Origin of the sequence: Chitinophaga sp. 180180018-3, assembly GCF_037893185.1 — a bacterium.
In the GTDB taxonomy this organism is placed as follows: domain Bacteria; phylum Bacteroidota; class Bacteroidia; order Chitinophagales; family Chitinophagaceae; genus Chitinophaga.
The window spans coordinates 2,997,977-3,113,319 of the sequence record NZ_CP140772.1; the positions used below are offsets into that span (position 1 = coordinate 2,997,977).

The window sequence follows — 115,343 nt, forward strand, 5'->3', positions numbered from 1 at the left end:
ATAGTATGGCTGCTGCGAAATGCTTATTTGCAGTGCGTTTATATAGGTTTTTAATATAGACGTGGTTCATTCCCGGTGATAGCCTTTGTTGGAAATTACGGTGGGAATAATTGTATATTAGGGAGGAATTTACCCCTCACACTTTAAAACATTAAGTTATGTCCACCAAAATTGTTAACAGTGGCCAGTCCAGTCCCCAGGACGGAGCCATTAACCAGGGTGATTTAGCAAAGATTATCAGTGATTTCGAGAATTTTGTTCAACTATCTTCTACGGATGGCAGGGTGATCACGAAGATCGACTACATTTCCATCCCTTTAGCTGTCATGTATGGGTTTATCCAGGATGCACAAAAGCTTATTGCTGCGAATGGTGACATTGGAGCATTGACACCAGCAGATTTCAAAAGGATTAATATCAACATCAGGTTTGGCGTTACGCTCCCGAGCCAGAAAGATTGTCAGAACCCGAAGAAAGACATTTCCAATCACCTGACTACGGCGTTGCTGATTGAAAAGGATGGGGTTGAATTATCATCGATAGGGGATAGCGTTATTATACCGGGCTTTAAAGCGAATTACAGGTACCCGGGTAACGACAATATCGGTGATACTGCCTGCTGCCCTTCACCACCTTATCATTGAGAGGCTTGAACCCCAACAGATGTAGTTCGATATTATTGCTGACATGATCATTCGTATTGCACAACCGGCTTATCTGGCAGAGATTTTTCTATGCTTAATTTTCAGCGCTTTTTTTTACAAAAAAGGAACCAGGGCTGAGAAGTGGCTGGTTCCCTTTTTCGCCGCGCTGCTATGCGTAGAATCTTATGCAATGTATCGTTCTGCAAAATGGATCTCCACATCCCTGCTTTACAATTTTTGGTTTCCGGGAGAATTTATTTTTTATTCCCTGTTTATTTCTTCATTTATTCAAAGTCCTGTAAGAATAAAAGTTATCCGTTACGGAGTATACATTTACGCGCTGTTTGTAGCGATGAGCTATATCTTTGTAGTTAACCTGGTAAACTTTGCGTCGACTGTTTTCCTGATAGGGGTGCTATTGATACTTCCCGTTTGCTTCATGAAGCTCTACGAAGAGATAGAAGGAGAGATCATGCAACATCCGTTTAAGAATCCGCTGTTTTGGTTTATTACAGGCTTGTTGATAGAAAATATAGGCAGCTTTTTTATATTGGGAAGCATTAACCTCGTGAAGGTGAAGAACGAGCATATGTTGATGTCGTTGTACGATATAAATATTATAGCTACCTGTATGCAATACTTTTCTTTCCTGTTGTATTTTTATTGCAGATGGAAATATCAGCGATAGCGTATAAGTCCTGCAGGTTTACCCTTTGTAAGGGCAGTACCAGTTTCCCTTTCCAACAACTTCCTTTCCCTTCTCTCAGTCTGCCGGCATTATCCGCGTGATCGCCGGAGGTAAGCGCGTGGCCATTGTCGCCCACATGGGGGAGGGGGATTTTACCCCCCTGAAAATGCGCCGGATCACGCTTGATTCAGGGCATACATCTGATGTAACTTTATCCTGCAAAAAATAATAAACCCCAAACCATCACCTTAAATCTACAACTATGATAGCAGTAAAGCATATTACGGTAACGCTGATTGTGGTTGCCCTGGCAGCCTGTAGCAAAAGCCACGATACTTCACCGGCTTTCGTTCCCGAGCAGTCTTATATCACCGGCACCATCGAAGGTAATGTGAACGACTCGGCCATTTACGCCCTGGTACTTCAGCCAAATGGCATGGCAAAGGCCCTGTCCATCGAGAAATCCCCGGATGCTACTTATGAATATAAAAATAATCACCTGAAATTCATGCTGGCCGGCTCCAGTGAGGGATTCGATTTTACTATTTCCGGAAATACCATCACCGATGCGGCTTCGCTGACTCATACGATGGCGGCTCCCAATACATCGATACTGCAGAAAGTACCTGCATCCGACGCTTTTTCCGGTAAAACATTCACCGGAAATCTAAAATTAAATGGCCATAACACACCCGACTTCATTTTTACTTTCCGGTTCGATGGTGGAAAGTTTGCTTTTTCAACAGACGGGCAGCCTCCAACCTTGCTGGACAAGGATTATGCACTGCAGAACAATGCTGTTGCTACAGCCTCCGCAGGTAATCAGAAATTTCTGTTTGTCATCGTAAACGGTAAGCTGGCCGTTTCCTTTACTTCCGGGGTCCTTCAATTCAATGGTGAATTACATCCAGCCGCCTGATGCTTCATTGTGAATCTAAAATCAAACATGATGAAACCTATAAAATTATTAGCTATTACAATGCTCGCCGTAACGGCATTTACTGCCTGTAAAAAACACGAAACATCAGGTAATACGCCTGCTGTTCCCAACAATGATGGATTACATATTGTGGACGGCCATTTTCTTGCCGATGGTGCAGGGAACAAAGTGGTACTGCGTGGCGTGAATATGGGATCTGCCTGGACCGATGGCCTGGGCATGACGGAAATACCTGAAATTGAAAAGACCGGCGCAAATGCCATCAGATTCATGCTCCAGCGCCAATCCGATAACAGTGAGCCCGCCCCTATAACTGCAGCGCAGATAGAACCACTGATTACTACCTGTATCAGCAAAGGCATCATTCCTATATTGGAAATACATGATTTTACAGGGCTGGACAAGGATAATCAGGGAAACAAATACGACCTGGCTGACGCCTTTAACCAGGCAGTCGGATGGTGGACTGGTACAGCTATGAAGAATATGCTGATGAAATATCAGCAATCTATCATTCTGAATATTGCTAATGAACCGTCTTATGAGAACACCTCTGCAGATGATTATACAGCCGTGAATATAGATGCGGTAAAACGCTTACGTAGCGCCGGATTCAGCTGCCCTATTATGATTGACGCCGTTAACTGGGGCAAAAGTGCTGATTATTTTGTTCAGTCGGGGCCTACGCTGATGGACGCCGACCCGATCCACAGCCTGATCTTCAGCATACATACCTATTGGCCTACCCAGGGCGCTTTCGGCAATTATTCCGATGCGCAGATAACCACCAACCTAACTAATCTCAGTAAAACAGGCCTGCCGGTGGTGATCGGCGAAATAGCCAGCGTGGATGATCAGCGGAGTGATGATGAAATAAAGAACAATACCAACCCGCAGAAAATCCGGCCCATCAATTTCCTCCTGATGATGAATCTCTGCCAGCAGTCGCAAATGGGCTATATGGTATTTTGGTGGGGCTTCGTTAAGCCAATAGAATCAAACAATATTGAAAGCATGAGCCCTAACGGTACATTCAAAGGCCTGACAGGCGCCGGACTGGCGTTTGCTGTCACAGATCGCAACTCCATCATGAAAACCTCCCAAAAGGCGGTTTTAAAATAGAGCTTCTCTTTAATTAAATAATGAAAGATGAAAAAAACAATAGCCGTCACTATCAGCAGTGCTGTTATACTGGCAACTTCCGTTTGGTTTTACTTTAACGAGTATAAATATAAAAACAACTTTATCGTAGCCGGCGCGATGGTACTCCTTGTTTTCTTTGGCTGGTTTTTCCTTTTCTATTGTTTAAAGAAGAGGAATGCGGTACCAGGACCCAAACGTACCATCAGCGAAATACTTTTTGGTACAAAAGAGGAACAACAACAAAGCCGTGAAAATAGAATGGAAGTACTTCGGCAAAAGAAGCGTTATGTGCGGATGGTGATAGTGCCGATGATATTGTTGGTTCTCGGCAACCTGGCGGCCGTATTCCTGCTCTCCTGGCAGAGAGACCAGCGCGTACTCAGCACCGGTGAAACACGGCAGGCAGAAGCGGTTGTTACCAGATTGGAAGACAGGTGGGAGGGAAGGCGGGGGGATCTCTTTAAAACCAATCCCTATGCTATCATCCACTATCGGGCAGCCGATAAGGAAATAGAACAATCAATCGCAAACAACGGATTCCCGGTTTACAATTTAGGGCAAAGGGTATTGATCAGATATGCTGTTGATTATCCGGAATTGTTTGAAGTCATAAGGGATACAGAATAGCACTTAAATGTATAATTATGAAACAACTAAAATTAATTTTTGCAGGATTGCTACTACTCGTTTGCGTTTCCGCCTGTAAGAAAGACAGCGGAACCAATGCCGGCTTTGACCCTGCACAATACTATATAGCAGGTGTTCGGGTGGTTAATTACAAAACCAATTTTGCAATCATATTTACACCTGGTGGAGCTTCCAGGCAATTGACTGTTGGAGGAAGCCTCGTCTCTGCCGGAAGCTATCAGTATAATGGCAGCCATTTGAAAATTACTGACGCTACTTTTGGTGATGCAGATTTGACGATCATCAACAATGCCATTACAGACTACGCAGGCAACACGGGTTTCGCTGACGCTTCTCTGTTAAGGATACCAGGCAACGATGCTTTTGCAGGTAAGAAATTTCAGGGACAGCTGCGATTAAACAATGAGTCAACTGCTATTGCCTGCACCATTCAATTTAGTACCGATAGTAAATTTGGCTTTCGCTTCAATAGCTCCGACTTCACCTCTCCGACTGCGCCTTATACATTGCAAAACAATGCTGTGGCCACCGGAAACAGCAATGGACAATTCCTGCTGGTGATGGCTAACGGTAAGCTTCTTGTTTCCACTTCTAACGACAGTAATCAGATGTATGGAGAATTTTCACAGGTGATTTAAGTATTAGAGAGAATTTAAACAATAAGGTCAACATAAAATCTACAAACAATGACAACAATAAATCAAATCAAAAAAGCTGCTGCCATCACGGCAGTTATACTTATCGCAACGGTGTTTTCCTGCAAGAAGGGCGGAAGCAGCGATAACATCACCACTGACGGAGCTGTAAAAAGCAGCATTGAATCCGGGAACGGCATTACTTACAAGTTATATATAAAACCCGGTCAGGCCAGTTACAAAGGAATTCTTGTAATGGGAAGCGGAAATGAACCCAGCCAGCCTTCAGAAGGAGCTCTCGACGGAGATGGGGAAAATGCCCTATGTCAGAAAGCGGCTGAAAACGGCTATGTGGCTGCTATTGTTAAATACCGGAAAGGACAGCCAGCCAATACAGACGATGCCTGGAACAGCGATGCGAATATGCTTGGGCAGGACTATGACAACTGCATACAAGCCCTGTCAGTAAAATATAAGGTGAATAAAAACAGATCAGTAGTAGGCGGATACTCTTATGCAAGCATGATGCTCTTTACCGTTAATTCCACTTATTCAACGCTCGCTTATTGTAAAGGAATATTGGGCGCCTGTGGGGCATCCGGTCAATGGGACGCACAAAATTTTAAAATACCTATTTATGCCGTTAATTGCGCCCAGGCCGACGACCAATACGGCGTAAACGGAAAAGCCCTGTATGACCTGATTCCTGCCAATTCTCCTGTGAAAGCCAATAGTGAAGGATTTACAGATAACGGCTGTAGCACACATTGTGGTAAAAACTGGACGGACGAGATGTATGCCAGGCTCGCGAAATGGCTGCCCATAGAATAATAGTACGGCTGTAATAAAATGTTTTAATTAGCAGCTCCTGAATACAATTGCTATCTGTTTTGTACTTTTATTGTAAATGGAAGTATCGGAAATTACATACCTGGTCGTTTTTGGTACCATTGCTTTTCTCCTGTTCTTTGTTTTTATCGGATTGGTAGTTATTCGTTACTATAAAAAAAGTAAAGAGTATGTAGAGAAGACCTTTTTGCTGAAGCAGAGCTTTGAACACAATCTTCTCCAGGCCCGCCTGGAAGTACAGGAGCAAACGTTCAACACCATCAGCCAGGAAATACACGACAACGTGGGGCAGTTACTTAGCCTGGCAAAGGTGCAGTTAAGCATCGCCGAGCAAAGTGAAACGGCCGACAAACCGTTGTTGTCTGATATAAAAAGCAATCTTAGCAATGCGTTGAACGATTTACGTGATATTGCCAAAAGCCTCAATAGTGATCGCATCCGGCAACTGACCCTGGCACAGATCATTGAGGAAGAGTTGCAGCGGATCAGCCGCTGGGGCTCCATTCGATATCATCTGCAGGTAAGTGGTGCTGAACAGCCGCTTTCCGAACAAACAAAAACTATCCTCTTTCGTGTAGTACAGGAATGCTTTCAGAATATCCTGAAGCACGCCAATGCAACACAGATAAATACAGATCTTGATTACACCGTTCCATACCTGCACATAAAGATCACCGACAACGGCGTAGGCTTCCTTCAGCATCAGTCGAACGAAATACGATCAGGCATTGGTCTCAATAACATCAAAACCCGGGTAGCATTAATTAACGGAACTATTCATATCAGCAGTACTGAAGGAAAGGGCGCCGCTGTTACTTTAAATATCCCATATGAATAAAGAAATAAAAATTGCTATTGCAGACGATCACGCTTTGTTTCGCAGAGGAATTACATCCCTTATCAATTTTTTTCCGGGATACAAAGTGCTGTTCGAAGCCGCTGATGGAAAGGATTTCATCCGGCAGCTCCGCCAGGATTCACTGCCGGATATTGCGCTGCTCGATATCAGTATGCCCAATATGGATGGTTACGCCACCGCCCATTGGATCAATACCTATTACCCTCAGATCAACGTGCTGGCCCTGAGCACGATGGATGCGGAATCTGCTATCATTAGAATGATGAAAAACGGTGCCAAAGGTTACGTACTGAAGGATGCCGAACCAGAAGAGCTGAAGCTGGCCTTCGATGAGGTGCTTCAGCACGGATGTTTCTATAACGAGCAGATTACAAGAAAAGTCATGAAATCATTAAACGCGTTATCTTCCGAAAACAACATTTCCGGGTTTGTAAAGTTAACCGAAAGGGAAACCGAGTTTTTAAAATTACTTTGTACGGAGAAAACATATAACGAAATAGCTGCGGAGATGTTTGTTAGTCCTCGTACGGCGGAGGGATACCGCAATGCGCTTTGTGAGAAGTTACAACTGAAAAGCCGTACCGGCCTGGTACTTTATGCCATCAAAAATGGGTTGGTGAAGATATAGAAGGAGGGAAGACATACTTCCGCAGAACAACAGTGGATGGCCCGCCTCACCATCCACCTTAATTAACATCATGCAATATATCCCTCTGTCTTTAAGATCGAAATCATCCTGAGCATGGCCGACTTAAACATCCTCTCATTGAAAAAGCCCTTGCTGTAACCGGCATATTTTTGCGAAAAAATAGCTGCCACTTCCTCCGCCGGATGGCTGTTTAGCATCTTACCAAAATCATCGATGTAGTGATTAGTAGAGGCAAAACTATTCGATGGCGCAGTTGTTGCAAATGTATCCGTCAGCAATCCGTGATGTCCTAACGCCAGCATAGACACCCGCAGTGCATTTACTTTCCCAACGCTTTCCATATACTGGCCCGCATGCTGGAAGATGAGCGGAAACCAGTCGTGTGGCTGCATCATGTGCCCCAACGCATCAGAGGCAAATAACCATTGCTGTTCGCTGTACAACGACAGATGGCAATCGCTGTGACCCGGGGTGGCCAGTACCCGGAAGTTCCAGCCATTGAACGACAGTTCATCTCCATCGGCCACACATTCGAAATGCTGATCAATCAGCCCGTAAAACGGATTGCCGGTTACATTGAGTGTTTCCCGGTCCGGTTGCATCCGTAATACAAAGTCCATGTATTTGTCGTACCGGAAACCCGCGATGGCAGCAGCGGATGCATATAATTTTACCTCAGGCATATGAGGCAAAAGAACGGGAAGCAGGCCACAATGGTCGTAATGGGAATGGGTAATGAACCAATGCCGGATATCCTGCAGCCGTGGTACTATTTCGCCAAGCTGCGACATCACAAGGTCTGCATCACGTAAGAGGCCTCCTTCAATGAGTAGCCAGCCGTCACCGGTTTTTACGAGGTAAAGCGGGTTGTCCGGCGTGCCAAGCAGAAACAATGCTGCATTTACTTTTCCTGGTTTATTAATCCACATATGCTCGTTTTTTTGGGTGATCAGAATCGGTACAACATGGCGCCCCAGGTGGCCCCTGAGCCATAAGTCAACACCAGCGCCAGCGTACCAGGCGCCGGATCCTGCTGATGTATGTATTCACTGATGGTAACCGGAAGAGAGGCAGAGGCCATGTTACCGTAATGCTGAACATTGGTCACCATTTTTTCCGGAGGTACGCCCAGTTGTTCTCTAACGTTATCGAGTATACGTAGATTAGGCTGATGAGGTAGTATAATATCTACGTCGCCAGGCCCGAGGCCATTTCTTTCCAGTATCTCCAGCGCCACTTCGCAGATCCTCGAAGTAGCATCTTTGAACATATGCTTTCCGTTCATCCGGAAATGAGCCGTTGTATCAGTGCGGGTGTAATGTGGCTGTGCAGTGCCTGGCGCCTCGGTCCATAACAGCCGGTACTGGCTGCCATCGGCTTTAATCAGCAAATCAATCACGCCGCCGGGGTGATCGTCGTCCCGGCTTAATACGATGGCGCCGGCGCCATCTCCCAGTAAAATCGACAAATTCCTCCCTTCATCTGAAGTATCCATTCTTTTAGACAACACCTCGCCACATGCAATCAGCACATGTTTGCTCCGTCCGGCCAGCAACCTGGAATAGGCGATTTCCACGCCGTATAGCAGGCCGGAACATTGCGCCCTGATATCAAATACCGGTATGTGGCCGAGGCCCAGCGCCGGCTGGATAAAACAGGCTTCAGACGGATCGTGGTGATCAGGACTGAGGGTATTGATGATCATCATGTCGATATCCCGGGGTGTAAGGCCCGCCTTTGCTATGGCAGCCAGACAGGCTGGTATCAGCAGGCTGCTGACCCCTTTATCGGGCGTTACATGCCTGCGGGTTAATACGCCCGTCCGGGTTTCAATGAATTCTTCCGTAGTGTTCATCCTGCTTACAATAGCAGCATTGCCGATGGTTTGCCCGGGCAGGGCATGACCGGTTCCTTTTATTACTATCGCCATGGTTAATTCTTTTTATGCTGAAAATATTGTTGATACTGCGATCTGAGCACTGTCCGGGATATCTTCCCGTTAGCATTCCGGGGAAGCTCGGGTAAATAGGCGATATCTCTCGGTCGGCAATGGCTTTCGACATTGCTCTTAATATAGCTGGTAACAGCGCTCTTCGTATCTTCCTTCCCAACAACAAGTAACAACATAGCGATAAGCGATTCCTCATCAGGAAGGTCCAGCAGCATGCATTCTTCAATACCTGATACTGAACTGAGTAACCGGGATTCAAAGGCACTCGGATTTACCCACCGGCCATTGGATTTAAACAATTCATCCTTGCGGCCATGATAAACATAGGTACCGTTGTCGGCCTTGCTGAACAGATCGCCGGTATGATACCAGCCATCCCGGAATTTGGCATTGTTCCTTACGGGATCTTCCCAGTATCCGGCCAGCGGATAAGGCGTTTTTACACACAGTTCTCCCGCAACCTGTTTTTCCTTCGGCTCGCTATGGCTATAGTTGAGTTGCAGATCATAGCCTTCCACTACATTCCCTGTATTTCCGGCGCCATGGCTGCCGGGCTTATTGGTAAGGAATACGTGGCCTACCTCCGTACAACCGATACCATCCAGTATCGGATGGCGGGTATATGCTTTCCACTTTTCATACAAAGCAGCCGGTAACGGAGAACCGGCAGAAAAGAATAGTCGCACTTCCTTCAGTGCTGCTGTCAGTTCCGGAGTAGGCGAATGCAATAAAGCCGCGTACATTTTAGGCACGCCAAAAAAGACGCTGGGCTTATAATGTATGATGTTGGCTGCAACACTGGCGGGGTCTGGCCATTGGCCGTCGATTAAAACGCTGGCGCCCGTCAGTAACGGAAAGAAAAAGCTGTTGCCGAGGCCGTATCCGAAAAACATTTTTGGAACGGAATAGATCCGGTCGTGTTGATGGATGCCAAGCGTGTCGGTGGCAAACAGTTTTGTGTTGATGAGCATTGTATCCTGGCTATGCTGTACAGCCTTCGGTCTTCCGGAGGTGCCGGATGTATATTGCCAGAATGCAATACTGTTGGGTTTCTTCCGATAAAAAAAAGTGGGCCTGGAAGAAAGAAAAGCGGTATCATTCAACTGGCTTTCCCGGAAGATTTTATCCGGCGCAATAAATATCGCCTGCCGAAATACCGTCTTGAGCCGTTCCTGTTCTGCATCGTCTATTATAATGGCCGCTGCCCGGCTGTCGTCCAGTATATAAGCCAGCGTTTCCGGCTCTGTTTTCGGATTAAGCGGCACCGGTATGGCGCCGATCTTTAACAAGGCCAGGAATGAGTAAATGAAGGTGGGACTGTCTTTTAATAGCAACAACACTCTCTGTTCAGGAAGAATGCCGGCAGTATGGAATCCGCCCGCAAAACGTCCTGTTTGTTCACAAATAAAATCGCCCTTCAGGAATTGATTGTTGAATAGGATCTGGTGCTCATTGTCGTGGTCACTAACAGACATGAGAATTCTCTCTGCAAGATTATATTGCATAGCGGGTTACTTGATGGTTTAAAATAGGATAGTACTAAGGTTGCTTACAGCCGTTGCCAGGTAAGCTGAAAAGTCATGGGTTTATCGTACACTACCAGGGGAGGCGTTTTCAACACCAGTTTGTCGTCTTGTAAGGTGGCGTAACGGATAAACCTGATTCCGATAAAATTGGGAAAAAGGCTGCCTTCTACCACATGGGAGATCTCACCAGGCTGTTCCTCGGAATAACGCCCATAGTAGGCGTTATATCCGAGGAATGCCGCAGAAGCTTCTTCCGGCGTACAGACGCCCATTGCATCCGACTTGAATCTGGGTCTTTCAGGATTCATGATCTGAACATTCATGTGACCTTTCTCGTCGTACATTAGAATACCGGAAGGTGTGGATCCAAAGAAATGAAGTGATTGTCCGTTGGCGTCCCAGTCGACGCAGTTAGTCAGGGCCCAGGAGCCGACTATAAGGTTTCCAATAGTGGGTTGCATAATGGTATATTGAGGGTATTAAAATCCGGATAGTAAAATCAGGATAGTAAGATAGTAATTATTGTGGAATTATTAACTGGTATAAAAGGAACTGAGAAGAATGAACAGAATGAACAGCATGTTTACGGAGGCGGCTATACGTTCTCTGCTTTATGTCCGTTACCGAACAATCTCTGTACTCATCCGGACACTTAATCAATACACATCATGATTAAGTCTCTGTACATCATATATCTGTAACATGGCATGATAATACCTGCCTCTCCCGCAATACTTCTTCACACTATGAACCTCCTGATCAAAACTATATTCCGCCAGCTATGGCGCCAACGGCTCTTCACTTTCCTCAACATCATAGGAATTGCCATCAGCATCAGCGCCTGTTGGGTGATCTACCGCATCGTCAGTTACGAATATAGCTTCGATAGTCAATTGCCCGATCGCACTAATACCTACCGCCTGGTAACAGGAATGATGTTTGAACAAACAGAAAGTTACAACGGCGGCGCTTCTGCTCCGCTATATTAGTTCCTGCGTGAAGAAGTACCCGGCCTCAAACGGGTGGTACCGGTTTTCTCCCAATGGATCAACGTCGTGGAAACTACGGATCAACGGCAGGAACCTGTTGTTAAAGGTAACGTAAAGGGTGTGGTGGCTACTGATTCTACTTATTTTGCAATGGTGCCTTACGCCTGGTTAGCCGGCAGTCCCGCTACTGCGCTGAATGCTCCGGAAAATGTAGTGCTTACCGAAAGCCGCGCAAAAAGTTATTTTGGTACAACCGCTCCGGAGGCGGTTTTAGGGAAAATAATTACTTATAACAAAGAAAAGAAACGGACGGTAACGGGTATCGTAAAAGATCTGGGCTATCCTACAGAATTTACGGGACAGGAATTTTTCAGGCTTCCTCCTGCAACTTATTCGCTGGGCCAGTGGACCAGCACCGATGGTGCTAACCGGGTGTATCTCCAGCTGGGGCCGGGTACGGATACGGCAAAGGTGCTGGCAATGGTAACGAAGGTGGCCGGCGAAAAATGGGAGGAGAATTTGCAGGATAGCAAGCTTCCCCGCAGCATCAAACGCTGGTTCAAACTGATACCGCTGACTGAATCGCATTTTTCAACTTACATCCCTGAGTGGGAGGTACGTAAAGCCAGCAAACCGGTAATGCACGGACTCATCGGCCTGGGTCTGCTGCTGATCATTGCGGCCAGCATCAATTTTGTAAACCTCGCCACCACCATCGCTATCATTATAAGCTGCTTGGGCCTCTTCGGCCTTGCGGTGCTCATCGCATTCCAGCGTACAAAGGAAATCGGTATACGGAAAGTGCTGGGCGCTACTGTTACCGGCATCATACAGATGCTGATGTTGGATTTTGTGAAGCTCGTGCTTATTGCGTTGGTGATCGCCGCTCCCATTGCATGGTGGGGCATGTCGAAATGGCTGCAGAACTTTGTTTACCGGATCTCCATTGAATGGTGGATGTTTGCGCTGTCTGGTGCGGTAGTGGTGCTCATTGCCATATTTACGGTGAGCTTCCAGGCGGTAAGGGCGGCCCTGGCCAACCCGGTGAAGTCGCTGCGATCCATGTAACAGGGAACCCGGCGCTGCAATACCATCTTTATAGCTGCTTATTTTTCCAAACGTTCCGATAATAATTGTTTCAACAGGCTCAGATGATCATCATCCTTTACAGTGCCGTTGTTGTAAATCGTACGCCCGGTTTTATCAATCAGGTAAAGTTGCGGAATCGGATAGGACGATAATGCATCCCGGATATGATCATCTCCGAATACCAACGTCCAGTTCATGGCATATTTTTCAACCGCCTGCTCAAAAGCCGCGCGATCCTTGTCTACATTGAATGAAATAAGCCTGAAGTCACCTCCCTGGTATTGGTCGTTGATGATCTTTAAATCCGGTATCTCCCTCACACAAGGTCCGCACCACGACGCCCAGATCTGTATCAGCACATACTTTCCACGGAGCCTGGATAATTCAATTTTGTTATTGTTGATGTCGGCTGCTGTAAAATCCGGAAAATTGCTGTTGGTGGTGATAGCTACTTTATTTTGAAGAATTTCCCGTACATGTTCGGCGGACCTGGAGTGTTTATATTTATCAGGCAAAACTGTATTGTAATACCGCAGCATCTCTTCCGGTTTTAAGCATATCACCGGAAGTATTCTCTCCTGAAGTACCCAAAAGGAGATGTATAGATCCGGGAATTTTTGAATGAACTCAAATTCTTTATATGTCACCGTATCGGCCATCCTGAATGCCTGCATCCGGAGAGCGGTATCGCTTCCGAATTCGCTCATGTTTTTCATGATAAAACTTAAATGAGCATCCTGTTTTTCTTTTATAAAGGCATCATAAGTGTTACCTCCTAATCGGGCGTAAGGAACAAGATTTACAGATCGCTTTTCGTCGATCGTATAATATTTACCCGTATCAGGCAATGATACCACAACGACATCGGAATTTCCTTTTTTAAAAAAGGCCCTTCTGGCAATATAACTGGTATCACTGGTATGGTAGTATATCGAGATCAACCCATAAGGAGCAAACAGCTCCCCGTGCCACTCCTGGTTCCCTTTGGGATCTATATCGTGGCGCCTGATCCCGTCGCTCACTGTTATAGCAAAGTTTTGCTGATTCAATGGTGGCGTAAAAACGAATCTGACATGCGCTGAGTCATTCGCTAACGCTGAAAAACACGTGAATAGGAGCAATGCGGAGAATATACCCGGGTAACTTTTCATCTTGCTAATAACAATTATTTTGTTATTAAATATATTACACAAAATGAATGATGGGTGGATGACCGTTGTTAAAGTTTCGCCAAGACTCCCATAACTTATCTTGCAGCCCTGAACATCCGCCAGAGCTTTATCTTCAATGCCAGCCAGCCTATGAATGCATAAACGAGTAACAGAATACCCAAATGTCGTATATACGGAAACGTTAGTCCCACCGCGCCTTTCTGAATCAACAGAATTTTAAATGCCTGTAAAAACGGCGTCAGTGGAATAATGTTGGCCATAAACTGAACGAAAGACGGCATAGCGCTGAGCGGCCAGGTAAAGCCGCTGATGATAAACGCCGGCGAAGCAATCACCATCAGTATTTGCGTGGCTTTTAACGCATCCGGTATAAGTATGCTCACAAATACACCGAGGAAGGAGGCGGAGCCTACAAAAAATGCAGTAAGCCATATAAAGTTCAGAATACCTTCCGGCAATGGCACCCGGAAAAGAATATGCATCAGATAATAAACTGCAACAATCAGGATAGAAAAAAGCCAGATGGGAATCACTTTTATCAGCATAATAGGGAAGGCCCATCTGCGCATGCCACGGTACTCTTCCACGAAAGAACCCCGCTGGAACTCCGCTGCAAAGCTAACGGCCATCGCCAGCAGGATCACCTGTTGCAGTACTACCGCCAGCATGGCCGGCCACATAAAAATCAGGTAGTTACTGGTAGTATTGAAGAGCGTGATATAGTTGGTTTTGAAAGGCTCATACTGGGTGGCTGCCCTCACTGCCGGCATCCCCATTTTCTGTAATCCCTTGATGGATACACCCGCGGAAAATGTACCAATGGTCAGCTGCAATGCCTTGGAAGCGAAGTTGGCCGTTAATACGTTTCCGGTGTTAACATATACATTCACTTCAGGATATTTCTTCTGCAATATATCCGCTTCAAAACGGGAAGGGAGCATCACTACAGCAGCTGCTTCTTTCCTGATCACTTCACTGTTCACGTTGTCGGGCTCCCGCAGATATTTCAGCACCTTAATACTTTTATTATCTCCCAACATCTCCACCAACTGGTTAGATAACGGGGTATTATCTTTATCGATTACGATTACAGGTATATTCTCCACCTTCCCGCTTTTGTACACAAAACCCAGCAGTGTGGCATAAAAGACCGGCGCCAGGAAAAAGACGGTGCGCAGGGTGGAATTGCCAATGAACAGCTTGAACTCACGTTTCAACAATCGGATAAATTCTTTCATGCCTGATTATTTCAGTAAAACAGTTGCATTTACCAGTATATCTTTCACCTTACTCATATCTTTAGGTTGCACCTTGATCTCATATATTGCATCCTGTATCTGGTAGTCAGGATAAGCGGTGGTGATATCCGCATAACGGGTCAGCTGCCTGATATACGCGACGGTTCCATCCACGTCTTCTTTATTGTACGATACCTGCATTTTTATATCCTGCCCTGTTTTGAAGGGCGCAATTTTGCTTTCCGGTATCGTAAAACGGAAGTACGTGCTGCCGGGTATATATCCGTTGAACAGCGCAAAGCCGGCCGTAGCCAGCTCTCCGGGATTCAGGCTGATCGTTTCTATTTCCATATCGTTGGTAGCAATGATATACCGCTCCGAATAAGCAACGTTCGCTTCCTGTAATGCGCCCTTTGCCTGGGATGCCTGTCCGGCGGCCATTTCCACTTTTTCAATACGGGTACCTCTTTTTACATCGTCCAGTTCTGCTACTACGGCATCATACTGGGCTTTTGCTCCCTGGAATTTTGCATAGATCTCATCGTAAGACTGAGGCGACATCAGGCTGTCGTTGAACATATTGGTTGCCCGTTCATACGATTTTCTCGCAAATTCATATTGCTCTTTCAATCCTTTATACTTGGCCTGCAGTTGTTTCAGCTGATCGGCTGTAGCGCCATTGCGCGCCATCTGCTCCTGTGCGGTGGCGGCATTAACGGCCCCCTGCGCCTGTGCAATTTTTGCCGAAACCTCCGGTACATCCAGCAAAGCCAGGGTGTCGCCTTTCTTCACTGTTTGTCCTTCTGCTACATAAATTTTCAGTATCCTGCCGGTAACTTTAGGCGCAAAAGAAATGACGTCCTTTTTAGCTTTTCCTTCCACCCGGTCAGCATCCCGCTTTTTCGAAGCACAGCCTGCCAGTGCCAGTAAACCGATCAATAATATGCTGCTGGTTATTTTCATTTTATCGTAGTTAATTTTAGTAATCGTTGTAGCTGTCTGCATAAGTTAATATAGTTTATTAACATCCAGTTCCTGTGTCGACCGCATCATTTCAATAGCAGCTCTGCGCTGATTGAAGATCGCATTTTGATATTCCAGCTCGGCCGTCTCCAGGTCGTTTTCTGCATCTATCAGCTGAGTGGATTTGGACATACCATACCTGAACTCCTTCTCGGCCTGTACCAACGCATCACCGGCTATTTCCTGCTGCTTTTTCTTCAGCGCAATCTGCGCATTGGCGATATCATAATTAGATTGATTGTTGGCCTGGTTCAATGTGAGTTTACGTAATGCATCATACTTCTGATTCTCCAGCAACTCCTGGTCGATACGGGCAACTTCGATGGCATGTTTGCCTTCCCTGCCATCGAAGATCTCCCATTTGAATCCAACACCAGCCAGTACTAAAGGGAATATATTCAGATTCGTAGGCCGCCAGTCGAGCTTATGGCCAGGGTAACCAATTGCCGGGATAGGAGGGATGATGTTATCAGACGATTTAATCCTGCTGCCATAGAGACCGAAATACGCGGCGGATGCCATCAGCTGTACTTTTGGGATCCACCAGGTTTGTTCTGCTTTTATTTTATAGGCAGACGCATTAATACCGTGGTTCAATGCCCGGATCTCCGCGCGGTCTGCTATCGTTTTCTGAGGCACTGGCGGTGTCATGGGCACCAGTACAGGCTCAATAAGCCGAAGCCTGTTTTTGTCGATACCGGTCAATACCTCCAGTTGGGTCAGTAGCAGTTCCTTCTTCCCTTCATATTCCGCTACTTTAGCATCCAGTGTAGCTTGCGCTACTTCTATTTTTTTATGATCGTAGGGGGTGATGAGTCCATATCCCAACGCTTTGTCGGCCGTTTTACGGTTGGCATCCAATCTCTTTTTCGCTTCATCCAGCACGCGTTTCGACTGATGCACCAGTGCCAGCTGATCATATGCCCGCGATACCATCGCTACTACTTCATCACTCGTTTTTTCCAGCAATGTATTTTCAGACAATTTCTTTTCTCCCAATGCTTTGCTGAGATATTTTACTTTGCCACCGGAATGCAACAGCATTTTGGCGTCTGCCTTTGCCAGCCCCGAAAAACCCGATGCCGTAATGTTGTTGTTGTATTTACCTTCCGGGATATTCAGAAACGGCGCCAGGTTCAGCTCGGGAGATATAACGCGCGCAGTGGCATTCATGTAGCCCGCCATACCGCTTACTTCCAGCGTGGGGAGGTAAACATCTTTGAGTTTGTGCTGATCAAGACCGGTAAGTTTATTTTTGGTGATCTGACCCCGAAGGTCCGCATCCCGCACCATGGCACTGTCAAGCAATTCCCTGAAACCCGGCGCTGTTTGCGCCCGGCAATAGTTGTAAAACAAAAGTGAAAGGAGTAGGAAAGTCAGCTTACTTTTCATCGATAGCATATATTTTATTATATATAGATAGATACCACACGGGTGGTATCTTTAATACAAGTTCAGAATATCGTTTAGTTCCTCAGGCGTTAACCATATCTATAAAAAAGGTCATATATCCTGACTTTATAGTGTTCGTTTATTCAAATTAACACATAAAATAAACTAATGTTTGATTGCTCCTTTGATATCGATAAATTATATATGGTTTTATTTTTTATTCAATACGGGACTATAACGCTTCGTATAGCCGGTAGCGGGGGAAGGGGACTGCCTGGCATACTGCTTTTGACCGTGCCGCCGCAGCCATTGTTTAAGCAGCTCGGCGCATAGCAGGTAAACTATCACCAGTACAATGATGTAAAGAAGAATGTTCCAGGGAAGAGGTTTGAATCCAATGCTGCTACTGAAAGGAAGATAGGGAAGCAGCCATCCTGCCAGCAGGCAGCCGGATACGCTTATCGCCAGCTGAGGCGCGGGTTTGCTTTGAATAAACGGCAGCTGTTCTGTACGGATGATGAAAACAACAAGTACCTGTGTAGCCAGGGATTCCATGAACCATCCTGTTCGGAATAATTCCGGTCCAACTGCAAAATAACCGTGTAATAAAAAGAAAGTGAGCAAATCAAATGCAGAGCTGAGCAGGCCAAACAGGATCATGAAACGCCGGATATCTTTCATATTCCAGCTTTGTGGGGTAAGGATATATTTTTTATCAACATGATCGGTGGGGATAGTAATCTGGGAGGTGTCGTACAAAAAATTGTTGATAAGTACCTGAACCGGCAACATGGGCAGGAACGGAAGAAACAGGCTGGCAGCAGCCATAGAGAACATGTTCCCGAAATTGGAGCTGATGCCCATTCTGATGTATTTCATGGTATTACCAAACGTTTTCCTGCCTTCCAGTATCCCTTCTTTCAGTACCAGCAGATCTTTGCGGGTAAGAATAATATCGGCCGCATCCTTGGCTACTTCTGCTGCACTGTTGACGGTAATACCAATATCAGCGGTCTTTAATGAAGGCGCGTCATTTATACCATCTCCCATATAACCTACTGCCCGGTGCTTTTTTTTCAATACCTGGATAATCCTGTTTTTCTGTTCAGGCGCAAACCTCGCAAAGATAGTTGTATCGGATATCCGTTGAAGTAATGCTTCATCACTGAGACCATCTGTTTCCACACCTGTTATCATACCCTTTACCGGCAAACCAATCTCCCCGCAGATATGTTGTGTAACCAGGTGATTGTCGCCGGTAATAATTTTCACTTCAACTCCCATGTTTTGCAAGGCGTTTATAGTATCCGCAACAAACGGTTTGGGTGGATCCCTGAATATAGCGAATCCGGATAATTGCATATCCTGCTCATCTTCCTTTACATATCTTTCACTTGCCGGTACATTTCTGACAGCTACGGCAAGTGCCCGGAACCCTTCACTGCTAAGGTTTTCATAAAGTAAATGCGCCTGCTCGCGTAACTGCTCATCCATGATGCAATGCTTCATTACTTCATCCGGTGCTCCTTTGCAGATCAACTGGTACCTTCCGTCGTCTGATACTACCACACTCAAACGCTTGCGGGAAAAGTCAAAAGGGATTTCGTCTTCTTTTTTAAAGGAAGTAATGTCGGGCTGGCTATAATGCAGAATAGCATCATCCAGCGGGCTATGGATACCGCTCTGGTAATAACTGTTCAGGTAAACATATTTAAATACTTCCGTTGATTCCTGGTTATGCAGATCTATACATCGCACCAGCGCTATTTTATCTTCGGTAATGGTGCCGGTTTTATCAGTACACAATACTTCCATACTTCCGAAGTTTGGTATGGCAGTGATGTTCTTAACGATCACTCCTTTTTTAGCCATATGAACAGCTCCCTTCGCCATCGTAACACTCATGATCATCGGGAGCAGTTCCGGCGTGAGACCTACAGCTACTGCCACTGCGAACATAAGAGATTCCAGCAGGTTGTGTTTGGAAATAGCATTGACGAGAAAGATAAACAACACCAGAAGAAGGGTTACTTTCATAATCAGATAACCGAAATCGCGGATACCCCGGCTGAAATCCGTTTCTATAGGACGTTGTATCAGCTTTTCTGCAATTTTTCCAAACTCACTTTCTTTGCCTGTTACTACAACCACCGCCTGTGCTACGCCGGATATGACATTGGATCCCATGAATACGGTATTATTTAAGGAACTTAGTCCATCGGCCGTTTCTGTTAATGGATCGCTTGTTTTTTCTGCCGGAAATGATTCTCCTGTAAGCGACGATTGATTTACAAAAAGATCTTTTGCTTCCAGCAGGCGGGCGTCGGCCGGAATAATCTTACCGGCGTTGAGCCGGATGATGTCGCCCGGGCACAGGTCTTCCGGAAACAGTTCCTGCCAGCTTCCATCTCTAAGCACCTCTACTTTGTTCCGTATACTATTCTTCAATGCAGCTGCGGCATTACGCGCATCATGTTCCTGCCAGTAGTCCATGCCAACACTGAGCAGCACGATAAAAATGATAATGATGGCGTTTATGGTTTCTCCCATAGAAAGAGAAATCATACCGGCTATCATCAGTATTATTACAAGTGGACTTTTAAAATGTGACAACAACTGGAGCCACTCTGCCGTCTTTTTTTTATCATCTATTGTATTAGGTCCATATAGATGAATACGTCGCCCGGCTTCTTCGGAAGTAAGGCCCTGCGTAGCGTCTGCCTTTAGCGCCAACAAAACGGAGCTGGTGTCGGCGGCGGCAATTTCATATATCAGGTTTTTTTCCCCTGGTTGCATATATGTGATATTAGAAAATCGTTCGGAATGATTTTTTAAAGCGCTCGCGACAAGCCTTTTCCAGTTCTTCCCTGTGATCGGGATGAGCGATGCTGATCAGCAAACGTGCTCTTTGTTCCAGGCTTTTGCCATACAGATTCACCACACCAAATTCAGTGACTACGTAGTGTACATGTCCTCTTGTTGTTACCACTCCGGCTCCCTGTTTCAGACTGGGCACGATACGGGAAATGCCTTTGCGTGTAGTGGAAGGCAATGCAATCACAGGTTTTCCACCTTCCGACAATGCGGCTCCCCGCATGAAATCCATTTGTCCGCCTATACCTGAATACTGATAGGTGCCAATAGAATCCGCACATACCTGCCCGGTAAGATCAATCTCTATAGCACTGTTGATGGCTACCACTTTGGGGTTTTTGCGGATGATATCACTGTCATTTACAAAGGAAACATCCATCAGGCTTACATAGGGATTGTTATCAACGAAATCGTAAACCTTTCGCGTTCCCAATATAAAACTGCTGACAATCTTTCCTCTTCTTATTTCCTTATGTTCATTGGTGATGATTCCTTTTTCAACCAGTGATACCACGCCGTCAGAAAACATTTCTGTATGTAAGCCCAATCCTTTATGATTGGTAAGCTGCTTCAATACTGCATCCGGGATGCTGCCAATTCCTACCTGGAGCGTTGCGCCATCGTCGATCAGCCCGGCAACATAAGCCGCAATTTTTTCAGAAACATCATTCGTTTCTGTTGCATAACTCACCTCCGGCAACTCCGTGCTTTGCCATACCATGGCGTCGAAACGGGAATGATGAATAACGCCGTCGCCCATCACCCGTGGCATTTGCGGGTTAACCTGGGCGATCACAATTTTTGCATTCCTGACAGCGCTGAAAGCAGCGTCAACAGAAGTGCCGAGCGTACAGTAACCATGTTCATCAGGCGGCGATACATGTACCATGGCAACATCCAGGGGAAGATATCCCTTTTCAAACAGATGCGGGATCTCACTCAGAAAGATGGGTACATATCCTCCGCTGCCATTATTCACCCATTCTCTTACATTGGCGGAAACAAACAGGGAATTCAGGCGGAAATGCTCCTGTACAGCCGGTTGGTTCCATTCTATATTTCCGTAGGTACTGATAGAGACCAGTTCTATATCGCTCAGCTGCCCGGCCTTTTTAAATAAGCCGTTTACAAGGAACAATGGTGTGGCTGCACTGCCATGAACGAAAACACGGTCGCCACTGCGCACCAGCGATAAAGCTTCTTCTGTTGTCTGATAGGAAATTTTTGACATAATAGTAATGAGTATTTTTGTACTGAGTTGTTATCAGGCACTTCCAGCCATTCCCGGATTTGCTGGTCAAAGTTCGGTCGCCGTTTTTGGATAGTTTATAACTATTGTCAGGATTTAAACTGATTTATCTCATTATTTGCGGGAAGCAGCCTGTATAATATTGCGTACCAAACGGAATTAAAGATGCAGACCTTGAATTCAATCCAGCCCCCACTGCCGCAAGGACTGGCGGGTAAAGACATCCCAGGCCTACAACAACAGTATGGCAAAAATGTTTTTGAAGCAACATCTTCACGTGGTTTATTCTTTATACTGAAAGATCTCGTACGGGAACCGATGTTTTTGTTATTGCTGTTTGCAAGCCTTCTTTATTTTATGCTGGGAAGCATTACCGAAGGCACAACGATGTTGGTGGCCATGATGCTGGTGAGTGCTGTTTCCGTATACGAGGGGGCCAGGAGCGAAAAGGCATTGGAGGCGCTGAAACAGTATACAGCTCCCAGCGTTTCGGTGGTACGCGATGGCATCCTGGAATCTGTGGCAACCAGCGAACTGGTACCCGGCGACCTGATCTTACTGCAGGAAGGGGACCTGATTCCTGCAGATGGCCAGGTCATAGACGCCAACGATCTGACCGTTGATGAGGCTATCATTACCGGAGAATCTTTCCCGGTGGAAAAGAATACCACACCCGAAAACAACCTGGTACTTCAGGGAACTACCATCAATGCAGGTAAATGTACCGTCAGGGTAACTACTACCGGAAGCCGGACGGTATTGGGCAAGCTGGGTAAAAGTATAGACGCCCCGCAAACTTCGCGGACGTTGCTGCAGGAACAGGTTAACAATACCGTACGGCGCCTGGCCGTATTTGGCGTGGCAGCTTTCCTGCTCATTTGCCTGGTGAACTACATTAAAAGTCATGATATCACAGGCAGCCTTTTGCTGGGACTGACATTGGCAATGGCTGCCATTCCTGAAGAAATACCCGTTGCATTTTCGTCATTCATGGCTTTGGGCGCATTTTATATGTCGAGGATGGGGATCATCTGCCGGCGGCCGCAAACAATAGAATACCTGGGTTCCATGAATGTGCTATGCCTCGATAAAACCGGTACTATCACGGAAAACCGGATGAATGTGGCCATGATATACGACTATAATGCTGATAAGCTTACTGACCTGGAACAGGAACAATTACAAAGTTCCCGCGTATTGTATTATGCAACACTGGCCTCGGAACACCCGGCATTCGACAGCATGGAAAAAGCAATTATCAATGCCTATGAACAGCAAAAGGATGTTGAATATATGCCCGCTATGATTCATGAATACCCGCTGGAAGGGCGTCCGCTGATGATGACGCATGTATATCCTTCTCCGCAGGGCGCCCTGGCAGCCGCAAAAGGAGGGCCGGAGCGGATTATGGCCGTTTGCCGGCTGGATCAGGCAACCATGGCCAGGCTTAACGGCATGCTGGCGGCCATGGCGGAAAAAGGATACCGGATCCTGGGTGTAGCCAGCGCCATGGCCGACAGGGAAAAATTACCAGCACACCAGGATGATTTCAACTGGAAGCTAGAGGGATTTATCAGCCTGTACGATCCGCCCAGGCAAAATGCCGCCCAGGCTATAAAGGACTTATATAATGCCGGTGTAGACGTAAAACTCCTTACTGGTGATTACCCGCGTACAGCTATTCATATTGCCGAAAAAACGGGTTTGAAAAATAGCGGGAATTATATATCTGGTGAAGAGATAATGAAGATGGAGGAAACGCAATTGCAGGAAACGCTGGTAAGAACAAACATTTTTGCACGCATGTTTCCTGAAGCCAAACTGAGAGTGATCAATGCCCTGAAAACAATGAACCTCATCACAGGAATGACGGGAGATGGTGTGAATGATGGCCCGGCGCTGAAAGCAGCCCATATCGGTATTGCAATGGGGAAAAAGGGAACAGAAATAGCAAGGCTCGCGGCCGACATGGTGATCACAGACGATAACCTGGCAAATATTCCCGAGGCAGTCAGGCAGGGACGAAGGATCAACAACAATCTGAAAAAAGCAATACGCTATATTATGTCCATTCACATCCCTATCATACTTACTGCCACTGCACCATTGCTGCTGGGATGGAAGTATCCTGTTATTTTTGATCCCATACATATTATTTTCCTGGAATTGATAATGGGGCCCACCTGTTCTTTCTTTTTTGAAAAAGAGCCGGTTGAAACAGCTGCCATGAAAAAGCCGGTCAGACGCCTTTCAGGGGGATTGTTTACTACCGGCGAAACCCTGATTACTATTGTACAGGGACTTGTGATCACTGTGGGAGTATTGGGGATTTATCACTATTTTATGAAAACAGCATCCCTTGAAGTCACCAGAACTGAGGTATTCATAACATTGGTAATCAGCAACATTTTTCTGACATTCGCGAACCGGTCCTTTACAGAAAATATCCTGCATACCATCAGGTACAGCAATAAACTGGCTCCACTGATTGTGGCAATCTCTATTCTTTTTATAGCGGCTATATACTTCATTCCGGTGTTGCGCGGTTTATTTGGAATAGCCGGAATTAGCCTGTCATGGTTCCTGATAGCCATGCTAACAGCCTTTATTTGCGTTTTCTGGTTTGAGATTTATAAGTCAATATTGTTCCGGAGAAGCAGGCCGTAAAACCGATGGCGCCCTACGAAAAGGCGCCATCGCAAATAAACAGTATTTTCTGCCCGAAGCCTGATTCAACAGGCGGGCTGCATTTTTATTCGTTGATAAGGATCACCTTTAACGCTTTTTTCGCAGCAGCATTTCCGAAGGTTTCATATGCATGGATGATATCGTTCAGTTTGAAGCGGTGTGTTACCAGCTTAAGGGCGTCGATCTTCCGGGCATTGACTGTTTTTAGCAACATGGGAGTAGTGACGGTGTCCACAAGCCGCGTGGTGATAGTGATATTCCTGGCCCACAGGTTCTCGAGGTGAATCGTGGCACTTTTGCCGTGCACACCCACATTGGCAATGGTACCACCCGGAGCCACCAGCAGCTGGCAAAGCTCGAATGTTGCCGGGATGCCCACTGCTTCAATAACGGTATCCACTCCCACACCTCCTGTCAGCTGCATCACTTTTTCTGCTGCATTCTCCTGACTGTTGTTGATTACCCTTGTGCCGCCAAATTGTTGGGCTACCTGCAAACGGTTATCGTCCGGATCTATCATGATAATTTCAGCCGGTGTGTAAAATTGCGCGGTAAGCAGGGCTGCCAGGCCAATGGGACCTGCACCTACAATGGCGACGGTGCTGCCAGGCTGCACTTTGCCGTTCAATACACCACATTCAAAGCCAGTAGGCAGAATGTCACTCAACATTACCAGCGCCTCTTCGTCAGCATTTTCCGGTATCCGGTACAAACTGGTATCGGCATGTGGAATCCGCACGTACTCCGCCTGTGTACCATCTATCAGGTGACCCAGTATCCAGCCTCCGTTTTCACAATGCGAATACATACCCCGTTTACAATAACTGCATTTTCCGCAGGAGGTAATACAGGAGATGAGCACATGATCTCCTTTCCTGAAATTCGTAACGGCCGTCCCTGTTTCTTCCACAATCCCAACACCCTCATGACCGAGTATACGGCCATCTGTAACTTCCGGCACGTCGCCTTTCAAAATGTGGAGATCGGTTCCACAGATGGTAGTTCTGGTGATGCGCACAACGGCATCAGTAGCCTCCAGGATGGATGGTTTCGGCTTTTCTTCCCAGGCTTTATTGCCCGGGCCATGATAAACTAATGCTTTCATATGATCGGTATTATCTGTCTGCAAACTACGTTTCCACCGGCCGGCTTTTTATGATCGTCATTAGGGGAAGGAATGATTGCCGTCATGATATGGAAATAGGAAGAAGGAATCTCAGGGGCATTTCAATAAATATGATCTCCTTTAATTAAATTCGCAATATCCCTTAATACATATTTATCCCTTCAGTAATGGAACAGGTTGCATTGATAAAGATCATTCAGGAAGATATAGTACTGCATAATGAGGATCACGGAACGAAACCCGGCGACATTTACGTCAGGCCCGCCTGGAAAGAGGCCTATTACAACCCTGCAAAAAAGACCGGCAACGGCGAGGTAATCGTAAAACCACTGGCGGTATGGATGGGGATACCATTCTATATTATTGCTATTATCACCATTGTGATTTTAAGCCAGCGGAATTACCTGATGTTACTGGTGCCTGCAGCAGCGGTAGCTGGCATACTTTTTTATGGACACCAGTATCCGGCGCCGTCAACGATTGTCAACGCTATAGGTATTACCTACAAGAACCGGACATTTAAATGGGCCGATCTCAATGGCGTCTTCATTGCTTCCTGGCTCAATGGGAGGCAGGCATATTTCGAACTGATACTGCTTCATACAGATGGCAAACTAATGTATATCCGGCTGCCCAGTGGATATTCTATGGCGGCATTAGGCACGGCTATACGCGATTTTCAACCCGCCGATTGGAAACCGCTTTCAAGAATGAAGAATTAGGAATGAAGAATTAAGAAACAGCGTGAAGATATTAGCGAGTAGTTATTCGCTAATATCTTCACGCTGTTTCTTAATTCTTCATTCCCAATTCCTCATTCTCAAAGGCTGTACGTCCAAATATCCCCGTTCCGCATCGTTATCTTCGGGCTGGTATACAACAATGTAGTGCCATCTGTATCATACACATAAAAATGGCCGGTTTCGATATTGGTGTTCATAAATAATTTAATCCTGTCGGGGCCGTAGGCTCTTTCTATGTCGCCCCACCTGGCTCCCGTGGCATCGCTGATGAAAATAACTTTCTTTTGCAGCCACTTGGCGTAAATAGCGTTATGATCCAATGTGGATACCGCGCCTGCACCGTAGAAGATTCCGTATAACCGGTTGTTGTTCGTAACGATACCGGCGGAAGTGATGTATTGGTCGCCCGTACCCTGGTTAGTGGTCAGCACCTGGCTGGCAGGGAAATTAACCGGACTGCTGCCAAGGCTGTACCTTACTTCTGTACCATTCATATGCATAACCATCAGGTAATAACTGCTACCTCCATACGTAAATTTCTTTACGTCCTGCGCTACTCTTCCTTCATTCAATACATCACCCGTGTAACTGAAATTAATCATATCGGAGCTGGTAGCATGGTGCACGGCGAAGGCATGTCCTGTACTGGTATAGTTGAAATCGTTGAAATAAAGGTGATATACGCTATTCTCAAGGTATACCACATTGGAGCCGTTTACATCGGCGTTGTTCCAGTTGGCATAGCCGCTCATATTAAGCAGGTAGGAGGCATTGCCGGCAGACGGTGTCCAGTTCACCCCATTCGGAGAAGTGGCATAAGCCGGTTTGTTCAGCGCCGGAGATCCGCCATAGGTCGTATAATACATCAGCCACGTGTTGTCCGGCTTCTTGATAACAGTTTCGTTATTAACGTGTATCATCACACCTTTGTCTATCATTAGCGCATGTGGATTGAAGGTAAGGAAGTTGTCGTTGCTAACGGTAACTGATATACGATCGTTGCCGCTGGTGGTACCATCCCAGCCGCCGAAATATACGTTCCAGGCCCCTCCGTTGCTGACTGCATTCGGTGCATAGATATTGCTGTTGCCTCCCGGCTGCGCGGATATGATTGGGTAACGGGCATCGTAGTTCCAGTTGCTCATCATATTCGGGTTGAATGATCCGGAGCCAACGTTGCGTATCTCATTCTGCTGGTAAGTATTGTCGTTACCCAAAAAAGTAAAATGGCTCAGCTGCGAATCATACCCGGCCCCGGCTTCAGCCAGCTGGAATACATAGTTGCCTACATCATCCTGTCCCAGTTTATTGGCAACAATACGTATACCGTTGGCATTAACTGTTGCGGGCAACGGCAGTATGATCCAGTCGTGCTGCGGGGTAGGGAAAGCCGTGTCTGATGCGGCCAGTATCCAGTTGGTACCATCAGACCAGTAAATATCGAAATTGACAGGAAACCCTAATGCGCCACTGGTATAATAGCGCGGATACAGTTTTATATAGTTCACGTTATGAAAACCGTTAAACCAGTAGGCGGCCCACTCCTGAACGTTGGCGGTGGAATGAGTGTTGGAGCTCCATATCGTGGTTTCATTCGTGTCCGCAAGCGCTGCTGCCGGCCATAATGCGGAAGAAGCGGCAACGCTGGTAACAGGTATATCGGTACTGCTGTAGGTGATAGCACCCACTAACATGCCCTTATTATTGGGGATACGTTCCAGGGTGGCTGTTTTCCTGCAGGCATTAAAGGCAATGAAAACTCCCGACAAACAAAGAAATAGACAGATTGAATTTTTCATAACTCAGAATTTTGGTTTATGCGCTAATAGTGAAATAGGCAGGGTGTGGAAAAAGATAAGGCACATTCCGGCATGCAAGTCCCTGCATCCTTTGCGGATGAATGTCAGAGCACTGTTCTCTATTTATTACGGCAGATGCGTTGCTGATAACAACGCGTAATGAATGTAGAAAGAATTGAGGGAATAACTGTCCTGTACTGTCCTAGTCGATCTTTGCCGTATATAGGGTTGTGGTATAATCAAACCTGATCTTCCCGTTTTCTTCATAACAATTGAACAACGCTGCCAGTTCCGCCAGCATGGCTGCACAATCTGCATCTTCTTCTGAAGGCAGAAAGGAGGTCGATAACAAACGGCCGCGCAGCTGCTCGTAGTCCAGCAGTTGCGTGTGCGTGAATGTCTGCCTGCAGTACCCGGACGATGAAAAAAATGAAGTATGCCTGTCTTCCGCTGCCAGGTCTCTGTTACGCGCTTCATAACCTCTTCCGAACCGGGCAATGATGCGCTCATAAGCAGCTGAAAAATCCGTTGATATATCACGTATATTCCATAACAACAGAATATGTGCATCAGGCCTGGCAATTCTCCTGAATTCCTGCTTCGCTTCCTGCTGCGCAAACCAATGAAACGATTGTCCCGCAAGGATAATGTTGATACTGTTATCGGGCAGGGAAGTGTTTTCTGCCGTGCCGTTAATACTATGAAATCTGTCATATCCCTGCAGATACTTTTCTGCTTCCGCTCGCATCGCGTCATTCGGCTCTACTCCGTAAACGGTATGACCGTTATCGAGAAACAACACAGATGAAATACCTGTGCCCGAACCGATATCAGCTACCTCCATCGCGCTATGCAGGCCAATAGCGGATGTCAGATGATCTATGATGGCAGCAGGATATCCGGGGCGAAACCTGGCGTAGTTGTTGGCGCGGTTCGTAAATCTGGTAGTATTGTTCATATTTGTTTGTATAACACCATCTGTTAATAAGGTTTCAGGAAATTGCCGGTTTGATTGAATGGATAGGTCAACAGCTTTATTTGTCTTTCATCAACTCAAATGTATATATAAGTTCAACACCACACAAAACAGAAATAGATAAGACAGAATTAACGATAATATTTTTTGCATATCAGAATTTTTCTTTTACTTTATAGGAATGACGATAGTTGCCCGGCTTAACCTGAAATAGATAAACTTATTGCCAGAAGACCCTTGACCCGAACTAAAGTTTCCTATTTACCAAGCTAAAGATCAAACCCTTAAAGTATTGCTGATAACCCGTGCGTTGTGTTGTTTTACCTAACTCAAAAAATAAAGCTTATGGAGCATTTGCTAAACTATGACGACAGCAGAGCGCTTGCTTTTCAAAGACCTTCTCTGAAATCCGTCGATGAAAAGACCCTTGCCGAAATGCCTGTGTACAACATTCTCTGCGGTAAAGGTGCAGGACTGCCCTTCGATTATCTCATGACAGATATCTATTCAGGATGCCTTCCCATCAAGAGTATCTGCTATGGTAACTGCTCTGCAGCCGAATACTGGATCAACAAAGGCCATAACTTTGGAATGCGCCGTATCAACAATTTTGATGAAAAGGAATTCAGAAGCTCCATTGAGCAGTTGCCCCGCGAACAGCGATGGCTCCGTCAGGGCTGGGTTTCCGACTGCTCCCTGTCGAAGAAAGCCTGGGACGTATTGGCCGACGCTTCGGATATACTGGCGGAGTATAACATCCGCCTCGTCATCATCTCTAAGGTATTCACCGATCCCAGTGAAGCCGTTATGCAGCGGTTGGCAAAGAACAAAGCAGAATTAAGGGTTTCTATTTCTGCTATCGATACCAAAAGAGAGATAGAAAAAAGATTTGATTCCCTCGAAGCGTACCGGCAGGCAGGAGGCATGGCGGTGCCTTACCTGATGTCGTTCAAATTTGCAGATCATGCATTGAAAAATAATCAGGAACTGATCGTAGAAAAAGTGGTGGCAGACGATTATGTTGCTGCGGAACACCCGCTCAGATTAAGCAACGACAATATCGGTCTGGAAAGCGCTGAAACAGACAGACACTATCATCCTAAGTTCGCAGACCAGACCTGGTTTGGCCGGCTCTACAGCGAAATCGGCAACTTCATTTTACCTCCGCCTACTTTCCTGCCACCGGAATATGATTTCCATTTTCTCAGCTATGCTGATCTCCTGAAAAACGGCAACGCTTTCCGGTTTAATAATCTTCCTACTTACCAGGATCTGATTGAAAAAAATTTAGTTCACAATAATACTTTTGATCATGCAAACTATGACGTTAAATAAGGACTTGTCTACCTTCGAAACAAGTGAAGCCGACATTCTGAACACTATTGCTGCACCGCTGTTCTCGCAGGGATATGCTGCGGAAGATATCGGAGCTATTTCCTCAAAAGCATTGTTGTCCGTTGCCTACTTTTTTGGAGAAGTAATACCTATCGGCAGAGGAAATGATCACATTACGGAAATCAAAACCAGCGCGGAAGTGGGCACAAAAGAAGTTCCGCTTCATAACGATAAATCTTACTGGCGCATACCTCCCCGGTATTTAATTCTCTACTGCCGGGAATCCAGCGGCTTTGAAAATAATCATATGCATGTATCAGATATCCACGGCGCCTTTGAACAACTGAGCGAACAGGAAAAAACTGAACTTTCTGACCGGGTGTTAGATATATATCACCCCTCCAACAGGAGTAGCGGGACACTGAAAGGTAAGCTGGTCAATCATCTCAATGAAGAGGTATTTTACCGCCTCCGTTCCGATACCATCGAAAAAACCTGGGGCGCCTTCAATCACTGGGACCAACTGGTGAACGAGAACTTCATTGAAGTGCCCTTCAATCCCGGTACCATCCTCATCATGGACAACTGGAAATTTGCACACGGCCGGAAATTGACCGCTTTGGAAAATAGCTTTTCAAGAAATATCGACAGAGTACTGATTATGTAAGTTTTTAGTTTTCAGTAAATGTGGTGGAGATTAACGTGTAACCATATACGTTAATCTCCACCACATTTACTGAAAACTAAAAACTAAAGCCTCGCTTCTTTAAAGAATCTGTCGAAGAACAGTACCTGATATATTGCCGCTTTCGACCAATAGGCATGATCATGCGCGCCTTCCTGCTCTATATAAGTATGAGCAACATGTTGGCTTTCCAGGAACTCATGCAGCTTTCGGTTTTGCGCCAGAAATGGATCAGAGATGCCGCAGCTGATAATAAGCGCCTGCTGGCTGAATGCAAAGAGTTTTGCATTGCCGTAAACGGTGTAGCTGGCCCATTTGCTGGCGTCGGTACCGATGATTTTGTCTATACCAAAATCCGGCACAAACGGAACAAAATCCACTGCTCCGCACATGCTGCCCAACACGCCAAATACGCCCGCGTTTTTCAAACCAACATACAACGCACCATGGCCACCCATACTCCAGCCCATGATACCACGGTGATAGCGATCGGCGATAGTAGGGTAGTGCCCGTCTATAAATTGCACCAACTCCTGGCCAAGAAATGTTTCATATTGACTGTTCTTTCTAACCGGACTGTTAATGTACCAGCTGTCGAACTGGCCGTCGGGCAGAATGAAGATGATGCCGTACTGGTCGGCCTGTGCGGGCAGCGAAGGGATATCTTCTTTTAACGTCCTGTAAGGATTACCGCTGTAGCCATGCAATACATATACGGAAGGATATCGCCTGCCCGCCTGCTGCGACGGAGAGATCACAATGGTGTTGATCTGCTTATTCATGGCGCTGCTGAAAACCGGAATAGTGTCAACAGTAGCTGCATGCAACAGTGCTGCCGGCACCAGCAATAGCCAGAGAATAAAAATTGAATGTTTCATACCTGTGTTTATTTTCAAATCCATAATTACTTTGCAGATGTAGCAAAGCTAGGATGACCACCAGTACTAAACATTTACATATGTTGACGTTTTCAGGAAATGTCTTTCCGGATGCGGCTTAATTGTGTTGGCGTTACACCCAGGAATGCCGCTATATGATGCTGTTTGAGCCGCTTTACCAGCTCGGGGCTGTGCCTGATCAGATCCAGGTAGCGCTCTTTCGCGGTCAGGTATTTAAGGGTGATTTCCTGTTCTTCTTTTCCGGCTACCCAGTTTTCTTCAAGATAGTTGATCCAGAAAAAAGCCAGATCGGTGTGCTGGTGCATCAGCGCTTTGAATGAATGGAAGCTGAATTCGAGCACAATGGTGTTTTCCAGCGCTTCAATGGCAAATAATCCGCGCGTTTTTTTTATCAGTGCCGATGTGGAAGCTACAAAAGAGTTTTCCTGGAAAAATCGCTTGATGATGGTATCTCCGCTTTCGTGAATGGTGTAATACGACAATAGTCCCTTGCATATATAGGCGATCTTTTGAGGTACTACCCCCTGGGCCAGGTAAAGCTCCTGTTTTTTTATTTTTTTTAAATGGAGATGGGATTGCATAACGACCTTCGTTTCAGCGGAAAGCGCCGTATATTTTTCCATTGCGGAAAAGAATTCATTCATCCATTCCTCCATTGATGATCCGGGTTAGTTGGTAAAATGATGTAAGGGTAATGCAGCAAGTTAAAGAATCCGCCTTTAAAAGGACGCATTTCCGGTTTACAGGCTACATCATTAATTTTCGTAATTTAACTTCCTGCTCATCACCATAAAACACTTCAACATGACCACAAAGAAAGCGCCTGGTGTTGATAATACCCAGGTTTTTCCCACGCTGCTGGTCGATGATATACCGGCCGCTGTCAGCTTTTATACCAGCCAGCTTGGTTTTACACACCGTTTCTCCTGGGGAAGCCCGCCCACTTTTGCCGGGGTGGATCTGGGCAAAACCACGATACATCTGGGCAAGGCGGCTCCGGGACCTAAAGGATATGCGGAGCTAAACTTTGTAGTGGATGATGCTGATCTCCTTTTTGCCTTTCACAAGGCCAACGGAGTGGAAGTGGTGAGTCCTCCGGAAGATCAGCCTTTCGGCCTGCGAACCTATCAGGTAAAGGATCCTTACAACAACTACCTGGGCTTCGGGCATTATATTTATAACCAGGGCCCTCCGGTTAAAATAGAGCGGATTAGCCTGCCCGTTCGCCTCGAGAAGCGGCTGGCCGCAGTGCTGGAGGAACTGGCAACCCATAACCGGTCGTCGCTTTCCGGCTGCCTCGAAGAAATACTCCTGCATTGCTTTGAACGGGTGGGCGACAGCAGCGCCAGTCCCTTTACCGTGAGCACACTGGAATACATCCAGGAGCTTAAAGCCAAACACGGTATCAACTATGATACGCATGATGCCTACCGCTTCATAGAATAAAGCACCATGCTGTGCCCGCTTTATTAAAAAAGATGTTATCTTGCCGGAGTTTTTATTAAATGAAAATATTAGCTTATTTTGATAGGTAGATTTTAGGCCATGCTATCCGTAAAATCATGTGAGTATTTCAAAACTTCCTGTATTTTTTTCATATCACTATAAAAATTAAAACGGTGCAAACCACAACGCAAATATTTGATTACCAGAAATGGAATGCCCAGCTTCCGGAGTTAAGTCAGCAATACCAACATAATAGCCCATATCCGCACATCGTGCTGGAAAATTTCATGGAGCCGGCGATCCTGGAAGAATGTATCGACGAGTTCAATAAACTGAATGAATCTGATGCCTGGATCAACTATGTACATTTTAACGAAAAGAAGAGAGGACTGAATAAGCTCGATCTGCTGCCTAAAGCTATCAAAAGCACGATCAACGAGCTGAATTCTCCTAAATTTTTGGAATTCCTCAGCACCATCACCGGCATTCAGGACCTGAAGAAAGACGATATGCTGGAAGGTGGTGGCATCCATCAGTCAAAGCGCGGTGGTTTCCTCAATATCCATGCGGATTTTACCGTGCATCCCCACCATCGCAAATGGCAACGCCGTGTAAATGTGCTGGTATACCTGAATAAAGACTGGGAAGAGGCATGGGGCGGAAAACTGGAACTGTGGGACCGTCAGATGCAGGCCTGCGAGAAAAAAGTACTGCCGGTATTCAACCGTTGTGTGATCTTTAACACCGATGCTGATTCCTATCACGGTCACCCTGAACCAATGACCTGCCCGGAGGATCGTTTCAGAAGATCAATCGCATTATACTATTATACAGAAGAAGCCAATCCGTTTCGCCGGGCTACCCACTACAAAGCCCGCCCGGGAGATTCCAAGAAATTCATGGTAAAACTGGATAACGCCATGGTGGCTGCCTACACCGAAATAAAAGGCCGCCTCGGCTCCAACGATAAAATCGTGAGTAAGATTCTGCGCATCCTGTCGCGGAAGAAGAACTAAACAAAGAATTAAGAATATAGAAAGAAGAATTAACAAATAGCGCGAAGACCTTAGCAGATAATAATAATTCGCTAAGGTCTTCGCGCTATTTGTTAATTCTTCTTTCTATATTCTTAATTCTTCACCCCCGGTTCTCTCTTCAAAAATACAAACCCATTCTTCCGGTACAGCTCCTTCAGGTTGTATTGCTTATAATTATCCACCCTGTCTATCTTGGTAACAAAATACACCGGTTTATCAATATCTCCCGAAAGCAACCATTCCTGGCTATAATAGTTTTCATTGGTGGGCTTCTCCATATGTGTATAAAAGAAAGGAGCATAACTCCAATAGCCCAGCACGGTAGTGTAGCAATTTTCCCCCTGGCGTTGCTCAAAGAAGTCGATGGCAGCACCCTGGGAATAACGCTCTACTTTAGGCACCACAATAGCCGCAGCCAGGAAAATAACAAGAGCAGTACCTCCAAAGAAGGCGGCTGCCGCTTTGAGGTAAGCCTTTTTGCGAAGCATCGTCAAACCCACAATCAGCGTCAGCACCATAATCACTCCGGATGCACCGTCCAGGGCACTCCAGGTAACCTCGGCCATCATATTGGCCTTGGCAAACGGATCTGCTACATAAGGAATCAGCTTTTTCACATTCAGTCCTATCAGCGGCACAAACAGCAGCACCAGCGCAATGATCCCACCCAGGATAGCGGTCAGCACAGCCGCATATTTCTTATAAGGCATATCGTGCCGCTCCCATTTATAGAACGTATAGGCCGCCAGGAACGTAACCGGGAACCAGGCGAGCGACGAATAGTGGATGATCCTTGATTGTACAATGGTGAAAAGGATAGCAACCACCCAGAAAAGAATCACCATCCAGCGCTTGAAATCCTTGTCGAAACGGTCGCCGGTGTTATTCCTGAAAAAGGCAGGAATCGCGAACAATGAAGCCGGAAAACAGCCTATCAGCAGCACCACGAAGTGATACCCCGGAAATCCGGCCTGTCCCGCATCATGCGTCGTGAAAAGCCGGTACTGGTATTTCAGGAACTCTGTAATAAACCAGGGCCCGTTCTTCGCTGTTTCATAGCCATACCAGGTAGCGGTTACCAGCGCCGTGAACACCAGGAACAAAAGGGCATGACCCCAGCCAAAGTATATTCTGAAGCGGTTATAGATAAAATATACACCCAACACCAACAGAAATACCATCAGGGCTACCTGGCCCTTCGTTAATATAGCCAGCCCCATAAATACCCCCGACCAGATGGCGTAGTACACCGGCTTTTTCGTAAGACCTTCCTTATCAAAATTATTTCTCTTCCAATGATACAGGATAAAATAATAGAGGGAAACAAAAGTGAACAGGTTAAACCAGGGATCTATAATGCCGGATTTAAAATACATATTCGGAAACAGGGAACCTCCGTAAGCCAGTGCCCATAACAGCCCGAATTTCCGGTCATATATCCGCTGGCCAATCAGGTATACAACAACCAACGTCACTATGCCGCAAAGCGCATTAGGAAACCGCGCCGCAAATTCATTCACACCGAAAACCTTCATCGCCGCACTCTGCATCCAGAAGAACATCGGCGGCTTCTCCCAGAACGGTTTGAAGTTGACATAAATACGCGTGTAATCGTCCAGTTTGATCATTTCCCGCGAACACTCGGCAAAGTTAATCTCATCCCAGTCGAAGAGATGAACCCTCCCCAGGAACGGAATAAAAAACAACGCTGCTACAATGGCCAGTAAAATGACCGTCAGGATTCTGTTGGACCGCATATCTGTATAAAAATTAATAGAATTACAAATATATGATCATATTATATCATTTGCAAACCAGTGGATTAGCGTTAACCGTAACGGCTTCATGTATGATTATATTTAATAATGAGATAATATTTCAGTGGGACAACCTAAATTGGCGCCTATCCTTAAATAACCGTTATGATGAAACCCTCATTTTCAGCGGCATCTTCCTCAAAGGTGCTCAAAATCATTTATGATTACGAAATGTCCAGTTGTGCCTATGTAGCTGCACGCCTAAACATCGCAGAACTGCTTTATGAAAAGCCCAGGCACGTCACTGAACTGGCACAGCTTACCGGCACCAATGCCACTGCATTGTACCGCGTGCTAAGAGTACTGGCAGGAGAAGGGCTGTTCAGCGAAAGCGCTCCGCAGGTATTTTCTTACCTGCCTGCTGCTGCCGCTTTACACGGCGAAACAACCGGCTCTGTTAAGTACTTCCTACAGGCGATCCTGGGAGAGTTCCGCTATGCCTTCGGTAATCTGCTGTACAGTGTCAGAACAGGTGAAACCGGCTTTGATCACCACTATGGCAAGGAAATCTGGGAATATTACCAGGAGCATCCTGAAGAGGCGCTCAATTTCAACAAATCCATGGCCGGCCTGACGCAATATTATTCTCCGGCTGTCATTTCCGGCTACGACTTCAGCCAGTTCCGGACCATCGTGGATATCGGCGGCGGAAACGGGGCACTGCTCTTCAACGTCCTCCACGCTTTCCCCACGGTAAAGGGGGTTATTTTCGATGTGCCTTCTGTGGTGGAACAGGCAGAGCAACTGATCGCCGAAAATGGGCTGCAGGAAAGATGCAGCGCCACTTCCGGCGATTTCTTCAAAGCCGTGCCGCCCGGTGGAGATGCGTATATGATGAAGTACATTCTGCACGACTGGAACGATGAACAATCTGTTACTATCCTGCGGAACTGTGCAGCCGTCATGGAGAAAGGCGCCAAAGTAGTGGTATTGGATTCAGTGATTCCTGCCGGCGATGAGTGGCATCCGGGTAAACATATGGATGCTACCATGCTTGCCTGCACCAAAGGAAGGGAAAGAAATGAGGACGAATTCCGGCATATCTTCACTGAAGCTGGATTGAAATTCAATAAAGTAGTTAAACTGGAAATCGATGAAATCAGTATTGTAGAAGGAGAGAAGGTCTGAGTACCGGTTAGTCCAGCGCTTTCCGGGCGTATTTGTTCTTGTATTCCACCGGCGTCATGCCGGTAATACGCCTGAACACATCCCGGAAGGTCTGGGTATCTGTATAACCAACATTCAGCATCACTTCATTAATCGATTTCCGGCCTATCTCCAGCTGTTTTTTGGCCCCCTCTATTTTCACCCGTTGTATATACTCGGCTACCGTATTCCTGGTAGCCTTCTTGAAACGCCGCTCAAAAGTGCGCCGGCTCATATTGAACTGTCCTGCCAGATCATCTACGGTAAACTTCTCCCGGTAGTGCTCTTCAATATGCTGCTGCGCACTTTTTATCATCTCATCACTATGGTTTTTTAATCCATGGAAGACAATAAAAGGTGATTGCGCATTTTTGTCGATATCAATCACAAAATACTTAGCTGTATAAATGGCAATCTCCCTGCCTGCATACTTTTCTACCAGATGCAGCAGCAGGTTCCAGTAAGCATTGCCGCCTCCGCTGGAATAAAGCCCGTGCTGGTCCGTAATCATACGCTCATCTACCACATCTATAGAAGGATAGTAATACTTCAACTCGTTGGCATAACTCCAGTGTGTGGTACATTGCCGCCCGTGAAGCAACCCCGAAAACGCCAGCAGAAATACGCCGGAACTTAAACAGGCAATCTCGGCGCCTTCCTTGTATTGCCCCGATATCCATAAACAGTATGCTGTGTTCAGCATCACTGAAGTGGTCATCTTGCCCGACAGCGCCGGCACGATGATCAGATCTGCCTGCACAACCTCCTCCAGCTTCACCTGCGGCCGGATGCTGAAGGTTCCGTTGTTATACCTGACCTCCTCTGTAATGCCCGCCAGCTGTACATTGAACAGGGCATGCCTGCCTCGCTCTTCAAGAAAAAGGTTTACCGTGCTGAACACATGCTGACAGTCGGCCATAGACGCGATGTCGGCGTTCCTGACGGTGAGGATGTAAATGTTGATCATGATGACCAAAGGTAATTTAAAAAGATGTCGCAAATGCCCACTAAAGGTTGTCGTATTTACCATTTATCCCTATTGCTTTCTGTCCCTATCTTTGTTGCACATCATAATAAAACACACTACCATGCAAGCTATTGGCACCTATTTTAATTTCATGGGCAATTCTGAAGATGCCATGAATTTCTACAAGTCGGTATTCGGTGGCGAGATCGTTTCTCTCACCCGCTTTAAGGATACACCCGGCAGCGAGCATATGCCCGCACATGAACGAGATAAGATCATGAACATCATGCTTGTCCTCAAAAATGGCGATACCCTCATGGCTACTGACTTCCTCGAGTCGATGGAACAAAAACTGGTTCCGGGAAATAATGTTCACCTGGTGGTGAATACAGATGCAGAGGAAGAAGTAGACAGGTACTTCAAAGCATTATCTGCCGGTGGAAAGGTGGAAATGCCCGTTAATAAGACCTTCTGGGGCGCTTACTTCGGCATGTGTGAAGATCGGTTTGGCATCCGTTGGATGCTCAGCTATACTTACCCTCAAAATAAATAAGACGATGTCATTTCAGGCTTATGTGCTCTTCACCGGAAAGAAGGAATAGTCACCTTTGTAATTTCGCAATTTCCCGCGCAAGCGTTTTCTTTTCCGATGCCGATTTCGTCAGGCGGATAGCGGTTTCGTAATGCGCTGCTGCCTGACGTTTATCAATGGCAACGTAAAGGTACCCGAGCAGGGAATGATAATAATTGTTGTTATCAAGACCCAATTTCGTGGCTTCTTTTATACCCGGCTCACTACCATAAACCTTCGCATAGGCAAAGGTTCTGTTCAATGCCGTCATAGGGGAGTATTCAATAAGAATAAGCTCATTATACAACTGCAGGATATGATCCCATTTGTTTTTCCCGTCTGCAGTAGTATGCCAGTAAGCTATAGCCGCTTCGAGATGGTATTTTGAGATCTCGTTTCCGGAGCAGGCGTTAACGAAGTAGTAATTACCTTTTTCAATCAGTTTGGTGATCCACCGCCCCTTGTCCTGCTGTTCGTAGAGGATGGTTTCTCCAAGATCATCTGTTCTGGCATCAAGCCGCGAGCTCTGGTAACACATCAGTGCCAGCAGCGCATTTGCCTGTGTGGTGTTGGTTAATTGATTTTCCGTAAGAAGAAGGGCAAGCCGGATGGCTTCCGAGCAAAGATCTTTGCGAATGATGTGATTAGATGACTGAGAAAAATAGCCTTCGTTAAACAACAGGTATAATGTCCGGAGAACGGTATCCAGCCGCGATTGTATAGCGCTTGTTTCAAGCGCGCGGATTTGAAAATTATCTTCGCGCAGGCTCGCTCTTGCCCTGAGTAACCGCTTCTTGATTGTTTCTTTTTTGGTCATGAACGCATCTGCAATTTCTTCCACGCTGAATCCGCAGAGTATCTGAAGTGCCAGGCAAATCTGCGCTTCCGCGGAATTAGCCGGATTACAGATGGCGAAAATCATGGCGAGCTGACTGTCGCTGATGGCCTGCGTAGAGAAGTCGAATGCGGGTTCATTGTAATGCTCCTCCGTTTGGATGGCAGCCCTCACACGGGTTTCAAAGACATGATTGCGCCTGAGCAAATCTTTGGTTTTGTTCTTCGCCACCGTATAAAGCCAGGCGGTCGGATTCTCCGGTATCCCATTTACACCCCACGTTTCCGTGGCTTTGAGAAATGTTTCACTGGCAATATCTTCCGCTGTTTCAATATGCTCCAGGCCAAAAAGACGACACAATACGGTCGTCATTTTAGCATATTCCTGTCTGAACAGGTGTGGTAAAAGTTCCTGGTGCGTTTCTTTAAAATGGTTGCCCATCGCTATCCTTTTTCGCCGGGTTTCAATACTGCCCTCACTTCTATGTTGCCTCCCGCCTTCAGCAAAGGATTCGCTTTGGCAATTTCCACGGCTTCCCCGATGGTATCGGCCTTCACAATCATATACCCGCTTACAAATTCTTTTATTTCTGTGTAAGGCCCGTCTGTTACCATATCGGGCCTTACCGTTTTGGCATTGATGGCAGAAAGACTGTTCCCCTTATCCCCCAGGTGATTGCCGGCTGCTACATTGGCCAGCCAGTTCATCCGCTCCTGCAGCTGCTCCGCGGTAGGATTGGCATGCGAATTTTCACTGTGCCTGAAAATCAGAACGAACTCATTCATGAATAGTGGTTTTTTGTTCCAGTACTATAACGATCTAAGATCGCATACGGGGACAAAGAACGGATTTTTTAGCGACTAGCAGCCAGCTGCCAGCCGTTATTGATTTTAGCTTTTTTATGGAACACCTTACGCATACCTATCCCAATAAATTGTTAAAATAATATCAGGTTCGCCATTCATACCCATATGTTATTCACTTTAAAACGACTACAAATCACTATTTCCCAATCAATTGAGCATCCATCCGTTACCCTGCTATACTCATCCTCATATCATCCTCATATTATCCTCATATTATCCTCTAAGAATACTGTCTCGTTCTATGTTCGTCCTGATATTATTTTACTCCGGGCCGGCGTGACAGTAGATTAAAATACGGCGGCGATTATCTTCCTGAAAGATAATCGCCGCTGCGTTGATATTTTAAATCGCTTACTGTTAAAAATTAAACTCCCGTGGCTGCAGGTTCATACGTAACCCAACTGTATAAAAGAATGTATTATTATCGGGCATGCCTTGTACTTTGTACCTGCGCACAGTGGTATTCAGGTCGATGAACAGATTTTCGAAAAGCTCCCAGGAAGCACTAAAGGCCGCCATGGTGCTGTTAGCCGGTATACCCGTACCAATGAAGAATCCATAATCTCTCGGACGTGTATTGTAACTGCGGAATATATCTGATCCCATATTTACACCGGCAGAATCCAGTCCCTGTTTGTGCACCATCAGCTTTCCGGTGAGGTATAATTTAGGTATCGGCTGATAACGTACTATTCCGATGAACTCTCTGAAATTGGCTCCCAACGGATGTGCGAGTGGTTGATTGTAGTGGGTGAGATTGGTGGTGCTGTCGAAGTTGGTATAAGTGTACGGTCTTACTATGTTGGCTTCTACCTGCAGGTCGAGGTTCCTCACATTGAAGGCATCGATATACTTCGCACCAAACTGGAAACCCTGTTTGTTGGCAAAACTTCCCCGGTTGTAATGAAGCACTTCTTTCGTCACAAACTCATTAATCAGCAATTGCCCATAGAGTTGAACTGATTTTGCTATGTTGGCCTTGAAATCGAATCCCACATTGGCTTTACCAACGGCTCCCAACTGCTGCTCCACAGACCGGTAGAAAATGATCGGATTCAGGTAGGCCAGCTGTAGGCCGTGTTTACCATCTTCCATTATATTCTCATAAAATCCAAGGTTCAGCCATTTGGTGGCCTGCAGGGAAAGATGATGTATCATCATATAGTTCTGCGGCCGCAGGTTCCTCTCGCCACCACTCGTGTATGGAACAAAAGGAGCGATCGTTTGCGCAAAGATATTCTCATAGTCGAATTTCCATATCCTGGTACTGATACGCAGATACAGGTAATTGCTGCTGAAATCACTCAGAAATAAACTGCGGAAACCATTTCCAAGAAATAATTTATCGTATGCAAACTGGATATCAAAATACTTTGCTGCGTTAAAGGAAATACCGCCGCGCGCATCAAAGTAATCATAGCCCTTATTGTTATAACTCTTATAAAAACCGGCTCCAGGTACTGCATTGAATTTGGTTACCCAATCTCTCACATACGCAGGATCCCTTTCCTGGTTATCGGTAAGATAGGTATAGAAGCCCACCTTGTTAGCGATATTTCCGCGTATGACAACACCACGGGTATTCTGATAAATGCTGCCCGTTCCATCGTTGGAACCGCCGATCTGTAAATTCAGTACCGGATTAACTGATAACTTGAAATCTTTTACGTCTACCGCGTACAAGTCGCCCGGGTTCTTATAGAATACCCCGAAAACAGGCTTGGACTGAAATGCATCCGGGTAGTGGTTCGACCAGTCCCAGTTGTCTATCAGCAAACGCCGGATGTTATACCTGTCGGTCGCAGAAAGTTTGAAAGGCAACGCTCCGGCTTTATCCAGTGAATCAATCCTCAACACACTCTCGGTAACTTTGCGCCGATCGTATGGCTTTGTTGTACTGAAGCCCAGCAGTGAATCATGCTGCGTACGTATATCCAGCCTGTCGAGCAGCTGATATTGTTTGTTGCCGAGGTTTATATAGTCCGATTGCGCTGTTGCAGATAAGCTGACAAATAATATCAGGATACCTATTAACGGGTACTTTAGGTGCTTCATAGTCAACACTGAATTTTTGATGCGAAACAAGCCCGCAAAGATAGTGCAACACTTGTCAGCGGGGGATTATAATAACATTAAAATTAGCTTAATCCTGTAGGAATCAGGAGTTTGGAACTCGCTCAACGCCCGCTTTCTCTCCGTTTAGGCTGCACCGGTAGTCTTCAAATCCGCTGACATCATCCAGTAGAAACGCTGGCCTGCTATCAGGCGTAAGGGTTTGCAGCCGTATATTGTCGAAGGTGATGTTTTTAACATGACGGAGATAGAATCCGGATGCAGGAAGCAGTACGCCGAACATCCTGTTCTCCGGATAGGCTGCCGGATTCTCCGGAACAGCCCGTGGCTGTTGATCCTGTACAACGCCACCGGGACTAATAATCTGTACATTACTGATATGAACGTTTTCCACGCAATGACCCGGAAGGCCTGTTATGGAAGATGATAACGCACTGGCGCTGCTGGCAATCACATCATGAATAGATATATTTCTGATGGCACTGACCCTGTTCCCGGCGCCCCTTCTCCGGTCGCCTAACCGGATGAATATCGGAGTTTGTACATCTCTCATGGTAACATTGGAAACGATTACCTGGTCCATCAACCCACCATCTACTACTTCCAGGGCAATACCAGATAAGATAGTGGTATCTCCTGTGAGCTTCATCCAGGGAAAGTGCTGTTTCCAATGCCTGCGGTTTTCCTCCGAAGCTTTATGTAGTGCGCAATTGGATACGGTAATATTACGGAATCCCCCATTGGAGCCGGTACCAAACTTAATCCCGTTACAATTGCTGCGTAACAGGCAGTTGGTTACCACGATGTTCTCACTCATTTCTTCTGTGTCACTTTTGAAACAAAGCGCATCATCGTCGGTATCTATGTTGCAATCAGCAATCACCACATGGCTGCTGCCGTTGATATCGATCCCGTCGTTATTAAAGTTACAATGGCTGTGAACGGTGAGCCCTCGAAGGGAAACGCCGTCGCATAGTTCATATTTCTGCACCCAATACGCGGAGTTCCTGATATGTATATCCCGGATAGTGATATCCCGGCTGTTCCTGAAATAAAGCATGATGGGGCGTATGGCACCGGTCTTGCTGTCGTCGCCCAGTTGAAAGGCTGCATCGCCGCCCTGTCCGTCGATAGTACCTTCTCCATAGATCGTTACATGTTCAATATTCTCTCCGTAAATAAGCGCTGGCACATGTTTCGGGCCAAGCTTTGAAAACACGGTGCGATAAATATCCAGCTTCGTAATACCCGAAAGCGTAGCACCGTTTTTCAGATAAATACTGATACCCGACCTGATAAAAATTGGTCCGGTTACAAAATTACCCTCCGGAATAACAATGGTTCCGCTGCCGCAATGATCAATAGCCTGCTGGATAATGGCCGTATTGTCTGTTTTGCCGTCGCCTTTGGCGCCAAGCTCAGTAATGTCAATAGTTTTGGCAGATACATGGAGGGCCGCTAAGTTGCAGATAGCAACAAAAAATAGCCTGATCATTTTGTAATTAGCCATTATCCGGCTGAAGGGCCGGCCGATAGGAGGTGTGGGCGAAGTCTTCATTTTCCTGCAAGTGTTTTAACGTGGCGGACGCAAGATATTACCTTTTCAACTTTTTGCAGATAAATTTTTATAAGCCCAAAACATGCCACTAATGCAAGCTGATTACCCTCGTAATTTTCCATCCAGCGGGCGTTTGCTGCCATAAGGTAACAAACTTTCCTGCCCTGGAAGGTGTGCCTTTGGAAACGATGATAGCCAAATTGAACAGCACCGTAACCGGGGATGGCATATACTTCAACGCTGCCTGGATATATGTTTTTAATAGTAGTATGTAATACATAATAGTTATCATGTTCAAAATTTTCAGACGATGTCTATGACGGATCAACTGATTAGGCTATATTTCTTAACAATCGCGAATACCCGTTTTATAAATGAATTTTTTCGGAGAGATGCCGGCTGTTGTATTAGTTTTCGTGTGGGCGTAACAGTTAGCGGCGCCGGAAATTTCGTTAATCGTTATCTTTGCGGTATGGAACATAAGATAGAACAGGCTGGCGAAGCTGATTTCAGGGAAATAACCGAAGTATGGGAAGCTTCAGTAAGGGCCACACACGATTTTTTAACGGAAGAGGATATACGCTTTTACAAACCACTTATCCTGAATGAATATCTGAAAGCGGTGAAGCTATACTGTGTAAGGAATGCGGCCGGGGATATAGCAGGATTCATGGGGATTGCAGACAATAAACTGGAGATGCTGTTTGTACATCCGGGGGCCCGTGGTACAGGTATCGGAAAAACACTGCTGAGTTATGCCATTGCACACGAAAAAGTAACTGCGGTAGACGTCAACGAACAAAACGGACAGGCAGTAGGATTCTACCTGCACGAGGGATTTAAAATATTATCCAGGTCGGCAACAGACGGTATGGGAAAGCCTTTTCCCATTTTATCGATGGGGCTGTAGCAAAAAGCAAAGGAGTTGCCCGTGGTTATCAGGCAACTCCTTTTACTTATATCTTTTCTCTACTTATTCAACCGGCTCCAGATACTGTGAATAGGAGTATCCTTCTGCACCGCCGTCGGTGCGGATCAGCCACCACTGATCGCTTTGTTTGCTGATCAGGGTTACAATTTCCTCATGAGCCGCTTTACCCACGATTGGCTGGTCGGTACCAGGCCCCTTGCGGATATTCAGATTGGTAGAATCAGTAGTCACTTTCAGTTTTGCACCTGATACAGCTGTGGCTACATTGATGTTCATTACAACATCGCCAGTCAGATAGTTAGGGTCTATCTTTCCGTAGACATCCCACAACTGATCTTTTACCGCACCACTTGGTGCTACGCCATCGATATGTAATACACCATCCTGCTCGTTTACCTGCAGATCTGTAGTGCCGGACGACTGAGCTGTATCAATCAGTTCTTTATATTTGTCGGTTAGTGCTGACATGGTTTTGCTTTTTTAGGGTGAACAATTATTTTATTTTCAGGCCGGAAGCATCCACTTTCTTAGGTTTCAACGCATCCAGGGCAATTTTCAGCTTCTTCCAGCGATCAGCTTTTGATTCACCGGTGATAGTGATCACGCCATCTTTTACGTCAGCTGTAATACCAGGAAAATCCTTTACTACAGCAGCTACGCCTGTTTTCAAAGCATCGTCTGCAGTTGTTGCAGCAGCAGCAGGTGGCGGCGGAGCCGGCGCTTCTACTTTAATGTTGTTGACAACGTTTTTTACACCTTGTGTTACTTTGGCCGCAGCTTCTGCTGCGTCCTTGTCTGCCTCGCTTTTTACAGATCCGGAAAGTGTTACTACGCCTTCTTTTACTTCAGCAGTCACGCCCGGTGTAGCCTGCAGTGCAGTTGTTACACCAGCCTGAATATCTGAATCTTTGGGTTTCCCCTTACAGGCAATCATAAACAGCAGCCCTGCGGAAAGGATCAGAGTGCTCAGGTGTTTTAGTTTCATAGTCATACTGAGTTTTAGTGATGAAAAAATACAGGGTTTAAGATAAGTATCTTTTCTCAACTGGCAATAAGACTTCTATATGTTATTTATTTTTTAATGAAGATACCCTGGCGCCTATCCCCAAAGTTTAACTACGATAGACCTCCCGTTTATTTTTAGCTGGAAAAGAATCCTGATAATTTTTTTTCAGTGGTTATGGATTTTTTTGTTTCGCTGCATCATGCCGCCAAAGCGCCAGGTTTTGTAAAGTAGTGGTGGTTAATATATTTATAGTAAGATGTTTTTAAATTAAAGATTAATGTTATGAAAAAAATAAATAGTGGCTGACCCTAAAAACTCACTTTACCATTTAACCTTATATTGATGAATTCAAAAATATATGCCTTGAAATATCTGCTATTGTTTCTCCTGGTACCGTCCTTTGTACTGGCGCAGCAAAATCTCCCCGTAACTCCGCTTACTTCCGGAGCCTATCAGCGCCTGATCCACGCCGACTCCACCGGCGAACTCCTGATGCCTGTTGCTCCGCTGCCAACCGTGCCCGTGGATGGTACTTTAAGTTCAGGTACGCAAAAGCTCCACGTAAGAACACTCAACAACAGACTCCTGATCTCTTCTCCGGTTGCCCGCTTCCTGCTGATCAGTGGCGGCTATTCCGCTACCGTGGCCCTGAAAACGGTTAACCGCCTTCCCACGATCCAAACTACGTATAGCCAGGGCCGTTCCATGAACGGCAACCTCGCCTGGCAGGGACCGGAAACCGGTGAAATGTTCAGCTATGGCCCCGCACTCAGTGGCCTCGAATTTAATGGTCAGCCTTATCCCTACGATATTAACGGAAAACTGGTGGCAGCAGGCACCGGCAACGGGCGTCACGCCAACGCCTATACGGGAAATATATTCCGCCATGCCTCCCTGTTCTCCCAATCCTTTAACCTCAATACCAGTTTGCAGGAAAATGGCCTGGTGTCGGGATATTTCAATATACGCCTCGGGCATAGCACCGAACAAACTTTCATACAAACAAACAATAACTATAATAAAAATCTGCAACTGTCGCTGGGAAGAACTGTCAAATGGCTTCGTATTGCGGCCGACTGGAACTATTACGGAGAGCAGTTTTCAAACAGCAACCGCAACGGCTTCCTCAATCGTGCTTATCAACAGGCCATACTTACTCCGGTTACCTTCGATAACGGCCAGGGCTACACGCTCGGAGCAGGACAGCGCAGCTACGGCAGCCAGGCCGATAATCCCTGGTTCCTGCTTTCAGACAACAACAACTATTTCCGGGCAAGAGAGCAACGTGCAGCACTGATGCTCGAAAGAAATGCTTACCGACAGGTGATATACCGCATTTCCCAGTCGTATGAGAACAGAACGGAAAACAGCAACGAAGGGTACAAGCCCGGTACTGCCGGATTTCCCGCCGGCCTGGAGCTACACCGGAATAAAACAGACCGGCTGTACCTCCTGAAGGCAGAAGCAATCGGCAAGGTACTTTACGGAATTTATGGACTCGATTCGAAATGGATCATCCACGATATTTTCTCTGAATCAAAGTCGGACATCAGCTATCAGCCTGGAGCTGCCTACGCTTATCAGCGAAGTACCAATGAAATAAATGTCCGTTACGAAACTTCGTGGACGGAGCACTGGAGGTGGCGGTTCGATCTGAATCTCGGAAATAAGATCTACCTGTCGAACACCGGTACTACTCCGCATTATTTCCTGCCTGATGCCAACTTTGCGGTAACACATCCGCTGAATACATCGGCCAGAACCCCCTGGGAGCTAAAGCTGTTTTCTACATTTGTACAGAGCGCCGGTGAGCTGCCGCTTAACCGTTCCCTCGCTTATATCAATCTCCTGCAATACCGTACCCGCGATATGGCAAAATACAATCCTGTGCAGGAAGTGGCCAACTTTGATCACCTCGATCCGGTATTGCGCAGAGAGTGGACCAACGGAGTGAATATCTACACAAACAGGCTCAATTTTGGCGTCAGCGTTTTTATGAAAGACGTGGAGCATGATCCCTTTCCGGTGAACGATAACGGTCGCCTGCTGCTGAAAAACATGGCGGATCATCGTACCACCGGAATTGATGTGGAAGCGGGATTCAATACACCGGCGCTGAAACCCGGCAACAAAAAACTAACCACTACGCATACACTTTCTCTGTCCCTTTACAGCAACAAGGTAACCCGGGTATATGACCATTATAACTACACACCCATCGCAGGGTTCAACGACGTATATACGACACTGGTAGAAGGGCAGCCACTGGGCGTTATCACTGGCAGTGCCTGGCTCCGCGATGCGGCGGGTAACCGCTTAATTGGCCCCGATGGCTTCCCCATGGTCGCTAAAACCCAGGCTGTCATCGGAAACCCTACACCCGATTTCCAGTTGAAACTCAGCAATACCATACAATGGTGGCGCTTTGCGCTCAACGCTGAACTGGATTGGAAACAGGGCGGCCAGCGCTGGAATGGCACCAGAGCCATGCTCGATTATTATGGCCGCTCCGGCCAGTCCGCCGCTGAAAGAAATACGGTGGGATATGTGTTCCCCGGTGTACAACTGAACGGACAACCCAACAACATCCCGGTCGATTTTTATAATCCTTCCAAACCACTACAGGAGAATCGCTGGGTAAGATACGGGCCGGCAGGCGTGGCGGAAGACTATATAGAAAAAGCCAGCTGCCTGCGGCTGAATACCCTGAAACTAAGCTACCGGCAGCCGTTCCGGCATGTTTTCCGGGAACTGACGCTCAGCGCTTACGGGAATAATCTCCTGTTGTGGACCCCCTATAATGGTGTTGACCCGGAGCAATACCTGTTCGATCAGAGCAACACAACCGGCCTCGATTTCTTTAACCTGCCATCTGTTAAAACATTTGGATTTAATGTATCCCTTCAATTCTGAGATTATGAAAAAGATGATCAGTTTTGTGAGCCTCTTCCTGCTCTTCATTGCTACCAGCTTCGCACAGCAACCCGATTACGGGAAATATAAAGAGAAGATCTATATACAAACCAGTCATGTTTTTTTTCAGCCGGGCGATGAGGTGTTCTTTAAGTTATATCTCGTAAATGCGCGCAGCCAGCGGCCTTCCACGGTAAGCAAATCAGTAAATGTGGAAATAGTGGATCCTGCAGGTAAAGTGTTTAAAAGACAGTTTTACAAGGTGGAAGACGGATACACGGAAGGTTCTTTTTCCTTCAACGATGATGCTGCCGGTGGTATCTATAAGATCAGCGCCTACACCACCTGGATGCGCAATGAAACCGATAGTACCTTTTTTACAAAAGAACTGACACTGCAGAAAGTAGTGACGCCCAGAGTACTGATGAAACTGGATTTTCCAAAGAAGGGATATGGACCGGGAGACGAAGTACTGGCAGATTATTCGGCGCGTAGCCTGTCCGATCAGCCAATTCGTAATCAGCCGGTATCGTTTAAAGTATCGATCGGAGGCAAACTGGTAAATACTTCATCCACCACAACAGATAACGAAGGAAAAGCAAAACTGACATTCAGACTTCCTGCTGATCTCAATACCAATGATGGGTTATTGAATGTAACAATCGACTACAATGCTTATCGGGAGTCTGTTTCCAGGAGCATCCCCATTGCACTGAACAAAATAGACCTGCAGCTGCTTCCGGAAGGAGGCACACTGGTAGCCGGCATCAACGCTAACATTGCTTTCCGGGCTGTGAATGAAAACGGTAAACCTGCAGATATAAAAGGCGCCGTACTGGATGACGCCGGGCGTACCGTACAGGAATTCGAAAGCTATTATGGCGGCATGGGCGCCTTCCACTTCACTCCTGAAGCGGGGAAAAAATATCACGTAAAAATCATCTCTCCGTTAAACATCCGGCAAACATATCCCTTTCCTGCTTTTACTACCGATGGTGTGACGATGAATATACTAAAGCGAGACGGGAAACTGCTGTTGGAACTCGCGGCTTCAGCTAATCAGGAGCTGCTGCTGACGGGGGAAACACGGGGAATGTCTGTCTATTCAAAACACATCGTGCTGAAAAAGAATGAGCGGCAAATACTCGAAATCGATACCACTCCCTTTCCCGCTGGTATTGCCAGGTTCACGCTCTCTAACCGGAACCAGGTACCCCTGGCAGAACGGCTGGTGTTCCTGAATGCGGCTAAAACCCTCCACGTAAGCATCTCTGCAACGAAGCAGCAATACCTGCCCCGGGAAAAGGTGGAGCTGATGGTACGTACGACCGACGAATCCGGGCATCCGCTGCCGGCAAATCTTTCGCTGGCTGTCATGGACGATAAACTATGGACCATGGCCGATGATAAACAGGATCACATGCTTTCCTGGCTGCTGATGAGCAGTGAGCTGAAAGGTAAAATCGATGAACCGGGATTTTATTTCAAAAAAGAAGAGCCGAAATCAGCCGCTGCACTGGATCTGGTGATGCTCACCCACGGTTATCGCTACTTTGATTATATCCCCGAAGTGAGAACAACGAATACACTGAAATACCTGCCTGATGCAGGTTACGTAGTGAGTGGGGTAGTGGTAAATAAAAACAATGTTCCGGTGAAAGCTGCCGTATTCCTGGTGAATACAGCCGATAAAGGAAAAGCCCTGAAACTTATTACTGATGCAGACGGCGTATTCTATTTCCCTGGACTTAGCGCGGGCAATACCTACTATGTTTTAGCCAGGTCGTTGCTGGGCAGCCAGACTGTTAGCATCCGCATGGATGAGTCAGGAATAGGATATAATAAGCTTCGCAACATTAAGCTACTCGAACAGGGATTTGGCCTCCTGCCAAAACCTGGCATACCAGAACTGAAGGCGGATGCCGCTGCAATTAATAACATAGTGGCGATCGATGAAAAGGCGGTGCCGGTTGGCGACGACAAAAAACTGGAAGAAGTGGTGGTAATAGGATACGGAGTGGCGAAGAAACAAATGTTGACAGGCAGTGTAGCTGCTGTTACTGCAAACGAATTACTGGCGCCCGCAGGTGTACAGGGCTTGCTGCAGGGACGGGTAGCAGGAGTGGAGGTGGCCGCTAACGCCAATCCCGGTGCTGCAAAGGATATCAGACTTCGGGGAACTACATCACTTACCGGTAATAATACACCGCTGTTTGTAGTGGATGGCATCGTCTTTAATGGATTGGTGGGTGACCTCAACCCAAATGATATTACCGAAGTAACGGTGATGAAAGGTACAGATGCTACAGCTATATATGGAAGCAGGGCGGTAAACGGGGTTATCATTATTAGTACCACGCGGAAGGCAAAAGAACGGATACGGCTAAACGTAGGACAAAAAAACTACTATGCTACCAGTATTGTGAATAGTCCCGCTAACGCATATACGGTGGCCCGTCGTTTCTATGCGCCACGCTATGCTTCAACGGAAACAACCGAGCGTACCGACTTCCGCGAAACGATCTACTGGAACCCGGTCGTGCAAACCGATGAAACTGGTACGGCAACCATAACCTGCTATAACTCCGATGCTACGACTACTTTCAGGGCTATCGCGGAAGGTATTTCCTGGGATGGCCGGGCCGGAAGAGAAGAAGCTACCTGGTCGGCAAGAAGCGCATTGGAAACGGATGCAAAAATACCACCGTATCTGACCGCCGGCGATAAAGTACTCGTACCACTGGTACTGAGGAATAACACCAGTCATCATATGAAACTCGGCATCACCCTCACTACGCCGGAAAATATTAGCATAGGAAAATATGAAAACATTGTAGAGGTCGCAGCCAATAACTCCCGCCAGGTGCTTATACCGCTGGAAGCCATTGCCCGTACCAAAGGTAACATACGATTTGTAGTGGCAGGAATAGATGGGCATGTAGCACTTTCTCTCCCCATTGAAGCAGCCGAAAAAGGTTTCCCGGTGAATTATACTTTCTCAGGAGATAAATCAGCGCAACATCGTTTTGTAATGAGCCAGCCGGTGAAAGGAAGTGTCACTTCGCGTCTGCAGGTATTCACCAGCCTCGAAGGACAACTGCTCGACGGGATTGAATCCATGCTGAGTGAGCCCCATGGCTGTTTTGAACAAACCTCTTCTTCCACGTATCCGAATATCCTGATTCTGAAATACCTGAAAGAATCCGGCAAATCCAATCATCAGGCAGAAAGTAAAGCGATGGACTATATTGAGGAAGGCTATAAACGCCTGGTGGGATTCGAAACAACGGAAGGAGGCTTCGAATGGTTTGGCCATACGCCACCACATGAAGCATTGACGGCTTACGGCTTGCTGGAGTTCACAGATATGCAGTCGTTCATCAACGTCGATAAAAACATGCTGAACCGCACCAAAGCATTCCTTCTGAAACGGCGGAATGGGAAAGGTGGTTTCCAGTCTGCCTCAGGCGGATACGACAGGTTCGCATCTGTACCGGCAACTATTGCAGATCTGTACATCGTGTATGCCCTGACCCAGGCCGGTGTAAAACAGGAAATACAAAAGGAATACGAATCGGGCGTAGCGCGGGCGCTGACTTCCGGCGATGCTTACCAGCAGGCCCTGATAGCACTGGCGGCAGATAATATGGCGAATACAGCTGATTTCGACCGGCTGATGAGCGCGCTGAAAAACAGCTACCGTAACGGTAAACTTCCTGCTGCTACTACCGTAGTAAACTCCCGGGAAGTATCGCTAAGGGTGGAAACAATGTCGCTGTTTGTAATGGCCCTCGCCCGGGAGAAAACGCCGGAAGTGGCTACCATGGCGGAACTGGTTTCCAAAATCCTGTCGGAAAAGAGTTACTACGGCTACGGCTCTACGCAGGGAACCGTGCTGGCCCTGAGCGCCATCGTTGATTACGTGAAAATCAAAGGCCGCCTGGAAAGCGCAGGTAGTGTCAGCTTTCAGCTGAATGGACAGGCTGTGCATCCAAACGACGCGTTGACCGGATTAATCCGGAACAACGAGAATGAATTCACTGCTCAGTATTCCAATAATAACGGCATACCTTACAGCATGCAGGTATCTTATTATACCCTGCAGCCGCAAGCCAATCCCGGTGCGCCACTGGCTTTAAGTACCACGTTGGGCAACACCCGTACCAGGGTAGGGGAAACGGTGAGAATGAATATCACAGTGAAAAATACCCGCTCCGAACTACAGCCTATGTCTATCGCCAGGATAGGGATTCCCGCGGGTTTGTCGCTGCAACCCTGGCAACTCAAAGAGATGGTTGATACGAAGCAGCTGGCCTGGTACGAAATATTCGATAATTACCTCGTACTCTACTGGATGGGCTTCAGCCCGGGTGAAACCAAAACAGTGAAGCTGGATCTGAAAGCCGATATCCCCGGCACCTACAAGGCTAAAGCCGGAAACTGCTATCTGTATTATACGCCGGAACTTAAAGACTGGCAGGCAGGTACAGCAATCGAAATTGCACCCTGAATGAATGAAGTCATATCAGCAGGACGCGCTTTCATAAGCGCGTCCTTTTTTATGCTTAGTAATTATTTTTTTGGAAGATATCAAACGGCGCATTAATTTAGTATTTAGATAGTTGTCTAAATATCTGCTTATGAACAATGTATTCAAAGCCCTGAACGACAAAACACGCAGAGACATCCTGGAGTTATTGAAGCAGGACGACATGACGGCGGGACAGATAGCAGACCATTTCAATTTTTCCAAACCAACGATCTCCCATCACCTGGACCTATTGAAGCAGGCCGGTCTGGTGACCAGCGTCAGGAAGGGGCAGTTCATTTTTTATTCCCTTAACACCACAGTAATGGATGAATTACTGAAATGGATGCTGCAATTTTCTGTTAATGCTATACCTGTCAAAAAGAAAGTAAGCCCCGGTTATGAAAAACATTAAATGGATGAAGGAAATAGCAATAATGCTGTTACTGCCAATACCTTTCCTTGTATACCTGTATCTGAAGCCTGAATTGCCAGGCATGCTGCCCTCTCATTACACCATTGGGCCAGATGGGAAGTGGGTCGTAGACGGCCATTCATCGCCCCTCGGACTCGTTGGTGGCATGGTGGTGAGCAGCCTGTTGGTTTACGGCGCTATGTCTCTTCCCTTGTTCCTGCCTCAATGGACCAGAGGCAGGGACCAGCAGGTGAAGTATCTGTTGCCAATTATGTTTTGGTGTAAAGCTGCACTGATGATATTATTCTGCTGTATACCCATCTATGAAATGTTGTCGGCAACCGGAAGAATACCTGCTGAAAGCGCTGCTATGAGAGGTTTCGTTATAACCGTGCTGGTGATAGTGATCATCAACATTTTCATATACCAGCTGTTCTCAGTCGTATATCGCAAGATGGAACCCAAACCCTTACCCGATAGCTACGCAAGGATCATCTGGATAGGCACGCATCTCATGATTTCACTGATACCGCTTGCAATGATAGTGATGCCAGATGGCGCCCGCATGGAGAAATTGGTACCTCGATTGATTTTTGCCTTCCTGGCAGTAATGGGCAATCTTACTTACAGTATTAAGCCCAATGGGTTCATTGGGATACGCACTCCCTGGACGCTGAAAAATGAAACGGTATGGCGCAGAACGCACCGCCTGGGCGGCGTAGTGTTTTTCATTGCAGGAATTGTTGGCCTGATAGCCTCGCTGATGCTGAATGTGCTGCAGACCCACATCCTGGTAACCATTATCATATTTGCGACAGTAGGTATGCTAACCATTTATTCCTTTATCATCTATAAAAATCTCCCTCATGAATCATAAACTGTTGAAATCTATTTTACTGATGATTTATTGCCTGTTGCCGCTCAACATGTTGGCGCAGGAAAAAGACCGGGTGGTGAGCAACTTCTTTGAACAAATGGGGAAAGGCAATTGGAATGAGGCCACCCGGGATATGGATGGCAACATGAAAAGACAGGTAACGCCGGATATACTTCAACAGCTATGGGCGCAGATGGAGCGTACCTATGGTACCTGGGAAACCTTTGCTTCGCAACGGATCGTCATGCAGCGTGGCTACCGCCTTGTATTTGCGGAGAATCATTTTAAACAGGCTGTTATCACTTTCAGAGTGGCACTCGACAGCCTGCATCATATTGCCGGTTTTTCAATAGCCGATACAAAGGGCAGAGCGCCGGCCCTGAGCAGAATGGAATCTTCCGACTCGGTAGGCACTGCCGATGGAGGTACTTTATACGGTACACTCCTGATCCCGGACAACGTAAAAACCTGCCCGGTGGCATTGATCATTGCAGGCTCCGGGCCAACGGACCGCAACGGCAATAGTATACTCGTTGGCAAGGCCGACGCCGACGGCTACCGCCTGCTCGCAAATGCACTGGCCGCTGCGGGAATTGCCTCGCTGCGGTACGATAAACGCTGGGTTGGACAAAGCAGCAGCGGGTTTAAAAAAGAACCCGGGAAAGTAACCATCGAAGATTATATGACTGATGCAGTAACCTGGCTGGAACATCTGCAGCACGATCAGCGCTTTTCCGGCGTAGTCGTGATCGGGCACAGCGAGGGCGCCCTCATCGGAAGTATGATGGCACAGCAGCATACATTCAAAAGCCTCGTATCGTTGGCTGGCCCCGCCGATCCGATGGACCAGATCCTGCTCGCACAACTGAAACCCAGGCTGCCCGATAGCCTGTACCGCAACGCGGTGAGCATCTTCCATACACTCCGCGACCAGCAGGACCCCGTGGCTGTACCGGAGGCACTCCACATTTTTTTCAACCCCGGAATATATGAATACTGGAAAAGCGCTGTCAGATTATTGCCCTGCAGCCTGATCAGTCAGGTGAAAATACCCGTACTGATACTGAATGGTACCGCGGATGTGCAGATACCACCTGCCCAGGCCCGGCAATTAAAGCAATGCCTGCCTGCCGCCCGCCTGGAGCTGATTGGCGGCATGCCCCATCTTCTGAAAGATACCCAGTCATCTTCGAATAGTGCTTCTCCCTTACCTTTGTGCCCGTCGTTACTGACCCCACTCGTCAACTTTATCAGGGAATAAATTTTTTTCACTGCATAAGGGTTTGAAGGCGTTCAGGTGTATTACAGTTATAACAGCGTTGGGAATTGGATCAGCAATTGGAGCGGAATAAATTTCAGGTAGAACAATACTTTCATGATAATTATGAAGGCCTGCACCGTTATGCCTATACTATCCTGAAAGATAACGATGCTGCCAAAGACGCTGTGCAGGCCGTATTTCTTAAACTATGGGAGAAAAGAGCATTCATTAACGGGGAGCAGTCGGTAAAATCGTACCTGTATACAGCTGTATATAACTATTGTCTTAATATAAAACGACACGAAAAAGTAAAAACAAGATATGCGGCTGAAAATACCCATGCAAACCAGGAGGGGGGCAATCAGCTGATCAGTAAGGAAACCCGTCAGCGGATTATGGAGCATATTGATGCACTGGCACCTCAGTGCAGACTTATTTTCACCAAAAGCAGGTTTGAAGATAAAAAGTACGCCGAAATCGCTGAAGAACTGGGCATTTCGGTGAAAACCGTGGAAGCACAGATGGGTAAGGCATTAAAGATACTAAGGGCAAAACTGTTGGATATTTTGATCAGCCTGATCATTTTCCATCTCCTGTAAAAATTTAAGTAATGATGAACCATCCTGATCACATACAGATAGATGACGAAATCCTGGCAAAGTACCTGTCGGGCGAAGCATCCCCGGAAGAAGCCATGGCGGTCGACCAATGGGCCGGCGCCAGCAGGGAAAACCGCGCTGTATTGGATCAGGCAATGAAAGTATGGAACAGCACCTCCAATCATCCTGCCTGGCAGTTACCCGGAAAGCCGACATTACTTTCCGCTATCCGCATGCAGCAAAATAAACAACGCAGGCCTGCTGTCATCATGAAGTGGACCGCCGCCGCAGCAATGTTGCTGCTGGCGGCACTGGCTACATTCTACCTCATTCCCCGCAACAATCCGGTGAAACAGGTGGCAGACTGGGTTGTTCGTGATGCCGGCAACAATGTGCTGCGGGATACCCTGCCGGATCAGTCGGTGGCGGTAATCGGCAGCCATTCCTCCATCCGTTATGCCCCCGGGTTTTCCGGAAAAAACCGGCAGGTATATCTTTCCGGAAATGCATCCTTTGATGTAACATCTGCTTCCACCAAACCGTTTCTGGTAAATACCGGGGAAGTGGTAGTGAAAGTACTGGGTACGTCGTTTGATGTAAGCCAACAGGATTCGGCTATAGCAATAAATGTCCGGACAGGCGCTGTGCAGGTATCAGGCCCGGATTCTGTCATCACACTCAGGGCGGGTGAAAGTACAATATACCTGCAGGCGGATCGCCGGTTTATGAACCCGAGGCAACCTGCTCAATCAACCGGGCAACGCTCCTTTAATTTCAATAACGCTACCCTCCGGGAAGTGGCGTCGGCATTGGAGAAAGCGTATCAGGTAAAAGTAGTTTTTGAAAATAAGAAACTGGAAACCTGCACCATGAGCAGCGCTTTCGAAAATAAACCGCTTACGTTCATCCTGGATGTAGTCTCAATTACATTGAATGTCCGGTACAGGATAGATAAAAATATAGTGTATATCAGTGGCAATGGATGCAATTAACCTACGACATGTTCTGGCACTCTCGCTGTTTCTCTTCTTTGGAATAACAATACCAGCTGCGGGCCAATCGAGCCTGCAACGAAAGGTGTTACTACCGTCAACGTATATACGCTTCGATTCCCTGCTGGCTATCGTCAGCAGGCAAACCGGCGCCCGCTTTTCAGTGAATACCCGGAAGTTTCCCCCGTCGCGGGTCATTCGCCTTTCGGCTGAAACAATACAACTGTCGCAGCTGTTGGCGGAAATCAAACATACGACAGGGATAAGGTACAAAACACTCGGAGGTCATATCATCTTCGTAGATAGTGAACCAACAAAGAAAAAAGTAGTACCTGTACCTGATGTACAGCATTGGAATTTACATGCTATACCGCGTATGTATTTGTCTTACAGAGATACCATTATACCAGCCGATATTATCGGCGCACACAACCAGGTAGTCTCGCATAAGCCAACTACTCCTGATGATACTGCCCATCATTTCCAATTAACGTTTAGCCGTAACCGGTATATCTCCAATGGCCCCTTCAGGGCACAGGATGGTTCGCTGGTATACAAGCAGGTACGCGCACCGCGCAGAGAGAAGCGCCCCTGGATATTTTCCAGCCGCCCCCGCTATGCCCGGCCTGAAGTGTTAGGCCGCAGCAGCGAGCCCAATCAGCTGTTGCTGCTGAATGCAGGTGTTTATACCACGGAACTATTTTACCTGAATCCAGCCATTCAGGCAGGTGTTTCATTCCTTTACGGGATCATCTCCAGGAATTCCAATTTCAATCTTAACAGCATTCAATGGGGCGTAGGTTCTTCCATTGGACTGGGCGAAAACTGGCGCCTGCACCTGCAGCTCACTACCGGTAATGTTAGCCGCAACTACGATACGCTCACCTACAAACGAAAGGCAACGGCTCGTTTACTGAAAGGTGCACTGCTGGCCGACAGGCAAATAAGCTCCCGTTTTCGCCTGCAGTTCGGCGTCACATACAATAATATGCAAACCCACTTTTATCAGAATGATGCACCATTTGTGCTGGAACCGGGTATGACGGATCTGCTGTTGAAGAACATGAATTTTATTGATCTGCCTTTTACTATCAGCAAGTCCTATACGCCAGACAAAGGCCTTAACACAAAAAGCTGGATAGGAGGGCAGGTCGGGCTCTTTTATAATATTAATTTCTCGCGACGGCGATAAGGGTTTTTGATCACTCGCGTGTAGTAGTAATGCTTTTTATTTTTTATCAAAAGATGGCGTTACTATGATAGCATTATTGAAAACAGCAGAACGGACCAGTCATTCTTCTTTTATTAATAACTACGTTTTTCAACGGCATGTATTTGCCTACAAATCTGTACCTGAGCAATATATCCGCAATAAACAGGTACTGGAGCTGGGTTGCGGCGATGGATACGGCATGGATATGCTGGCGCCGTATGCCGGTCATTATCTGTCGGTCGACAAAAAGAAGCCCACCCGGCAGTTGCCGCCCAACGCTGCTTTCAGGCAATGTCAGCTGCCATCGCTTCAGGGTATCAGCGATCATTCGTTCGATACAGTGATCTGTTTTCAGGTGATTGAACACATCAAAAACGACAACGCCCTGCTACGCGAGATCAGACGTGTATTAAAGCCCGGCGGCCGGCTTTTGCTGACAACCCCTAACAAATTCACTTCGCTTAGCCGCAATCCCTTTCATGTCCGCGAATATCTGCCGCAGGAAATGTTGGCGCTGATAGCAGCAAACTTCCCGCAGGCCCGGGTGGAGGGCATTTACGGAAACCAGACTGTGATGACCTATTATGAAGAAAACAAACGCAGCGTGCAGCGTTTTACCCGGTATGATATTTTTAACCTGCAACACCACCTGCCGGCCTTCATGCTGCGCATACCCTACAGCCTGCTTAACAACATCAACAGGTTGATGCTGCTCAGGAAGATGAACGATGTAACTGCAGGCATCCAGTGGGATGATTTCTACCTGCATTCACTCCGGGATCATTGCCTGGACTACTTTGTAACAGCAACCACCAGCCTATAGTATTAATCTTTAGTGATCAAAGCGGATGAGGTTGCCGGGATTTATTTCCTCCGCTTTGATCACTAAAGACTTTGCAATTTCCGTCCGATTTGCGTACTTTGTATGTACAAACTGTTGATTTGTGTATACATTATAAATTTTGGACGCGTTATGGCTTTTTTTCAGACCTTATACCAGGAGATAATTGGGTTCCTGGGTATTTCTCAGTTGATCGCAATATGCAAAAGCGGAGACTATAAATCGCTGCTCACCCTGAACGGCGTGTTTGCCGCCGTTTCACCACTGATTCCTTTCCTGCTGCTGCTGGAGGTGATCAGGGCGGGATTCTACAAGCGTTTTAAGATTGAAGACTACAAAATGCCCTTCTTTATTTTTGTAGCCAATCGCTTCATATCCCGCTTCCTTTCCATCGCTGCCGTGGCTTTCTGTATCGGATTACTGGAAAAGTATGCACTGTTTCATACCACTATAACCTGGTACTGGTTCATCTATGGATACATTGTCTGGGAGTTTTCGCATTTTATTTATCACTACCTGGGGCATAAGGTGCGCCTGTTTTGGTGCCTGCATTCCACCCACCATGCGCCGCAATCCATGAACCTCTCTGTGACCTATGCGCACTTCTTCCTGGAGGCGCCCTATGCGGATGTGATCCGCACCAGCATCTGTATACTGATGGGCGTTAATCCGCCAATGCTGTTCATCATTATGTTCATCGATGGTACCTGGGGTTCATTCATACATGTGGGCGAAAACCTGATCAAAGACGGGCGGCTGGGATTCCTGAACAACATCATCCTGACACCTTCCCATCATCGGGTGCATCATGCCAAAAATCCACTGTATATGGATACCAATTTCTGCAACCTGCTTAATATCTGGGATAAGGTGTTCGGCACTTTTCAGCACGAAAGAAGGGGTATGGATATCGAGTATGGTATATCGAGAGAAATGAATCCCAATAACTTCTTTGATGTATACTTTGGAGAACTTTACTACCTGTACAAAGATATGTATCATGCACCGGGCCTGAAGAATAAACTGCTATACATAGTAATGCCGCCGGGATGGAGCCATACCGGAGAACATAAAACTGCCAGGGTAGTGAAACGGGCATTCCTGCAGCAGGAACAGCAGGTGGGGCCGGGGCATTTGGTCGAAGAGGTATTATAATACCTCTTCGACTAATCCATTATTCGGTTCGCAGTATAGTATAACTGAACTTTTATTTAACCTTCTTTACATTCACTGCACTGGGGCCTTTGTGGCCATTTTCTATCTCAAAAGTAACCTGGTCGCGCTCTTTTATCGGTTCCAGCAATTGCTTGATATGTACGAATATACTGTTCTGCGTTTGCTGATCAATGATAAACCCGAAGCCTTTAGACTCATTGAAGAATTTAACGACTCCTCTGCGAACAGGTGATCCAACCGGCTCCTCTGCCACTTGTCTGGCCGGGCCCAGCTGAATGTCTTCTACATTGATTTCTTTTTTCTTGTTCGGGTCCGGAGGAGTAGACGTGATGTTCCCGTCTTCATCGATATAAGCCATCATGTCCTCAAGGCTTTTTCCTTTGCTGCTGTTAGCCTTGCGCTCTTCCTTGCGCTCCATTTTTTCCTGTCGCGCTTTTGCTTTTTTGATTTCTTTGTCTCTCTTGCCGCCACCCCCATTGCCACCGGGGTCTTGTATTCTTGCCATAAATATGCTGATATTTTGCATCGTAAAGATCGGGATTTTTTTATAATGTTGGTATGCCCGGATTTACATAGATTAGCTAATGGGTTATTGGCCCTCAACCCGGGGCCTTATCAACCAATAATTCTTCAAAATCTAATTGCTTATGATCAAGAAAACTCTCCTGGTCTTCCTGGCTGTAATGGCCGGCAGACAGGCAAATGGACAGGTAGATGCCGGCCTGTTTCGCTATCCCGATGTTTCCCGTACTCAAATCGCTTTTTCGTATGCCAATGACATTTGGATCGTACCCAAAGGTGGCGGTACGGCGATAAAACTGATCTCCCCGCCAGGACTGGAATCTTTTCCCAAATTTTCACCCGATGGCAGCAAACTGGCTTTCAGCGCCAATTACGACGGTAATACGGATGTTTACGTGCTGCCGGTTACAGGTGGGATTCCCCGCAGGCTGACGGAATATGGAGGCCCCGACCGGGTGGTCGACTGGACACCCGACGGGAAACAGGTGCTCTTTGCCTCGCAGCGCGAGAGTACCAAATCCCGCTTCAACCAGTTTTATACCATTCCCGAAGAAGGCGGCAGCGCTGTTAAATTGCCGCTGGCCTATGCCGAATTCGGCTCCTGGTCGCCCGATGGCAGCAGCATGGCTGTTACTACCCGCTCTCAGAGCTTTTCGAACTGGAAAAGATACCGGGGCGGCATGAAAGCAGACATCCATATCTTCCACTTCAAAACCGGACAATCTGAAAATATCTCCGCCAAAAGCGAAACCGGCGATGAATTCCCGATGTGGTATAAAAATTATATCTACTTCCTGTCGGATCGCGGATCGGAACAGCGAATGAATCTCTGGCGCTTTGATACCAACACCCGCACCGCTGAACAGCTGACCCACTACAACGAATACGATGTGCATTTCCCTTCGATCGGACCGGAAGATATCGTATATGAAGCTAATGGAAAGATCTTCCTGATGTCGCTGGAAACGCTGCAGTCGACGCCGGTGAATATCACCATCGCTACCGACCTGGCTGCCATGAAACCACATAACATGCACGTTCGCGATTATATCCAGTTTGCATCTCTCAGTCCCGACGGCCAGCGGGCGCTAGTCAGCGCGAGGGGCGATATATTTTCCCTGCCCGCCAAAAATGGCTATGTCAAGGATCTTACCCGTAGCAGTGGCGTTGCAGAGCGATACCCCGTATGGTCGCCCGATGGGAAGAAAATAGCCTGGTGGAGCGATAAATCAGGCGAATACGAGCTGTGGGTGGCTACTCCGGGTAAGGAGGAAGCAGCTACACAGGTTTCTCACCTCGGTCCCGGATTCCGCTACCGGCCTTACTGGTCGCCGGATGGAAAACACGTGGCATTCATAGACCAGCATATGAAGATCCAGCTGCTGGAAATGGCTACCGGTAAAGTGACGGAGATAGACAAAGCCCTGCACTATTCGCCGGATGTATTTGATGGCTTTAACTTCAGCTGGTCGCCCGACAGCAAATGGCTGACGTATAGCCGTGATATGGAAAACCGCCATGAAGCCGTGTTTCTCTATGATGTTAGCGCTGGCCAGCGATATCAGGTAACCAGCGGTTTTTATGACTGCGCAAGACCGGTTTTTGATGACTCCGGGAAATATCTCTATGTGATCACCAATCAGGCGTTTCATCCCAGCTACAGCAGCATCGACAATACTTTTATCTATACCAGCAGTACGCTGATAGGTGTAATCGGGCTGGAGAAAAGTACGCCCTCGCTGCTTGCTACCCGCAACGATGCAGTAAAGGAAAACAGTGAGGCAGCCAAAGAAGAGAAGCCTGCAGCCGATAAAAAAGACAAGAAAACCAAAACACCTCCTGCCGGTAAAGAGAAAAAAGAAGCCACCCGGATTGATACCGATAATATGGAAGCAAGACTGGAATTGCTGCCGGTTCCTGCTGGCAACTATTCCCGCCTCGGAGCGGTGAAAGGTAAGATCCTTTTCCTGAACAACAGCACGCCTCCGAATGAAGAAGAGGGGCCGCAGGAAGCAAATCTGCAGTACTACGACATCGCCACGAGAAAGGTAAAGACGATCATCCGCAACCCCGGCGCCTACGAGCTTTCCGCCGACGGCAGCCGCATTTTGGTGAACACCGGGCAATACGGCGTCATAGAGGTTGCTGAAAACCAGAAAATAGATACCGCCATGGGAGTAGCAGAAATGGAGATGACAGTGAATCCGGAACAGGAATGGAAACAGCTGTTTATGGACGCCTGGCGCCTCGAAAGAGATTATTTCTATGATCCCGGCATGCATGGCGTGAACTGGAATGACGTGAAAGATAAATACCTCCGCCTGCTGAAAGGCGCACGCACAAGAGATGAGGTGAAATTTGTAATAAATGAAGTGTTGGGAGAAATGAGCTCATCTCATACGTATAACATCGGCGGCGATCTGGAAGAAGGTAAGCGGGAAAACATGGGCTACCTCGGGGTCGACTGGGAAGCAGACGGTGATTATTACAAGATCAAACGGATTATCCGCGGCGCCGCCTGGAATGCAGAAGTGCGGAATCCCCTCGATGAGCCTGGCGTAAACATCCACGAAGGCGATTATATCCTTGCAGTGAACGGTGTACCACTCACCACCACACAGGAACCCTACGCACCCTTCGAAGGCCTCGCCGGCAAAACAGTAGAGCTGACCTGGAACACACGTCCTTCCGCAGAAGGCGCAAAGAAAGCGGTGGTAAAAACTATCGGCAGCGATTATCGCCTCAGGCACCTGGCATGGATAGAAAGTAACCGAAAACGCGTGGCTGAGGCCACCAATAACCAGGCAGGATATATCTATGTGCCCAGCACCGGCATCGACGGCCAGGACGAACTGATCCGGCAATTCAATGCACAATGGAATATGCCGGCACTTATCATAGATGAGCGATTCAATAATGGTGGACAGATTCCCGACCGCTTTATTGAAATGCTGAACCGTAAACCACTTGCCTACTGGGCAACAAGAGATGGTAGTCCGGCCCCTAATCCGGAATTCGCACATTTCGGACCTAAGGTCATGCTGATCAACGGCTGGAGCGGCTCCGGCGGAGACGCCTTCCCGAACTATTTCCGCAAAACAGGCCTGGGCCCCCTGATCGGAACCCGCACCTGGGGCGGACTCATTGGCATCAGCGGCACACCACCACTGATCGATAACGCCATGATCACCATCCCCTCATTCAGAATGATGAATACCGATGGCTCCTGGTTCCGGGAAGGACATGGCGTAGACCCCGATATTCCTGTGGACGAAAACCTCGGCGATATGGCCCGCGGCGTGGATCCACAACTGGAACGCGCCATCACGGAAATAAAACAACTCCTGCAAACCAAACCTTATAAGGCACCGGCGCAACCACCGTACGAGAAGAGATAAAAGCAGCTGTTAGCCTTTTGTAAAATGCGGAGAAGATCCCATTATATTTATAAATTGCAATCAGGGGAATCTCCGCATTTTACTAAAGACTAAAGGCTAAAAAGCCAACAGCTATTGTTATGAACACTCCCGAATGGTCTGATGAGGAATTGGTGGCAGCGCTGAAACAGGGCGACAGGCAGGCTTTTGAAGAAATCTACAACAGGTATGCATCCAGACTTTTCCTATCGGCGTTCAATATCCTGCGCGACAGGGACCGTTGTAAGGACCTGGTGCAGGAAGTATTGGTACAGCTTTGGATCCGGCGGGAAGAAACAACGATACTGCTGTTACGGAACTATCTGCTGACGGCAGTAAGGTACCAGGTGCTGAAAGCCCTGCGATCCGACAGCAAGCGGGTGATCATTGAAGAAGGGGAAATGGAAACCCTGATGGGCGTATTGCCGTTAAAAGATCATTTGGAAGAATCAGATATCAACCGCCTGTTAGATGAAGGCATCGCCGCATTACCGGAAAAATGCAGGCAGATATTTGTGATGAGCAGAAAAGAATTCCTTTCCAATAAAGAAATAGCCGAACGCCTCGGCATCAGCATCAAAACTGTCGAAAACCAGATGACGATTGCCTTACACCGGCTCCGGGTGGTAATGGGAGAGTTCCTCTTCTGGGCCTGCGTACTAACCCCTCTTTGGTGGTATTGATAACACCTGAAAAAATTTCTTTCTCTCTTTTGGGGGTACCCGCCTTGTTCTGGTACATTCTATTATAAGCTATGACAAACGAAGAATTTCGCAAACTGGGAGCAAAGCTCCTGGATGGTACTGCTACGCCCGACGAAGAGCAGGCTTTTCTGGAAAGCTACGAACTGCTGCAGCGGCGCTATCCGCAATGGGATGCCACCGTCATGGGAGAAGAAGAGGCGTTCAGGAAATCACTTTTCCGGGATGTAATGAACAGGATAGATGATGTAGCAAGACGCCGGCGCCTGATCTGGTTCTCCAGAGCGGCCGCTGCGGTGCTACTGCTGGCTGCCCTGGGTACCGGTACATGGCTTTTCCTTAAAAAGCCCCGGGCGCCGGTGCTGCCGGTGCAAACCAGTATTGCCAGCGGCGATCACATAAAACAACTGCAACTGCCCGATGGCACAAAGATCTGGCTGAATACCGCCAGTAACCTGATTGTGCCGGAAAATTTCGGGAACAACACCCGCGAATTAACGCTTACGGGCGAAGCCTATTTTGAAGTAGCTAATTCCCCGGCAGCACCTTTCGTGCTGCATACCGGCAAACTAACAACACGCGTGCTGGGTACCAGCTTTAACGTGAAAGCCTATACGGAAGATAAAACAATTGCCGTAACGGTGGTAAGCGGGAAGGTAGGAGTTACATCCCGCTCCGGAGCGAAAGCAGAACCGATGCTGGTAACCCCGGATCAGCGCGCGGTATACGACAAAACAAACAACGAACTGCAACGAGAGGAGCACATTGGCTCCGGCGATATGACTGCCTGGAAAGAAGGCCGGCTGCTATTCCGTAATACGCCCATGAATGAAGTACTTAACGCGCTGAAACGCAGATACCACGTTAATGTATCCTGCAGCCCGGCAATGGAAGATTGTCCCGTGTACGGCGACTTTAATAACGAACCACTGGAAAAAGTATTGAAAGTACTGGCCTTGTCGCTGCGGGGAGAAATAGTTCCGCAGGACGATGGCTTTCTGATAAAAGGCAAACGATGCCACTAGATTTCATGTAAACCGAATTTAATTTTATCAACCACGTTAAAACAACCACGTTAGCAATGACCAGATTAACAGATCTCTCCTCCGCCAAATGAAAAATCCCGGACAAGGTCCGGGAACTGTAAAATGAAGGCTTTATCGGGAACGTGTGCCGCGGTCTGGAAAACTTTACGACGCGCGTTCTTTTCCTAACATTCAACAATGTGAAAATATGCAAAAATCTCTATTCGGGATAGTACTTTACTATGTCTGGGAATTTATGAAGTTATCTACCTTGGTGTCTATTATTATTTGCTCCTGCTGCACGGTATCCCTTGCTAAAGAAAGCCATGCCCAGGAAGTATTGAATAAACCGGTGACCTTACATCTGAAGCAGGTAAGCCTCACAGATGCCCTGGACGCCATATCACGGCAGGCCGCCGTGAAATTCGTTTATACCGGTGCTCATGTGGATCATGCCTCGAAAGTATCGCTCAGCGTGAAGAGTACCCGCCTGAAGGAGGTGCTCCCAAAACTACTGCAGCCCTCTAATCTCGACTATAAGGTGGTAGACGATATGATCGTTATCAATCCCGCTGCCCCGGTCAAACCACAAGCCCCTCCTAAGTTTGTAAAGGGAAAAGTAACCGACCGTCATCACCAGCCGCTGCCCGGTGTAACGGTGAAGGTAAAAGGCACCAATACCGGCATCACTACCGATAATGAAGGCAACTACCGCCTGCAGATTCCGGACGATGATGCCGTGCTCATCTTTTCCAGCCTGGGATTTACACCGCAAACCATTCCTGTCAATGGCCGCGATGTAATTGATATTACCCTCGACGAAAGCGCCAAATCCATGAGCGAAGTAGTGGTGGTAGGGTACGGCACCCAGAAAAGAAGCGACGTAACAGGCGCCATCGCTTCCGTAAAGGGAGCTGAAACGGTGAACCAGCCTGCCCGCAGCGTGGCCGACCTGCTACAGGCCCGCACCGCAGGCGTGGAAGTTGTAAAAAATACCGGCGACCCGGAGGGAAGCACCAGCATATACATCCGCGGCGCTACTTCCTTTAACAACCCCGGCCCGCTGTATGTGGTCGACGGCGTGCCGCAGGGAAACACCGGAAACAATTTCAATACACAGGACATAGAATCCATTGAAGTATTGAAGGATGCCAGCTCCGCATCTATTTACGGCGCTGCTGCAGCCGGTGGGGTGATCCTGGTGACTACTAAAAGAGGCGCCATGAATAAACGCCCTACGGTGGCGTTTAACGCCTATGACGGCGTTACCAGGCCTATCTTTAACAAGCTGCTGGACCGCGACGATTTTATCAAAGCCCGGGCTAATATGGGTCAGGATCTTACAGGTGGAGTAGCCCCTGCAAAGCTGCCGAACGTCGACTGGGTGAATGCGCTCTATCAGAACGGTGTGCAGCAAAACTACGACCTGTCTGTTGCGGGTGGAAACGACCATTCCAAATTCTATCTCTCTGCTGGTTACAGCAATCAAAAAGGCAACGTGATAGAAAACAGCTTCAAAAAATATGCAGTCCGCATCAACTCCGATCATAACATCGGTAAGCTGTTTAAAGTAGGAGAGTCTGTACTCATCTGGAATACCCAAAACCGGCCAACGGTGAATGGCGGCGGATTTCCTTACCGTACCCGGCCCGATATGGCGATATACGACTCCACCAATGTTACCGGAGGCGGATGGGGAAAGGCGCCGGAAGGATTCGGAGGCCCCAACTACGTAGGTGCTGAACTAAGTAACGAATATCATAACGATAATAACGCCGTGGAAGGAAATATGTACGGCATCGTAAATATCATAGAAGGGCTTAGCCTAAAAGGTGTTTTCGGTTATAGTAATATCAACTACTACAGTTCTGTATATAAAGGGGCGTACGACTTTGGCCCGGTAAGGAATACAGATCCAACGCTTACCAAAACTGCCAACAATGCAAAGGAATTATCTACTACCATCACGCTGAACTTCGACCGTACTTTTGGCAAACATACTATCCGGGCGCTTGCAGGATATGAACAGCGGAAAGGTACCTATTCCAATATGACCGGAACGGCCGACAGTCTTGCGTTACCACATGCTACCAACTTTTTTGTAACGAGCAATGTCAACCAGTATGTAACCGGAGGCATCGGTTACGGGTTACTGAAATCTCTCTTCGGACGCATTAATTATGAGTTCGCACAGAAATATATTGCTGAGGTATCGCTGCGCCATGATGGCGACTTCTACCGCTTCGGGCCACGTAACAGCTATGGTAATTTTCCATCTGCCTCTGTTGCCTGGCGCATGATAGAAGAACCATTTATTAAAGAAAACCTGACCTTCCTCTCGGATCTGAAACTTCGTGCAGGCTATGGCGTAGTCGGCAATAATAATATTCCAGCTTATTTGTTTTTAGCAAGATATTATGATGTAGGTGGCTTCAGCTTTGCAAACAACGGCAGCAAAACTATCGCCTATGGCGTGGATATACTGCCCAACGTGGATATCAAATGGGAAACTACGCATGAGCTGAATATCGGGCTCGACTTTGCTATGATGAAAAACCGGCTGACGGTCAGCGCCGATTTTTATAACAAACAAACGCAGGGTATCTTGTACAACCTGGCACTGCCGCCCTCTTCAGGGATTGTACAGGCCTTCACTACGAACGTTGGTAAGATCAGGAATAAGGGGTTTGAATTCCTGGCCACCTGGCAGGATCGTGCGGGAGACTTCCAGTATTCAGTATCTGCCAATGCCTCCTTCAACAGGAATAAAGTACTCCAGCTGGATGGTACCAACAACAATCCTATCTTCAGCGGCGATAACAACATCGCTCCCGGATTCGGTATCATGAATAACCAGAGTATCAGTCGCAGTGCGGTAGGACGCTCTCTGGGCGAATTCTACGGCTACATCGCTACCGGTATCTACCAAACGGATGGAGAAGCGGCAAAAGGCCCTACCGTAAACGGACAAAAGCCTCACGCCGGCGACCTTATATTCAGGGATCTTAACGGTGATGGTATCATCGATGATAAGGACCGCGACTATATGGGCAACCCCAATCCCAAAATGAACTACGGTCTGAATCTCAATCTGCGCTATAAGTGGATCGACGTGGGCATCCTGCTGCAGGGCGTTCAGGGAGTACAAGTATTCAACGGCCGTCAGCCCTATAACCAGTCTTTCTTTGGAGATGGTAACACCTCCAGGGATATCTTCAAAACCTCTTTCTTTGGCGACAATGGATTAACCAATCAGCCAAGGGTAGTGTATAAAGATGCCGGAGGAAACTATAACGTAGACCCATATACGAACTATGCCAGGATCTCTTCCTGGTGGGTGGAAAATGGCGCCTATCTGAAACTACAGAATCTGCAGATAGGCTTCAATCTGCCCCAGCAGTGGCTTACACCGGTGAAACTTGCCAGTGCCCGCTTTTTCGTGATGGGCAGCAACCTGTTTACCATCACCGGTTATAAGGGCCTCGATCCGCAGGTACAGGCAATGAATGTCATCTCCAGGGGAATTGACGGACCGTCATACTATCCACAAAACAGGCTTTACGCCATTGGTCTGAATGTTACTTATTAAAACTATTGTTATGCAGCTTTTTCGCGTTAAACATATATTTTACCTGGCAGTTGTTTTATTATTTGCTGCCTGCACAAAAGACCTGAAGGATGTATCGGATCCCGGTGCATATTCGGCAGCGAATTATCCCAATAGCATGGCCCAGCTGAAAGCAGTGCTGGGAGGCGCTTACTCTAACCTTAGAACCCAGGCGTTATGGGGGTTTGAAGTGAATGCGCACGATATTTACCTGATGGATCATACTGCTGATCTGGGCTACGGAGGCGATCCTAACTGGAGCGATCTGAGCAGGAATGCCTGGAATGCCAGCAACGGATACATTTATCGCTTATGGTCTGCCTGCTATGTGGGAGCACAACGGGTAAATACCTACCTGGATGCCGCTGAATTCTACCGCAAACATTACGCTCACGCCGGCGACTCCGCAGAGCTGACGCTGGAAGCAGGAGAGGCGCATTTCCTTCGGGCGCTCTACTATTTCTATCTCGCAAATATGTTTTGTCCACCTGTGCAGGATGGCAATGGCATGAATACCCCGGCTATTCCCATTGTACGGAAAACCGCTGCCACGCTGAAAGATACCTACGTTGGCAAAAGTTCCGTCAGGGAAGTATGGGATTATATTATCAGCGACCTGATTACTGCCGATCAGCAACTGCAGAAACATCAATGGGATGCGGGGAATATAGGCCGCGTGCCCGGTTGGGCGCCGAATGCCCTGCTGGCAAAGGCTTACGTGTTTACCGGAGATTATGCCAGGGCAAAAGCAGTACTGAAGGATATCATCGATAACAGTGGCCACAGCCTGATGCCGTTTGATATTTATAAGAATATGTTTAACGGAGACAATGAATTCAACAATGAATCTTTTTATGAGATCAACATCCAGAATGATTTCTCTATTAACTATGGCATCTTCACAGGCGATAACATCACCGCCAGCTGCGGACTGATCATTGCGCCTACCTGCATGAATATTAAGGATACATCCGCTATTGCAAACGGATATGGCAATATTTTCGTTCACGATAAAAATCTGAAACGTTTCGGATTTAATTTGCCGCTATGGAAAATGGTACCCAATCCATCCTATGATCCGGCGCGCCCGGCAGGGCCTTACAATCCCGCCAACGTCTGCGATCCCGCTTATGTGCAGCAGTCGCTGGCCCTGCGCCAGAAAAAACTCGTGGACCCTCGCTTGTATGTGGCCGCACTGCAACCCTGGGTCGACTCTGTAGGCACGGATTCCAGCGGAACAGTTGTAAGGCGCATAGTGCTTAAATACAAAGAGATACCCGCTAACCTCAAGAGCCAGTACTATGGCTGGAGCCTGCGTAAATATGGTCCTATCGACAATAATATCTTTGCTGTAAAAGCTACAGACAAAGGCAATGTACACATCGTACGACTGGCCGATATTTACCTGCTTTATGCAGAAGCGTGTATGCGTACAGGTGATAATGCCACCGCACTGGAATATATCAATAAAGTACACAGAAGGGCCTACGGCCTAAGCCCTGATGCTGCTTCCGCTGCAGACTATAAAACGTTAACAGATAATACCATGGCTACAGATCCGGTACTGGCCAATAATCCGCTGCGCTACGAACGCTGGGCAGAGCTTTTCGGAGAAGGGCAGTGGTGGTTTGATCTCAGACGCTGGAAACTGGGAGAACAGGAAGCGGCATACTACGATAATACTGTACAAGGGAAGATTGCCTGGACGGCTGGCAGTTACTATTTCCCGATTCCTCAATTGGAAGTGGATAATAATCCTGCGTTGAAGTGATGAATAGGGCTGCCGGAGCAATAACATTGCTCCGGCAGTTACAAAAATCATCTCGTCGGCTTAAAATTCCATCTCAATCCGCCGCTGAAAAAGTAATTCGTTGCAAGCCGGTGTAATGGCCGGTCTTTGAAGATATCACTCAGCTTTTTCTCCTGAAAAGTAACACCGCTCGCCAGGATACTTCCGCCTGCAGCCACGAAATCGATATGCCGGTTCAAATGCCAGGTATTCTCCAATGCCAGGCTTAATTCTGAATATCCCATCAGCCGTTTATTGTCGGCTCTTTTCTCTACGTCATATGCTGCTCCGTACATTCGGCATGCCAGTGCCATGTCGGTAAGATCGTTCAACCGGCGGGATACGCTTATTTTCTGCGGGAAGTTAACATCCAGGCGGAATTTGCTTTCTGTCTGCCACCGGATCATAAACGCCGGCAGTATCATCGGCGTGCCGAATGAATTGGTGAGCGCGGCGCCGAAACCATACGCAAACTGCCTGGTATGTTGTTTTATAAACAGCAGGCCACCATTGACGAAGATATCGTTGCCATCGATTTTCTCCATATCTGTATAAAGTCCTACTGAAGCCATACCCAGTATGGCCCAGCGGTTACCTATGCTGCGAAAGTGTTGTAGTGCAATCTGAGCACCCAATAATTCTTCCGGAAATATGTGCTGGTCATAATCTTTGTTGGAGAATCTGGTGTAGCTGCCCGATACTGACATACTCCAGTTCCTGACTTTAGAAGTGGCTGTATCGAGCCGCTGGCTCAGCATGAATACTGCCCCGAAATTATAACGTATCTGTGATGTGGTGGATTTGGTTTTTACGCTGTCTTCCGGCCGGATATAATGAGAGGAAGGAAGATAGTCGGCACTAAAGCCAATTCCCGGCCCGTTCAGTGAAGTGGCGCCCAGCTGGGCGCACAAACGTTGTGCAGGGAACAGGGCTACTGATAATAATAATACGCAGATGTAACTTTTCCGTAATTGCATGTGTACTGGTGTCTTGCTCATAGAAAGTTTTATTAACCTTTAGAGAAAGACACCATGCACCATTACTACCCCTATATCATTTTTTAAAATTTAGTCAGACACGTTTGAAGACGACTATTCCGTTATGGCCGCCGAATCCGAAGGTATTGCTGACTGCAACATTGATCCTTTTCTCCATCGCCTGCCCCAGCACAATCTGCAAAGACGCCGGGATGGCGGGATCCAGTTGTTGTGTATTGATAGTAGGTGGAACTATATTTTGCTGAATGCTCATTACACAGGCAATGGCTTCTATTGCTCCCGCTGCGCCCAGAAGGTGACCGGTCATCGATTTAGTAGCGCTGATATGCAGATGTGCCGGCGTATTGCCAAATAGCCGTGTGATTGCAGCTATTTCACTAAGGTCGCCTACTGGCGTAGAGGTGGCATGTGCGTTCAGGTAGTCAACGGATTCCTTATCAAGACCAGCATCCTCCAGGGCCGATTGCATGGCACGGTAGGCGCCCAGTCCTTCAGGATGGGTGGCCGTCATATGATAGGCATCCGCCGTCATAGCGGCTCCTGCTACTTCTGCATAGATCCTGGCTCCTCTGGCTTTGGCATGCTCATATTCTTCCAGGATCAGTGCACCGGCGCCTTCGCCCATAACAAATCCGTCTCTTTCCGTATCAAACGGCCGCGAAGCTATAGCCGGATCATCGTTACGCACCGACATCGCCTTCATGGCACAGAAGCCTCCGACGGATGCCGGCGTGATGGGCGCTTCAGAGCCTCCTGTCACAATTACTTTGGCCTTACCTAAACGGATATACGTTAAGGCATCCATGATAGCGGTATTGGAAGTAGCACAGGCCGATACGGTCGTATAATTGATACCCATCAATCTGTACTTGATGGAGATCATGCCGGAAGCCATATTGGTGATGAGCTTGGGAACGAAATAAGGACTGACGCGGGGATTGTAGCCGCCACTTACATATTCGGTAACCTGCTCCTCGAATGTTTGCATCCCTCCCTGGCCCGAACCCCAGATCACACCGGTATCAAAAGGATCCATACGGCTGAAGTCGAGGCCCGCATCATGGATCGCCTGATCGGCAGCTACCATGGCATATTGGGTAAACGGATCCGTTTTACGTATCTCAGCTTTGTCGAGCAGCGCCGTTGCATCGAATCCTTTTACTTCATTGGCAAAGCGTGTCCGGAAGCGACTGGCATCGAAATGGGTAATAGTGGCAGCACCGCTTTTCCCGTTAACAAGACTTGCCCAGAAATCAGGCACATTGTTACCGATAGGAGAAACAGCTCCCATACCGGTGATGACAACTCTTTTCATAGTAGTTATTTTTTGCAGAGATCTTCCATCAGTTGTTCCGCTATCTGCCGGAAAGCTGCTGGTCCCATTACCCTCGATAAGAGGAGGGAAGATTGTAGATTCGACATGATAATCAGGGCTCGTGCCTGCGCAGTACCCTTAAAATGAAGACGTTTATTTTTTCGCCCCTGCTCCAGGCAGCCGGTCAGCCATATCACAATTTTATCGGCCATTTCCTGCACTTTTGCCTGCATAGACGGTGCCAGTGTTTCAAAATCTGTCGCCAGTGAGCCCATCAGGCAAATGTTCCCCTCACTGCAGTATTTCCGGAATACCTCGAACAGCTTCCCCAGCTGCTCTTCTTCCGGTAGCTTACGCCAACTTTCTGTATTGGCGCTGAATTTATCCATCTCCTGTTCTATGACTTCCACCCCCAGATCCGTTTTGGCCGGGAAATGGTAATGAACAGCCGCATTCCTGATATCCAGCGGATCCGCGATATCCTTATAGCTGAAAGCATTATATCCCTTCGTCCGAACCAGCCTGTCGGCCATTGCTATTATTTTACCCTTTGTATCCGTCATAATGGGGCAAATATACTTACTTAGTAGTAAGTAGGAAAATAAATTAAGAATTGGGAATTACGAATTACGAAATACAGAGGAGATCTTAGCGGATATCAAAAAGTATCACTATCCGCTAAGATCTCCTCTGTATTTCGTAATTCGTAATTCCCAATTCTTAATTTATTCTTTCAGGTTCTCCGCCGGATTCCCCATAGCGGCCTTTATAGACTGGAAACTGACGGTGAACAATGCAATGATCATGGCTATAATACCGGCCAGTACGAATACCCAGTAGTGGATGTTTACCCGATAGGGGTATTTCTGGAGCCAGTTGCTCATGGTAAACCAGGCGACAGGGAAGGCGATGATAGCGGAAATGGCTACCAGTTTAAGAAAATCGGCAGAAAGCAGTTGCGTGATATTGGTGGTGCTGGCGCCCAGTATTTTTCGGATGCTGATTTCTTTTGTCCGGCGTTCGGCTGTGTAGGCTGCCAGCCCGAATAAACCAAGACAGCTGATCAGAATGGCCAGGGCAGCGAATAATCGTGATAACTGCTGCATAAGCATTTCATTGACGAACATGGCGTTGAACTGATCATCTACAAACCGGTAGGAAAACGGATAAGCCGGATTGTATTGCTTCATAACACGACCGATCTTTTCCAACGCTGCTTCTTTATCAATTCCGCTTGCCATACGTACATAGGTCAGGGTGGCTTCTTCCGGTATACAATAGAACACCACCGGGTCCGGGGTGCCGTACATATTACCGTAAACGTAGTCCTCTACTACACCTGCTACGCGGGATTTTATCACGGAATCGCGGCGCAAAGGGGTCATGATCATTTTACCTACGGCACTGCCGGGCCCCATTAATTTCTCCATCGACGCAGTAACGATTACATCATTGCCATTGGCTGCAGCAATGGGTTTGAAGTCACTGCCGGCAATGAATTTCATTCCCAGGGTACTGAAAAACCCGGGACTAATAAGCCGTTGAGAGACGAGTATTTTATCGGTTGGCCGTTTGCCGGTCCAGTCAAGACTATTCGTATTATTACCACCATAAATAGCCTGGTGATCGGCCAGGGCTACCTGGTCTACCGCACCCGTTGCGAGCAACGCAGTTTTGATGAATTCGTAGTGTGTGTTCATCTCCCCGGTATTATTCATTACAATCAGGTTTTCCTTATTCAACCCCAGGTTACGGTGCTTCACATGTTGTATCTGCTGAAAGATGATGATGGTGCAGATGATCAATACAATAGAAATGCTGAACTGCGTGATCACCAGGCCTTTTCGGATAAACGTGCCTCCGCCGGGAGCGGATTTGAAACCTTTCAGCACTAATACCGGGTTAAACGACGAAAGGTAAAGCGACGGGTAACTCCCTGCCAGCAAGCCACAAGTAACGGTTAATATCAGCAGAAACAGCACATGCGTGGGAGCGAGGAGGTCGACGGTCAGCTGTTTGTCTACCATCTTGTTAAAAGCAGGCAGACAAATATACAGCAGCAGCACTGCAATTACGGCGGAAAGGATGGCAAAGAACAATGCCTCCCCGATGAATTGTAATACCAGCCTGTTTTTGCTGGCCCCCATCGTTTTGCGGACGCCTACTTCTTTTGCCCGCTTCTCGCTGCGGGCAGTGGAAAGATTCATGAAATTAATACAGGCAATCACTAAGATGATCCAGGCAATCAAAGAAAACAGCCGTACATACTCAATCCGGCCGCCGGATTGTTTGCCATCTATAAATTGACTATGCAGGCGCCAGTCGTTCATACTCAACAGAAAAGCCTGATTAATAGCATGCGGATCACGTTGCCTGATTGCGTTTTTAAGCAGATTGTTGATGATGTCGAAATTGGCATTGGGCGCAAGTTCTGCGTATATACTGACCGAATTGGCATCCCATTCGGAAAGGTATTTATTCGCCCGGTAATAAATCTCAAAGGGTGCTACCCAGTCGAATTGTATGCTGGAGTTACCGGGATTATCTTTCACCACGCCGCTCACGACGTAAGGTTGCTTATTATCGACGATGATCGTTTTTCCTACGATATTCCTGGTGGCACCAAAAAGTTTTTGTGCTGTTTTTTCTGTAATCACCAGCGAATACAACTGCGAAAAGGCAGTAGCAGCATTTCCTTCCACAAAAGGCAACGTAAAGATCCCGAAGAGAGACGGATCGGCATACATCCCGTTGGCGTAAGTGGCTTTTTCGCCGGTGCCAAACATCGCGTTGATCGGCCCTTCAGTTGTCCGGCAGGTTTGCCGGATACCCGGCAATTCCCTTTTCATGGCCTCCGCCATCGGGGCAGGGCAGGAGGAGAAAGTCCGGATACTGCCATCATAGTTCCAGTGCTCCATTACCTGATAGATCCGGTCCTTCTTCTGATGTATATGATCAAAAGTGACCTCATCTTCTACCCACAGAAAAATAACGCCCGCACAGACAAGGCCCACTGCCAGCCCGAAAATATTGAGAAAGCTGTAGGTCTTATTCTTCCAAAGGTTTCGCAAAGCGATCTTTAAGTAGTTTTTAAACATAGTGGTTACACTTTAGCAATAGTGTCTGTACCCTGGAACTAAGATGGTGCCATGCCATCATTCTTTGAAAATCAACTGTTTGGAAAATAACTGGCGTCCGTTTTTAAACCTTATTGTCCGGAATTGAACAGGGAGGAGAAAGAATGAAGAATAGGGGATGAAGAATGAAGCAACAGCGGGAAGATTTTAGCGAATAGAATCGCTAAGGTGAACAACATCCGCTAAAGTTCTTCCCGTTGTTGCTTCATTTTCTGGTTTTCATTCTCAATAATGATCTCCTTGCCACTGTTCTTTCACCAGTGCTTCCAGTGCCTTCAATTCCCTTTTATAGTCCGTTTGAGGATCGTCACTTTCTTTCAATACTTCGAGTATTTCGTAAACAAAGTCGTCGCCGTTTTGTTCCTGCCAATCGCGCTGCAAGGCTTCATTGGCATATCGTCCGGACATTAGCTGTACCCGTAGCGAGTTCCAGGCCCTGTCTACGTCCATGCTGTTGCCGATCAATACTTTGTTGTTTCGCTTGTTCCGTAGCTGGAAAACACCTTTTCGGAATACCATCTCCCTATATGCCTGCTTCAATTCTTTCTTTGAGGTCATTGTTTACTGTTTTATTGTTGAGCTGTAAAAACTATTTGTCCGTTTGATGTTTGCTTCATCATTCAGCGGTTGAGGTCATTGTTTACTGTTTCAATTGCTGATCTATGAAACTGCCTGCCTGTTTCACGAATGCCTCATAGCTCCCCGGATAACGCCGGTTGAGATACAGCGTAAGGAGCCCCGTACAGCCGTAAAGCAGTACCATATTCTTATGTGCCGCCTCTCTGATGGTTAGCATGCGCCTGTCGACACAAAACTCCCAGTCTGCCGCGCAAAGATCGCCCAGCAACGATGTTACCAGCTCGCTGGTATTGCCTTTCTGATCTATATCGGATAGTTTCTCGTTGAAGAAAAGGTCGAATATCCCCGGGTACTGAATGAAGTAATCCATATAAGCCAATATGATCGCTTTCAGCCGCTTATTGCCTGGCGTGATACTACTGGTGCGCCCGGCCGTATACTCCTGGCATTCTTCCCGGAAGTCCTTTACGCAAAGGAATACCAGGTCTTTTACGTCCTTGAAGTAGTTGTAAAGCGTGGCAAAGGAATATCCCGCACGATCTGCTATATTCCTGACACTGACGCTTTTCAGCCCTTCACTTTTCAACAGCTCTTTGGTAGCAGCAATAAAATATCCTCTGACCCTTTGCTCCTGGATTTCTTTTTTATTTACCATAGTGCAAATATATTGAACAGTGTTCAAATTTTGTTATGATATTAATAAGAATTGCGATTCCTAATTCTTATTATATTTATCGGTTTCTAATACTCATGATATGAAAAGACTCTTTGTACTGTTGCTGGCGACGAGCTGCGCGTGCACGGTAATGGCCCAGCAAAAAAAGAAAGGCAATTTCTCAGGCAATCCCGTTTTTCCAGGCTGGTACGCTGATCCCGAAGGAGTAGTGTTCAACAAAGCTTACTGGATCTATCCCACCTATTCCGCCGCGTACGAGAAACAGGTTTTCTTTGACGCCTTTTCTTCTCCCGATCTTGTAAACTGGACCAAACACGCTGCTATTTTGGATACGGCTGCGGTAAAGTGGGCCAAACGCGCGATGTGGGCGCCGGCTATTGTAGAAAAAAATCATAAATACTATTTCTTCTTCGGCGCTAATGATATTCAGAACAACCAGGAAACCGGTGGGATAGGAGTGGCCGTGGCAGATAATCCGGCCGGTCCGTTCAGGGATTACCTGGGAAAGCCGCTGGTCGATAAGATCATTAATAAAGCACAACCGATCGATCAATACGTGTTCCACGACAGTGACGGGAAATACTATCTCATCTATGGCGGCTGGGGCCATTGCAATATTGCACAACTGAACGATGATTTTACCGGGTTCGTTCCATTCGCTGATGGTACAACATTCCGGGAAATCACCCCTGAAAAATATGTGGAAGGGCCTACGATGTTCAAAAAAGACGGTAAGTATTATTTCATGTGGTCGGAAGGCGGATGGACAGGCCCGGACTATAGTGTAGCCTATGCCATCGCAGATACTCCCCTGGGGCCGTTTAAACGTATCGGCAAGATCCTGGAACAGGATCCGGCGATCGCTACCGGCGCGGGGCATCATTCTGTGATTAGTATCCCGGAGGAAAACCGCTGGTACATTGTGTATCATCGCCGGCCGCTGACGGAGAAGGCTGCTAACTCCAGGGAAACCTGCATCGACCGGATGTATTTCGATAAAGACGGCTTCATTAAGCCGGTGAAGATCACCCGTGAAGGAGTCAGCAAAGCCGTTATACGCTAACACGGGAAGACTGTCAGAGCGGTCGGTAAGCAGGTGATTTTTTGATCAGATCACTATTATCGACCGCTTTCATAGCTGTTTGTTTTTTCCGCTCTCTTACGAAGATGGCGGTGGCTACTGCACCGCTTATGCCTGCTACAAACACTGTGAGCTGTGGCCCTATGAAATAAGCCAGCAATCCTGTAAGCAAACTGCCTACCGGGATAATTCCCTGATATGCCATAATGTAGTAACTGATGACCCTCGCCCGCATGGCGGGCGCTGCATGTGTTTGTATGTAGGTATTGATGGAAGAAGTTTGCGCCATCATGCCTACGCCCGATAGCATCATAAATACCAGTGCCATTGGAAGCCACTTACTGAACGAAAGCAATAACACACTCAGGGAAAATATCAGGCTCGCAGAAACCAGTATTTTTATCAGATCCCTGCCGGGTTTCAGTCGCGCCATGAAAATAGCAGACGCAATGGAACCCAGCCCGGCAGCGCTTTCGAACCAGCTGAAGGTTTTCGCATTTCCATGAAAGATATCTTTTGCAAACACCGGCATCAGCGTATTGAAAGGGATCACCAGCAGGCTGCTGGCGGAAAGCATCAGCAGCAACGACGCAATATCTTTATCGGAAGATACATACCGGTATCCTTCCCTGAGTTCTTCCCATATACTGCGATCGGACTTTACCACAGGCGGCAACGTAATTTTCATCATCCACAAAGAAATCAATACCGGTACATAGCTCAGGAAATTACTAAGGAAACAAAAATCTTCCCCAAACGCACTCAGTATAATTCCTGCCAGTGCAGGCCCGGCAATACGGGCGAAATTAGCCATGGTAGAATTCAGGGCAATTGCATTGGGCAGATCCTCGCGGTTCTCCACCATCTCCACCATCAATGATTGCCGGCAGGTAACGTCAAAAGCATTGATGACTCCCTGTACCAATGAAAGAAAAATAATGCCCGGAATATTATACCAGCGCAGCAGGATCATGCCCGCCAGCGCGCCGGCCTGTAACATCGAAATCACCTGCGTGAGCATCAGCAGGCGATACCGGTTGTGGCGATCAATATAACTCCCGGCATATGGCGAAAGCAACAGCGAAGGAATGAGGCTCACAAAACTAACCACGCCCAACAACATCGCCGAATTGGTTAACCGGTAAACCAGCCAGCAAACAGCTGTTTTCTGCATCCAGGTGCCGATCAGGGAGATCGACTGACCATAGAAAAATAACCTGAAATTCGGAGATTTTAATGCGCGAAATGTATTCATCTTATCACTTTTTGGGCTGGTGTTTCAATAAACTGCTGCAAATTTCGGTAATTGAGATATATTTGTTAAATAGATTGTTTTAATGGTTTTAATAGTTAAAAACGATTAATAGATGGAGCTGCGTCAACTAACCTATTTTGTGAAGGCAGCGGAGATGTCACATTTCACGGATGCTGCTGCCATGCTGTATATCACTCAATCCACTTTGTCGCAACAGATCAAGCAGCTCGAAAATGAGCTGGGGATGCTGTTGTTCGACAGGATCGGGAAGCATGTGCAATTGACGGAAGCGGGTCGCGTGTTCCTGCAACATGCGCGGCAGATACTGCTGGATGTCGACAAGGGAAAGCAGGCAATACAGGATCTGCAGCAGGTACTCCGCGGGGAGCTCCGTATAGGTAGCACCTACGCGTTTACATCTCTCTTACTACCTGCCCTTACCACTTTCCCGGTGAAATACCCCGGCATAAAGATCTATGTGGAATACGGCACAACGGCGGCGCTGGAACGCAAGCTCCGCGCGTCTGAACTGGATTTGGTGCTGGCATTTCATCAGGATGTATTTGGCGCCGACCTTAACATGCGGGAGCTGTTCCGGTCGAAAATGGTGGTAGTGGTATCGAAGAAGAATAAACTGGCGGGATTGAAGAAAATCAGCCTGCAAAATCTTAATGGGATGGATCTTATCTTTCCCTCGTTTGGTTTCAGTGCCCGGGATTCACTGGATGAGGTATTGAAAAGCAATAAAATTCAGCCGGCCGTTAAAATTGAGATGAACGATATACACTCCATCCTGAAACTGGTGGAAAAGGGGCATTGGGCTACCCTGCTCAATGAACGTGCGTTGCTGGGCTGGAAGAATCTGGTAGCCATTCCGGTAGAAGGACGTGAACTGCAACGAAGAGCTTATGTTATCTGGCAAAAAGGAATTTACCGCAAGAAGGCTGCGGATCTGTTCACGGAAGAGTTATGGAAAGGTATGCAGGAAGATGGTATTCAACCCGGTATCCATCGTTAAAAGAGTGGCCACACAGCAGCAGCCTCTTGCTGCCACCGGGGTGACCACCTGAAAGAGTTACTGGGCTTTTCTCAGGTCCGCAATGGGGCATCGGTAATAGCTTTCAAACGTCTGCGCCAGATCTTCCCAGCTATCGTACAGCGCTACGGCGGCGATATATGTCAACGTATAATCTGTTTCAACGATCATTTTAAAAACAGCAGCCATGGACTCCTGTAGTATCAGTTCTTCCACGCTGATCAGGAATTCCTGCTCAAACGGTACTTCGAGGAATTCAGGTACAACCCTGAACCGGTCGCATAATGCCTCTTTGCTGCCGGCTTCCAGTGGGTACTCCATGATAAAGGCTGCAATGCTGCGCAATTGCTGGCGATGATGTTCCATCAGCATCACAGGTGGATGAGTTTCCAGCGAGCGCAGGTAAGTACTGAAAAAATCGATGGCGTTCCGGCGGAAGAAAACATCAGCAACCTTTCCGATCATTCTGAAACCGGCGATCCGGCGCACGATATGGTAGTTTACCTCGTTTGGCCGGAAGGGGAGCTTGCTGACCGGGTATTGCCCCTTTTTGATACCCGGAATATCCAGGGCCTGAAAAAGCGGAAATTCTTTTTTGAGATAACCAAGATATGTCAGGTCGAAATACACCTGGAAATTGACGGCAAATTCCAGCTGCGTATCCGGACTGTCTCCCGTCATGATCCGCATCTGCGGGCCAGGTCCGCTATCCGTTGGACTGGAAATACCCGCTGGCAACATATATTTCTTGGGGTCAATCCGTTTGAGGGCAATCCCGTTGCCCAGGTGAATGAGGTGATAGTAAATAAGAAATTGTTCCAGTTCAATTTGCTGGCTAAATATGATACCGCTTTCATCTGCGTCCAGGAAGCATTTGGCATTTGGGATCAGCTGGGATTGTAAATAACCGGGAATACGTTCGTAGGTGATACAATCCGTCGTTTCATGGTTAGAGATGAGGTATTTGCTTGCAGGCAGATTCATAACTAATGGTTATTGAATGTTGTGGTTTATTTGAAATGCAGTGTGCTATCAGCGGTAAAATAGAAATCAGTACCTGTGGTGGCTTTAATACCATCCAGCAGGAAGCTCATGGGCGTATTTTTGTCCAGCAACCCGGTAAATCTCCGTTGTCCGGCGGCTGGATTGTCGACCACCGCGCGTACCCCGAACCAGCGGAAAATGGTGCCGCAAACTTCTTCAATAGGCATTTCAGAGAAGCAATACAATCCTTTCTGCCATCCCAGTTCCACAGTGGCATTAAATGGCCGGGTATCGAGCGATTCGGTTTTCTGATCGAAAACAGCCTGCTGACCTGGTTTCATCAGTATCGCTTTTTTGCCGGCCTTCATCCTTACTTTACCTTCTATCAGTGAAACCTTTACCAGGCCGCTATCGTAGCTGTTGATGTTAAAAGAAGTACCCAATACATCCACCGTACTGTTAGGTAGATGCACCTGGAAGGGTTTACCTGTTTGCCGCGCTACTTTAACGTAAGCCTCGCCATCCAGCGTAATTTCACGGGTATGCCCGTTGAAATTGAAAGGAAACTTCATGCTGGTAACAGCGTTGAGGGTTACGACCGAGCCATCGGAGAGGGCAACATCGAAGCGCTGGCCATGAGGTACAGAAATAGTATTGACACCTTCCGGCAGCGTGGTGCCGGTATTGAGGAAGAGCGTGTTATTCTTAACCGGAATCTCCCGGCCGGCTACATGGATAAGGCCGCTGGCTTCTGAAAGGTTGATGGCAGGCCCGCTGGCTGGCTGGAGAATCACGTCATTTCTGACAGCCACTACTTTTACCGGTTTTGAAGAGCGAAAGAAATTGAATTTCCAGACAGCAGCTGCCAATAACATAACAGCAGCGGCAGCCGTCCAGGGCATAAGTTTGCGGAGAATAGACTTTTTAGGCTGAAAATCAATTACTTCGATCCAGGCTGCCGGAGGATCTGGAATGTGCATGGAGGAGAGTTTTTCCCATTTTTCCCTGACATTAGCGTCCTCTTCAATAAGTTCTTCCAATAATTGATCATCTGCCGCTGAGATAGTTCCCGCCAGCTTTTCTGTCATCAACTTATATATTTCTTCTGCGCTGTTCATGTACACTATTAACAGTTTATTTAATCGGGCGGGGTATCAGAAAAGGATTTTTTTTAAAGATGCCCTCAAAGTTTTCAGCGCATTGGCCACTTGTTTTTTCACTGTCTCTTCACTGGTATCCATTACAGCTGCTATTTCTTTGCGTGTTTTGTGCTCCTGGTAGGCCAGCCGAAATGCCATCGACTGGCGTTCCGGTAACTGGCTAATGGCGGTTTCCAGCTGTGCTTTCAGTTCATCGTTCTCAAGTTTGTTTTGTGGCAGGGTGTAGGTGTCAGATAGTAAAATGTCTTTAAGTCTTTTGTTTCGCGTAGCATCTTTCGAAATTTTGTTCAGGCATCGGTTCCGTACACTAACGAACAGAAAATTTTTAAATGATTGGGTGCTGTCCAGATCAATCCGTGAGCTCAGGTCCTTTTCCCAGAAATCAATGAAGAAATCCTGTACCAGTTCCTGGGCCTCTGTTTCGCTCCTGAGTATAGTATATGCAGTTACGTATAACCATTGGTGGTAGTTTTCATAAAAATACTGAAACGCGGATGCATTCCCCGTTTTTAGTTGTGCAAGCAATTCAATATCGTTGATAGATGCACTCATGCTGGGATTTTGTTGATACGGCAGCTCCTGCATTGGCTGCACGAAAGGGTACGCGGTTTGTCAATGGTTGTCCGCCAGGCGTCCTGTTGCTCAGACTCTTTTAGCTGGATTTTCTGGAAGACGGCAGATATCGAATATTAACAAGCAGTATTATAGGGATATATTCGGGAAAAAATCATAAATGGTTTTTTCTTTTCATTGGAAGTTTGTTAACGAGATGTTATTCGGGCGAATTAAGAATATAGAAAGAAGAATTAAGAATGAAAGCGGAGATAGTAAACGCGAAGATCAACTTCGCTACTATCTCCGCTTTCATTCTTAATTCTTCTTTCTATATTCTTAATTATTTCTTCGGTTTCCTCTTCTTCGGCTTTCCGTATTTCATCATCATTTTCTCCTTATGGGAGACCTTCTGATTCGTTTTCAGGTTTTTGGCCTTTTTCTGATGGAAGGCAGGGCCCGCATCACTCCGGTCAGGCGCTTTAACGAGCGTATTACGCATATGTACTTTCGGAATTTCATCTTCCGTAAGCACATCAGATATTACCAGCTCCTCCGGTAACGGCTGTTCCGGAATAACATAGTTCATCAGTGCCTCGATTTTCTCCAGGTTCTCTGTTTCGGAATCTTTCGTAAACAGTATAGAGATCCCTTTTTTATCAGCCCTACCGGTACGGCCTATACGATGTATGTAGTTCTCCGGTGCATCCGGCGTATCAAAGTTGATGACGTGCGTTACTTCGGCGATATCCAGCCCGCGGGCAATGATATCGGTGGCAATCAGAAAACGGAGCTCGCCTGCCTGAAACCGGCGTACCGTATTGAAGCGGTGATTCTGCTCCTTGTTGGAATGAATGATACCGGTCTTATCGGGAAAGTCTTTTTCCAGCGGTTCGAAGAGGTCGTCTGCCAGCTGCTTGGTGCCGGCAAAGATCAGCGTCTTCGTCATCGTAGGATCCTTTCTGATCAGCAGCTCCAGCAAATTGACCTTGGTATTGAAGTTGGGCACGCGGTATACCGATTGGTCAATATTCTCCAGTGGCGTACCAGTGGGCGCTGCTTCTATCCTGACGGGAGCGTTGAAATGTATGTTTATCAATTGTTCCACGTCATCGGTAATGGTGGCGGAAAACATCAGGTTCTGACGCCGTGGCGGCAGCAGGTCCATGATGTTCTGCAATTGCGTCCGGAAGCCCAGGTTTAGCATTTCATCCACCTCGTCGATGATCAGCCGTTTGATGGATTTTACTTTCAGCGCACCGCTAAGAATGATGTCGTAAAGCCGGCCGGGAGTAGCCACCAGTATATCCAGCTTTTCTTTCACCGCTTCCATCTGCGGATTCATGTTTACGCCTCCATATACGCCCAGTACCGATACGCTCATGTAAGTGGTCAGTTTCTTTACCGCTTCCACGACCTGTATGACCAGCTCCCTCGTTGGAACAAGGATCAATATTGTAGGATGCTTTTCTTTCGAGAACTTAAACATACGCAGCACCGGCAACAGGTAAGCAAAGGTTTTACCCGTGCCTGTTTGCGCAATCCCGCATACGTCCTGGCCGGACATGATCACAGAAAAGGCACGTTGTTGTATGGTGGTAGGTGTTTGATAACCCAGTTCGTCCAGTGCATTCAATAAGGAAGCATTCAGATTTAAATCGCCAAAAGTCATGATACTGCTGAAAATATGAACGGCAAAGGTATGGAAAAGCCTGCAAAGGAAACTTTTTGCCTGCTGCTTTCTGCTTATCTTAGCTTAAATTGAATCCATGAAAAATCTGCATACACAGGCTATTGTTATTCATGCCTACGGCGGCCCTGAACAATTACAGCTGGAAGAAGTGCCGGTAATGGTACCGGCGAAAGATCAGGTGCTGATCAAAGTGGTGGCAAGCGGAGTGAATCCGATCGACTGGAAACTGAGGCAGGGGTTTATGCAACATCCGCTGCCTTATATACCAGGCGTGGAAGCTTCCGGCGTGGTAACTGCAGTAGGAGACGGGGTGTTCGGAATGACGACCGGCGACGAGGTGTATGGCGCTCTTGATGGCTCTTACGCGACTTACGCGATCGGATCAGCGGAGCTGCTCTTCAAAAAACCGACGCATGTATCATTTGAAGAAGCCGCCACGATGGCTGGCGCTAAAACTGCCTGGACCGCGCTCTTCGAAACAGGCGGATTAACCAAAGGGAAACGTGTGCTGATTCATGCTGGTGCCGGTGGGGTAGGACATTTCGCAGTGCAGCTGGCGTACAATGCCGGCGCCTATGTGATAGCTACTGCCAGTGCGGAAAACATGGACTTCGTAACAGGCCTCGGCGCCGATGAGGTGATCGATTACAAATCAACCCCCTTCGAATCGCAGACCGGGCAGATAGATCTTGTTTTTGATACCGTTGGCGGAGATACTACCGAGCGCTCGCTGCAGGTACTGAAACCCGGTGGACTATTGGTCAGCATCACCCAGATGCCTGATCCCGAAAAGGCGGCAGCAGCCGGGGTACGCGCGCAATTCAGCGGTTCCCGCTCTGTACAAGCCATGAGGGAAGTCCATAAACTCCTCGATAAAGGCCTGATCAAACCATACGTACGCAAAGTTTTCCAACCGTTGTCTGCTGCAGCCGCCGCCCAGGAATACAGCCAGCATGGCGGACCTGGACGTGGGAAAATTGTATTGAAAATAGGAACGGAAGATTAATTCTTTCCCAGCATTTTCTTTCTGTGCTGTATTCCCCATCTCTGCAACGCAATGATCACGCTATCTAAGGTGGAAGCGTAAGGGGTGAGTGTATACTCCACCGTTACCGGCTGTGTGTCGTACACGGTACGCTTTACCAACTTGTGCGTCTCCAGGTCTTTCAGCTCTTTCGAAAGAACTTTAGAGGTAATTTTAGGAATGCTGCGTTCTATATCACGGAAACGTTTATGCCCCCTGGAAACAGCGATGATGATTGGCAGCTTCCATTTCCCGCTGATCACATCCAGCGCGTCTCTTACAGGCATGATCACCTTATGGCAATCGGTATGGCTGTTTTCTCCTTCGCCCACCGGCTTACCGCAGTCGATGGTTAATTCTTCTGTTTTCATCAGTATGTTATTGGTTACCTCTGGTATAGTGCTTACTTTAAGGTAACTGGTTACTTTTTGATAGCAAATATATTAACTTTGTCGTTGCAACAAATAAAATTATGATGAAAGTAGAAATATGGTCCGATATCATGTGCCCGTTTTGCTATATAGGCAAACGGAGATTTGAAGCGGCGCTGGAACAGTTCCCTGGCAAAGGCGACATTACTGTTGAATGGAAGAGCTTCCAGTTGGATCCTTCACTGAAATCCCAGCCGGGAGTGGATGTATATGATCATCTGGCAGAGAAGAAGGGACAATCGCGGGAATGGTCGCTGGCGATGCACGAGCAGGTGACCGGGATGGCGAGGGAAGCCGGACTTACCTATAATTTCGATAAAGCGGTAATCGCCAATTCATTTGATGCACACCGGCTGATACAGTTAGCCAAACAGCATCAACTGGGCGATACGGCAGAAGAACGTTTGTTCCGGGCTTATTTTACAGAAGGGAAAGATATGAGCGATCCGCAGGTGTTGCTGGAAATAGGTACTGAAATCGGACTGCCCAAAGCGGCTATTGAAGCATTACTACATTCAGGCGATATGGCAGCTGCTGTGAAGCACGACGTACAGGAAGCCGAGCAGCTGGGCATTAGAGGAGTACCTTTCTTTGTACTTGATCGTAAATTTGGCGTTTCCGGAGCCCAACCCGTGGAAGCCTTCACCCAGGCACTGGAAAAGGCGCATGGCGAGTGGAAGAAGACACAGCCGGTGCAGTCATTTGATACACTGGACGGAGAGGTTTGCACCCCGGATGGGAACTGTGGATGAATGAAGAATATGGAATGAAGAATGAAGAAAAGGCGCGAAGGTCTTAGCGTGTATTATAAATCGCTAAGATCTTCGCGCCTTTTCTTCATTCTTCATTCCATATTCTTAATTTTACACTCTAATCATCCGTTTATGGCGCTTCTTAAAAGAATCAACCCCTTTTCCAAACAGAATAACGACACCGGCTTTGGTACGAATGCCACCGGCTATGGTGGACGTTTTCTTAACCGCGACGGAAGCTACAACATCCGCAGGGAGGGGAGATCGTTTATGCACCGGTTTAACATTTACCACGCGCTGCTGAACGTGCCTGCCTGGAAATTCGCTATGGTGATCTTCCTGTTTTATTTCTCTATCAACCTGGTGTATTCCGGTATTTACTGGTGGGTGGGCGTATCCGAATTCCAGGGAATTGTTGGCCAGTCGGCCTGGGCCAGGTTTAAAGAAATCTACTTTTTCAGTACCGAAACTTTTACTACGGTGGGATATGGCCGCGTAAACCCGGTGGGTGACGGCGCCAACGCGGTAGCTGCTATCGAAGCTATGACCGGCTTTCTTTCATTTGCCGTAGCTACCGGTCTTATCTATGGCCGTTTTTCAAAGCCCCGGGCACACCTGTTATTCAGCGATCATGCACTGGTGGCTCCTTATCAGGGTGGCACTGCCCTGATGTTCCGCTTTGCTTCCTATAAGGAAAACCATACATTAAATAATGTGGAGGTGCTGGTAACGACCGGATTTCAGGTACAGGAAAATGGAAACGCGGTATATAAATTTTATAATCTGCCGTTGGAAAGACGAAACATCGATAACCTGTCGATGAACTGGACAGTGGTGCACCCGATCGATGAAAACAGCCCACTGCTGGGCTTTACGGCGCAAGACATGGAAACAGCCGACCTGGAATTATATGTTACAGTAAGAGGGTTCAATGATGTATACGCCAATACGGTGTTGCAACGCACTTCTTACACTTACCAGGAGATTGCCTTCAACCGGAAGTTTGTGCCCATGTACCGGGAAAGCGACAATGGAAGAACTACAATACTGGAGTTGCACAAACTCGACAAATCTGTAGAAGTGGTCCCGGTGCCCGGCCAGCCGGCATAAATAATCTATTCTTAATGCTCTTTGTGGGATATCAGTAGTAAGCCAAGATAAGTAAACATACCATTGATCAGCAACAGTTCCAGCCCGATCTGGAATTTTCCGAAGAACGAGGCCTGGTAAACATCTACTATCAGGCAAAGGAAAGGAGCCGCAACACATACTACAGGCACCAGTTCGTCGTGCACTTTGCGCTTCGACAAAATACCGAATGCGAAAAGCCCCAGTAGCGGACCGTAGGTATAGGTGGCCACTTTAAGAATCACGCCGATCATACTCTGGTTATTCACCCATTCAAATACCATCACAAACAACAGGAAAATAAACGCCATCAGCAGATGTATACGCTGGCGGATCTTTTTCTTTTCTGCGTCTGTCCAGTCGTCCCGCCGCTGCATCCCCAGAATATCAATACAAATGGAAGAGGTAAGCGCCGTCATCGCCCCATCGGCACTGGGAAACAACGCCGAAATCAGGGCGATGATAAAGATAACAGAAATCACCGGTGGCATGTGATGCAACGCCAGCTCAGGGAATAATTTGTCGCCCGTAGCCAGCACCTGCTGCGCACCGTACAGGTTCAGCAACCCGCCCAGAAACAGGAACAGCCCAATGACTACCACCATGATGAACGCCAGTGAAACCATGTTTTTCCTGGAATCCTTTAGTGTTTTTACAGAGATGTTTTTCTGCATCATTTCCTGATCAAGACCGGTCATGGTGATGGTGATAAACGCACCTGCCAGTATCTGCTTTATAAAAAACAGCTTATCGTTCGGATCCGTATTGAAAATTTTTGTCAGGCCTTTCGACTGCATCATGCCAATGCTTTCACCCAATCCCAGGTTCATCGCATGCAATATGTATATCACGCAAATGATCAGTCCGGCCAGCATACAGCTGGTTTGAAGCGTATCGGTATACACAATGGTTTTTACCCCGCCTTCGTACGTGTATAACAGGATCATCAGCAGAATGATCAGGGTGGTGAGCCAGAAAGGCACGCCAAAGCTGGAAAGAATAGCATCCTGCAATATCCTTACTACGAGGAACAAACGGGCTGTAGCCCCCAGGGTGCGCGACAGGATAAAGAAAGAAGCGCCTGTCTTATATGAGCTCCTGCCGAAACGGGTGTCCAGGTAATTGTAGATGGAAGTCAGCTGCAACCGGTAGTAGAGCGGAATCAGCACATAAGCAATCGTAAGATACCCTATAAAATATCCCAGGGTGATCTGCATGTAGGAAAAAGCGTCTCTGCCAACTGCCCCCGGAACACTAACGAAAGTAACCCCGCTCAGGGAAGTACCTATCATACCGAATGCCACCAGCATCCAGTTGCTGTTTCGGTTGCCAATAAAGAAGGAGTCATTGTTGGAATTGCGTCCCGTATACCACGCTACTAAAAGCAGTATCACAAAGTAGGCAATGACAAATGAGAATAATAAACCTGGCGACATAGCGTAAAATAGATTGCTAAAAGATATAAAGATAGCAAGATAAGGTTTTAGCTGATAGCTATTAGCTTTTAGTTGCCGGCTTTTGTTTTTGTTTTTTGTATCGGAAGATGTCTGCGCGATGGTTATCCGGTGGTAAAATCCCTGCCTGAATTTTATTTGACTAGAGCAAATAATTTATTTGCTCTAGTCAAATAGTTGTGTAGTTTTGTATGAAAAATAATACTTTATGGACTTGGGGAATCCAGTTGTAGGCGAGATTCGGAGCTTTAACCGGTTTTATACCGGCATGATCGGGTTGCTGAACCAGCATATCCTGGAAAGCAGCTTATCGCTTTCAGAAGTGAGGGTGTTGTATGAAATAGGGCAGTCGGGGAAATGCACAGCGGGGCAATTGATCAGCACCCTGAAGCTGGATGGGGGATACTTGAGCCGCATCCTGCGGAAGCTGGAAAAAAATGGATGGCTGAGCCGGCACCAGTCTACCGCCGACGGGCGTACGTTTTTTCTGCAGCTCAATGCCGCCGGCAGAAAAGCGCTGGCTGCACTAAACGAAAAATCCAGTCAGGAGATCAGTCAGCTGATTACCCCGCTTTCCCAAACAGCGCAAAGGAAAGTGACGGATGCCATGAAAGCCATACAGTCCGTACTTTCGGCAGGAGAGCAGCCGGCAGTTGCGAATGATACGGATATCCGTATCCGTTATACACTGGAACCGGGGGATGTTGGATACCTGATTTACATGCACGGATATCTGTATGCCCGTGAAACAGGATTTAACCTGGAGTTTGAGGCATATGTCTGCAAAACATTCTATGAATTCCTGCCCACTTACAATCCTAACAAAGACCGTATGTTTCTGGCCATCGCTGATGGTCGCATTATCGGGTCGGTAGCAATATTAGGGGCATCCCGTCATCAGGCGCAGCTGCGCTGGTTCCTGATTGATCCGGAATACAGGGGAAGGGGATTGGGCAAAATGTTGTTGCAGGAAGCGCTCAGCTGCTGCCGCGAAAAAGGGTACCAGAAGGTATACCTGATGACCACCAGTTTACAGGAAACAGCTGCCGTTCTCTATAAGAAGGCCGGCTTCCGCAAAACAGGTGAAAAGCTCCTGCAACAATGGGGAACAGAATTATTCGAACAACGCTTCGAGCTGGAACTATAGCAGTTAACAACCAAATGTTAACAGCTATGCATACTTATGCAATAATACTACCTGCCCCAGGTGATAAGCATCATGCTCGGCCAGGCCTTGCATATAATAGATAGCTTTCTGATCGGTACCGGGGAAAGTATCAAAGAGCTCTTTCTCCGGGAACTTACGGATAGTAGCTGCCATCTGCTCAAAGGAATGGGCCAGCCGGTGAACGGTGGCCTGCCAGTTTTCTTCCCCATGATTTTCCGGCATATAAAAATCCGGCAGATCCCCGTCCTGCTCCGGAGGTTCGTTATAGATGTATCGTTGCACCCGCTGGTGCCAGTATATGAGGTGATTGATGATCTGCCAGATATTATTGGAATCCCCCAGCTGTTGTACTGCCTGCCGGGCATTGATCCGGCTGAGGTGTTCCTGGAAGGTAACTCCCAGCCAGGGCTCCCCATTGTAGAGGTTTTCCAGCGAAAGTGCGAAGTGTTCAGTTAATGACATGACACAAGAATTTTATTTTTTTAAGATATCCCGGTCGGTTGACTGTTGGCCTTGCTGTAATTCGTAATTTACAGAATTCTTTATTTTCAGAGAATATAAAACCCATTGTTATGAATCAACAGCAATTGGAAACCAACAAGAATGAGGATACGATGCGGAGGGCTATCAGCACCATGAAGCAGCGTCTGGGAGTGATTGAGCAGGGGGGCGGTAAAAAGAGCCTGGAGAAGGTACGGCAGCGGGGAAAGCTCACCGCAAGAGAACGTATCGCTTACCTGATCGATAAAGACACCCCCTTTACTGAAATAGGAGCTTTTGCCGCCTGGGAGATGTACCCCGAACACGGTGGTTGCCCCGCTGCCGGTACCGTTGGAGGGATCGGATATGTAAGCGGCAGACAGTGCATGATTGTGGCTAATGACATGACCGTAAAGGCAGGAGCCTGGTTTCCGATGACCGGCAAGAAAAACCTCCGTCTGCAGGAAATCGCCATGGAGAACCGCTTGCCCGTGATCTACCTCGTAGACAGTGCAGGGGTATTTCTGCCGATGCAGGATGAGATATTCCCCGACAAAGAACATTTTGGGCGCATCTTCCGGAACAACGCCCGTATGAGCGCCATGGGTATCACCCAGATCGCCGCCGTGATGGGAAGCTGTGTGGCGGGAGGCGCCTATCTGCCTATCATGAGCGATGAAGTATTGATGGTAGAAGGCAATGGCTCTATTTTCCTCGCAGGCCCGTATCTTGTGAAGGCGGCCATTGGGGAAGACGTTGATGCGGAAACGTTAGGAGGCGCTGTTACTCATACAGAAATTTCCGGCATAGCCGACTATAAATTCAAATCAGACGAAGACTGCCTCGATCAGGTGAAACGCATCGTTGCAAAAATCGGGCATCAGCCGCAGGCCGGCTTCGACAGAATCACTCCTGTGCTCCCGGCTAAGGATCCTGTAGAACTCGACAGCATCCTTCCTGCTGATAGTTCCCGGCCATACGATATGCTCGAAATCATAGAGCGACTGGTAGATGGTTCTGCCTTTGATCAGTACAAACAGGATTATGGCAAAAGCATTATCTGTGGCTATGGCCGCATCGACGGATGGGCAGTAGGTATTGTTGCCAATCAGCGCAAAATAGTGAAGAGCCGCAAAGGTGAAATGCAGATGGGAGGCGTTATTTACAACGACAGTGCCGACAAAGCCGCCCGCTTTATTATGAACTGCAATCAGAAGAAGATCCCGCTGGTATTCCTGCAGGACGTAACCGGCTTTATGGTGGGCAGCAGGAGTGAGCACTCCGGCATCATCAAAGACGGTGCTAAACTGGTGAATGCAGTCGCCAACTCAGTGGTACCCAAGATCACTATTGTTATTGGTAATTCCTATGGCGCCGGCAATTACGCTATGTGTGGAAAAGCCTACGACCCCCGTTTCATCTATGCCTGGCCTTCTGCTAAGATCGCTGTAATGGGCGGAGAACAGGCCGCTAAAACCCTGCTGCAGATACAGGTTGCCGGATTGAAGGCGAAAGGACAGGAGATATCGCCGGAGGAAGAAGCCCGCCTGCTTAAAGAAATCACCGATAAATACAATGCTCAGACTACGCCATACTATGCAGCCGCCCGTTTGTGGGTAGATGATATTATCGCTCCAACCGATACCCGGAGCCGTATATCAGAAGGCATCAAAGCCGCTAACAACGCACGTGTGGAAGAAGTGCTCAATGTAGGAGTGATTCAGGTATAACGTTTAGTCTTTAGTGTTTGGTCTGTAGTAAAATGCAACGAAGATTATGTTACATAGATAGAACATAATCTTCGTTGCATTTTACCAAAGACCAAACACTAAAGACTATTCTGTATATTCGCGTTTCCTTTTAACGAAGAAGACTGCATCATTGAATGCTTCAATAACAGTCACTAAAAAGCTAAAGACTAAAGGCGATATATGTCAGAATTGGTTGTATATACAGATGGGGCATCAAGGGGAAACCCCGGCCCGGGCGGATATGGTGTGATATTAATGTGGGGCAGTGTCCGGAAGGAATTGTCGCAGGGGTATCGTAAAACCACCAATAACAGAATGGAATTGCTGGCAGTAATAGTAGCGCTGGAAGCATTAAAGAAAGAAGGATTGAATGTGACCATCTATACGGATAGTAAATATGTGGTAGACAGTATTGAGAAAGGCTGGCTCTGGGGGTGGATCAAAATAAATTTCAAGGAGAAAAAAAATAAAGACCTCTGGTTGCGATTTGTACCGCTGTATAAAAGGCAACGGGTAAAAATGCAATGGGTGAAAGGTCATGCCAGTAATCCGTTTAATAACCGCTGTGATGAACTGGCCACACAGGCGGCCGACAGTGGCCACTGGCTGGTAGATGAAGGTTTTGAAGCCAACCTTTAAGAATATACTGATATAAACAATCTGTTCCGAACCCTGATAGCTTTCTTTTGGAATACACTGCTTCCACTCTCGTTGCTCAGGTATAAAAGCACTAGGATGAATTACGTATAACAACTATCCATTTATTGCAGCGATTTTCCACTCATCATATTTTCATCAGCTGAAACCCTTTGCTGTATTGAAAACTAATGCAACATAAAAAACGTAGTAAAACATTTTTAACAAATCTTTTGTTTTTGATTTTGAAAGGACATAGCTTTGCCGCCTATTAGTCTATAGGAATTATAGGGTAATAGCGGAAAACATTTAAAGACGAGCTTATGAAGAAAAGAATGACCCAACCGTATAAGGTGAACAATCACTGCTGTTGCTGTTGCGCCTATTAAAACCGACTGACTGTTTAACCACAGCAGGTTACAACAACCATTAGTGATGACCGGAACTCCAACCGTTCCGGGTGCTTAACACAGTAGTATTTTTCATGTCACATAGCCCGGTATAATCGGGCAGGGAAACCTGTTGCCGGGAGAAACCTGATATCTGGACATTTTCAACATTCAATCATGTTACAACGACTACTCCTTTTCCTACTGCTATTAGGGCCTTTAGCAGTATTTGCGCAAAGTCGCACGATTACCGGCCGCATTTACTCCGCATCGGACAATCAGCCATTGCCCGGAGCTTCGGTGGCCGTGAAAGGAACAACTGCCGGAACCGTAAGCGGGGCCGACGGAAGTTTCAGTTTGCAGGTAACTGATCCTGCTGCAACTACGCTTGTTATCCGCTATATCGGAATGCAGGCGCAGGAAGTAGCCATCAGTGCATCTCCGCTAACAATAAGACTACGTTCATCCGGTAAGGATATCGATGAAATAGTAATCGTAGCTTATGGTACCGCAAAGAAAAATTCTTACACAGGTTCTGTTTCGCAGATCAAAGGCGAAGAGCTCGAGAACCGGCAGGTATCCAGCGTCTCGAAGGCGCTACAGGGCCTCGCTGCAGGGGTACAGAGTACTTCTGCCAGCGGTCAGCCTGGTTCCGATGCTACGATACGCATCCGCGGTATTGGCTCCATCAATGCTTCTGCTGATCCGCTGTATGTGGTAGATGGCGTGCCTTACGGAGGAAGCCTGAATGCAATTAATCCTGCTGATATCGAATCTATCAGCGTGCTGAAAGATGCTGCTTCCAGTGCGTTGTATGGATCACGGGGCGCCAATGGTGTCATCATTATTACTACCAAAAAAGGGAAGAAGCCCGGAAGTAATATAGACGTTCGCGTTAGTCAGGGTTATTCCAGCCGCGCCGTGAGAGACTATGATCGTGTAAGTACTGATCAGTACTTTCAAATGTATTGGGAAGCGCTGCGCAATGCCTCCCTCACAAATGGTGCAACACCGGATGTTGCGGCGAAACAGGCCAGCAGCCGGCTGATCGGACGACTGGGCATCAATCCCTACGGCAATGCATTCCCTCAGCCGGTTGGTACCGATGGCAAGCTGGCAGCGGGTGCGAAAGCCCTTTGGAACGACGATTGGGATAAAGCCATGCAACGTACCGGTCATCGTACACAGGCTGATTTAAGTGTAAGCGGTGCCGCAGATAAAGCAAGATATTACATCTCCGGCGGTTACCTCGATGATCAGGGTATTTATCTTGGCTCCGGATTCAAACGCTACAACCTCCGCAGCAATATAGAGCTCGATGCTAAGAAATGGCTGAAACTGGGACTGAACCTTGCTGGTTCACACTCCGAACAGCAGGCGCCTCCTTCGGAAGACAGCCGTTCAGATAACTACGTGAACTACGGCCGCCTGATGTCTTCTTTCTACCCGATCTATCAACGGGATCCGGCTACGGGCGCTTACGTCCTCGATGCTAATGGCAACAGGATCTTTGATTTCGGCGCTTACCGGCCAAGCGCTAATAATCCGAAAACCAATCTGATAGCCACTTCCGGTATCGATAAGCACAACGTCCTTCGCGATGATGTTTCTGCAAGATTGTTCGGAGAGGCTACTATCTGGCGCGGACTGAAGTTTAAAACCAGTTACAATGCTGACTATACCGCGAGAAACGCACACGACTATACGAATCCGACACTCGGCTTCGACGCAGAAGTAGGCGGTACCGTGGAGAAAGTGGGGACCCGCACTTTCAGCTGGACTTTCAACAATATCCTTACTTATGAGGAAACATTCAATGGGGTGCATCACCTGAACCTGCTGGCTGGTCAGGAAGCCTATAAATTCAGGAATACATTCATGGATGGCTCCAAGTCAGGCTTCTCGCTACCGGGAGTGGACGAACTCTCTGATGCCGCACTGATCAAAGATCTGCAGGGCTATACAGATACTTACACACTGTCCAGCTTCCTCGGACGTGCTGAATACGATTACAAAAACAGGTACTTCTTATCGGCCTCCCTGCGCCGCGACGGTTCTTCCCGCTTTGCACCGGATCACCGCTGGGGTACATTCTGGTCGATCGGCGGCTCCTGGAAGGCAACAGAGGAAGACTTTCTGAAAAATGTGTCCTGGCTGAACCTGCTGACACTCAGGGCCAGCTATGGTGCACAGGGGAACGACAATCTCGGCACAGATGCCTACTACAACTACTATCCGCTGCTGAACATCAACAGCAACCTCGGAGAAGGAGGTACCTACCGCAGGTTACTGTATAACCCGAAACTGAAATGGGAAACAAACCTGAACCTGAACGTGGGCGTGGATTTTTCTGTATTTAGTAATCGTCTTGGTGGTACAGTGGAGTTCTTCGAACGTAAATCGAAAGACCTCCTGTTTTCCAGACCGATTGCTCCTTCACTTGGATATTCCTCGATTGCAGAGAACATAGGTGCTTTAAAAAATACAGGCGTTGACGTTACCCTGCACGGCGTTCCCGTTAAAACTAAAAGCTTCTCCTGGAATGTGGATTTCAATATGACTCACTATACGAACAAGGTCACCTCGCTGCCGCAGCGGGAGATTATCAGCGGCACTAAAAAACTCATGGTAGGCCGTTCTATCTACGATTTCTGGATCAGGAAATGGGCGGGCGTAGATCCCAATACCGGCCTGCCTCAATGGTATGTCGATAAAACTGATGGCAGCCACGGCGTTACGAATACCTATGCCAATGCCTCCCTGTATTACAGCAGCTCTTCATTGCCGGATGTATATGGTGGTTTAACCAATACGTTCAACTATAAAGGCTTTTCTCTGTCGTTCATGCTGGTGTACAGCCTGGGTGGTAAAGTGCTCGATCAGGATTATCTCTTCCTCCTGGGTACCGGAACTTCCGCCGGACGTCCTTTTGCAAAGGAAATGCTGAATCACTGGACTCCCGACAACAAGAACACCGATGTGCCTAAGCTGACGACGATCAATACCAACTGGACTTCCGTTTCAGACCGTTTTCTTTACGACGCCAGCTATGCCCGCCTGAAGACGTTGAACCTGAGCTATAACCTGCCTAAATCGCTGATGGAAAAAGCTCATCTGAACAACATCCTGGTATATGTACAGGGGGAAAACCTTTTCACCATCTACGGCCATCAGGGATTGGATCCTGAACAGTCAGTAGGAGGAACTACTTACTACCGCTATCCGGCTATTAAGGCGTTCTCCGCTGGTATTAACCTGAGCTTCTAAAAATACGACCATGAACAAGAGTATAATATTAATCATATTCGCAGCCCTTATATCAGGCGCCTGCAACAAGGACTTCCTGGATACCAAACCTACCAATGCGATCCCGGACAACGAAGTATTCAACACTGCCGACAATGTGGAAACCGTATTGAATGGTACCTGGTCCTATATGTTCGAGGAGTTCTTTACCTACGCCGTTCCTGGCTATAAATCCATTCATCTTACCAGCGATGCGATGGGCAGCGATATTGCCGTTACGCAGAAATATGGCTTGCGCGACGCCTACGGATACACGGAGATGGCGGATAACACCAAAAACAGGGTGAATGCATGCTGGACCATTCTATACAAGGTGATCGACAACTGTAATAACGTGATCACACGGGTGGATAATGCAACCGGCGATGCTGATAAGAAACAACGCTTAAAAGGACAGGCCTACGCCCTGAGAGGATATTGCTACCTGACACTGGCGTCTTTTTATCAGTTCAACAGAACGGGTACGGAAAAAGCAGTACCTGTTAGTCTGACGCCTACCGTTCCCGGAGCAGTAGGCAAACCCAAATCTACAATAGGAGAGGTCTACAAACAGGTGATAGCTGATCTGCAGGCCGCGGTGCCATTGCTGAAAAATTACCAGCGTAGCCCTACCCAGAAATGGAAGATAGATCTCAACGTGGTAAATGGTTTGCTCGCAAGGGCCTATCTCTATAACCGTCAGTGGGATCTCGCCATTGATCCTGCCAAAGCCGCCCGTGCAGGGTATCCGCTGATGTCGGGCGACGACTATAATAAAGGATTCAGTGATATCAATAATGGCGAGTGGATCTGGGGGCATGCACAAACAGCCAACCAGAGTAACGCCAGCTATAACTTTCATTACCTCGATGTATCCACACCGGCCTCTTATTACCAGAGCTTCATGTGTGATCCGTATTTTAAGAATTTCTTTGACAGCGCTGATGTACGTTTCCGTTTATTCGACTGGGATACCTTACCTGATCAGGAAGGATACCTGCGCTACAAGAAATTCCGCTTCCGCGATCCCGGCGCGCTCATTGGCGACCTGGTGCTGATGCGCTCTGCGGAAATGTACCTGATAGAGGCCGAAGCATATGCACATCAGGGGAACGTTGCTAAAGCGGCGGAAGCGCTCAATGCACTGCGGACAGTGCGCAATGCTGCAAAGTACAACGGTGGCGGAAGTTTGATGGATACTATCCTGGTGGAAAGAAGGAAGGAACTGTGGGGCGAGGGATTTGCACTATCCGACATTATTCGTACAGGCGGTACCGTAGTACGCAAGCCGTTCCTGTCGTACACCGGTGAAGATAGCATTATCAGTGTACCCCGTGGCGATGGTTCTTTTAAGAAGATAGCAGTGCAGGGTCATCTTACTACCAGATTGCCGGATGGTACTCCGTTTATACCTTACAGTACATCCTACCTGTTTGCTATTCCTGTTTCAGAAATTCAGAATAATCCCAACCTGGATAAATAAGCAAAAACCAATGTGAAAAAGCCTCCGGAGTTCTCACCGGAGGCTTTTTTGTATGCTTATTTTTTGTTGAGATCAATATATTTATAACGGGTGACGTATGTTTCCGTTTTACCACCTGATCCGCTCTTATAAGTGGTTGTATCTGTGAGCATCAGACCCTTGTTGTCAAAGGAGCGGCCCCAGGTATATTCGCCATCAGGTACTCCGAGATGATTGATCACCTTTCTGCTGGTAATGAAGTTATCGGAGAGATTGTAGGTATTGCTTTGATCCCCGATCAGGAAGTAGGCGTAAGATAGCGTCTTAGCCGGATTGGCTTTGTCGCTGTAAGTGAAGGTACGGTTGTATGACAGTGTCAACGTGTTATTAACCGGTCTGTATTCCTTTTCTGCAGTGATGCTGTTGCCGGTCCAGGTGAATTCACGTTTTCTGTCGCTGCCATTGCCCGCGCCTTTTTCAACTTTTACCAGCTTGTCGTTTTCGTACACCAGCGTGTCGCGCGACGCAGCAATGCTGGTTGCCTGATCCATGATGTCGAAGAAATTATCGATCCGCACCAGGCGGTTGCCGGAATATACGAACTGTTTGTAGGTTACTTCGGTATCTGTTTTTTTCTTCTTAATGGTTACCCGCACTGGTTTTCCGTTGTCGTAAGAAAATCGGAACAACCGATAGTAACCATCAGGATTATTAACAGTGGCTTCTTCAATAGTGTTGATGGATTTGTCTGCGTTGTAAGTATAAATAAGACTGTCGTTATCAGTGTCTACAGCACCGGAGATGTTCCAATCTTCAGTTGTTGGTACAGGAGTAATATCGTCTTTCTTATCATTTTTACATGCGGCAGCGAAGAGTGCCAGGGCGGCCACGCCCAACAGTACTTTTTTCATAGGTTTGGAGTTTTCGTATATACGTTATGTTTAGTGTAACGGGGTGCAAGTTAATGTGGATATACTTATCTGCAAAAGGTTTGTAAGACAGGATAAGTTCTCAATATATCCATGGAATGAGGCGTGCCGTGTGTTTCATATCAGACGCCCGAGTTGCGCAATGGATACGAAGCGGAAGGCCATTCCGGAAAATATAACGGCAAGGCCTATACGATTTAATGCAGTGCCGGGCAGAATAGGGTAGAAGGTCCGCGCCGATACAATAATGGAAATATTGATAAACACAATGATAACGATCCAGATAATAAGCAAACTGCCTTTGTCCTGTTTCTTTTTATCACTGGCATCGCCTCCCCGCAGGAGCCTGTGCAGCAGTATTTCTGAAAGAAACCAGAGCAGATAGATAATGCCTGAAAGAAGATCCATATATCAGGAGGATATTTACATTTCAAATATATGTAATGTTTTATGGTTGTCAAAAAGTGCGTAATTTGTGGCAATTAAAATGATGCTATGGAGAATCTGCAAACGATCATTTCAGCCAGCACTCCGGTGTTAATAGATTGTTTTGCCACCTGGTGCGGGCCCTGCCAGATGGTACCTCCCATCCTGAAGGAAGTGAAAGATAAGATGAACGATCAGATCAGGATCGTGAAGATAGACATCGACAAAAATCAGCAGCTGGCTGCGCAATGGCAGATCAGCAGTGTGCCTACATTACTGTTGTTCCGCGAAGGCAAATTAATATGGCGTCAGAGTGGGGTAGTGCCTGCGCATCAGCTACTGCCTATCCTGCAGCAGAAAATCGGCTCCTGAGCACCGGCATCTTTAGAAACTATTGTAGAACACTTCCAGATCCCGGCTGAGCTTATCATATATAGGCCGGGTGAACTCCATAAACAGGTCCGATGGCGGAGGAGGCGGTATATCACGGCCGCCGATCAGTAATTTGTCTTCATCACTCAACGCCCTTGCATCTCCTCTATACGTGCCAAACTGATTTTGCCAGGTATAACTTCCCGGAATGCGATCGCTTCTTAATAACTGACCGTTGGTAGTGTTGGTGATCTGGTAATCCAGCAACCCCCTGGATACTACTGTTTTTTTGGTAATGAACAGGGTGGCTCTCACAGTTTCATAAAGATCGATCACCCTGCCGCTTGTATCTTTGGTGCTGCCTGTTACAATTTCTTTTGAAACATCGCGCTGGAAGCGGTCTACATAGGTTTGTCCCACTTCAAAATCGTAAAATCTTAACGCTATATATTCATCCGGGCGGATGTTATCGTTCCTGGCAATGCGTTCGTCGTAGAATTGAACAAACTGGTTAATATTACGTGTTTGCAGATTTCTCACGAGATAATCCCGGAACTGGTCGGCACTGAACTGGAAGAATGGGGAGCGTACTTCGATCTGACTTACCACCACGTTGATAACCCCCAGCTGGAAGGCTTCATCGCGGCGTTCTTTCGCATCGCGGTAATTGGGAACCAGTTTGAGCGCAGCCGCAAATTCATCATAGGCCTGTCGTGCGCTGGTCTTATCTCCCCGGTCGAGCAGGGTCATGCCCCTGTCGTACCGCGCCTCTGCAGCATTTTCCTGTGCTCCAGTGATGGCATCCCGGTAATCTTTTGGTTGTACCAGCCGCATGGCAGCAGGGGAGCTGTGAATAGCCGTATACAGCTGCTGTAACGCCCTGTATTCAGTTCTTACATTTTCCCATTTAAGTTGATTATTGGAACGGAGAAAAGCATTTACCCTGCCTTCATGGATTTCCTGTGCGTGATCATAGGCGGGAGCCAGTAATCGGGCTGCCGTTTCATCCTGTGGCTTGCGCTGTAGTTTTTTTACAAATGCCAGCACGGCGTCATCATATCTGCCTTTATTATATAATTTTTCTCCCGATTTGCAGGATAGGAATAATACATACAAAATAACGGTAGTTGCTCGCAGCAGTAGCCAGGGCAATGGTTTTCTCATGGGGTTCATATATGAGGTCTGTTTGCAGGTTATTTATATTGCCGTCTTAATTCGCGGTCGGCTTCCCGTTGCTTGATAGAATCCCGCTTATCGTGTAGTTTTTTACCTCTGCCTACTCCGATTTCCATTTTTGCCAATCCTTTATCGGAGACGAATATACGCAGTGGTATGATCGTATAGCCCCGGTCTTTGAGCCTGTTTTCGATTTTTCTCAATTCCCGTTTTGTCAATAACAGCTTGCGTTCCCGTAAAGGGTCATGATTAAAAGAAGTACCATGAGAATAGTGTGCGATATGCAGACTTCTCACATATAACTCTCCTTTGTTAAAATAGCAGAATGAATCATTAAAGCTCACTTTCCCGGCACGGATCGACTTTATTTCAGTGCCCAGCAAAACCATCCCTGCAACGTATTTATCTTCAATTGCGTACTCGTAATATGCCGATCTGTTCTTTAACTCCGCCATAGTTGTGGAATTACGAATTAGGAATTAGGAATTACGAATTATAAGCGGAGAGTTAAGCGAACACTGATATATTAATACCCGCTAACATCTCCGCTTATAATTCGTAATTCGTAATTCTTAATTTTTAAAAAGCGTTAGCAAACTTGCCAACTTCGTCTTTAATTCTTTCCTGTCCATGATAAAATCCAGGAAGCCATGCTCCAACAGGAACTCTGCGCTCTGGAAACCGGCAGGCAAATCTTTTTTAATAGTTTCTTTAATGATCCTGGGGCCTGCAAAACCAATCAGGGCGCCTGGTTCCGCGATGTTCAGATCACCCAGCATAGCAAAGGAAGCGGTTACACCTCCCGTGGTAGGGTCTGTCATCAGGGAAATATAAGGCAGCCTGGCATCTGCCAGCTGCGTTAATTTGGCGGAAGTTTTCGCCATCTGCATCAGAGAGAATGCACTCTCCATCATACGCGCACCACCCGATTTGGAAATGATCATCAGGGGCATTTTGTGTACAATGCAGTAATCGATGGAACGGGCAATTTTTTCACCTACTACAGAACCCATAGAGCCGCCAATGAAACTAAAGTCCATACTGGCCACTACCAGGTTATTGCCACCGACTTTGCCCACACCCACCTGCATTGCATCTTTCAAACCCGATTTTTTCTGAGCATCCTTCAACCGCTCACTGTATGGTTTCAGGTCTTTAAAGCCCAGAAAATCCGTTGGGTAAATATTGGGGAACAGTTCCTCGAACTGATTGTTGTCGAAAATAATTTCAAAATACTCTGAAGAATTTATCCTGTTGTGATAATTACATTTATCACAAACATAGAAATGCTCCTTCAAATCCTTAACAGTGGTGGTTTTTTTACAGTTAGGACACTTGTGCCACAACCCATCCGGTGCTTCTTTCTTTTCACTGGTGGAGGTTGAAATGCCTTGTTTAATTCGCTTAAACCAGCTTGACATATTCTACTATTAGATTAGAAAATAGTGGTGCAAGATACGAATTATCGCATAAAGCCAAAAAAAAGCATCCTATAAAAAGCATAATAAAAAAAGCTATTATAACGGATACTTAGCGATATATACATTAAATATACGCTTATATCTCTGTTATAATAGCTTTTTTCTTTATGCTTCAGGCGTTATCCCGCCTTTATTACGCATTTCTGTTGATGCAATTCAGATCTTTGAACGCTTCTTCCAGACGCTTTACAAAGGTTTCTTCTCCTTTGCGCAGCCATACGCGCGGATCATAGTATTTTTTGTTAGGCTTGTCGGCACCTTCCGGGTTACCCAGCTGGGCCTGCAGGTATTCTTTCTTCGCTTCATAGTAGTCGTGAATACCTTCCCAGAATGCCCACTGCATGTCGGTATCGATGTTCATCTTGATTACACCATATCCCAGTGCTTCAGCGATCTGATGTTTCGGAGAACCGCTACCACCATGGAATACGTAGTAAACAGGTTTCGCTGCAGTTTGGAATTTCTCACGGATGTATTCCTGGCTGTTGTGCAGGATCACCGGACGCAGCTCTACGTTACCCGGAGAGTAAACGCCATGTACGTTACCGAATGCAGCCGCTACTGTAAAGCGGGGACCTACTTTCGACAGTGTTTCGTAAGCAAAAGCCACATCTTCCGGCTGAGTATAGAGCTTGGAGTTGTCTACACCAGAGTTGTCTACACCGTCTTCTTCACCACCGGTTACGCCCAGCTCAATTTCGATGGACATACCCAGCTTATTCATTCTTTCGAAATATTTGTGAGAGATTTCGATATTCTCGTGAATAGGTTCTTCAGACAGGTCCAGCATGTGAGAGCTGAACAGCGGCTGGCCGTGGAGTTTATGGAATTCTTCACCGGCGGTCAGCAGGCCGTCGATCCAGGGCAGCCATTTTTTAGCAGCATGGTCGGTGTGTAAAACCACCGGTACGCCGTAATATTTAGCTACTTCATGTACGTGCCTGGCGCCAGAGATACCACCGGCAATGTTAGCCTGGAGCTTATCGTTAGGCATGCCTTTTCCGGCAAAAAACTGTGCACCACCGTTAGAAAACTGAATGATCACTGGTGAATTCACCTTAGCAGCTGTTTCCAGTACCGCATTCACGGAGTTGGTTCCCACTACATTCACGGCAGGCATTGCAAATCCGTTGTCTTTGGCATCGTTATACAGCGCATCCAGCTCTTCGCCGAATAATACGCCAGCTCTGTATTTTCCCATACTCTGATATGTGTTTTAATTTTTTTGGTGAGCAAATATAAGGAGTTAAATAGAAGATTTATAGCGAAAAGTAAGCGCTTATGTATTAAATCCCGGAATCAGGGGGTGATATTTCATAATAATGCCGCACGGCTCCGTATTCCGGAACGCGTGCGGCACCAGGTTATGGAGGTGCGGGATGGATGGCTAACTGATGGTTAACACATTCCCATCCACTTTTATTGTATAGGGAGTTAATGCCACCGTTGCAGGCCCGGTGTTAACGGCGCCGGAGGTGCTATACCGGCTTCCATGGCCGCAGGGCGCATTACATTCTATTAAATGAGTTGTGTTGTTGTAAGTAGCAACGGTGCAACCCTGATGGGTGCACGTACTGGAAAGCGCAGAGAAATCGGCCGACGTATTGCCGCTGCCCGTACGGATGACGATCACGCCATTGGATATCTTGAAATCCCCGACATTAGTCAGGTCTGAATTAAGGTTCAGTGTAACCTTGGCATTGCCGCCACCAGGCGGAGCAGGAGCAGGGTTGGAGGAACTCCCTTTGCTGCAGGCCGCCAGTCCTGCTGTACAGGCTAATGCCAATGTTAACCCAAGATTGGAAACAAAATCTCTTCTTTCCATAAAGTTGCGTTTTCGTAATTGTACGCAACCGAGAGAAGCGGCGTTGCCTCAACGTGATTATTTATTTTGGAGAGACATAAAATAAGCAGGCGCCTCCAGCAACCGGCTGCCATACCAGGAAAACATTTCGCCATCTACCAGCTGTATGGTTGCATCTGGTAATATGGCCTGTACTGCGGCTATATGTTTTTCCCGGAAGGGGTAGGGTTCGGAAGATAACAACACGCGGCGGCATCCGCTTTGGGCAAGCTGTGCCAGGTCTATGGCCGGATACCGCAGCTGTTCGCCAAAAACATTCCTGAAACCGCAGCGCAGCATCATCTGATGTATAAACGTATCTCCACCTGCCACCATCCAGGGATCCCGCCAGATGAAATAGGCCGCAGGCATAGGATCTGGCACTGGCATTAGTGCAGAAAATCCTGCCGCAATTTTTTCTACCAGTATCTCTGCCCCGGAAGCCCGCCCGGTGATTGCTCCCACACCCCGGATCATTTCGTAGGCATCTTCCAGCGTCTGTATATTACTGACCCATACCGGGTAATCTTTCATCAGGGCTTCTACTTCCGATGCCAGGTTCTCTTCTTTATTGGCGATGATCAGATCCGGCTGCAGCTGCTGTATAATATCCGCATGAATGTTTTTGGTGCCCCCCACCCGTGTTTTCTCACGAAACCACGTTAACGGATGTACGCAGAATTTAGTAATGCCTACGACTTCTGCATCCAGCCCCAGCGTGTATAACAGCTCGGTCTGCGATGGCACCAGCGAAACGATACGTTGCGGCTGTTTATCCAGTATTATCTGCCTGTTCAGCTGATCAGTAAAAATCATGATAACCTTTTATCTTCCCAACGCCTGAATGATGTCGTATTTTGTGATGATGTGATGATGACCGCTTTCATCTTTGGTAAGCACGGCGCCGTTTTCCCTGTTGATGTAAACGGCCAGCTTTTCTATGGGCGTATCGAGAGCTACCATCGGGAAAGGCGGCTGCATCACGGTTTGTACGCTGGCATCTTTCAGATGTACATCATCGATCAGGCGGCTGAATAAACCGCTTTCAGACACCGAGCCCGCGATAGTTCCGTTCTGTTCAACCGGGATATGCTCGATATCATATTTTCTCATCCGGGCGATAGCCTCACTTACTTTTTCGCCTGCGCCGATAGTGACCAGGGGCTGGCCTTTGCGGCCATTTACCACATCTCTCACGGTTTTTACATCCAGGAAACCACGCTCGAGCATCCACTGGTCGTTGTATATCTTGCCTACATAGCGGCTGCCGTGATCATGAAAGATTACCACTACCACATCCGATGGCTTCAGCGCTGCCTTCAACTGCAATAGCCCTGCTATGGCCGATCCGGCGGAGTAACCAACGAATATCCCTTCTTCCTTTGTAATTCTTCTTGCCATCACTGCTGCGTCCTTGTCGGTCACTTTTTCGAATTTGTCGATCACTTTCATATCATAGTTCTCCGGCACAAAATCTTCTCCGATACCTTCTGTGATATAAGGATACACTTCATTCATATCCAGTACACCCGTGTCGAAATACTTCTTCAGCAGTGAACCGTAACTATCGATCGCCCACACTTTGATGGCAGGATTCTTTTCTTTCAGGTATTTGCCCGTGCCGGTAACGGTACCGCCCGTGCCGGTGGCTACTACGAGGTGTGTGATCTTTCCGCCCGTCTGTTCCCAGATTTCCGGTCCTGTTTGCTCATAGTGCGCATCGCGGTTGGCGAGATTATCGTACTGATTAACATAAAAAGAATTGGGTATTTCTTTAGCCAGGCGCTTCGATACTGAGTAGTAGGAGCGTGGATCTTCCGGTTCCACATTGGTTGGGCATACAATTACTTCCGCACCTACGGCTTTGAGTATGTCCACTTTCTCTTTAGACTGTTTGTCGGTAGTGGTAAAGATACACTTGTAACCCCTGACGATGGCCGTCAGCGCCAGCCCCATACCGGTGTTGCCCGATGTACCTTCTATGATGGTGCCGCCCGGCTTCAGCCATCCGTTTTGCTCGGCAACGTCTACCATTTTAACGGCCATACGGTCTTTGATAGAGTTACCCGGGTTAAAAAACTCGACTTTAGCAAGCACCTGACAGGGGAGTGTGGCAGTGACCCGGTGCAACTTTACCATTGGGGTGTTTCCTATCGTTTCAAGAATGTTTTCCTTGTACATAGTCATAGATTATTTTGATGTTGTATGATGATATGCAATAGGTGGCGATTTCAGCGAAGGTTAAATTTTTTTTACTAAATTACAAAGATTAGCTCAAATGGTGATTTTAACGGCGTTTTGAATGAAAGAGGACGATAGTTAAGGCCTGATATCAACAAAATATGGCGCCCCTTTTTCCTACCCACACAGGGTTATTAACGAAAGAATAATATTAACGGGTTAAACCGCGGCTATATTGACACACAGTGCTGATTGAATGCTTCTTTTGAAAGCCCACGCCTGTATTTGAAGAAAAAGATATTTACTTTGCACCAAATTTTATGAGCACCAGATATACAACTGAATTGACTGATAAAGATCTCTTTCTTCGTATCCAGCATGCTGATATGAAGGCTTTCGATCTGTTGTATAAAAAATATTGGCATCCGTTATTCAGCTTTGCTAATAAATTACTCCGGTCTTATGATGATGCGCAGGATATTGTACAAACGGTATTTATTTCCGTCTGGGAGCGGCGCGAAACCCTTACTATACGGCAGTCCGTTGAAAGTTATCTTTTCCAGGCAGTGCGTTTCCAATCGCTTAAAAAACTGGACTTACTTTTAAGTTCCCCCGAGCAGATAGACAGAGTAAAGGAAGAATTACTGCCAATATTTAATGACATCCTGAATCGTATGCAGGAGAAGGATTTGTTTAAGCAGATACAAAAGGAAATATCCGGTCTTTCTCCCCGCACACAGGAAATATTTTTGCTGAGCAGGCAATATAAACTAAGTATTGCGGAGATCTCTTTAAAATTGGGAATCTCAGAACAAACCGTTAAAAACCAGCTCCATATTGCATTGAAAGCCCTGCGGCATAGCATTGCGCTGATCCTGATTCTCTACTCCAATTGATTTGGTAACAATTCCTTAACCTGATTTTACCGGTACTACGCCTCCTCTTTTAGAACATACTATCAGAGAACCGTCTATCATGAATCTGCAGAGGTTAAAAAGTATTGTAAATAATTACCTGTCCGGCCAATCTTCGACAGAAGATAAGGCCATCGTTGAGCAGTGGTTTAAAGAAGCCAGAGAGGCGGCTGATAAGGATGCCGACCTGGGACAATATGAGGAAAGAAAAGCGACTGCTTTAAATAATATTAAAGCCGTTATTGGGACCGGTTATACAGGGAGAACAAATAATTCTTCCCAAAGCAGGTTACGTTACCTGAGATGGGCCGCCGCAGCCTGCCTAGTGAGCGTCGTATGTACCGGGTATTTGTTCAGAAATGAACTGAGGGATATGATAACTCCACCTGTCATATATACCATTGCAACTAATCAGCATCAGATCAGGGAAGTGCTATTGCCCGACAGTTCTGTTGTTGTGCTGAATGTTAACAGCCAGCTTCGTTATCCCGCGAAATTTACCAGCAGCAGGAAGGTGGAGCTTAACGGCGAAGCTTTTTTTGATATCAGAAAGAACCCCGATACCAGGTTTACGGTGAAAGCATCGCATCTGAATGTGAATGTATTAGGAACTTCGTTTGTTGTGTCAGATGCAGGCTCCAATGAATCGGCCAGGGTAGAAGTTAAAACAGGGCGTGTGCAGATTACCATTCCTGGTATGCAGCAACAACAGCTTCCTGTACTGTTACCCAGCCAGCAATATACTTATGCAGTGCAACGCAGAGAAGGTAAAGTAGATAGTAATGTGACTGTCGATACTGAATGGACTTCACAATTGCTGGTATTCAGGAACACTCCGCTAAGGGATGTGTTTTCCGCCATAGCGGAAAGTTTGCAGGTGAAGATCGTTTCCCGCAATAATGACATTAATCAGCGAACGTTTACCGGTTCTTTTTTGAAAGAAGATAACATTGCGGAAATTCTCAAAATCCTTACCCTTTCTTACGGATTGAAAATAAAACAAACCGGTAATCTGATTGAGGTGAACTAACTCCAACACATATACGAAAAAATATTTTTTAAATCATGATGAATGATATAGGGCGAGCTATGTCCAAAACTAAACAACATAAAATGAAAAATGAGTTTATCAATCGAATGGGCCGGGCATTATCGGAGAAGAAGTTTTTTTTCCTGCCGTCCTTGTTCCTCTTGTACTCAATGCTTTGCCTGGCACAGGATGGAGGCAAAACCGGGAAATATAATATTTCATTTTCAGAAAATACATTGGCGGAGTGTATAGATGTACTGCAAAAGCAAACCAGCGTACGATTCTTTTATGAGGCAACTGAAATAGAGAAGGTAAAAAGAAATTACACTAAAAGCTTCAACCAGGCAACACTAAAAGTAATTGTCGATTATCTGCTGGGTAATACTTCGCTGGTCTATGATATGGTAGACGGGAAAAAAGTAGTTATACGTAAGCGGGTTCAAACTGTGGAAAGTGGCACCCAACATAAAACAAGCGGTACCGGTGAATTGTACACACTCAAAGGTCGCGTGGTGGATTTTGAAACTTCGGCGCCGCTGGCAGGTGCTTCCGTGAAGCTGTCGGGTGCTGCCAGATCTGTTGTCAGCGATAGTAAAGGGTATTATACCTTCAGTGAAATACAATCCGGCGACTATACATTGGAGGTAACTTATATTGGCTATTCTTCCTTTACAGAACCCGTCAGGCTGAATAGCAGTTTTACCTACGATATACGTATGCAGGCAGGCGGTGGAGCTTTGGGCGAAGTGGTGATAAGCGCCGCAGGAAGAAAGGTACATAACGTAGCCCATACCACGGATAGAAAAGTACTGGAGACTATCAAAAGTGCGCAATCAGTTGTGTCGGGAATTTCCTCTCAACAGATTTCCATGAGCGCCGACCGTAATGTTGCCGAGGTGGTGAAGAAAATTTCCGGTGTTAGCATAAAGGACGACAAATTTGTGATCATCCGCGGGATGAGTGAACGCTACAACCTGACCTATCTGAATGGCAATATTGCGCCCAGTACCGAGCTGTACTCCCGGGCATTTTCGCTGGATCTGCTTCCCAGCCGGATCATCGACAGGATCATGGTATACAAGTCTCCGGCGCCCGATCTGATGGGCGATATGACTGGAGGGGCAGTGAAAATATTTACCAAAGACGCCAAAGCTGTTAAGCATTTTGATGTGGAGTTACAAATGGGATACCGGCCCGGCACCACATTCAGTAATAGATTCATGACCTACCAGGGAAGCAGCACCGATTTCCTGGGATTTGACAATGGCGTTCGGAAGCTGCCTTCGGTGGTGCCCGGTTACGGCGATTTTACCCGGGCAGGGATTTCTCAAAAAGACTATGCCCGGAGTTTCAGTCCTATTTTACAATACGGTTATAAATCGGCCCTGCCAATGATACAGTTAACCGCCAATTATTATAATACGTTTAAAATAGGCGGTAAAAGTCTGGGTATGTTGAGTTCCCTCAGCTATAAAACGGAAACCCAGCAATTTGACATAGATCGCGCCAGCAGCTTCTGGGGTAGTGATGGCAACGGCAAGCGGACGCATGAAACCTCCCGTGAATCTCAAAGCATAGAAACAGTGCAGCTGAACCTGCTGCAGAATTTTACCTACAGGCTTCGGGACAGCAGCAGGTTGTTTTTTAAAAATTACCTGTTGCAGCAAGGGCAGAGTACCACTGTTGTGCGCACCACTAAAAACAATCAGTATGTTGTGGGAGATGCTACTACCGATCTTACACATCTCACAGGAATCAACTGGAAGGAGCTTTCTTATGGCTATAATGTATATGAACGCAATATTATTTTAGGCTATACCCAGCGTTTTTTGTATGCCGGCAACCTCGGAGGAGAACATTATTTTGCGAAGGGCAAACAATTGCTGGAGTGGAATCTGGGCTATACCTTCAGCCGTCAACTGATACCAGACCAGCGCGTAATCCGCTTTAACCAAAACAGGCAGGATGGTGGAGGTGCCAGGGGATTAGGGCAGACGCAGGATCTCGGCTGGGTGGCTTCCTACCGCTATATAAAGGGGCCTGATGATATTGAAAACAGGAACAATAACCTGGAGCGTGGAATGATATCCCGCACCTGGTCGCGGAACAATGAGAATGTTTACAATGGTGCGGTTGATTATACCAATAAGCTCACTCCCTGGGCTACCCTCAAGGCCGGAACCTACCAGCAGTGGAAATCAAGAGTGTTGTTTCGCCGTGCCTACACACTTAACGAAGGTGATCTGAATTCAGCCGGCTATCCGGAAAGCGCCAATGCTAATATCGGGAGCAACGGCCATTACATGGATTTCAATAAGGTGTTCTATACAGAACAGGATCTGGGCAAAGTTTGGAGCACCAGTTATCTGAAAGACGATGGCAGTGCCCTGAAAGTCTTTGATCGCACCAGTGGCAGTGATGCCTACACTGCCACAGAGCAGCTCAATGCCGGCTATGTAGCGCTCAGTCTCCGGCCCTTTAATGAGAAGCTGGACATCTATGGTGGCCTGCGGGTGGAATATGACCGCCAGAAAGTGGCCGGCGCCATACCCGGTTCTAACCAGGGGAGTATCAACTATCCGGTGCTGGTAGACAATAAAACTACCGATTACCTGCCGTCGGTAAATATCAACTACCGTCCCGTTCAGCAATTGGTGGTACGCGCGGCCTATGGAAAAACCGTGAACCGGCCCGAGTTCCGGGAGTTATCGCCCTATAGTGAACTGGACCAGTTGAACAACCAGACGGTGCGGGGTAACTATCTCTTAAAACCTGCTGCTGCCGCCAATTATGATGCCCGGGTAGAATGGTATCCTAAAAACAACGATAAGGCGGAAACATTCAGTGTAGGGCTTTTTTATAAAGAATTGACCAATCCCATTGAACGAATGATCACGCGTGATCTGTTTTTTGGCGGCCCGGCCAGCATCAGTTTTGGAAATGCAGATAAAGCAACCGTAAAAGGACTGGAGATAGACGTTCGCAAAAACTTCGGATTTATTCCGCTGCAGTTTTTTAAGAATCTTTCCTTTATAGGTAACCTTACACTGATCAAAAGTGAAGTGAGTAAACACCTCGATACATCAGTACTCAAGAATCCTGATCCTGCAGTAAACCCGCATTATACCCGCCAGTTACAAGGCCAGGCACCTTATACTATCAACCTCGGTTTATACTACGACAATGCCGGTACCGGCACCAAACTGGCACTTTCCTGGAACAGCATAGGACCCCGTATTTATGCTGCGGCCAATGGCGCTCCGTTCAGCGTGAAATACCAGGGCGTGGTACCAATAGTAGTACAGGGCAACCAGGGAAGCCTTATTGAACTCCAACGCCAGACTTTAGACCTGGCGGTGACCCAACGCATCATTAAAAGCCTGCAGATGAAATTCAGCGCACAGAATATCCTCAATCAGTCACTCCGGATCGCAGAAGACGAAAACTTTACCTACAAGTATGAAAAGGCATTCATTAAACGAACGGGCGATAGCTATCAAAGTGATACCAACGGCGATATGATCAGCAGTGAATACAAACCTGGCAGCCATTTTATTTTATCGGCCACCTATTCGTTTTAAAATTTAATTCCATCTACATGAAGTATAAATTAATAAATCAGTTGACGGCATTATTGTTTGGCAGTTGCCTTTTGGGCTCCTGCTATAAGGCCGATAATTTTAAAAACGAGCTGGATGCACTGCCACAGGTAAGTTATCAGACCGGATACAGCTATCGCGCCAGCTATACGGTGGGAGATACCATGACTATTACCGGCAGACTGCAACCCAACAATGGGCTTAAAATACAAATAGGTAACGAAGACGCCGTGATCGTAGCTGCGGATAGCCTTCATTTCAGACCTTTTGTTGGCGACACAGTTACCATCCCTATGGATTGGGTGAAGGTACTGATAACTGATGGCATGGGTGCTGGTGCAGGTATACCGGTAACCATAACGTCTGGCGGACATACGGTTAATGCCGCCACCATCAATATCTATGGCCGTTACGGTGAGGGCAGTTTTAAGGAAAAACTGGCGCTGACTGCACATGCGGAACTGACCAGTCCTTATAATGTCTTTCTGAATTGTATCAATGGGAAAGGTGATCTGTATTTTTATGAAGTTACCACTGGCAACCTGCAGCATATTAAAAAAGATGGTACTGCCGAAACCTTACTGACAAAGACGCAGCTTACCGGTGGCCGGTACAGTATCAAAACGTTTACAGCCGGTGGTGTTAACCCGCAGGGAACAAAAGCCTGGATATCCGTACAGACAGATACTACCTACGCCTTTGTGGAGGCCGATTTGACAGCTAAGACCATCAAAGTGCTAAACCAAACTACAACTTACACGGCACCTTATATAGGTGAAATCGGACAGGTGAACCTGAAGGTGAAGGCCGTATATGCAGATAGTAAAGGGAACGTTTTCGTGGTTACACCCGGAATACAGTGGGGGCAGGAAACGGATTATGCTGCTGTTGCAAAATATAACAGTGCAGATGGAACACTCAGTTACCAGTTCCGGACGGGAATGTCGCCACAGGGTTTACCGGGAGTAGATATGAGTGACCCTGATAATCCCTATACGCTGGCACTACCCCTGATACTGCCCGAAGAAT

General features: G+C 47.1%; 98 protein-coding genes (1 of these 98 cut by a window edge). 50 read left to right on the top strand and 48 right to left on the bottom strand.

The window, feature by feature from the left end:
• Window positions 1–158 precede the first annotated feature (158 nt).
• The 9 genes from UNH61_RS11720 to UNH61_RS11760 all read left to right on the top strand — a co-directional run bounded on the left by UNH61_RS11720 (window position 159) and on the right by UNH61_RS11760 (window position 7,034).
• Complete coding sequence (locus UNH61_RS11720; protein WP_339071070.1) at window positions 159–644, top strand: hypothetical protein; 486 nt, start codon at window positions 159–161, stop codon at window positions 642–644.
• A 190-nt stretch (window positions 645–834) separates the two neighbouring features.
• Window positions 835–1,332 (top strand): hypothetical protein, encoded by a 498-nt coding sequence (locus tag UNH61_RS11725; protein ID WP_326992175.1) that lies wholly within the window; start codon window positions 835–837, stop codon window positions 1,330–1,332.
• A gap of 262 nt (window positions 1,333–1,594) precedes the next feature.
• Entirely contained in the window at window positions 1,595–2,251 is a 657-nt protein-coding gene (locus UNH61_RS11730) for a hypothetical protein (RefSeq protein WP_326992177.1), read from the top strand.
• A 27-nt stretch (window positions 2,252–2,278) separates the two neighbouring features.
• On the top strand, window positions 2,279–3,394 hold the full coding sequence (locus UNH61_RS11735; protein ID WP_326992178.1) for a cellulase family glycosylhydrolase: 1,116 nt from the start codon (window positions 2,279–2,281) through the stop codon (window positions 3,392–3,394).
• Window positions 3,395–3,421: 27 nt separating this feature from the next.
• Entirely contained in the window at window positions 3,422–4,042 is a 621-nt protein-coding gene (locus UNH61_RS11740; RefSeq protein WP_326992179.1) for a hypothetical protein, read from the top strand.
• 17 nt (window positions 4,043–4,059) lie between these two features.
• Window positions 4,060–4,701 carry a hypothetical protein gene (locus UNH61_RS11745; RefSeq protein ID WP_326992180.1) on the top strand — a complete coding sequence of 214 codons (642 nt, stop codon included), beginning with the start codon at window positions 4,060–4,062 and terminating at the stop codon, window positions 4,699–4,701.
• A 48-nt stretch (window positions 4,702–4,749) separates the two neighbouring features.
• Complete coding sequence (locus UNH61_RS11750) at window positions 4,750–5,529, top strand: hypothetical protein (protein ID WP_326992181.1); 780 nt, start codon at window positions 4,750–4,752, stop codon at window positions 5,527–5,529.
• A gap of 76 nt (window positions 5,530–5,605) precedes the next feature.
• A complete protein-coding gene (locus tag UNH61_RS11755) occupies window positions 5,606–6,385 on the top strand; it encodes a sensor histidine kinase (RefSeq protein ID WP_326992182.1) in 780 nt (259 codons plus the stop codon).
• Window positions 6,378–7,034, top strand: a complete 657-nt coding sequence (locus UNH61_RS11760) for a response regulator transcription factor (protein ID WP_326992183.1) — start codon at window positions 6,378–6,380, stop codon at window positions 7,032–7,034. Before UNH61_RS11755 ends, UNH61_RS11760 begins: the two co-directional genes overlap by 8 nt.
• 68 nt (window positions 7,035–7,102) lie before the next feature.
• Here the strand turns inward: UNH61_RS11760 and UNH61_RS11765 are convergent, their stop codons facing one another.
• The 4 genes from UNH61_RS11765 to UNH61_RS11780 are packed head-to-tail and all read right to left on the bottom strand — an operon-like array spanning window position 7,103 to window position 10,993.
• Window positions 7,103–7,984 carry an MBL fold metallo-hydrolase gene (locus tag UNH61_RS11765; protein WP_326992184.1) on the bottom strand — a complete coding sequence of 294 codons (882 nt, stop codon included), beginning with the start codon at window positions 7,982–7,984 and terminating at the stop codon, window positions 7,103–7,105.
• Window positions 7,985–8,004: 20 nt separating this feature from the next.
• Window positions 8,005–8,985, bottom strand: coding sequence for a ketoacyl-ACP synthase III (locus UNH61_RS11770; RefSeq protein ID WP_326992185.1), 981 nt, complete (start codon window positions 8,983–8,985; stop codon window positions 8,005–8,007).
• A 2-nt stretch (window positions 8,986–8,987) separates the two neighbouring features.
• Window positions 8,988–10,511 carry an AMP-binding protein gene (locus tag UNH61_RS11775; protein ID WP_326992186.1) on the bottom strand — a complete coding sequence of 508 codons (1,524 nt, stop codon included), beginning with the start codon at window positions 10,509–10,511 and terminating at the stop codon, window positions 8,988–8,990.
• A gap of 44 nt (window positions 10,512–10,555) precedes the next feature.
• Window positions 10,556–10,993, bottom strand: coding sequence for a lipocalin-like domain-containing protein (locus tag UNH61_RS11780; RefSeq protein ID WP_326992187.1), 438 nt, complete (start codon window positions 10,991–10,993; stop codon window positions 10,556–10,558).
• A gap of 285 nt (window positions 10,994–11,278) precedes the next feature.
• Here UNH61_RS11780 and UNH61_RS11785 point away from each other — a divergent pair, with 285 nt between their 5' ends.
• On the top strand, window positions 11,279–11,521 hold the full coding sequence (locus tag UNH61_RS11785) for a hypothetical protein (protein WP_326992188.1): 243 nt from the start codon (window positions 11,279–11,281) through the stop codon (window positions 11,519–11,521).
• Window positions 11,522–11,524: 3 nt separating this feature from the next.
• Window positions 11,525–12,589 (top strand): ABC transporter permease, encoded by a 1,065-nt coding sequence (locus UNH61_RS11790; protein WP_326996165.1) that lies wholly within the window; start codon window positions 11,525–11,527, stop codon window positions 12,587–12,589.
• Window positions 12,590–12,627: 38 nt separating this feature from the next.
• On the opposite strand, the gene UNH61_RS11795 is transcribed toward UNH61_RS11790, so the two are convergent.
• The 6 genes from UNH61_RS11795 to UNH61_RS11820 form a co-directional block, all read right to left on the bottom strand.
• Window positions 12,628–13,659: a TlpA disulfide reductase family protein gene (locus UNH61_RS11795; RefSeq protein WP_339071073.1), complete on the bottom strand. Its 1,032-nt coding sequence runs from the start codon at window positions 13,657–13,659 to the stop codon at window positions 12,628–12,630.
• Between the two features lie 197 nt (window positions 13,660–13,856).
• On the bottom strand, window positions 13,857–15,020 hold the full coding sequence (locus UNH61_RS11800) for an ABC transporter permease (RefSeq protein ID WP_326992190.1): 1,164 nt from the start codon (window positions 15,018–15,020) through the stop codon (window positions 13,857–13,859).
• Between the two features lie 6 nt (window positions 15,021–15,026).
• Complete coding sequence (locus tag UNH61_RS11805; RefSeq protein WP_326992191.1) at window positions 15,027–16,025, bottom strand: biotin/lipoyl-binding protein; 999 nt, start codon at window positions 16,023–16,025, stop codon at window positions 15,027–15,029.
• 3 nt (window positions 16,026–16,028) lie between these two features.
• Window positions 16,029–17,435, bottom strand: coding sequence for a TolC family protein (locus UNH61_RS11810; RefSeq protein WP_326992192.1), 1,407 nt, complete (start codon window positions 17,433–17,435; stop codon window positions 16,029–16,031).
• A 210-nt stretch (window positions 17,436–17,645) separates the two neighbouring features.
• Window positions 17,646–20,231: a magnesium-translocating P-type ATPase gene (gene mgtA, locus UNH61_RS11815; RefSeq protein ID WP_326992193.1), complete on the bottom strand. Its 2,586-nt coding sequence runs from the start codon at window positions 20,229–20,231 to the stop codon at window positions 17,646–17,648.
• A 10-nt stretch (window positions 20,232–20,241) separates the two neighbouring features.
• Complete coding sequence (locus tag UNH61_RS11820) at window positions 20,242–21,540, bottom strand: acetyl-CoA hydrolase/transferase C-terminal domain-containing protein (protein WP_326992194.1); 1,299 nt, start codon at window positions 21,538–21,540, stop codon at window positions 20,242–20,244.
• Window positions 21,541–21,732: 192 nt separating this feature from the next.
• Here UNH61_RS11820 and UNH61_RS11825 point away from each other — a divergent pair, with 192 nt between their 5' ends.
• Window positions 21,733–24,225, top strand: a complete 2,493-nt coding sequence (locus UNH61_RS11825) for a cation-translocating P-type ATPase (protein ID WP_339071077.1) — start codon at window positions 21,733–21,735, stop codon at window positions 24,223–24,225.
• An 85-nt stretch (window positions 24,226–24,310) separates the two neighbouring features.
• Here the strand turns inward: UNH61_RS11825 and UNH61_RS11830 are convergent, their stop codons facing one another.
• Window positions 24,311–25,351, bottom strand: coding sequence for a zinc-dependent alcohol dehydrogenase family protein (locus UNH61_RS11830; protein ID WP_326992196.1), 1,041 nt, complete (start codon window positions 25,349–25,351; stop codon window positions 24,311–24,313).
• Between the two features lie 188 nt (window positions 25,352–25,539).
• Between UNH61_RS11830 and UNH61_RS11835 the strand changes: the two genes are divergently transcribed.
• Window positions 25,540–26,094: a hypothetical protein gene (locus UNH61_RS11835; protein WP_326992197.1), complete on the top strand. Its 555-nt coding sequence runs from the start codon at window positions 25,540–25,542 to the stop codon at window positions 26,092–26,094.
• Between the two features lie 98 nt (window positions 26,095–26,192).
• On the opposite strand, the gene UNH61_RS11840 is transcribed toward UNH61_RS11835, so the two are convergent.
• Window positions 26,193–27,914, bottom strand: a complete 1,722-nt coding sequence (locus tag UNH61_RS11840; protein WP_326992198.1) for a hypothetical protein — start codon at window positions 27,912–27,914, stop codon at window positions 26,193–26,195.
• 202 nt (window positions 27,915–28,116) lie between these two features.
• Entirely contained in the window at window positions 28,117–28,872 is a 756-nt protein-coding gene (locus UNH61_RS11845) for a class I SAM-dependent methyltransferase (protein ID WP_326992199.1), read from the bottom strand.
• Between the two features lie 363 nt (window positions 28,873–29,235).
• On the opposite strand from UNH61_RS11845, the gene UNH61_RS11850 reads away from it, so the two are divergent.
• Together UNH61_RS11850 and UNH61_RS11855 are read left to right on the top strand one after the other, a co-directional pair.
• Window positions 29,236–30,225, top strand: coding sequence for a hypothetical protein (locus tag UNH61_RS11850; RefSeq protein WP_326992200.1), 990 nt, complete (start codon window positions 29,236–29,238; stop codon window positions 30,223–30,225).
• Window positions 30,212–30,892: a TauD/TfdA family dioxygenase gene (locus tag UNH61_RS11855; protein WP_326992201.1), complete on the top strand. Its 681-nt coding sequence runs from the start codon at window positions 30,212–30,214 to the stop codon at window positions 30,890–30,892. Before UNH61_RS11850 ends, UNH61_RS11855 begins: the two co-directional genes overlap by 14 nt.
• Window positions 30,893–30,975: 83 nt before the next feature.
• On the opposite strand, the gene UNH61_RS11860 is transcribed toward UNH61_RS11855, so the two are convergent.
• Together UNH61_RS11860 and UNH61_RS11865 are read right to left on the bottom strand one after the other, a co-directional pair.
• Entirely contained in the window at window positions 30,976–31,788 is an 813-nt protein-coding gene (locus UNH61_RS11860) for an alpha/beta hydrolase-fold protein (protein ID WP_326992202.1), read from the bottom strand.
• A 92-nt stretch (window positions 31,789–31,880) separates the two neighbouring features.
• Complete coding sequence (locus tag UNH61_RS11865; protein ID WP_326992203.1) at window positions 31,881–32,465, bottom strand: Crp/Fnr family transcriptional regulator; 585 nt, start codon at window positions 32,463–32,465, stop codon at window positions 31,881–31,883.
• A 148-nt stretch (window positions 32,466–32,613) separates the two neighbouring features.
• Here UNH61_RS11865 and UNH61_RS11870 point away from each other — a divergent pair, with 148 nt between their 5' ends.
• Complete coding sequence (locus UNH61_RS11870) at window positions 32,614–33,255, top strand: VOC family protein (protein ID WP_326992204.1); 642 nt, start codon at window positions 32,614–32,616, stop codon at window positions 33,253–33,255.
• A gap of 173 nt (window positions 33,256–33,428) precedes the next feature.
• A complete protein-coding gene (locus tag UNH61_RS11875; protein WP_326992205.1) occupies window positions 33,429–34,271 on the top strand; it encodes a 2OG-Fe(II) oxygenase in 843 nt (280 codons plus the stop codon).
• A gap of 113 nt (window positions 34,272–34,384) precedes the next feature.
• Here UNH61_RS11875 and UNH61_RS11880 read toward each other — a convergent pair whose 3' ends face one another.
• Complete coding sequence (locus UNH61_RS11880) at window positions 34,385–36,049, bottom strand: glycosyltransferase family 39 protein (protein WP_326992206.1); 1,665 nt, start codon at window positions 36,047–36,049, stop codon at window positions 34,385–34,387.
• Between the two features lie 165 nt (window positions 36,050–36,214).
• On the opposite strand from UNH61_RS11880, the gene UNH61_RS11885 reads away from it, so the two are divergent.
• Window positions 36,215–37,237: an ArsR family transcriptional regulator gene (locus tag UNH61_RS11885; RefSeq protein WP_326992207.1), complete on the top strand. Its 1,023-nt coding sequence runs from the start codon at window positions 36,215–36,217 to the stop codon at window positions 37,235–37,237.
• A gap of 7 nt (window positions 37,238–37,244) precedes the next feature.
• On the opposite strand, the gene UNH61_RS11890 is transcribed toward UNH61_RS11885, so the two are convergent.
• Window positions 37,245–38,222, bottom strand: a complete 978-nt coding sequence (locus UNH61_RS11890) for a helix-turn-helix domain-containing protein (RefSeq protein WP_326992208.1) — start codon at window positions 38,220–38,222, stop codon at window positions 37,245–37,247.
• Window positions 38,223–38,343: 121 nt separating this feature from the next.
• Between UNH61_RS11890 and UNH61_RS11895 the strand changes: the two genes are divergently transcribed.
• Window positions 38,344–38,775, top strand: coding sequence for a VOC family protein (locus tag UNH61_RS11895; protein WP_326992209.1), 432 nt, complete (start codon window positions 38,344–38,346; stop codon window positions 38,773–38,775).
• A gap of 49 nt (window positions 38,776–38,824) precedes the next feature.
• Here UNH61_RS11895 and UNH61_RS11900 read toward each other — a convergent pair whose 3' ends face one another.
• The 5 genes from UNH61_RS11900 to UNH61_RS11920 all read right to left on the bottom strand — a co-directional run bounded on the left by UNH61_RS11900 (window position 38,825) and on the right by UNH61_RS11920 (window position 44,417).
• The gene (locus UNH61_RS11900; protein WP_326992210.1) at window positions 38,825–40,069 is read right to left on the bottom strand and encodes a sigma-70 family RNA polymerase sigma factor; all 1,245 of its coding nucleotides are present in this window, start codon (window positions 40,067–40,069) and stop codon (window positions 38,825–38,827) included.
• Window positions 40,070–40,071: 2 nt separating this feature from the next.
• Window positions 40,072–40,413 carry a YciI family protein gene (locus tag UNH61_RS11905; RefSeq protein ID WP_326992211.1) on the bottom strand — a complete coding sequence of 114 codons (342 nt, stop codon included), beginning with the start codon at window positions 40,411–40,413 and terminating at the stop codon, window positions 40,072–40,074.
• Window positions 40,414–40,851: 438 nt separating this feature from the next.
• Window positions 40,852–42,549 (bottom strand): hypothetical protein, encoded by a 1,698-nt coding sequence (locus UNH61_RS11910; RefSeq protein ID WP_326992212.1) that lies wholly within the window; start codon window positions 42,547–42,549, stop codon window positions 40,852–40,854.
• 103 nt (window positions 42,550–42,652) lie between these two features.
• A complete protein-coding gene (locus tag UNH61_RS11915; protein ID WP_326992213.1) occupies window positions 42,653–44,125 on the bottom strand; it encodes a glycosyl hydrolase family 28 protein in 1,473 nt (490 codons plus the stop codon).
• Between the two features lie 88 nt (window positions 44,126–44,213).
• Window positions 44,214–44,417: a hypothetical protein gene (locus UNH61_RS11920; protein WP_326992214.1), complete on the bottom strand. Its 204-nt coding sequence runs from the start codon at window positions 44,415–44,417 to the stop codon at window positions 44,214–44,216.
• A 180-nt stretch (window positions 44,418–44,597) separates the two neighbouring features.
• Here UNH61_RS11920 and UNH61_RS11925 point away from each other — a divergent pair, with 180 nt between their 5' ends.
• On the top strand, window positions 44,598–45,035 hold the full coding sequence (locus UNH61_RS11925) for a GNAT family N-acetyltransferase (RefSeq protein WP_326992215.1): 438 nt from the start codon (window positions 44,598–44,600) through the stop codon (window positions 45,033–45,035).
• A gap of 63 nt (window positions 45,036–45,098) precedes the next feature.
• Here UNH61_RS11925 and UNH61_RS11930 read toward each other — a convergent pair whose 3' ends face one another.
• Entirely contained in the window at window positions 45,099–45,524 is a 426-nt protein-coding gene (locus UNH61_RS11930; protein WP_326992216.1) for an SH3 domain-containing protein, read from the bottom strand.
• 25 nt (window positions 45,525–45,549) lie between these two features.
• Window positions 45,550–46,041, bottom strand: coding sequence for a BON domain-containing protein (locus tag UNH61_RS11935; protein WP_326992217.1), 492 nt, complete (start codon window positions 46,039–46,041; stop codon window positions 45,550–45,552).
• A 363-nt stretch (window positions 46,042–46,404) separates the two neighbouring features.
• Between UNH61_RS11935 and UNH61_RS11940 the strand changes: the two genes are divergently transcribed.
• From UNH61_RS11940 to UNH61_RS11985, 10 genes are all read left to right on the top strand, one after another.
• Window positions 46,405–48,975 carry a hypothetical protein gene (locus UNH61_RS11940; RefSeq protein WP_326992218.1) on the top strand — a complete coding sequence of 857 codons (2,571 nt, stop codon included), beginning with the start codon at window positions 46,405–46,407 and terminating at the stop codon, window positions 48,973–48,975.
• A 4-nt stretch (window positions 48,976–48,979) separates the two neighbouring features.
• Entirely contained in the window at window positions 48,980–53,485 is a 4,506-nt protein-coding gene (locus UNH61_RS11945; RefSeq protein WP_326992219.1) for an MG2 domain-containing protein, read from the top strand.
• A 130-nt stretch (window positions 53,486–53,615) separates the two neighbouring features.
• A complete protein-coding gene (locus UNH61_RS11950) occupies window positions 53,616–53,918 on the top strand; it encodes an autorepressor SdpR family transcription factor (protein WP_326992220.1) in 303 nt (100 codons plus the stop codon).
• Window positions 53,905–54,795 (top strand): SdpI family protein, encoded by an 891-nt coding sequence (locus tag UNH61_RS11955; protein WP_326992221.1) that lies wholly within the window; start codon window positions 53,905–53,907, stop codon window positions 54,793–54,795. The genes UNH61_RS11950 and UNH61_RS11955 overlap by 14 nt, the downstream gene beginning before the upstream one ends.
• Complete coding sequence (locus tag UNH61_RS11960) at window positions 54,785–56,056, top strand: alpha/beta fold hydrolase (RefSeq protein WP_326992222.1); 1,272 nt, start codon at window positions 54,785–54,787, stop codon at window positions 56,054–56,056. The genes UNH61_RS11955 and UNH61_RS11960 overlap by 11 nt, the downstream gene beginning before the upstream one ends.
• Window positions 56,057–56,121: 65 nt before the next feature.
• Window positions 56,122–56,655: an RNA polymerase sigma-70 factor gene (locus UNH61_RS11965; RefSeq protein WP_326992223.1), complete on the top strand. Its 534-nt coding sequence runs from the start codon at window positions 56,122–56,124 to the stop codon at window positions 56,653–56,655.
• A gap of 11 nt (window positions 56,656–56,666) precedes the next feature.
• Window positions 56,667–57,647, top strand: coding sequence for a FecR domain-containing protein (locus UNH61_RS11970; RefSeq protein ID WP_326992224.1), 981 nt, complete (start codon window positions 56,667–56,669; stop codon window positions 57,645–57,647).
• Complete coding sequence (locus UNH61_RS11975; RefSeq protein WP_326992225.1) at window positions 57,634–58,839, top strand: hypothetical protein; 1,206 nt, start codon at window positions 57,634–57,636, stop codon at window positions 58,837–58,839. The genes UNH61_RS11970 and UNH61_RS11975 overlap by 14 nt, the downstream gene beginning before the upstream one ends.
• 64 nt (window positions 58,840–58,903) lie before the next feature.
• Window positions 58,904–59,683: a class I SAM-dependent methyltransferase gene (locus tag UNH61_RS11980; protein ID WP_326992226.1), complete on the top strand. Its 780-nt coding sequence runs from the start codon at window positions 58,904–58,906 to the stop codon at window positions 59,681–59,683.
• 150 nt (window positions 59,684–59,833) lie between these two features.
• On the top strand, window positions 59,834–60,856 hold the full coding sequence (locus UNH61_RS11985) for a sterol desaturase family protein (RefSeq protein WP_326992227.1): 1,023 nt from the start codon (window positions 59,834–59,836) through the stop codon (window positions 60,854–60,856).
• Window positions 60,857–60,908: 52 nt separating this feature from the next.
• Here UNH61_RS11985 and UNH61_RS11990 read toward each other — a convergent pair whose 3' ends face one another.
• Entirely contained in the window at window positions 60,909–61,382 is a 474-nt protein-coding gene (locus UNH61_RS11990; RefSeq protein ID WP_326992228.1) for a cold shock domain-containing protein, read from the bottom strand.
• A 142-nt stretch (window positions 61,383–61,524) separates the two neighbouring features.
• Here UNH61_RS11990 and UNH61_RS11995 point away from each other — a divergent pair, with 142 nt between their 5' ends.
• From UNH61_RS11995 to UNH61_RS12015, 5 genes are all read left to right on the top strand, one after another.
• Window positions 61,525–64,797, top strand: a complete 3,273-nt coding sequence (locus tag UNH61_RS11995) for a PDZ domain-containing protein (protein WP_326992229.1) — start codon at window positions 61,525–61,527, stop codon at window positions 64,795–64,797.
• A gap of 119 nt (window positions 64,798–64,916) precedes the next feature.
• Window positions 64,917–65,498 carry an RNA polymerase sigma-70 factor gene (locus UNH61_RS12000; protein WP_326992230.1) on the top strand — a complete coding sequence of 194 codons (582 nt, stop codon included), beginning with the start codon at window positions 64,917–64,919 and terminating at the stop codon, window positions 65,496–65,498.
• Window positions 65,499–65,569: 71 nt separating this feature from the next.
• Window positions 65,570–66,541 carry a FecR domain-containing protein gene (locus tag UNH61_RS12005; protein WP_326992231.1) on the top strand — a complete coding sequence of 324 codons (972 nt, stop codon included), beginning with the start codon at window positions 65,570–65,572 and terminating at the stop codon, window positions 66,539–66,541.
• Window positions 66,542–66,797: 256 nt separating this feature from the next.
• Window positions 66,798–70,130: a TonB-dependent receptor gene (locus UNH61_RS12010; RefSeq protein ID WP_339071085.1), complete on the top strand. Its 3,333-nt coding sequence runs from the start codon at window positions 66,798–66,800 to the stop codon at window positions 70,128–70,130.
• Between the two features lie 10 nt (window positions 70,131–70,140).
• Complete coding sequence (locus tag UNH61_RS12015; RefSeq protein WP_326992233.1) at window positions 70,141–71,919, top strand: RagB/SusD family nutrient uptake outer membrane protein; 1,779 nt, start codon at window positions 70,141–70,143, stop codon at window positions 71,917–71,919.
• 47 nt (window positions 71,920–71,966) lie between these two features.
• On the opposite strand, the gene UNH61_RS12020 is transcribed toward UNH61_RS12015, so the two are convergent.
• The 6 genes from UNH61_RS12020 to UNH61_RS12045 all read right to left on the bottom strand — a co-directional run bounded on the left by UNH61_RS12020 (window position 71,967) and on the right by UNH61_RS12045 (window position 78,621).
• Window positions 71,967–72,935 carry a DUF6268 family outer membrane beta-barrel protein gene (locus UNH61_RS12020; protein WP_326992234.1) on the bottom strand — a complete coding sequence of 323 codons (969 nt, stop codon included), beginning with the start codon at window positions 72,933–72,935 and terminating at the stop codon, window positions 71,967–71,969.
• A 73-nt stretch (window positions 72,936–73,008) separates the two neighbouring features.
• Window positions 73,009–74,250 (bottom strand): beta-ketoacyl-ACP synthase II, encoded by a 1,242-nt coding sequence (fabF, locus tag UNH61_RS12025; protein ID WP_326992235.1) that lies wholly within the window; start codon window positions 74,248–74,250, stop codon window positions 73,009–73,011.
• Between the two features lie 5 nt (window positions 74,251–74,255).
• Window positions 74,256–74,813 (bottom strand): TetR/AcrR family transcriptional regulator, encoded by a 558-nt coding sequence (locus UNH61_RS12030; protein ID WP_326992236.1) that lies wholly within the window; start codon window positions 74,811–74,813, stop codon window positions 74,256–74,258.
• Between the two features lie 162 nt (window positions 74,814–74,975).
• Complete coding sequence (locus tag UNH61_RS12035; protein ID WP_326992237.1) at window positions 74,976–77,348, bottom strand: ABC transporter permease; 2,373 nt, start codon at window positions 77,346–77,348, stop codon at window positions 74,976–74,978.
• A gap of 264 nt (window positions 77,349–77,612) precedes the next feature.
• Entirely contained in the window at window positions 77,613–77,945 is a 333-nt protein-coding gene (locus UNH61_RS12040; protein WP_326992238.1) for a GIY-YIG nuclease family protein, read from the bottom strand.
• 82 nt (window positions 77,946–78,027) lie between these two features.
• Window positions 78,028–78,621 (bottom strand): TetR/AcrR family transcriptional regulator, encoded by a 594-nt coding sequence (locus tag UNH61_RS12045; protein WP_326992239.1) that lies wholly within the window; start codon window positions 78,619–78,621, stop codon window positions 78,028–78,030.
• A 100-nt stretch (window positions 78,622–78,721) separates the two neighbouring features.
• On the opposite strand from UNH61_RS12045, the gene UNH61_RS12050 reads away from it, so the two are divergent.
• Window positions 78,722–79,705 (top strand): glycoside hydrolase family 43 protein, encoded by a 984-nt coding sequence (locus tag UNH61_RS12050; protein ID WP_326992240.1) that lies wholly within the window; start codon window positions 78,722–78,724, stop codon window positions 79,703–79,705.
• A gap of 13 nt (window positions 79,706–79,718) precedes the next feature.
• On the opposite strand, the gene UNH61_RS12055 is transcribed toward UNH61_RS12050, so the two are convergent.
• Entirely contained in the window at window positions 79,719–80,978 is a 1,260-nt protein-coding gene (locus UNH61_RS12055) for an MFS transporter (protein WP_326992241.1), read from the bottom strand.
• Between the two features lie 112 nt (window positions 80,979–81,090).
• Here UNH61_RS12055 and UNH61_RS12060 point away from each other — a divergent pair, with 112 nt between their 5' ends.
• Complete coding sequence (locus tag UNH61_RS12060; RefSeq protein ID WP_326992242.1) at window positions 81,091–81,996, top strand: LysR substrate-binding domain-containing protein; 906 nt, start codon at window positions 81,091–81,093, stop codon at window positions 81,994–81,996.
• Between the two features lie 57 nt (window positions 81,997–82,053).
• Here the strand turns inward: UNH61_RS12060 and UNH61_RS12065 are convergent, their stop codons facing one another.
• The 4 genes from UNH61_RS12065 to UNH61_RS12080 form a co-directional block, all read right to left on the bottom strand.
• On the bottom strand, window positions 82,054–82,998 hold the full coding sequence (locus tag UNH61_RS12065) for a hypothetical protein (RefSeq protein ID WP_326992243.1): 945 nt from the start codon (window positions 82,996–82,998) through the stop codon (window positions 82,054–82,056).
• A gap of 26 nt (window positions 82,999–83,024) precedes the next feature.
• Entirely contained in the window at window positions 83,025–84,116 is a 1,092-nt protein-coding gene (locus UNH61_RS12070; protein ID WP_326992244.1) for a FecR domain-containing protein, read from the bottom strand.
• Window positions 84,117–84,152: 36 nt separating this feature from the next.
• A complete protein-coding gene (locus UNH61_RS12075) occupies window positions 84,153–84,710 on the bottom strand; it encodes an RNA polymerase sigma-70 factor (protein ID WP_326992245.1) in 558 nt (185 codons plus the stop codon).
• A gap of 343 nt (window positions 84,711–85,053) precedes the next feature.
• Window positions 85,054–86,382 (bottom strand): DEAD/DEAH box helicase, encoded by a 1,329-nt coding sequence (locus UNH61_RS12080; protein ID WP_326992246.1) that lies wholly within the window; start codon window positions 86,380–86,382, stop codon window positions 85,054–85,056.
• Between the two features lie 97 nt (window positions 86,383–86,479).
• Between UNH61_RS12080 and UNH61_RS12085 the strand changes: the two genes are divergently transcribed.
• On the top strand, window positions 86,480–87,409 hold the full coding sequence (locus UNH61_RS12085) for an NADP-dependent oxidoreductase (protein WP_326992247.1): 930 nt from the start codon (window positions 86,480–86,482) through the stop codon (window positions 87,407–87,409).
• Here the strand turns inward: UNH61_RS12085 and UNH61_RS12090 are convergent.
• Window positions 87,406–87,798 carry a helix-turn-helix domain-containing protein gene (locus UNH61_RS12090; RefSeq protein ID WP_326992248.1) on the bottom strand — a complete coding sequence of 131 codons (393 nt, stop codon included), beginning with the start codon at window positions 87,796–87,798 and terminating at the stop codon, window positions 87,406–87,408. The two genes, UNH61_RS12085 and UNH61_RS12090, sit on opposite strands and share 4 nt — an antisense overlap.
• 101 nt (window positions 87,799–87,899) lie before the next feature.
• Between UNH61_RS12090 and UNH61_RS12095 the strand changes: the two genes are divergently transcribed.
• Together UNH61_RS12095 and UNH61_RS12100 are read left to right on the top strand one after the other, a co-directional pair.
• The gene (locus tag UNH61_RS12095; protein WP_326992249.1) at window positions 87,900–88,610 is read left to right on the top strand and encodes a DsbA family oxidoreductase; all 711 of its coding nucleotides are present in this window, start codon (window positions 87,900–87,902) and stop codon (window positions 88,608–88,610) included.
• A 132-nt stretch (window positions 88,611–88,742) separates the two neighbouring features.
• Window positions 88,743–89,720: an ion channel gene (locus UNH61_RS12100; RefSeq protein ID WP_326992250.1), complete on the top strand. Its 978-nt coding sequence runs from the start codon at window positions 88,743–88,745 to the stop codon at window positions 89,718–89,720.
• Between the two features lie 11 nt (window positions 89,721–89,731).
• On the opposite strand, the gene UNH61_RS12105 is transcribed toward UNH61_RS12100, so the two are convergent.
• A complete protein-coding gene (locus UNH61_RS12105) occupies window positions 89,732–91,174 on the bottom strand; it encodes a sodium:solute symporter (RefSeq protein WP_326992251.1) in 1,443 nt (480 codons plus the stop codon).
• 226 nt (window positions 91,175–91,400) lie between these two features.
• Here UNH61_RS12105 and UNH61_RS12110 point away from each other — a divergent pair, with 226 nt between their 5' ends.
• The gene (locus tag UNH61_RS12110; protein ID WP_326992252.1) at window positions 91,401–92,339 is read left to right on the top strand and encodes a bifunctional helix-turn-helix transcriptional regulator/GNAT family N-acetyltransferase; all 939 of its coding nucleotides are present in this window, start codon (window positions 91,401–91,403) and stop codon (window positions 92,337–92,339) included.
• Window positions 92,340–92,363: 24 nt separating this feature from the next.
• Here UNH61_RS12110 and UNH61_RS12115 read toward each other — a convergent pair whose 3' ends face one another.
• Window positions 92,364–92,822 (bottom strand): DinB family protein, encoded by a 459-nt coding sequence (locus tag UNH61_RS12115; protein WP_326992253.1) that lies wholly within the window; start codon window positions 92,820–92,822, stop codon window positions 92,364–92,366.
• 110 nt (window positions 92,823–92,932) lie between these two features.
• On the opposite strand from UNH61_RS12115, the gene UNH61_RS12120 reads away from it, so the two are divergent.
• The 4 genes from UNH61_RS12120 to UNH61_RS12135 all read left to right on the top strand — a co-directional run bounded on the left by UNH61_RS12120 (window position 92,933) and on the right by UNH61_RS12135 (window position 100,384).
• A complete protein-coding gene (locus tag UNH61_RS12120) occupies window positions 92,933–94,570 on the top strand; it encodes an acyl-CoA carboxylase subunit beta (protein WP_326992254.1) in 1,638 nt (545 codons plus the stop codon).
• 201 nt (window positions 94,571–94,771) lie between these two features.
• Window positions 94,772–95,230, top strand: a complete 459-nt coding sequence (gene rnhA, locus UNH61_RS12125; RefSeq protein WP_326992255.1) for a ribonuclease HI — start codon at window positions 94,772–94,774, stop codon at window positions 95,228–95,230.
• Window positions 95,231–95,793: 563 nt separating this feature from the next.
• The gene (locus UNH61_RS12130; protein WP_326992256.1) at window positions 95,794–98,883 is read left to right on the top strand and encodes a TonB-dependent receptor; all 3,090 of its coding nucleotides are present in this window, start codon (window positions 95,794–95,796) and stop codon (window positions 98,881–98,883) included.
• Window positions 98,884–98,893: 10 nt separating this feature from the next.
• Window positions 98,894–100,384, top strand: coding sequence for a RagB/SusD family nutrient uptake outer membrane protein (locus UNH61_RS12135; RefSeq protein ID WP_326992257.1), 1,491 nt, complete (start codon window positions 98,894–98,896; stop codon window positions 100,382–100,384).
• 56 nt (window positions 100,385–100,440) lie between these two features.
• On the opposite strand, the gene UNH61_RS12140 is transcribed toward UNH61_RS12135, so the two are convergent.
• Window positions 100,441–101,274, bottom strand: coding sequence for a hypothetical protein (locus UNH61_RS12140; protein ID WP_326992258.1), 834 nt, complete (start codon window positions 101,272–101,274; stop codon window positions 100,441–100,443).
• 135 nt (window positions 101,275–101,409) lie between these two features.
• Window positions 101,410–101,700 (bottom strand): hypothetical protein, encoded by a 291-nt coding sequence (locus tag UNH61_RS12145; RefSeq protein ID WP_326992259.1) that lies wholly within the window; start codon window positions 101,698–101,700, stop codon window positions 101,410–101,412.
• 87 nt (window positions 101,701–101,787) lie between these two features.
• Between UNH61_RS12145 and trxA the strand changes: the two genes are divergently transcribed.
• Entirely contained in the window at window positions 101,788–102,090 is a 303-nt protein-coding gene (gene trxA / locus UNH61_RS12150; protein WP_326992260.1) for a thioredoxin, read from the top strand.
• A 12-nt stretch (window positions 102,091–102,102) separates the two neighbouring features.
• Here trxA and UNH61_RS12155 read toward each other — a convergent pair whose 3' ends face one another.
• From UNH61_RS12155 to UNH61_RS12185, 7 genes are all read right to left on the bottom strand, one after another.
• Window positions 102,103–103,254 carry a hypothetical protein gene (locus UNH61_RS12155; RefSeq protein WP_326992261.1) on the bottom strand — a complete coding sequence of 384 codons (1,152 nt, stop codon included), beginning with the start codon at window positions 103,252–103,254 and terminating at the stop codon, window positions 102,103–102,105.
• A 29-nt stretch (window positions 103,255–103,283) separates the two neighbouring features.
• Complete coding sequence (gene smpB / locus UNH61_RS12160; protein ID WP_326992262.1) at window positions 103,284–103,721, bottom strand: SsrA-binding protein SmpB; 438 nt, start codon at window positions 103,719–103,721, stop codon at window positions 103,284–103,286.
• Window positions 103,722–103,838: 117 nt separating this feature from the next.
• Window positions 103,839–104,687 (bottom strand): acetyl-CoA carboxylase, carboxyltransferase subunit beta, encoded by an 849-nt coding sequence (gene accD / locus UNH61_RS12165; RefSeq protein ID WP_326992263.1) that lies wholly within the window; start codon window positions 104,685–104,687, stop codon window positions 103,839–103,841.
• A 193-nt stretch (window positions 104,688–104,880) separates the two neighbouring features.
• Entirely contained in the window at window positions 104,881–105,948 is a 1,068-nt protein-coding gene (fbaA, locus tag UNH61_RS12170; protein ID WP_326992264.1) for a class II fructose-bisphosphate aldolase, read from the bottom strand.
• Window positions 105,949–106,134: 186 nt separating this feature from the next.
• Window positions 106,135–106,572 (bottom strand): Rieske (2Fe-2S) protein, encoded by a 438-nt coding sequence (locus tag UNH61_RS12175; protein ID WP_326992265.1) that lies wholly within the window; start codon window positions 106,570–106,572, stop codon window positions 106,135–106,137.
• Window positions 106,573–106,629: 57 nt separating this feature from the next.
• Window positions 106,630–107,406, bottom strand: coding sequence for a helical backbone metal receptor (locus tag UNH61_RS12180; RefSeq protein WP_326992266.1), 777 nt, complete (start codon window positions 107,404–107,406; stop codon window positions 106,630–106,632).
• A 9-nt stretch (window positions 107,407–107,415) separates the two neighbouring features.
• Window positions 107,416–108,771: a pyridoxal-phosphate dependent enzyme gene (locus tag UNH61_RS12185; RefSeq protein ID WP_326992267.1), complete on the bottom strand. Its 1,356-nt coding sequence runs from the start codon at window positions 108,769–108,771 to the stop codon at window positions 107,416–107,418.
• 320 nt (window positions 108,772–109,091) lie between these two features.
• Here UNH61_RS12185 and UNH61_RS12190 point away from each other — a divergent pair, with 320 nt between their 5' ends.
• The 4 genes from UNH61_RS12190 to UNH61_RS12205 all read left to right on the top strand — a co-directional run.
• On the top strand, window positions 109,092–109,667 hold the full coding sequence (locus tag UNH61_RS12190) for an RNA polymerase sigma-70 factor (RefSeq protein WP_326992268.1): 576 nt from the start codon (window positions 109,092–109,094) through the stop codon (window positions 109,665–109,667).
• A 79-nt stretch (window positions 109,668–109,746) separates the two neighbouring features.
• Complete coding sequence (locus UNH61_RS12195) at window positions 109,747–110,715, top strand: FecR domain-containing protein (protein ID WP_326992269.1); 969 nt, start codon at window positions 109,747–109,749, stop codon at window positions 110,713–110,715.
• An 83-nt stretch (window positions 110,716–110,798) separates the two neighbouring features.
• Window positions 110,799–114,296 (top strand): TonB-dependent receptor, encoded by a 3,498-nt coding sequence (locus UNH61_RS12200; protein WP_326992270.1) that lies wholly within the window; start codon window positions 110,799–110,801, stop codon window positions 114,294–114,296.
• A gap of 17 nt (window positions 114,297–114,313) precedes the next feature.
• On the top strand, window positions 114,314–115,343 hold the 5' portion of the coding sequence (locus UNH61_RS12205) for a hypothetical protein (RefSeq protein WP_326992271.1). 509 nt of this gene lie beyond the right edge of the window; the window shows 1,030 of its 1,539 coding nt (coding positions 1–1,030); it begins with the start codon at window positions 114,314–114,316; its stop codon lies beyond the right edge, outside the window.

Bases quoted from the DNA above. Each gene is read 5' to 3' on its own strand.
- UNH61_RS11730 (WP_326992177.1), top strand. From the start codon at position 1,595: ATGATAGCAGTAAAGCATATTACGGTAACGCTGATTGTGGTTGCCCTG.
- UNH61_RS11770 (WP_326992185.1), bottom strand. From the start codon at position 8,985: ATGGCGATAGTAATAAAAGGAACCGGTCATGCCCTGCCCGGGCAAACC.
- UNH61_RS11765 (WP_326992184.1), bottom strand. From the start codon at position 7,984: ATGTGGATTAATAAACCAGGAAAAGTAAATGCAGCATTGTTTCTGCTT.
- UNH61_RS12000 (WP_326992230.1), top strand. From the start codon at position 64,917: ATGAACACTCCCGAATGGTCTGATGAGGAATTGGTGGCAGCGCTGAAA.
- UNH61_RS11725 (WP_326992175.1), top strand. From the start codon at position 835: ATGTATCGTTCTGCAAAATGGATCTCCACATCCCTGCTTTACAATTTT.
- UNH61_RS11880 (WP_326992206.1), bottom strand. From the start codon at position 36,049: ATGCGGTCCAACAGAATCCTGACGGTCATTTTACTGGCCATTGTAGCA.
- UNH61_RS11745 (WP_326992180.1), top strand. From the start codon at position 4,060: ATGAAACAACTAAAATTAATTTTTGCAGGATTGCTACTACTCGTTTGC.
- UNH61_RS11750 (WP_326992181.1), top strand. From the start codon at position 4,750: ATGACAACAATAAATCAAATCAAAAAAGCTGCTGCCATCACGGCAGTT.
- UNH61_RS12045 (WP_326992239.1), bottom strand. From the start codon at position 78,621: ATGGTAAATAAAAAAGAAATCCAGGAGCAAAGGGTCAGAGGATATTTT.
- UNH61_RS12145 (WP_326992259.1), bottom strand. From the start codon at position 101,700: ATGGATCTTCTTTCAGGCATTATCTATCTGCTCTGGTTTCTTTCAGAA.
- UNH61_RS12200 (WP_326992270.1), top strand. From the start codon at position 110,799: ATGAAAAATGAGTTTATCAATCGAATGGGCCGGGCATTATCGGAGAAG.
- UNH61_RS11945 (WP_326992219.1), top strand. From the start codon at position 48,980: ATGAAAAAGATGATCAGTTTTGTGAGCCTCTTCCTGCTCTTCATTGCT.
- UNH61_RS12035 (WP_326992237.1), bottom strand. From the start codon at position 77,348: ATGTTTAAAAACTACTTAAAGATCGCTTTGCGAAACCTTTGGAAGAAT.
- UNH61_RS12040 (WP_326992238.1), bottom strand. From the start codon at position 77,945: ATGACCTCAAAGAAAGAATTGAAGCAGGCATATAGGGAGATGGTATTC.
- fabF (WP_326992235.1), bottom strand. From the start codon at position 74,250: ATGAAAAGAGTTGTCATCACCGGTATGGGAGCTGTTTCTCCTATCGGT.
- UNH61_RS11950 (WP_326992220.1), top strand. From the start codon at position 53,616: ATGAACAATGTATTCAAAGCCCTGAACGACAAAACACGCAGAGACATC.
- UNH61_RS11830 (WP_326992196.1), bottom strand. From the start codon at position 25,351: ATGAAAGCATTAGTTTATCATGGCCCGGGCAATAAAGCCTGGGAAGAA.
- UNH61_RS12085 (WP_326992247.1), top strand. From the start codon at position 86,480: ATGAAAAATCTGCATACACAGGCTATTGTTATTCATGCCTACGGCGGC.
- UNH61_RS11980 (WP_326992226.1), top strand. From the start codon at position 58,904: ATGATAGCATTATTGAAAACAGCAGAACGGACCAGTCATTCTTCTTTT.
- UNH61_RS11760 (WP_326992183.1), top strand. From the start codon at position 6,378: ATGAATAAAGAAATAAAAATTGCTATTGCAGACGATCACGCTTTGTTT.
- UNH61_RS11785 (WP_326992188.1), top strand. From the start codon at position 11,279: ATGAACCTCCTGATCAAAACTATATTCCGCCAGCTATGGCGCCAACGG.
- UNH61_RS12020 (WP_326992234.1), bottom strand. From the start codon at position 72,935: ATGAGCAAGACACCAGTACACATGCAATTACGGAAAAGTTACATCTGC.
- UNH61_RS11835 (WP_326992197.1), top strand. From the start codon at position 25,540: ATGGAACAGGTTGCATTGATAAAGATCATTCAGGAAGATATAGTACTG.
- UNH61_RS12015 (WP_326992233.1), top strand. From the start codon at position 70,141: ATGCAGCTTTTTCGCGTTAAACATATATTTTACCTGGCAGTTGTTTTA.
- UNH61_RS11970 (WP_326992224.1), top strand. From the start codon at position 56,667: ATGATGAACCATCCTGATCACATACAGATAGATGACGAAATCCTGGCA.
- UNH61_RS11955 (WP_326992221.1), top strand. From the start codon at position 53,905: ATGAAAAACATTAAATGGATGAAGGAAATAGCAATAATGCTGTTACTG.
- UNH61_RS12100 (WP_326992250.1), top strand. From the start codon at position 88,743: ATGGCGCTTCTTAAAAGAATCAACCCCTTTTCCAAACAGAATAACGAC.
- UNH61_RS11990 (WP_326992228.1), bottom strand. From the start codon at position 61,382: ATGGCAAGAATACAAGACCCCGGTGGCAATGGGGGTGGCGGCAAGAGA.
- UNH61_RS12075 (WP_326992245.1), bottom strand. From the start codon at position 84,710: ATGAGTGCATCTATCAACGATATTGAATTGCTTGCACAACTAAAAACG.
- UNH61_RS11925 (WP_326992215.1), top strand. From the start codon at position 44,598: ATGGAACATAAGATAGAACAGGCTGGCGAAGCTGATTTCAGGGAAATA.
- accD (WP_326992263.1), bottom strand. From the start codon at position 104,687: ATGTCAAGCTGGTTTAAGCGAATTAAACAAGGCATTTCAACCTCCACC.
- rnhA (WP_326992255.1), top strand. From the start codon at position 94,772: ATGTCAGAATTGGTTGTATATACAGATGGGGCATCAAGGGGAAACCCC.
- UNH61_RS12010 (WP_339071085.1), top strand. From the start codon at position 66,798: ATGAAGTTATCTACCTTGGTGTCTATTATTATTTGCTCCTGCTGCACG.
- UNH61_RS12055 (WP_326992241.1), bottom strand. From the start codon at position 80,978: ATGAATACATTTCGCGCATTAAAATCTCCGAATTTCAGGTTATTTTTC.
- UNH61_RS11800 (WP_326992190.1), bottom strand. From the start codon at position 15,020: ATGAAAGAATTTATCCGATTGTTGAAACGTGAGTTCAAGCTGTTCATT.
- UNH61_RS11740 (WP_326992179.1), top strand. From the start codon at position 3,422: ATGAAAAAAACAATAGCCGTCACTATCAGCAGTGCTGTTATACTGGCA.
- mgtA (WP_326992193.1), bottom strand. From the start codon at position 20,231: ATGCAACCAGGGGAAAAAAACCTGATATATGAAATTGCCGCCGCCGAC.
- UNH61_RS11915 (WP_326992213.1), bottom strand. From the start codon at position 44,125: ATGAAGACTTCGCCCACACCTCCTATCGGCCGGCCCTTCAGCCGGATA.
- UNH61_RS11855 (WP_326992201.1), top strand. From the start codon at position 30,212: ATGACGTTAAATAAGGACTTGTCTACCTTCGAAACAAGTGAAGCCGAC.
- UNH61_RS11920 (WP_326992214.1), bottom strand. From the start codon at position 44,417: ATGATAACTATTATGTATTACATACTACTATTAAAAACATATATCCAG.
- UNH61_RS12115 (WP_326992253.1), bottom strand. From the start codon at position 92,822: ATGTCATTAACTGAACACTTCGCACTTTCGCTGGAAAACCTCTACAAT.
- UNH61_RS11975 (WP_326992225.1), top strand. From the start codon at position 57,634: ATGGATGCAATTAACCTACGACATGTTCTGGCACTCTCGCTGTTTCTC.
- UNH61_RS12120 (WP_326992254.1), top strand. From the start codon at position 92,933: ATGAATCAACAGCAATTGGAAACCAACAAGAATGAGGATACGATGCGG.
- UNH61_RS12105 (WP_326992251.1), bottom strand. From the start codon at position 91,174: ATGTCGCCAGGTTTATTATTCTCATTTGTCATTGCCTACTTTGTGATA.
- trxA (WP_326992260.1), top strand. From the start codon at position 101,788: ATGGAGAATCTGCAAACGATCATTTCAGCCAGCACTCCGGTGTTAATA.
- UNH61_RS12140 (WP_326992258.1), bottom strand. From the start codon at position 101,274: ATGAAAAAAGTACTGTTGGGCGTGGCCGCCCTGGCACTCTTCGCTGCC.
- fbaA (WP_326992264.1), bottom strand. From the start codon at position 105,948: ATGGGAAAATACAGAGCTGGCGTATTATTCGGCGAAGAGCTGGATGCG.
- UNH61_RS12005 (WP_326992231.1), top strand. From the start codon at position 65,570: ATGACAAACGAAGAATTTCGCAAACTGGGAGCAAAGCTCCTGGATGGT.
- UNH61_RS11985 (WP_326992227.1), top strand. From the start codon at position 59,834: ATGGCTTTTTTTCAGACCTTATACCAGGAGATAATTGGGTTCCTGGGT.
- UNH61_RS12185 (WP_326992267.1), bottom strand. From the start codon at position 108,771: ATGTACAAGGAAAACATTCTTGAAACGATAGGAAACACCCCAATGGTA.
- UNH61_RS12070 (WP_326992244.1), bottom strand. From the start codon at position 84,116: ATGAACAGCGCAGAAGAAATATATAAGTTGATGACAGAAAAGCTGGCG.
- UNH61_RS12110 (WP_326992252.1), top strand. From the start codon at position 91,401: ATGGACTTGGGGAATCCAGTTGTAGGCGAGATTCGGAGCTTTAACCGG.
- UNH61_RS12130 (WP_326992256.1), top strand. From the start codon at position 95,794: ATGTTACAACGACTACTCCTTTTCCTACTGCTATTAGGGCCTTTAGCA.
- UNH61_RS11720 (WP_339071070.1), top strand. From the start codon at position 159: ATGTCCACCAAAATTGTTAACAGTGGCCAGTCCAGTCCCCAGGACGGA.
- UNH61_RS12065 (WP_326992243.1), bottom strand. From the start codon at position 82,998: ATGAATCTGCCTGCAAGCAAATACCTCATCTCTAACCATGAAACGACG.
- UNH61_RS12135 (WP_326992257.1), top strand. From the start codon at position 98,894: ATGAACAAGAGTATAATATTAATCATATTCGCAGCCCTTATATCAGGC.
- UNH61_RS12060 (WP_326992242.1), top strand. From the start codon at position 81,091: ATGGAGCTGCGTCAACTAACCTATTTTGTGAAGGCAGCGGAGATGTCA.
- UNH61_RS11895 (WP_326992209.1), top strand. From the start codon at position 38,344: ATGCAAGCTATTGGCACCTATTTTAATTTCATGGGCAATTCTGAAGAT.
- smpB (WP_326992262.1), bottom strand. From the start codon at position 103,721: ATGGCGGAGTTAAAGAACAGATCGGCATATTACGAGTACGCAATTGAA.
- UNH61_RS11885 (WP_326992207.1), top strand. From the start codon at position 36,215: ATGATGAAACCCTCATTTTCAGCGGCATCTTCCTCAAAGGTGCTCAAA.
- UNH61_RS11805 (WP_326992191.1), bottom strand. From the start codon at position 16,025: ATGCAGACAGCTACAACGATTACTAAAATTAACTACGATAAAATGAAA.
- UNH61_RS11905 (WP_326992211.1), bottom strand. From the start codon at position 40,413: ATGAATGAGTTCGTTCTGATTTTCAGGCACAGTGAAAATTCGCATGCC.
- UNH61_RS12180 (WP_326992266.1), bottom strand. From the start codon at position 107,406: ATGATTTTTACTGATCAGCTGAACAGGCAGATAATACTGGATAAACAG.
- UNH61_RS11870 (WP_326992204.1), top strand. From the start codon at position 32,614: ATGACCACAAAGAAAGCGCCTGGTGTTGATAATACCCAGGTTTTTCCC.
- UNH61_RS11865 (WP_326992203.1), bottom strand. From the start codon at position 32,465: ATGGAGGAATGGATGAATGAATTCTTTTCCGCAATGGAAAAATATACG.
- UNH61_RS11780 (WP_326992187.1), bottom strand. From the start codon at position 10,993: ATGCAACCCACTATTGGAAACCTTATAGTCGGCTCCTGGGCCCTGACT.
- UNH61_RS12155 (WP_326992261.1), bottom strand. From the start codon at position 103,254: ATGAGAAAACCATTGCCCTGGCTACTGCTGCGAGCAACTACCGTTATT.
- UNH61_RS12095 (WP_326992249.1), top strand. From the start codon at position 87,900: ATGATGAAAGTAGAAATATGGTCCGATATCATGTGCCCGTTTTGCTAT.
- UNH61_RS12030 (WP_326992236.1), bottom strand. From the start codon at position 74,813: ATGACGGATACAAAGGGTAAAATAATAGCAATGGCCGACAGGCTGGTT.
- UNH61_RS12050 (WP_326992240.1), top strand. From the start codon at position 78,722: ATGAAAAGACTCTTTGTACTGTTGCTGGCGACGAGCTGCGCGTGCACG.
- UNH61_RS11995 (WP_326992229.1), top strand. From the start codon at position 61,525: ATGATCAAGAAAACTCTCCTGGTCTTCCTGGCTGTAATGGCCGGCAGA.
- UNH61_RS11775 (WP_326992186.1), bottom strand. From the start codon at position 10,511: ATGCAATATAATCTTGCAGAGAGAATTCTCATGTCTGTTAGTGACCAC.
- UNH61_RS12175 (WP_326992265.1), bottom strand. From the start codon at position 106,572: ATGGAAAGAAGAGATTTTGTTTCCAATCTTGGGTTAACATTGGCATTA.
- UNH61_RS12190 (WP_326992268.1), top strand. From the start codon at position 109,092: ATGAGCACCAGATATACAACTGAATTGACTGATAAAGATCTCTTTCTT.
- UNH61_RS11850 (WP_326992200.1), top strand. From the start codon at position 29,236: ATGGAGCATTTGCTAAACTATGACGACAGCAGAGCGCTTGCTTTTCAA.
- UNH61_RS11845 (WP_326992199.1), bottom strand. From the start codon at position 28,872: ATGAACAATACTACCAGATTTACGAACCGCGCCAACAACTACGCCAGG.
- UNH61_RS11840 (WP_326992198.1), bottom strand. From the start codon at position 27,914: ATGAAAAATTCAATCTGTCTATTTCTTTGTTTGTCGGGAGTTTTCATT.
- UNH61_RS11935 (WP_326992217.1), bottom strand. From the start codon at position 46,041: ATGAAACTAAAACACCTGAGCACTCTGATCCTTTCCGCAGGGCTGCTG.
- UNH61_RS11810 (WP_326992192.1), bottom strand. From the start codon at position 17,435: ATGAAAAGTAAGCTGACTTTCCTACTCCTTTCACTTTTGTTTTACAAC.
- UNH61_RS11910 (WP_326992212.1), bottom strand. From the start codon at position 42,549: ATGAAGCACCTAAAGTACCCGTTAATAGGTATCCTGATATTATTTGTC.
- UNH61_RS11900 (WP_326992210.1), bottom strand. From the start codon at position 40,069: ATGGGCAACCATTTTAAAGAAACGCACCAGGAACTTTTACCACACCTG.
- UNH61_RS11940 (WP_326992218.1), top strand. From the start codon at position 46,405: ATGAATTCAAAAATATATGCCTTGAAATATCTGCTATTGTTTCTCCTG.
- UNH61_RS11820 (WP_326992194.1), bottom strand. From the start codon at position 21,540: ATGTCAAAAATTTCCTATCAGACAACAGAAGAAGCTTTATCGCTGGTG.
- UNH61_RS11735 (WP_326992178.1), top strand. From the start codon at position 2,279: ATGATGAAACCTATAAAATTATTAGCTATTACAATGCTCGCCGTAACG.
- UNH61_RS11960 (WP_326992222.1), top strand. From the start codon at position 54,785: ATGAATCATAAACTGTTGAAATCTATTTTACTGATGATTTATTGCCTG.
- UNH61_RS11860 (WP_326992202.1), bottom strand. From the start codon at position 31,788: ATGAAACATTCAATTTTTATTCTCTGGCTATTGCTGGTGCCGGCAGCA.
- UNH61_RS12080 (WP_326992246.1), bottom strand. From the start codon at position 86,382: ATGACTTTTGGCGATTTAAATCTGAATGCTTCCTTATTGAATGCACTG.
- UNH61_RS12195 (WP_326992269.1), top strand. From the start codon at position 109,747: ATGAATCTGCAGAGGTTAAAAAGTATTGTAAATAATTACCTGTCCGGC.
- UNH61_RS11890 (WP_326992208.1), bottom strand. From the start codon at position 38,222: ATGATCAACATTTACATCCTCACCGTCAGGAACGCCGACATCGCGTCT.
- UNH61_RS11930 (WP_326992216.1), bottom strand. From the start codon at position 45,524: ATGTCAGCACTAACCGACAAATATAAAGAACTGATTGATACAGCTCAG.
- UNH61_RS12090 (WP_326992248.1), bottom strand. From the start codon at position 87,798: ATGAAAACAGAAGAATTAACCATCGACTGCGGTAAGCCGGTGGGCGAA.
- UNH61_RS11755 (WP_326992182.1), top strand. From the start codon at position 5,606: ATGGAAGTATCGGAAATTACATACCTGGTCGTTTTTGGTACCATTGCT.